This is a genomic window from Selenomonas sputigena (assembly GCF_026015965.1).
In the GTDB taxonomy this organism is placed as follows: domain Bacteria; phylum Bacillota; class Negativicutes; order Selenomonadales; family Selenomonadaceae; genus Selenomonas.
On record NZ_CP110383.1, the window covers coordinates 1,977,180 to 2,092,522 of the forward strand.

The 115,343-nt window shown below is 58.1% G+C and carries 101 protein-coding genes, 1 tRNA gene and 1 pseudogene (1 of these 103 only partly in view); 15 read left to right on the forward strand and 88 right to left on the reverse strand.

The genetic code is table 11. The annotated features are described in order from the left end of the window. Positions 1-202 precede the first annotated feature (202 nt). Together gltX and OL236_RS09610 are read left to right on the forward strand one after the other, a co-directional pair. Positions 203-1,663 carry a glutamate--tRNA ligase gene (gltX, locus tag OL236_RS09605; RefSeq protein ID WP_265070436.1) on the forward strand — a complete coding sequence of 487 codons (1,461 nt, stop codon included), beginning with the start codon at positions 203-205 and terminating at the stop codon, positions 1,661-1,663. A gap of 21 nt (positions 1,664-1,684) precedes the next feature. Next, positions 1,685-1,759, forward strand: a tRNA-Glu gene (locus OL236_RS09610). Positions 1,760-2,385: 626 nt separating this feature from the next. On the opposite strand, the gene OL236_RS09615 is transcribed toward OL236_RS09610, so the two are convergent. Genes OL236_RS09615 through rpsF form a run of 4 tightly spaced genes read right to left on the reverse strand, consistent with a single transcriptional unit; the run spans position 2,386 to position 4,200 of the window. Beyond that, positions 2,386-3,096: a thiamine phosphate synthase gene (locus OL236_RS09615; protein ID WP_265070437.1), complete on the reverse strand. Its 711-nt coding sequence runs from the start codon at positions 3,094-3,096 to the stop codon at positions 2,386-2,388. Between the two features lie 57 nt (positions 3,097-3,153). Beyond that, positions 3,154-3,387, reverse strand: a complete 234-nt coding sequence (gene rpsR, locus OL236_RS09620) for a 30S ribosomal protein S18 (RefSeq protein ID WP_013741033.1) — start codon at positions 3,385-3,387, stop codon at positions 3,154-3,156. A gap of 18 nt (positions 3,388-3,405) precedes the next feature. Beyond that, positions 3,406-3,843 carry a single-stranded DNA-binding protein gene (locus tag OL236_RS09625; RefSeq protein WP_009646643.1) on the reverse strand — a complete coding sequence of 146 codons (438 nt, stop codon included), beginning with the start codon at positions 3,841-3,843 and terminating at the stop codon, positions 3,406-3,408. A gap of 18 nt (positions 3,844-3,861) precedes the next feature. After that, positions 3,862-4,200 (reverse strand): 30S ribosomal protein S6, encoded by a 339-nt coding sequence (gene rpsF, locus OL236_RS09630; protein ID WP_264917950.1) that lies wholly within the window; start codon positions 4,198-4,200, stop codon positions 3,862-3,864. A gap of 195 nt (positions 4,201-4,395) precedes the next feature. Between rpsF and OL236_RS09635 the strand changes: the two genes are divergently transcribed. Both OL236_RS09635 and fliD read left to right on the forward strand, forming a co-directional pair. Continuing rightward, positions 4,396-4,674 (forward strand): hypothetical protein, encoded by a 279-nt coding sequence (locus tag OL236_RS09635; RefSeq protein ID WP_009646629.1) that lies wholly within the window; start codon positions 4,396-4,398, stop codon positions 4,672-4,674. Positions 4,675-4,810: 136 nt separating this feature from the next. After that, the gene (gene fliD, locus OL236_RS09640) at positions 4,811-5,623 is read left to right on the forward strand and encodes a flagellar filament capping protein FliD (protein ID WP_265070438.1); all 813 of its coding nucleotides are present in this window, start codon (positions 4,811-4,813) and stop codon (positions 5,621-5,623) included. Between the two features lie 210 nt (positions 5,624-5,833). Here fliD and OL236_RS09645 read toward each other — a convergent pair whose 3' ends face one another. The 6 genes from OL236_RS09645 to gap form a co-directional block, all read right to left on the reverse strand. Further along, a complete protein-coding gene (locus OL236_RS09645; RefSeq protein WP_009646628.1) occupies positions 5,834-6,991 on the reverse strand; it encodes a hypothetical protein in 1,158 nt (385 codons plus the stop codon). A gap of 92 nt (positions 6,992-7,083) precedes the next feature. Next, a complete protein-coding gene (locus OL236_RS09650; RefSeq protein WP_265070439.1) occupies positions 7,084-7,707 on the reverse strand; it encodes a DUF5105 domain-containing protein in 624 nt (207 codons plus the stop codon). Positions 7,708-7,781: 74 nt separating this feature from the next. Beyond that, on the reverse strand, positions 7,782-9,314 hold the full coding sequence (gene gpmI / locus OL236_RS09655) for a 2,3-bisphosphoglycerate-independent phosphoglycerate mutase (protein ID WP_009646607.1): 1,533 nt from the start codon (positions 9,312-9,314) through the stop codon (positions 7,782-7,784). 150 nt (positions 9,315-9,464) lie between these two features. After that, positions 9,465-10,217, reverse strand: coding sequence for a triose-phosphate isomerase (gene tpiA / locus OL236_RS09660; RefSeq protein WP_009646582.1), 753 nt, complete (start codon positions 10,215-10,217; stop codon positions 9,465-9,467). Positions 10,218-10,360: 143 nt separating this feature from the next. After that, on the reverse strand, positions 10,361-11,578 hold the full coding sequence (locus OL236_RS09665; RefSeq protein WP_009646587.1) for a phosphoglycerate kinase: 1,218 nt from the start codon (positions 11,576-11,578) through the stop codon (positions 10,361-10,363). A gap of 163 nt (positions 11,579-11,741) precedes the next feature. Further along, a complete protein-coding gene (gap, locus tag OL236_RS09670; protein WP_264917544.1) occupies positions 11,742-12,755 on the reverse strand; it encodes a type I glyceraldehyde-3-phosphate dehydrogenase in 1,014 nt (337 codons plus the stop codon). Positions 12,756-13,050: 295 nt separating this feature from the next. Between gap and OL236_RS09675 the strand changes: the two genes are divergently transcribed. After that, positions 13,051-13,881: a hypothetical protein gene (locus OL236_RS09675; protein WP_265070440.1), complete on the forward strand. Its 831-nt coding sequence runs from the start codon at positions 13,051-13,053 to the stop codon at positions 13,879-13,881. A 98-nt stretch (positions 13,882-13,979) separates the two neighbouring features. Here the strand turns inward: OL236_RS09675 and OL236_RS12530 are convergent, their stop codons facing one another. From OL236_RS12530 to OL236_RS09700, 6 genes are all read right to left on the reverse strand, one after another. Further along, entirely contained in the window at positions 13,980-14,099 is a 120-nt protein-coding gene (locus OL236_RS12530; protein WP_413777373.1) for a PepSY domain-containing protein, read from the reverse strand. Between the two features lie 82 nt (positions 14,100-14,181). Continuing rightward, positions 14,182-15,930, reverse strand: coding sequence for a hypothetical protein (locus OL236_RS09680; RefSeq protein WP_265070441.1), 1,749 nt, complete (start codon positions 15,928-15,930; stop codon positions 14,182-14,184). Positions 15,931-16,010: 80 nt separating this feature from the next. Beyond that, positions 16,011-16,781, reverse strand: a complete 771-nt coding sequence (locus OL236_RS09685) for a hypothetical protein (RefSeq protein ID WP_265070442.1) — start codon at positions 16,779-16,781, stop codon at positions 16,011-16,013. A 16-nt stretch (positions 16,782-16,797) separates the two neighbouring features. Continuing rightward, positions 16,798-18,096 (reverse strand): nuclease, encoded by a 1,299-nt coding sequence (locus OL236_RS09690; RefSeq protein ID WP_265070443.1) that lies wholly within the window; start codon positions 18,094-18,096, stop codon positions 16,798-16,800. A 45-nt stretch (positions 18,097-18,141) separates the two neighbouring features. Then, entirely contained in the window at positions 18,142-19,146 is a 1,005-nt protein-coding gene (locus OL236_RS09695) for a WYL domain-containing protein (protein ID WP_265070444.1), read from the reverse strand. Positions 19,147-19,242: 96 nt separating this feature from the next. Then, positions 19,243-19,668: a hypothetical protein gene (locus tag OL236_RS09700; RefSeq protein WP_265070445.1), complete on the reverse strand. Its 426-nt coding sequence runs from the start codon at positions 19,666-19,668 to the stop codon at positions 19,243-19,245. A 253-nt stretch (positions 19,669-19,921) separates the two neighbouring features. Here OL236_RS09700 and OL236_RS09710 point away from each other — a divergent pair, with 253 nt between their 5' ends. Beyond that, a complete protein-coding gene (locus tag OL236_RS09710) occupies positions 19,922-20,179 on the forward strand; it encodes a helix-turn-helix domain-containing protein (RefSeq protein WP_320109815.1) in 258 nt (85 codons plus the stop codon). Between the two features lie 105 nt (positions 20,180-20,284). Continuing rightward, a complete protein-coding gene (locus tag OL236_RS09715) occupies positions 20,285-21,319 on the forward strand; it encodes a nuclease (protein ID WP_265070446.1) in 1,035 nt (344 codons plus the stop codon). A 96-nt stretch (positions 21,320-21,415) separates the two neighbouring features. Here OL236_RS09715 and OL236_RS09720 read toward each other — a convergent pair whose 3' ends face one another. The 24 genes from OL236_RS09720 to OL236_RS09835 form a co-directional block, all read right to left on the reverse strand. After that, positions 21,416-22,216: a MetQ/NlpA family ABC transporter substrate-binding protein gene (locus tag OL236_RS09720; RefSeq protein ID WP_265070447.1), complete on the reverse strand. Its 801-nt coding sequence runs from the start codon at positions 22,214-22,216 to the stop codon at positions 21,416-21,418. Positions 22,217-22,290: 74 nt separating this feature from the next. Next, a complete protein-coding gene (locus OL236_RS09725) occupies positions 22,291-22,944 on the reverse strand; it encodes a methionine ABC transporter permease (protein WP_006193884.1) in 654 nt (217 codons plus the stop codon). Beyond that, positions 22,934-23,971 carry a methionine ABC transporter ATP-binding protein gene (locus OL236_RS09730; protein ID WP_265071817.1) on the reverse strand — a complete coding sequence of 346 codons (1,038 nt, stop codon included), beginning with the start codon at positions 23,969-23,971 and terminating at the stop codon, positions 22,934-22,936. The genes OL236_RS09725 and OL236_RS09730 overlap by 11 nt, the downstream gene beginning before the upstream one ends. A gap of 238 nt (positions 23,972-24,209) precedes the next feature. Beyond that, positions 24,210-25,778, reverse strand: a complete 1,569-nt coding sequence (locus OL236_RS09735) for a ClC family H(+)/Cl(-) exchange transporter (protein WP_265070448.1) — start codon at positions 25,776-25,778, stop codon at positions 24,210-24,212. Between the two features lie 88 nt (positions 25,779-25,866). Then, complete coding sequence (locus OL236_RS09740; protein WP_265070449.1) at positions 25,867-26,979, reverse strand: aldose epimerase family protein; 1,113 nt, start codon at positions 26,977-26,979, stop codon at positions 25,867-25,869. A gap of 6 nt (positions 26,980-26,985) precedes the next feature. Continuing rightward, positions 26,986-28,689, reverse strand: a complete 1,704-nt coding sequence (locus OL236_RS09745; protein ID WP_265070450.1) for a putative bifunctional diguanylate cyclase/phosphodiesterase — start codon at positions 28,687-28,689, stop codon at positions 26,986-26,988. 172 nt (positions 28,690-28,861) lie between these two features. After that, entirely contained in the window at positions 28,862-30,874 is a 2,013-nt protein-coding gene (locus tag OL236_RS09750; protein ID WP_265070451.1) for a penicillin-binding protein, read from the reverse strand. Between the two features lie 561 nt (positions 30,875-31,435). Continuing rightward, positions 31,436-31,915: a 23S rRNA (pseudouridine(1915)-N(3))-methyltransferase RlmH gene (rlmH, locus tag OL236_RS09755; protein ID WP_265070452.1), complete on the reverse strand. Its 480-nt coding sequence runs from the start codon at positions 31,913-31,915 to the stop codon at positions 31,436-31,438. After that, positions 31,912-33,027 (reverse strand): S1C family serine protease, encoded by a 1,116-nt coding sequence (locus OL236_RS09760; RefSeq protein ID WP_265070453.1) that lies wholly within the window; start codon positions 33,025-33,027, stop codon positions 31,912-31,914. Before OL236_RS09760 ends, rlmH begins: the two co-directional genes overlap by 4 nt. A gap of 471 nt (positions 33,028-33,498) precedes the next feature. Continuing rightward, a complete protein-coding gene (locus OL236_RS09765; protein WP_265070454.1) occupies positions 33,499-34,290 on the reverse strand; it encodes a hypothetical protein in 792 nt (263 codons plus the stop codon). Between the two features lie 111 nt (positions 34,291-34,401). Then, on the reverse strand, positions 34,402-34,893 hold the full coding sequence (locus tag OL236_RS09770; protein ID WP_265070455.1) for a hypothetical protein: 492 nt from the start codon (positions 34,891-34,893) through the stop codon (positions 34,402-34,404). Further along, positions 34,890-35,264: a YkvA family protein gene (locus OL236_RS09775; RefSeq protein WP_265071818.1), complete on the reverse strand. Its 375-nt coding sequence runs from the start codon at positions 35,262-35,264 to the stop codon at positions 34,890-34,892. The genes OL236_RS09770 and OL236_RS09775 overlap by 4 nt, the downstream gene beginning before the upstream one ends. A 226-nt stretch (positions 35,265-35,490) precedes the next feature. Next, a complete protein-coding gene (locus OL236_RS09780) occupies positions 35,491-36,462 on the reverse strand; it encodes a cell division protein FtsZ (RefSeq protein WP_265070456.1) in 972 nt (323 codons plus the stop codon). Between the two features lie 316 nt (positions 36,463-36,778). Further along, entirely contained in the window at positions 36,779-36,958 is a 180-nt protein-coding gene (locus OL236_RS09785; protein ID WP_265070457.1) for a hypothetical protein, read from the reverse strand. A 3-nt stretch (positions 36,959-36,961) separates the two neighbouring features. After that, positions 36,962-37,510 (reverse strand): helix-turn-helix transcriptional regulator, encoded by a 549-nt coding sequence (locus OL236_RS09790; RefSeq protein ID WP_265070458.1) that lies wholly within the window; start codon positions 37,508-37,510, stop codon positions 36,962-36,964. A 48-nt stretch (positions 37,511-37,558) separates the two neighbouring features. Continuing rightward, positions 37,559-37,690, reverse strand: a complete 132-nt coding sequence (locus OL236_RS09795) for a hypothetical protein (RefSeq protein WP_265070459.1) — start codon at positions 37,688-37,690, stop codon at positions 37,559-37,561. A gap of 115 nt (positions 37,691-37,805) precedes the next feature. Beyond that, positions 37,806-38,177, reverse strand: a complete 372-nt coding sequence (locus OL236_RS09800; protein ID WP_265070460.1) for a hypothetical protein — start codon at positions 38,175-38,177, stop codon at positions 37,806-37,808. Continuing rightward, positions 38,123-38,827, reverse strand: a complete 705-nt coding sequence (locus OL236_RS09805; RefSeq protein ID WP_265070461.1) for a hypothetical protein — start codon at positions 38,825-38,827, stop codon at positions 38,123-38,125. Before OL236_RS09805 ends, OL236_RS09800 begins: the two co-directional genes overlap by 55 nt. 21 nt (positions 38,828-38,848) lie before the next feature. Continuing rightward, on the reverse strand, positions 38,849-40,420 hold the full coding sequence (locus tag OL236_RS09810; protein WP_265070462.1) for a hypothetical protein: 1,572 nt from the start codon (positions 40,418-40,420) through the stop codon (positions 38,849-38,851). A 30-nt stretch (positions 40,421-40,450) separates the two neighbouring features. Further along, positions 40,451-40,705 (reverse strand): hypothetical protein, encoded by a 255-nt coding sequence (locus OL236_RS09815; RefSeq protein WP_265070463.1) that lies wholly within the window; start codon positions 40,703-40,705, stop codon positions 40,451-40,453. Continuing rightward, the gene (locus tag OL236_RS09820; RefSeq protein ID WP_009646657.1) at positions 40,677-40,841 is read right to left on the reverse strand and encodes a hypothetical protein; all 165 of its coding nucleotides are present in this window, start codon (positions 40,839-40,841) and stop codon (positions 40,677-40,679) included. Before OL236_RS09820 ends, OL236_RS09815 begins: the two co-directional genes overlap by 29 nt. 615 nt (positions 40,842-41,456) lie before the next feature. Then, positions 41,457-41,591 carry a hypothetical protein gene (locus OL236_RS09825; RefSeq protein WP_265070464.1) on the reverse strand — a complete coding sequence of 45 codons (135 nt, stop codon included), beginning with the start codon at positions 41,589-41,591 and terminating at the stop codon, positions 41,457-41,459. Between the two features lie 338 nt (positions 41,592-41,929). Beyond that, positions 41,930-43,195 carry an RtcB family protein gene (locus tag OL236_RS09830; protein WP_265070465.1) on the reverse strand — a complete coding sequence of 422 codons (1,266 nt, stop codon included), beginning with the start codon at positions 43,193-43,195 and terminating at the stop codon, positions 41,930-41,932. Positions 43,196-43,291: 96 nt separating this feature from the next. Then, positions 43,292-43,501 (reverse strand): hypothetical protein, encoded by a 210-nt coding sequence (locus OL236_RS09835; RefSeq protein ID WP_265070466.1) that lies wholly within the window; start codon positions 43,499-43,501, stop codon positions 43,292-43,294. Positions 43,502-43,636: 135 nt separating this feature from the next. Here OL236_RS09835 and OL236_RS09840 point away from each other — a divergent pair, with 135 nt between their 5' ends. Together OL236_RS09840 and OL236_RS09845 are read left to right on the forward strand one after the other, a co-directional pair. After that, positions 43,637-43,993, forward strand: coding sequence for a DUF4160 domain-containing protein (locus OL236_RS09840; protein ID WP_265070467.1), 357 nt, complete (start codon positions 43,637-43,639; stop codon positions 43,991-43,993). A 34-nt stretch (positions 43,994-44,027) separates the two neighbouring features. Beyond that, positions 44,028-44,285: a DUF2442 domain-containing protein gene (locus tag OL236_RS09845; RefSeq protein WP_265070468.1), complete on the forward strand. Its 258-nt coding sequence runs from the start codon at positions 44,028-44,030 to the stop codon at positions 44,283-44,285. A 54-nt stretch (positions 44,286-44,339) separates the two neighbouring features. On the opposite strand, the gene OL236_RS09850 is transcribed toward OL236_RS09845, so the two are convergent. The 4 genes from OL236_RS09850 to OL236_RS09865 form a co-directional block, all read right to left on the reverse strand. Next, the gene (locus OL236_RS09850; RefSeq protein ID WP_265070469.1) at positions 44,340-45,011 is read right to left on the reverse strand and encodes a vWA domain-containing protein; all 672 of its coding nucleotides are present in this window, start codon (positions 45,009-45,011) and stop codon (positions 44,340-44,342) included. Positions 45,012-45,162: 151 nt separating this feature from the next. Next, positions 45,163-45,786 (reverse strand): hypothetical protein, encoded by a 624-nt coding sequence (locus OL236_RS09855; protein WP_265070470.1) that lies wholly within the window; start codon positions 45,784-45,786, stop codon positions 45,163-45,165. A 93-nt stretch (positions 45,787-45,879) separates the two neighbouring features. Next, on the reverse strand, positions 45,880-47,217 hold the full coding sequence (locus OL236_RS09860) for an MATE family efflux transporter (protein ID WP_265070471.1): 1,338 nt from the start codon (positions 47,215-47,217) through the stop codon (positions 45,880-45,882). A gap of 1 nt (position 47,218) precedes the next feature. Further along, positions 47,219-47,977 carry a YdcF family protein gene (locus tag OL236_RS09865; protein ID WP_265070472.1) on the reverse strand — a complete coding sequence of 253 codons (759 nt, stop codon included), beginning with the start codon at positions 47,975-47,977 and terminating at the stop codon, positions 47,219-47,221. Positions 47,978-48,079: 102 nt separating this feature from the next. Here OL236_RS09865 and OL236_RS09870 point away from each other — a divergent pair, with 102 nt between their 5' ends. Next, positions 48,080-48,424 carry a cupin domain-containing protein gene (locus OL236_RS09870; RefSeq protein ID WP_006192779.1) on the forward strand — a complete coding sequence of 115 codons (345 nt, stop codon included), beginning with the start codon at positions 48,080-48,082 and terminating at the stop codon, positions 48,422-48,424. Between the two features lie 117 nt (positions 48,425-48,541). Here OL236_RS09870 and OL236_RS09875 read toward each other — a convergent pair whose 3' ends face one another. From OL236_RS09875 to OL236_RS09890, 4 genes are all read right to left on the reverse strand, one after another. Then, the gene (locus OL236_RS09875) at positions 48,542-49,474 is read right to left on the reverse strand and encodes an NAD-dependent epimerase/dehydratase family protein (protein WP_265070473.1); all 933 of its coding nucleotides are present in this window, start codon (positions 49,472-49,474) and stop codon (positions 48,542-48,544) included. 77 nt (positions 49,475-49,551) lie between these two features. Beyond that, entirely contained in the window at positions 49,552-50,391 is an 840-nt protein-coding gene (rfbD, locus tag OL236_RS09880) for a dTDP-4-dehydrorhamnose reductase (RefSeq protein WP_265070474.1), read from the reverse strand. A 46-nt stretch (positions 50,392-50,437) separates the two neighbouring features. After that, positions 50,438-51,967, reverse strand: coding sequence for an aminotransferase class I/II-fold pyridoxal phosphate-dependent enzyme (locus OL236_RS09885; protein WP_265070475.1), 1,530 nt, complete (start codon positions 51,965-51,967; stop codon positions 50,438-50,440). Continuing rightward, entirely contained in the window at positions 51,964-53,241 is a 1,278-nt protein-coding gene (locus OL236_RS09890) for a sensor histidine kinase (RefSeq protein ID WP_265070476.1), read from the reverse strand. Before OL236_RS09890 ends, OL236_RS09885 begins: the two co-directional genes overlap by 4 nt. Positions 53,242-53,436: 195 nt before the next feature. Here OL236_RS09890 and OL236_RS09895 point away from each other — a divergent pair, with 195 nt between their 5' ends. After that, positions 53,437-53,895, forward strand: coding sequence for a nitrous oxide-stimulated promoter family protein (locus tag OL236_RS09895; protein WP_265070477.1), 459 nt, complete (start codon positions 53,437-53,439; stop codon positions 53,893-53,895). Positions 53,896-53,905: 10 nt separating this feature from the next. Here OL236_RS09895 and OL236_RS09900 read toward each other — a convergent pair whose 3' ends face one another. The 30 genes and pseudogenes from OL236_RS09900 to OL236_RS10045 form a co-directional block, all read right to left on the reverse strand. Beyond that, positions 53,906-54,046: a YvrJ family protein gene (locus OL236_RS09900; RefSeq protein WP_006192773.1), complete on the reverse strand. Its 141-nt coding sequence runs from the start codon at positions 54,044-54,046 to the stop codon at positions 53,906-53,908. A gap of 188 nt (positions 54,047-54,234) precedes the next feature. After that, positions 54,235-55,083 (reverse strand): fumarylacetoacetate hydrolase family protein, encoded by an 849-nt coding sequence (locus tag OL236_RS09905; RefSeq protein WP_265070478.1) that lies wholly within the window; start codon positions 55,081-55,083, stop codon positions 54,235-54,237. Positions 55,084-55,790: 707 nt separating this feature from the next. Next, on the reverse strand, positions 55,791-56,453 hold the full coding sequence (locus OL236_RS09910; RefSeq protein WP_265070479.1) for a TatD family nuclease-associated radical SAM protein: 663 nt from the start codon (positions 56,451-56,453) through the stop codon (positions 55,791-55,793). Positions 56,454-56,546: 93 nt separating this feature from the next. Then, positions 56,547-58,058 (reverse strand): Na+/H+ antiporter NhaC family protein, encoded by a 1,512-nt coding sequence (locus OL236_RS09915; protein WP_265070480.1) that lies wholly within the window; start codon positions 58,056-58,058, stop codon positions 56,547-56,549. A gap of 737 nt (positions 58,059-58,795) precedes the next feature. Then, complete coding sequence (locus tag OL236_RS09920; protein WP_232208268.1) at positions 58,796-59,179, reverse strand: hypothetical protein; 384 nt, start codon at positions 59,177-59,179, stop codon at positions 58,796-58,798. A 158-nt stretch (positions 59,180-59,337) separates the two neighbouring features. Next, on the reverse strand, positions 59,338-60,195 hold the full coding sequence (locus tag OL236_RS09925) for a hypothetical protein (protein ID WP_265070481.1): 858 nt from the start codon (positions 60,193-60,195) through the stop codon (positions 59,338-59,340). Further along, complete coding sequence (locus tag OL236_RS09930) at positions 60,185-60,571, reverse strand: response regulator (RefSeq protein WP_006192748.1); 387 nt, start codon at positions 60,569-60,571, stop codon at positions 60,185-60,187. The genes OL236_RS09925 and OL236_RS09930 overlap by 11 nt, the downstream gene beginning before the upstream one ends. Before the next feature lie 228 nt (positions 60,572-60,799). Beyond that, positions 60,800-61,942 (reverse strand): hypothetical protein, encoded by a 1,143-nt coding sequence (locus OL236_RS09935; RefSeq protein ID WP_265070482.1) that lies wholly within the window; start codon positions 61,940-61,942, stop codon positions 60,800-60,802. A 149-nt stretch (positions 61,943-62,091) separates the two neighbouring features. Then, positions 62,092-62,304: a DUF2922 domain-containing protein gene (locus OL236_RS09940; RefSeq protein ID WP_006192745.1), complete on the reverse strand. Its 213-nt coding sequence runs from the start codon at positions 62,302-62,304 to the stop codon at positions 62,092-62,094. Between the two features lie 69 nt (positions 62,305-62,373). Then, positions 62,374-62,598 carry a DUF1659 domain-containing protein gene (locus OL236_RS09945; protein WP_265070483.1) on the reverse strand — a complete coding sequence of 75 codons (225 nt, stop codon included), beginning with the start codon at positions 62,596-62,598 and terminating at the stop codon, positions 62,374-62,376. 136 nt (positions 62,599-62,734) lie between these two features. After that, positions 62,735-64,117, reverse strand: coding sequence for an S-layer homology domain-containing protein (locus OL236_RS09950; protein WP_265070484.1), 1,383 nt, complete (start codon positions 64,115-64,117; stop codon positions 62,735-62,737). A gap of 163 nt (positions 64,118-64,280) precedes the next feature. After that, positions 64,281-65,474: a phosphopentomutase gene (locus tag OL236_RS09955; protein WP_265070485.1), complete on the reverse strand. Its 1,194-nt coding sequence runs from the start codon at positions 65,472-65,474 to the stop codon at positions 64,281-64,283. Beyond that, positions 65,471-66,004: a GNAT family N-acetyltransferase gene (locus OL236_RS09960; RefSeq protein WP_265070486.1), complete on the reverse strand. Its 534-nt coding sequence runs from the start codon at positions 66,002-66,004 to the stop codon at positions 65,471-65,473. The genes OL236_RS09955 and OL236_RS09960 overlap by 4 nt, the downstream gene beginning before the upstream one ends. Positions 66,005-66,025: 21 nt before the next feature. After that, positions 66,026-66,868 (reverse strand): transposase, encoded by an 843-nt coding sequence (locus OL236_RS09965; protein WP_265070487.1) that lies wholly within the window; start codon positions 66,866-66,868, stop codon positions 66,026-66,028. Between the two features lie 43 nt (positions 66,869-66,911). Further along, entirely contained in the window at positions 66,912-67,664 is a 753-nt protein-coding gene (locus OL236_RS09970) for a haloacid dehalogenase (RefSeq protein ID WP_265070488.1), read from the reverse strand. 1 nt (position 67,665) lies between these two features. Continuing rightward, positions 67,666-68,739, reverse strand: coding sequence for a cysteine protease StiP family protein (locus OL236_RS09975; RefSeq protein ID WP_265070489.1), 1,074 nt, complete (start codon positions 68,737-68,739; stop codon positions 67,666-67,668). Further along, on the reverse strand, positions 68,736-69,860 hold the full coding sequence (locus OL236_RS09980) for a phosphoribosyltransferase family protein (RefSeq protein ID WP_265070490.1): 1,125 nt from the start codon (positions 69,858-69,860) through the stop codon (positions 68,736-68,738). Before OL236_RS09980 ends, OL236_RS09975 begins: the two co-directional genes overlap by 4 nt. 10 nt (positions 69,861-69,870) lie before the next feature. After that, positions 69,871-70,887: an ATP-grasp domain-containing protein gene (locus OL236_RS09985; protein WP_265070491.1), complete on the reverse strand. Its 1,017-nt coding sequence runs from the start codon at positions 70,885-70,887 to the stop codon at positions 69,871-69,873. A 12-nt stretch (positions 70,888-70,899) separates the two neighbouring features. After that, entirely contained in the window at positions 70,900-71,883 is a 984-nt protein-coding gene (locus OL236_RS09990) for an HpcH/HpaI aldolase/citrate lyase family protein (RefSeq protein ID WP_265070492.1), read from the reverse strand. A gap of 50 nt (positions 71,884-71,933) precedes the next feature. Then, the gene (locus tag OL236_RS09995; protein ID WP_265070493.1) at positions 71,934-72,836 is read right to left on the reverse strand and encodes a TerD family protein; all 903 of its coding nucleotides are present in this window, start codon (positions 72,834-72,836) and stop codon (positions 71,934-71,936) included. Between the two features lie 141 nt (positions 72,837-72,977). Beyond that, a complete protein-coding gene (locus OL236_RS10000; protein ID WP_265070494.1) occupies positions 72,978-73,562 on the reverse strand; it encodes a TerD family protein in 585 nt (194 codons plus the stop codon). A gap of 1 nt (position 73,563) precedes the next feature. Further along, entirely contained in the window at positions 73,564-74,253 is a 690-nt protein-coding gene (locus tag OL236_RS10005) for a TIGR00266 family protein (protein WP_006192732.1), read from the reverse strand. A gap of 107 nt (positions 74,254-74,360) precedes the next feature. Next, on the reverse strand, positions 74,361-74,939 hold the full coding sequence (locus OL236_RS10010) for a TerD family protein (RefSeq protein WP_265070495.1): 579 nt from the start codon (positions 74,937-74,939) through the stop codon (positions 74,361-74,363). Positions 74,940-75,095: 156 nt separating this feature from the next. Then, positions 75,096-75,701 (reverse strand): TerD family protein, encoded by a 606-nt coding sequence (locus OL236_RS10015; RefSeq protein WP_006192729.1) that lies wholly within the window; start codon positions 75,699-75,701, stop codon positions 75,096-75,098. A gap of 1,090 nt (positions 75,702-76,791) precedes the next feature. Further along, positions 76,792-77,340 (reverse strand): annotated as a pseudogene (locus OL236_RS12535) (TerD family protein); the annotation flags it as partial. Between the two features lie 143 nt (positions 77,341-77,483). Continuing rightward, positions 77,484-80,120 carry a calcium-translocating P-type ATPase, PMCA-type gene (locus OL236_RS10025; protein ID WP_265070497.1) on the reverse strand — a complete coding sequence of 879 codons (2,637 nt, stop codon included), beginning with the start codon at positions 80,118-80,120 and terminating at the stop codon, positions 77,484-77,486. A gap of 728 nt (positions 80,121-80,848) precedes the next feature. Then, on the reverse strand, positions 80,849-81,109 hold the full coding sequence (locus OL236_RS10030; RefSeq protein ID WP_265070498.1) for a hypothetical protein: 261 nt from the start codon (positions 81,107-81,109) through the stop codon (positions 80,849-80,851). Positions 81,110-81,135: 26 nt separating this feature from the next. After that, on the reverse strand, positions 81,136-81,477 hold the full coding sequence (locus OL236_RS10035; protein ID WP_071530756.1) for a type II toxin-antitoxin system PemK/MazF family toxin: 342 nt from the start codon (positions 81,475-81,477) through the stop codon (positions 81,136-81,138). Next, positions 81,464-81,655 carry a hypothetical protein gene (locus OL236_RS10040; protein ID WP_009645784.1) on the reverse strand — a complete coding sequence of 64 codons (192 nt, stop codon included), beginning with the start codon at positions 81,653-81,655 and terminating at the stop codon, positions 81,464-81,466. Before OL236_RS10040 ends, OL236_RS10035 begins: the two co-directional genes overlap by 14 nt. Before the next feature lie 112 nt (positions 81,656-81,767). Beyond that, on the reverse strand, positions 81,768-83,006 hold the full coding sequence (locus OL236_RS10045) for an S-layer homology domain-containing protein (protein ID WP_265070499.1): 1,239 nt from the start codon (positions 83,004-83,006) through the stop codon (positions 81,768-81,770). Positions 83,007-83,289: 283 nt separating this feature from the next. Here OL236_RS10045 and OL236_RS10050 point away from each other — a divergent pair, with 283 nt between their 5' ends. Then, a complete protein-coding gene (locus OL236_RS10050) occupies positions 83,290-84,153 on the forward strand; it encodes an Rpn family recombination-promoting nuclease/putative transposase (protein WP_265070500.1) in 864 nt (287 codons plus the stop codon). Between the two features lie 73 nt (positions 84,154-84,226). Here OL236_RS10050 and OL236_RS10055 read toward each other — a convergent pair whose 3' ends face one another. From OL236_RS10055 to OL236_RS10075, 5 genes are all read right to left on the reverse strand, one after another. Beyond that, positions 84,227-94,933 (reverse strand): filamentous hemagglutinin N-terminal domain-containing protein, encoded by a 10,707-nt coding sequence (locus OL236_RS10055; RefSeq protein WP_265070501.1) that lies wholly within the window; start codon positions 94,931-94,933, stop codon positions 84,227-84,229. Between the two features lie 157 nt (positions 94,934-95,090). After that, positions 95,091-96,902: a ShlB/FhaC/HecB family hemolysin secretion/activation protein gene (locus tag OL236_RS10060; protein WP_265070502.1), complete on the reverse strand. Its 1,812-nt coding sequence runs from the start codon at positions 96,900-96,902 to the stop codon at positions 95,091-95,093. Between the two features lie 747 nt (positions 96,903-97,649). Then, a complete protein-coding gene (locus tag OL236_RS10065) occupies positions 97,650-98,540 on the reverse strand; it encodes a transposase (RefSeq protein WP_265070503.1) in 891 nt (296 codons plus the stop codon). 330 nt (positions 98,541-98,870) lie between these two features. Next, positions 98,871-100,217 carry a tetratricopeptide repeat protein gene (locus OL236_RS10070; protein ID WP_265070504.1) on the reverse strand — a complete coding sequence of 449 codons (1,347 nt, stop codon included), beginning with the start codon at positions 100,215-100,217 and terminating at the stop codon, positions 98,871-98,873. Continuing rightward, a complete protein-coding gene (locus OL236_RS10075; RefSeq protein WP_265071819.1) occupies positions 100,199-102,412 on the reverse strand; it encodes a GGDEF domain-containing protein in 2,214 nt (737 codons plus the stop codon). Before OL236_RS10075 ends, OL236_RS10070 begins: the two co-directional genes overlap by 19 nt. Before the next feature lie 154 nt (positions 102,413-102,566). Between OL236_RS10075 and OL236_RS10080 the strand changes: the two genes are divergently transcribed. From OL236_RS10080 to OL236_RS10090, 3 genes are all read left to right on the forward strand, one after another. After that, a complete protein-coding gene (locus tag OL236_RS10080) occupies positions 102,567-103,241 on the forward strand; it encodes a uracil-DNA glycosylase (RefSeq protein ID WP_265070505.1) in 675 nt (224 codons plus the stop codon). A gap of 234 nt (positions 103,242-103,475) precedes the next feature. Further along, positions 103,476-104,333, forward strand: a complete 858-nt coding sequence (locus OL236_RS10085) for a hypothetical protein (RefSeq protein ID WP_265070506.1) — start codon at positions 103,476-103,478, stop codon at positions 104,331-104,333. Continuing rightward, the gene (locus tag OL236_RS10090; RefSeq protein WP_413777374.1) at positions 104,330-105,256 is read left to right on the forward strand and encodes an MBL fold metallo-hydrolase; all 927 of its coding nucleotides are present in this window, start codon (positions 104,330-104,332) and stop codon (positions 105,254-105,256) included. The genes OL236_RS10085 and OL236_RS10090 overlap by 4 nt, the downstream gene beginning before the upstream one ends. 276 nt (positions 105,257-105,532) lie before the next feature. Here OL236_RS10090 and OL236_RS10095 read toward each other — a convergent pair whose 3' ends face one another. The 5 genes from OL236_RS10095 to OL236_RS10115 form a co-directional block, all read right to left on the reverse strand. Further along, positions 105,533-110,005, reverse strand: coding sequence for an autotransporter subunit beta (locus OL236_RS10095; protein ID WP_265070507.1), 4,473 nt, complete (start codon positions 110,003-110,005; stop codon positions 105,533-105,535). A 109-nt stretch (positions 110,006-110,114) separates the two neighbouring features. Then, positions 110,115-112,136 carry a polyphosphate kinase 1 gene (gene ppk1, locus OL236_RS10100; protein ID WP_265070508.1) on the reverse strand — a complete coding sequence of 674 codons (2,022 nt, stop codon included), beginning with the start codon at positions 112,134-112,136 and terminating at the stop codon, positions 110,115-110,117. Positions 112,137-112,148: 12 nt separating this feature from the next. Continuing rightward, positions 112,149-113,687, reverse strand: a complete 1,539-nt coding sequence (locus OL236_RS10105; protein WP_265070509.1) for a Ppx/GppA phosphatase family protein — start codon at positions 113,685-113,687, stop codon at positions 112,149-112,151. Between the two features lie 199 nt (positions 113,688-113,886). Next, positions 113,887-115,212, reverse strand: a complete 1,326-nt coding sequence (locus OL236_RS10110; protein WP_265070510.1) for an S-layer homology domain-containing protein — start codon at positions 115,210-115,212, stop codon at positions 113,887-113,889. Positions 115,213-115,246: 34 nt separating this feature from the next. Beyond that, on the reverse strand, positions 115,247-115,343 hold the 3' portion of the coding sequence (locus tag OL236_RS10115; RefSeq protein WP_265070511.1) for an ABC transporter substrate-binding protein. 1,415 nt of this gene lie beyond the right edge of the window; the window shows 97 of its 1,512 coding nt (coding positions 1,416-1,512); its start codon lies off the right edge, out of view — the gene reads right to left on this strand; its stop codon occupies positions 115,247-115,249.

A 115,343-nucleotide genomic window follows, 5' to 3' on the forward strand; every position in this document is an offset into this window, starting at 1 on the left:
CGATCTCTCCTTTTCTTTCCTAAATAGAAAATTTCCCTCGGTGTGTTTTTCCTCCGTGGATATGTCCATTATAGCATGACTCCTGAGAAATACGAGTTAGAACTCTCTCACTCCCGCATGTAGTTTGCACATCGCCTGCATTACTGATATACTACAACAAGAAACTCGAATAGATACAAAAAGAGCATCGGGAGGAATCATCTTGAGCAATCGTATACGCACGCGCTTCGCGCCCAGTCCCACGGGCTACATGCACATCGGCAATCTGCGCACGGCGCTTTACGGCTATCTCTTCGCGAAGTCCCAGGGCGGCGACTTCATCCTGCGCATCGAGGACACGGATCAGGAACGCTTCGTCGAAGGCGCACGCGAAGTCATCAACGAGAGCCTTGCCGCCGCGCACATCATCGCCGATGAAAGCCCCGAAAAGGGCGGCGCTTTCGGTCCCTATGTGCAGAGCGAGCGCAAGGCGATCTACAAGGAATATGCCGAAAAGCTCGTCGCCAGCGGCCACGCCTATCGCTGCTTCTGCTCGGCGAAGGATCACGCGCACGAGTCGGATGCCGAGAAGTTCGGCGGCTATGACCGCCACTGCCGCGACCTCGCGCCTGAGGAAATCGAGCGCCAGCTTGCGGCGGGAACGCCCTACGTCATCCGCCAGAAGATGCCGCTCACCGGCTCGACGACGTACCGCGATCTGATCCTCGGCAGCATCACAATCGAAAACAGCGAACTCGAAGACCAGATTCTCTTGAAGAGCGACGGCATGCCGACGTACAACTTCGCCAATGTCGTAGACGATCACCTCATGGAGATCACGCACGTCATCCGCGGCAACGAGTACATCACCTCGACGCCCAAGCATGTGCTGCTCTACGAATTTTTCGGCTGGCAGCTGCCCGAGTTCATCCACCTGCCGCCCGTCATGGGAAAGAGCGAAGACGGCACGGTGTCGAAGCTCTCGAAGCGCCACGGCGCAGCGAGTTTCGGCCAGCTTCTCGACGAAGGCTACCTCGCCGAAGCCGTCACGAACTACGTCGCGCTCCTCGGTTGGTCGCCTAAGGACACGAATCAGGAAATCTTCACGATGGAAGAACTCATCGGGGCGTTCTCCCTCGACGGCATCAGCAAGTCGCCCGCCATCTTCGACTACAAGAAGCTCGACTGGATGAACGGCGAATACTTCAAGTCGATGGATCCCGCCGCCTTCGCCAAACTCGCGCGTCCCTTCGCCGGCGACCTGTCGTCAGAACTCGCCGAGAAGTGGGACTACGCCGCCGAAGTCCTGCGCCCGCGCCTCAGCCGCCTCGGCGAAATCAAAGAGCAGATCCATTTCCTCATCGAGATGCCCGACTACGACCTCGACTGCTATACGAACAAGCGCAACAAGACGAACCCGGAAAAGGCGCGCGCCCTTCTTCCCGAAGCGCTACCGATGCTCGAAAGCATAGAGCCGTGGACGCCCGACGCCATCAACGCGGCGCTCGACGCCTTCACAGAACAGCGCGGCGAAAAGAAGGGCGCCGTCATGTGGCCGCTTCGCATCGCTATCTCAGGGCAGAAAGTCACGCCGGGTGGCCTCACGGAAGTGCTCTTCCTGCTCGGCAAAAAAAATTCTCTCGATCGCCTCAAAAAAAGTCTTGCCAAACTGCAGGATATGTAATATAATAAATCGTGTTCATGCGGCTCCTTCGTCAAGTGGTTAAGACACCGCCCTCTCACGGCGGGTTCATGGGTTCGAATCCCATAGGAGTCACCAAGAAATTTCAGGGCTGAAGCCAATGGCTTCAGCCCTTTTTACTGACTTGTCCGTAAAGCAAGCCCCGAAGGGGTAAAGTTGAACGGGTAACAAGTCGTATGCGAAAACGTCCCAAGAACGCGAGCCAACGGCGAAGCGTGATTGGTCGACGTTGACCGCTGCTGACTTGTCCGTAAAGCGAACCCCGAAGGGGTGAAGCTGAACGGGTAACAAGTCGTATGCGAAAACGTCCCGTAAGTCAAGCCCAAAGGGCGCAGACGAACGGCTGACGTTGACCGCACCTTCTCTTCTTCCCCAGAATATGGTATACTTTGCTCGTTGCCACCTCCAAACCGGCACAGGAAGGAGGTGCATACAGATATGGAAAACATCGCCATATCCTTCCTTATCTCCGTCGCGGCAGGGATAGTCTGCCACTATCTGTGCAGATGGCTTGACGAGAGATCAACGGGCAACAAGCCTGGGGCGTAATCCTCTGCCCCGCAAAAAAGAGGATAGAAACGCCCCCCAAGCTGGTATCTTGGGGGGCGTTTCGCATACAGAAATGGTATCGCCATATCTTTCCTGCCACTCGTATTATAACACATCCGCTTACTTATAGGCAAGTCGCATCATCGAGACCAGTCTCAGTCCTTCCACCTCGCCACCATTTCCCTCGCTGCACCTTCCGCATCTGCCGCCGCTGCGACGGCGGAGATCACAAAGAAGCCAGCGGCGCCTGCCGCTTTGACAGCAGGAAGATCATTCACCTTCACGCCGCCGCCGACGATCACGGGCACAGGACTCTTTTGGGCGAAGGAGGCGATCTCCGCCAGGCTGCGCGTGCGGAAGCTGCCGTCCGCCTCGATGCCGGCATCGGGCTTTGATGCCGTCGTGTGCAAGGGACCCGTGCCGATGTAGTCGGCAGCCGCCAGATCCTCAGGCGCAAGCCGAGGCAAATCCTGCGGATGCGCCGACAGGCCGACGATCGCCGCTTCCCCGAGAAGGCGGCGGCAAATGTGCGCGGGCACGTCTTTCTGCCCCACATGCACGCCCGCGACGGCGATACCCATCTCGCGCGCCGCGAGCGCGACGTCGAGCCGATCGTCGACGAGAAGCGGCACGCTTGCTGCCGCGCCGGCCGCTTCGATTGCCCGCGCCGCCTCGCCGAGCAGCGCGATCTGCTCGCGTGCGCTCTGCTCTTTTGCACGAAGCTGCACCGCTGTGAAGCCTGCCCGCACCGCAGCTTTGACGATCTCGCCGACGCGCCGCCCCTTCGTATCACGAGGCCCGATGACGAGATACGCCGTGACCGCGAGATGCGAGCGCAAAGTCATATCGCTCACGGAAAAGCACATAGGAGCGCCTCCCATCCCTTATCCATACAAAAAGAGAGCCTTTCGGCTCTCTTTTCCTTACTCCGCAGTGAACGGCAAAAGCGCAATGTTGCGCGCACGCTTGATTGCAAGCGTCACCTGGCGCTGATGCTTCGCGCAGTTGCCCGAAATGCGGCGCGGCAGGATCTTGCCGCGCTCCGTGATGAAACGGCGAAGCTTCGCGACGTCCTTATAGTCGATGACATCCACCTTGTCCACGCAGAACGTGCAAACCTTGCGGCGCGAACGTCTGCCTCTGTCACGTCTGATCAAATCAATTCCCTCCCCTGTTTAGAATGGGATTTCCTCATCGGGTATGGAAGGGCCGAAGGACTCCTGGCCGGCAGGCGGCTGATGGCTCGGCGCACTGCTCTGCATCGGCGTGCCCGGCGCACCCGCGCCCTGCGGACGCGATCCGGCGAACTCGATGTCGCTTGCGACGACTTCCGTCACATAACGCTTCGAGCCATCCTGCGCATCGTAGCTTCTTGCCTGCAGACGACCCTCGACGAGGATGCGGCTGCCTTTCGTCAGGTAGTTGCCGCAGAATTCCGCGAGCTTCTCCCATGCGACGATGGAAATAAAGTCCGCTGACGGCTGCTGCCCGTCGTTCGACTTGCCGAAGCGGCGATTCACCGCAAGCGAGAACGAAGCGACCGCTTTGCCGCTCTGCGTGTAGCGCACCTCGGGATCGCGGGCGAGATTTCCGGTCAAAAGTACCTTGTTCATGGCATTTCCTCCCTCAGCTTACTCTGCCTCGCCAGCTTCCGGCTCGGCCGCAGCCTTCTCGCCGGCTGCGATGAGCTCCTCCGCACGAACGATCATGTGCTTCAGAAGATCGTCCGTAATCTTCATGACGCGGTCGCACTCCTTCATGCAGGCAGGCTCAGCCGTGACATTGAGCAAGCAGTAGTAGCCGTCCGTGTAATCCTTGATCTCATACGCCAGACGCTTCTTGCCCCAACGGTCTTCCTTGTCGATCGTGCCGCCGTTCGTCTGGATCAGCTTGACGAACTTCTCGATAACAGCGTTCGTTGCTTCCTCTTCCATCGGCTTTACGATAAAGATAACCTCGTATTTTCTCACAAAAACACCTCCTCTATGGTCTGTGGCTCCCTCGGGAGCAGGGAAGGCTCAAAATAAAATATTCGAACCAACTGTCCTGTGACTGAATGATTATATCATAAGAAAAGCCTTGGGGCAAGGAGAAATTCCCATTTGACAAAGCGTGGCGCCTCCTCTATAGTTGAAGCAGCAGATATTCAGAGGAGGCGGTGCGTCATGAAGCATCATTACAGCACGATCAACGGCATCGTCACAACATTTTCCGATATACACCAATCCGCTCAAAAGGGCGAAAGCATCTTGGTCTACATGGAGCGTGCAGCAGAAAACGGCTTTGATACGGCAGAAATCCTGCTGCCAAGCATCTCGTTCGTAAGCTACAGCGGCTTTAGCGAAGACGAGCGCACCGAGCTGCTCAATTTCGTTCAGCGAAACAGCGCTCTAATCTGGGAGATCGCACGCGAGGATGGTGAAGTCATTGCCGACGTGGGGTGAGTTATTCGGTTTTGTCGCTTGTGAGCAATCCAGATACTAAAGAAATTCCTCCCACCTTTCGATATACTCAATGAAACGGTATATTTTCTCGTGACGAATCAATGCTATCTTACATTCTCGAAAGGAGCTGGCCATCATGCCAACGATATATTCCATGACGCAAGCGAACTACGGCATGTACCGCTTTGCACAGAAGAGCGGCTACTCGCTTTTCGGCGGAATGAGCACTGCGGGCAATTCGCTTTTTGGAACGCAGTCCTCCCGCGCTTCCAAGGGGCTTTCCTCGCTCTTAAACTCGCAGGGCTTCGGCTCGAACGCCTACGCCCTGATGAACCTCAAGGAGAACACGCGCGCCGTGCTGAAGTCTTACCACGAAGCCTCCGACGGCTTCTACAAGACATTCGATACAGCGATGAACTCTCTTTCCAAGACGTCTGCGGCACTCAAGAACACGAACTTCAACGTCACGGGCGCGACTGAGGCGGACACGAAGAAGAACACGGAAGACGCGCTCAAGAACGTCAAAGACTTCGTCTCGGATTACAACGACACGATCAAGATGTTCGGCGACTACTCCGACGTCTCAAGCCGCGCTTCGGGCATGGAAAAGCTCTTCGGCGACGCTTCATACAAGGCGGACACCCTGCGCCAAGTCGGCATCACGGTGAACTCAACATCGGGCACGCTCTCCATCAATGACGCGGCGCTGACGAAGGCGCTCAAGGAAGAGCCGAACCGCGTCGAGAACATCCTTGGCAAGAACGGCCTTGCGGGTGCGACAGAAAAGAAGGTCGACTTCGCCAAGACGCAGCGCGACAAGATCTTCCCGTCGGCGCAGCAGATGCTCGGCCCCAACTACCAGCGCGCGCTCGCCTATACATCGGCAGGCTCCTTGACGAGCATGAATTCCTATGCCAATGTGGGTACACTGCTGTCAATGTTCTTCTGAATTGCATCGAAGGCTTCTATTAAACGAACACACTTTCAATCTATCGTGCAAGGTGAAACGCTTCGCTTTTTCTCCCGATTCCTGTGATAACGTCCTCAGAGTATAGCGCTGTACATATTCAAACGCAGATTCCAAGGAGTCCGCCTTACACCTCAAAAGGCTCGCAAGAAAGAACCATCCTTCTTCCTTGCGAGCCTTTTGCTTTTCCATTCAACGTGATACAGGCAATGCTAGCAAGGTTTTTAAAAAATTTTCCATACCAACAGGTATCCATGTTCGTTGAATTCCATAATAGACGCATTCCACCGAGATGGTCTTTTTACCACTCGGCTTTGCATGCTCCAAGCGATCGATCACCTCAGCCACAAACATCCCCAAAACCTCCTGTTTGGTCGCTCCCGGAGGAATCCGCTTGCGTGCCTCCAGAAGTTCTTTGCGTGGAAACGGGTCAATCGTTTCGACAGTAATCTCCACTTGTGCCCTATCCCGTTCCTGACGGAGGGTTCTCGTCTGAATATCGACACGCCCCATGGCTTTCAGCGTTGCCTCGCTGAGCATTTGCGCCTGTCCATCCGACAATCCTCCGCCAAATCCTCGCTTGTACCTCTCCGAGAAAGACTTCGCCGTAATTCCATGAAGATTCACTTCCTCCGTCCCCATGAGATTTCCCCAGCTCGCTTTTTTCACACCCTCCCAATCTTGGCGAAGCCATGCGCTGGAAAGCATTTTTATGCTTTCCGCCGGATCGCTCTCTATGATGCTGCCAGTCGCAAAATTAAAAAGATCCATGAGGAATTCACCCGGATTTTCCGGCACCCATACGCCCTTTTCGCTGTCGTATACGCAATTCGCTCGAAAATGCCTCATTTCACTCGGTTCAAGTTCTCTCAGAGCTTTTTCATAACGCTTGATGAAACCCTCCCTTGTTTTTCTCTCTTCAAATCGATTGTCGCCGCTTTTTATAACATCTCCAACGACCTCTCTTGCATCTATTTTCCTGCAATCAATCGCCTTAAAAGAAATTTCTACCGTCGCCCTGCCGTCCTTTTTCGACAAAATCTGTCCCTGGGGTTCGCACTTCCCTGCAGCCTCGCAGAAAGCCTCATATATGGGATGAATTAAATCTTCCGTGAACGATGTAACACCAATGGCCGCAAATGACTTTGTAAAATCCTCTAGTTTTTTACGCCGCAGCATCTCCCTATCGTAGCCAAATTTCTTCATCCCTGCCGCATCCTCATGCAAAAGAGCCCGCGACAGCTCTTCCATATCCCTTGCCGCATCGTCCTGTGGCGCAAAGCCTGTCAACATGAGCAGGGCAAAAAGAAGTGTCAAGCTCGCAGCAAGACGATATACAGATTTTTTCATATGGTGTATCCTCCCACTTGCAAAAGAAAAGCCGGAAGGCGTTGCGTTCTTTCCGACTTTTCTTTCATGTAAGGCATAAGTTTATGCAGTTTTTATTTCATCAGCTCTCCTCCCGCCGTTTCGAGAATCTTATCTGACGTGCCCACCATATCGTTCGGCAGCCATACGCCCTTGGAGCTGTCATAGGTGCATTCCACCTGGATCGTCTTCGTACCCTTCGGCTGGAGGCCTTCGATAGCCTTGGCGAAGTTCTTCATAAATGCGTCCATGGCCGCATCCAGTGAAGCATCCGGCGCGATGCCCGCCTGCGTTTCGTTCGCAATCTTATCCATATCCATCGAGCTTGCGTCGAGCGTATCAATCGTCAATTCGACCTTCGCCTTGTCATCCTTCTTTTCCAGCGTCTTTGCCTTCACATTGCATTTTTTCAATGCATTGAGGCACGCCTCGCCAACCTGCTGCGCCTGATCGTTCGTGAAAAGCCCTCCCGACGAAGCGGTGAAGGCCGTAACGAAGGATTTCATAAAGGCGCTACGGACTTCTCCTTCCTTAATGCCGAACTTCTCCATGCCGGCCTTGTCTTCCTGGAGGAGCGCCTTGCCAAGAGCTTCCATGCTGACTTCCGGCTCTTCCTTCTGTCCACAGCCTGCGATGAGAAGGGTGACGAGGAGGATGCCGAGGAGGGCGGTGAAGGACTTCCAAACGGATTTTTTCATATCTTGCGTTCTCCTTTCGTTGACCAAAAACATAGCGGGGAAAAGCCTTGCCTTCCCCCGCCGCAAAACAAACCTTACTTCATTTCCACGAGGGGTTTGCCCGTCATTTCGGGCGGGATTTCGAGTCCTGCGAGCGTCAGGAGCGTCGGAGCGATGTCGCATAGTGCGCCGTCATGTGCTTTCTTCACGCGGTCGGACACGCATATAAACGGCACGGGATTCGTCGTATGCGCCGTGAAAGGCTGCCCCGTCGCGTGGTCGACCATGCGGTCAGCGTTGCCGTGATCGGCGATGATGCAAACTTCGCCGCCCATCTTCTGCGCCGCCTCGACGAAGCGGCCGACGCAGGCATCGACCGTCTCAACCGCCTTGACGGCGGCTTCCATGACGCCCGTATGACCGACCATGTCGCCGTTCGCGTAGTTCAGAATGATGAAGTCGTACTTTCCAGACTCAATGGCAGCGACGACCTTGTCCGTGACTTCGAGTGCGCTCATCTCAGGCTGCAGATCGTACGTCGCGACCTTCGGCGAGGGAACGAGGATGCGATCCTCGCCCTTGTACGGCTCTTCGACGCCGCCGTTGAAGAAGAACGTGACGTGCGCGTACTTCTCCGTCTCGGCGATACGAAGCTGTGTCAAGCCCTTCTGCTCGATGATCGAGCCGAGCGTGTTCTTGATGGTCTCGGGCGGGTAGGCGATTTCGACGTTCATGCCTTCCTCGTACTGCGTCATGGTCGTGAACGCGAGATCAAGCCCTTCGACGCGCGGGAAGCCGTCAAACTTCGTATCGGTGAAGGCATGCGTGAGTTCTCTCGCGCGGTCGGGGCGGAAATTGAAGAATATGACGCCGTCGCCCTTCTTCATGCCCGCATAGCCGTCGATGACGGCAGGGATGACGAACTCGTCCGTCACCTTCTCCGCATACGAGGCCTCAATAGCTTCCTTCGCCGTCGCTTTCTTCACGCCGTCTCCCTTGGCGATGGCGTCATACGCCTTCTCGACGCGCTCCCAGCGCTTGTCGCGATCCATGGCGTAGTAACGTCCCGCGATCGTCGCGATCTCGCCGACGCCGATCTCGCGGCATTTCTCTTCGAGTTCGGCAAGATAGCCCGCCGCGCTCGTCGGAGGCACGTCACGGCCGTCGAGGAAGGCATGCACATAGACCTTCTCGATACCGTTCCGCTTCGCCATTTCAAGAAGCCCGTAGAGATGCTTTTCGTGGCTGTGCACGCCGCCTGGCGAAACGAGACCGAGGAGGTGCAGTGCGCCGCCCGACTTCTTCGCACCCGCGATGGCATGGAGCAGCGCCTTGTTCTCGAAGAACGTACCGTCGGCGATCGCCTTCGTGATGCGCGTGAGCTCCTGGTAGATGATGCGTCCTGCGCCGATGTTCGTATGCCCGACCTCGGAGTTGCCCATCTGCCCGTCGGGCAGGCCGACGTACTCGCCCGATGCCTGCAGCTGGGCGTGCGGATATTTCGCCGTGAGGCCGTCCAAGACGGGCGTCTTTCCGACGGCGATGGCGTTCGTCGGGTCTTTCGGGTCGCCGATTCCCCAGCCGTCCATGATGATGAGCGCGACCGGTGCATGTTTCAAAGTTGCCATAGATCTACCCCTTTCCTATGGAGTATGTTACAAATATTGCAGGAAGCCGCCCATAGAGGCTGCTCCCCAAAAGGAGCGGCATCGCATGTGCAGTGCCGCTCAAAAGTTTTCCTTCTCGTCAGAACTTCCTTGCGTCAGAATTTCCTCACGTCAGAATTTCACGATCTCGCTGAAATCTTTCGCCTTGAGCGATGCGCCGCCGACGAGAGCGCCGTCGACGTTCGGCTTCTCCATGAGTCCTGCGATCGTTGCGGGCTTGACGCTGCCGCCGTACTGGATGCGGATGGCGTCTGCCGCCGCCTGGTTGAACACCTCGGCGACCGTCGCGCGAATGGCGGCGCAGACTTCCTCCGCCTGCTCAAAGGTCGCCGTCTTGCCCGTGCCGATCGCCCAGATCGGCTCGTAGGCGATGACGAGATGAGCGACCTCATCGGCAGAGAAGCCGTCGAGTGCCGCCTTGATCTGCTTCGTCACGAAGTCGATGTAGGTGTTCGCCTCGCGGATTTCAAGCGGTTCGCCGCAGCAGATGATCGGCGTGATGCCCGCCGCATAGGCAGCTTTGGCACGCTTGTTGACACCCTCGTCCGTCTCGCCGAAGTACTCGCGGCGTTCGGAGTGGCCGAGCACGCAGTAGTCGACGCCGATCTCCTTGAGCATATCCGTCGAAATCTCGCCCGTATAGGCGCCGCTCTTCTCCCAATGTACGTTCTGTGCGCCGATGTGGATGTTCGAGCCTTTGACGGCTTCTGCCACAGCGGCGAGAGCTGTCGCCGTCGGGCAAGCGACGACGTCGACGTCCTTTGCATCCTTCACGAGCGGCATAAGCTCCTTGACGAGCGCTACGCCCTCGGCGATCGTATTGTTCATCTTCCAGTTGCCTGCAATGATGGGCCTTCTTGCCATAAAATCTTCCTCCTCGTATGGAACATCGGGAGCACGTCAAAACGGCACGCGCTCCCGCAAAGCTTCTATCTTCCTCCTGCTTCTTTTGCGGCGAGCACGAGCATCCGGCTTTGCGGACGCTGTGCGCCATCTTTCAGAAGCTCTTACTTCTCGGCAATCGCCGCGATGCCCGGCAGAACCTTGCCCTCCAGGAACTCCAGCGTCGCACCGCCGCCCGTCGAGATGTGCGAAATCTTGTCCGAAAGCCCCGTCTTCTTCAGCGCCGCGATGGAATCGCCGCCGCCGACGATGCTCGTCGCGCCCGCCTCCGTCGCATCGGCGACGGCTTTCGCGACTGCGAGCGTGCCCTTGGCGAACTCGTCGCACTCGAATACGCCCATCGGACCGTTCCAAATGATCGTCTTCGCGCCCTTCAGCGCTTCGACATACGCCTCCGACGTCTTCGGGCCGCTGTCGAGCGCCTGCCAACCGTTCTCCACCTTGTCGACCGCAACGACCTTCGTCTTGCCTTCGGAAGCGAACTTCGCCTCGTCAGCGAGCGGGAACATGTTCGCGACGGCGACATCGAGCGGCAGGATGACCTTGACGCCCTTCGCCTTCGCCTTTTCGAGAAGCTCCTTCGCGAGATCCATCTTGTCCGGCTCGCACAGTGAATCGCCGATCGGCAGCCCCTTGGCCGCATCGAACGTGTGCGCCATGCCGCCGCCGATGATGATCGTGTCGACCTTCTCGATCATGTTGCTGATGACGCCGATCTTATCCGAGACCTTTGCGCCGCCGATGATAGCGACGAAAGGATGCGCGGGTGCTTCGAGCGTCTTGCCGATGTAGTTGATCTCCTTCTCCATGAGGAAACCCGCGACCGTTTCAAGATCAGAAGCGATGCCGACATTCGAGGCATGAGCGCGGTGCGCGACGCCGAAGGCATCGTCAACGGCGATGTCCGCAAGCGAGGCAAGCTGCTTGGCGAAAGCCGGATCATTCTTCTTCTCTTCCTTGTGATAGCGCAAATTTTCGAGGAGCAGAACCTCACCAGGCTTCAAGTCCGCAGCTGCCTTCTCGGCCTCAGGCCCTACGCAATCGGACGCCCACTTCACATCCTTCTTCAAGAGTTCCGAAAGGTGCTTGACGAGATGCTTCGTCGAGAACTTCTCCTCCTTCGCCTCCGTCGGGCGACCGATGTGGCACGCGAGGATCAGCGCAGCGCCACCGTCAAGAAGATAATTGAGCGTCGGCAGCGTGCGCACCATGCGCGTGTCATTCGTGATATTCATCTTGTCGTCGAACGGCACATTGTAATCGACGCGCACGAAGACCTTCTTGCCCTTGACGTCGATGTCCTTGATCGTCTTCTTGTTCATAAAAATCCTCCCATAAAAAGAACAGAGGCCCGGCCCAAACGCGGCCGGACCTCATGGATCTTGACTCAGCTGATTTTTTCAGAAAGGCGCGCTAGCTTCGCCTCTCCCGTATTTCGCCGACCGCTCTCGCTCTCAGAAAGCGCTGAATTTATCCGTGCTTCCCTTACTTCAGTTCAGCAAAGTACTTGATCGTGCGAACCATCTGGCTCGTGTAGCTGTTCTCGTTGTCGTACCACGAAACAACCTGCACCTGCGTGTTGCCGTCACCGATGGGGCTGACCATCGTCTGAGTCGCATCGAAGAGCGAGCCGTAGCGCATGCCGACGATGTCGCTCGATACGATCTCGTCCTCGTTGTAGCCGTAGGACTCCGTCGCTTCCTTCTTCATCTGCGCGTTGATCTGCTCGACCGTGACCTCACCCTTGACGACAGCGAAGAGGAGCGTCGTCGAACCCGTAGGAGTCGGGACGCGCTGCGCAGCGCCGATGAGCTTGCCCTTGAGCTCGGGGATGACGAGACCGATCGCCTTCGCCGCGCCCGTCGAGTTCGGCACAATGTTGACGGCGGCGGCGCGGCTGCGGCGCAGATCGCCCTTGCGCTGCGGGCCGTCCAAAGTCATCTGATCGCCCGTATAGGCATGGATCGTCGCCATGATGCCGCTCTGGATCGGCGCGAGGTCATTGAGACCCTTCGCCATCGGAGCGAGGCAGTTCGTCGTGCAAGAAGCCGCCGAAATGATCTTGTCCTCAGGCTTCAGAATCTTGTGGTTGACATTGAAGACGATCGTCGGCAGATCGTTGCCGGCAGGCGCCGAGATGACGACCTTCTTCGCGCCGGCGGCCAGATGCGCCGAAGCCTTTTCCTTCGAGGTATAGAAGCCCGTGCATTCGAGTACGACGTCGACGTCATGCTTGCCCCAAGGAATCTTCGAGGCATCGGCTTCCTTATAGATGTTGATCTTCTTGCCGTTGACCGTGATGGAGTCCTCGCCGGCTTCCACCTTGTCCGCGTATTCGTACTTGCCCTGCGTCGAATCATACTTCAAGAGGTGCGCGAGCATCTTGGGGTTCGTGAGATCGTTGATGGCTACGACTTCATAGCCCTCTGCATCAAACATCTGACGAAACGCGAGGCGGCCGATACGTCCGAAACCATTGATCGCTACTTTTACTGCCATTTGTAAAATACCCCCTAGTCCTTCCCCCGGCTTTGCCCGGCGGCGATACAGACGAAGCACAAAAAGCCCGTGCGCCGTCTGCGAAACCTTCCGGCAAGGGCAAAAGCCCCCGCCAATTCTTCTTTAATATTACACTAAAACGGGAGCGATTGTCAATGATATTCTAGGTTAGGAAATATTCCGCACAGACATTGAAGACAAAAGAAATATTTGTTATAATATGGGGAGAATATCCTAGGAAGATTCTATGTGAATCATCAGCATGACCCGGCAGGGAAGCAGGGAGGAAAGAACGATGAGCATCTCTTCAATTTCAGTCAACCCCTACGGCTCGGCAACGTTCGAGAAGATCAACTTGAACCTCGCCGAAGTAGGTCGCCAAAAGGCCGCCCAAGGATGGCACGAGGCAAAGGAAGTCTACAAGTCTTCGCCCTTCGGCAACGATACGAAGCTCGGCACCTCGAAATTCCAGCAGTCAAACAAGGAAGCAGAGCAGCTTGCCAATCGCTCGATCGCGCAGTCTGCACGCGCGGCGAAGGAGATCTACATGTCCTCGCCTTTCGGCAATGACACAAAGATCGGCACGTCAAAGTTCCAGCAGTCGAACGAGGAGGCAATCGCCCTCGCTGACCGCTCGATCGCCAGCTCCGCCCGAGCCGCCAAGGCGTACTACATGGGCTCGATCCTCGGCAACGACACGAAGCTCGGCACGTCGAAATTCCAACAGTCGAACGAGGAGGCAGCGCGGCTCGCCGATCGCTCGATTGCAAAGTCGGCACGCGAAGCAAAGGCCATCTACATGGCCTCGCCCTTCGGCAACGATACGAAGGTCGGCTCATCGAAGTTCCAGCAGGCAAACGAAGAAGCTTTCGCCCTCGCCCAGCAGTCGGCATCGCGTGCCTCACGCGCCGCGAACGCCGTTTCCAAATCCTCGCCCTTCGGCAACGACACGAAGGTCGGCTCGTCCACTTTCCAGCAGGCGAACAAGCGCATTGTCGAGACGGCAGCACACCATACGCCGTCCGTGCTGCAGCAGGCAAAAGCCTCCTACATACGCCAGATGCAGAATGCCGCCGAAGCCGCGAAAAACCCCACGCGCAACACGAAGGTCGATGTCGGCGCATAAGCAATGCGCCAATACATACCGAAGCCACGAAGAGAGCCTGCCGCATGACAAACATGCGGCAGGCTCTCTCTCATTCGCCCAGCAACAACGCCCCCTTCTCAGTCGTCAACCTCGCGGTAGAGCACCGCGCCCGACTGCGCGTCGAGAATCAGCTCATACTTCACATTATTTGCATAGCACTTCACGCGATAAACGGGCTGGAACAAACAGTTGGTCATGGAAACTGGGAGGTCTATTGCAGTTGTTGCGGTCAAGCGTTTTGAACATGAATGTACAATAAAATTATGACGAATACCTAGCTTAGAACGATTTGAGGTATTCGTCATAGAAATGCGGTCGCAAATGATGCCCTCGCATATACATCTCCTGTGCAAGCTCCAAAAGTTCGATTTTACCGTTGCTCGGTTCCTCGGTATTTTCCCTGTCCGTGTAAATTGAGAGGCGCTCTTTTATAGCCGTTTCCCCTGATTTTATGACTGCCAGATCGGACGCATCAGCCAGGGTTTCAATATATGCTTGATAAAATTCCTGCGGATGATGCGCCTTGTAATACGCCAGACGATAGTTCGACATGACATGATCCACGACATGAGCGCGAGGGAACATATATCCCATTTTTTGACAAGATTGAATATACCAAAGGGGAACACCTTTTTCCTGCAGAATTTTTATCGTTTTGGGAAGGATGCCATTCCCCTTTCGCACGGATTCCATAATTTGAAAAGCACGCAGCGGGTCGATCCCCTTTCGTATCAGGTACATCATGACATCATCACGGGTTGCAGCGACTTCGTTCAACGTGCATACACCTCGGCGTATCAGGTTCTGCGCATTTCCTTCCCATACGCCGCTTCCATGAGAGAACGCGGAAATTTTGACCAGTTCACTAAAGAATCTCGGCTGCAATTCCTGCAGCATTTGACGAACCTTGGGAGAGCGAAATTCGGGAATGCCAACGGTGTCGGCTTTCCGGAATAAAGATATGGTGGAAGGGTCATCGAAGGAAATATTCGAAAGGCTGCAGCCTGTGCCGCGCTCTAATTCTTCGAGGACAGAGAGTACAAAATAAGGCAATAGATTGAGTTTAAGGAACTGATCGGTGAGATTGTGGTAGGAAAAATGGGAGATTCGATATGTATGACCTTCTTGATCTTTCACATCCTGCAGAGGAGTAAAGCAGTCGGGTTCTTCATCCTCGGGGATAATGATAAAAGCTGAATCGTTGATTCCCGTAGTTTTTTTCGTGCCAACACATTTCTCAGCCACTTCCTGCACGGATATTTTCACGAGAATACGCTCCGTTGTATCAATATAATTTTGTACATATGTCGCGGCTTCATCATAGGATATCGTTTCGATTGTTCCGGCTTGATATACTCGGACATGATCACATACTTTTTCTATATTTTCGGCTGCAATAGAACGATACGAATCTGGATAATTCATGACGATATCAGGCTGTCTGCTCCCGTCAAAGCCCACAAGAGCGGCATAGGGAATATCGTGACCATCGCCCATGAGTGTTTCTCCGCATTTGGGACAAATTTTAGCCTGCAAATCAAAACCGGAAGCCACGGAGCCATCTGTGATGAATTCGCTGTATTGACATTTTGCGCAACGCCAATGCGGAGGGAGCGGATTGACTTCCGTTATCCCAATCAGATGCGCTGCCAAAGAAGCACCGATCGAGCCGTTCGTGCAGGTGATGTGACCATCTTCATGAGCTTTTTGCACAAGTTTTTGCTGCAACAAATACAGCGACGAATATCCATGTTCAAGGATGATGGCAATTTCCTGCTCCAATCGTTCCTGCACAATTCGCGGCAGATTTCTGCCATATAATTCCTTTGCCTTATCGTAAGACATGGATTTGATGATATCATGGGCATGGGGAATTTGAGGAAGACATTTTTCATACGACGGCTCTATTTCATCCATCAAATCCGCTATGCGGTTCGAACCTGCAGTCACAGCCTGCGTATGAACATTGATTTCAACCCTTTTGACATCGGCTGTATCGCACCTCATGCCATCGCCAGAAAGCACCATCCACACACCCCTTCTATAAAAATTTCTATTGCACGCAAATTCGACACATAGTTCCAATTCAAGCGAAGAACTTTGACGGCTCACACAGCTTTCGACGCAACGCCTGCATGATGCATTTCATACACAGAAAACATCAGTATCTCATTCGCTTCACATAGCTCGACCTGCCACAAGATATCAACCTCTCCTCGGAAGCAGTCGGCGACGGATTCCACCTTTTTCGCAATATCACAGAGACTAAGCTCTTCTCCTGTCCCTCGGAAGATGATCTGCACACCCCGCACTGTTCGATTCGCGGCAGGCATTTCTTCCCAAAGCAGATGTTCTACAGAGATACACCGAAGATCTCCTTTCGTCGACGCAAGCATCGGAAGAATATCCCGCCTGTCTACACCGACCAGTTGAATATTCATCGGCGTCCATAGACCCGATGCGATCATGCAAGCCTTTGCTGCTGTCTCATCTGCAAAGTACATAAGAATCGGTCTGATGCAGCCGCCATCGTCCTCCTGCAGTGCAGTCAGCCGCTCTGCACATGCGACAAAGTCTCCCTCAGAAGCTGTACGATAGATGCAGAGTATATCCTGCTGCCGCAATATCTCGAACGGGATCGTCATCGCCTGCGCATCCGAAATCAGCATGGTATGGGGCAACGATACCTCTTCCGTTGCGATGGACGCAGCATCCTCCTGTTCTGATTCGGAGAAGAATTGACGCACCGGCATACCTAGGAGCGGCTCACACTTTTCCATGTGGGAATAATATCGTGCCAGCGCAGAAAAGATACGCTCATCTTCGCAGGCAAGGATAACACCATTGTCCTGCAGAATATTTTCTGTATATTGCACCATGTTCTTTCCCTCTTATCTATTCTTCGTTCGTCGCTTGCTGCGAATATGCTATGTCAGACTGCTTCGACAGTTCATCAAAAATATGGAAAACTCGTTTGATGTCATCTTGTGAAATGCTCATCAAGGGTAAATCTACATAATAACAACCCTGCAAGCCAGCGTGTTTTTTCGAGTTATTGATATCTCTCTGATGTAACGTCATAGTAATTTCATCCACAACGATATCGCAAGTATCCCTTTCTGCATTAGCATTTTTATCAAACGTATCTACTAATTTTTCTCTCGTGAGATTTTTTGAAATAGCATTTGGCGAAATATACCTCAAAACTCTGAAAATCGGATCCGACGGATCGTCTTCATTTGTGTTCGTCAAAAAGATATTCACTGCATACAACGAAGTGTCCCCGCTGCCTGTATTTGCTTCTTTGCTAAACGTCAGCCAAATATCATCCACAATACCGGCACACTTCTCTTCATACCACTTTATAAACACATATCCACATTCCTTGGATTTAGATTCTATCTCCTTGAGCAATTTCTCTACATTTTTGTACGTCATAAAAACTACAAAGGCGGCATTCTTATAGTTCGTCGTATAATCCTTATTATTTTTACGATCTGCCATAAAGTATCTTTCCTTTTCTATTAATTGACCCAGTTTATCGGCAATACCATTTGTCATAGACAAAAAGGTATCTAAGTCCTTTCTTGTCAATAATCTTACCAAATCACGTATCATCAATTTCTGCCCAAAGGTATATTTGCTTCCCTTCCCCCCATGTAAAATATCCTTCATCGATTGCAATATGTCTTCCCAACTCGCAAAAACGAAATGGACATCCTTGCTTATAATGTTCTTATATTTACGATAAACCGATATGCATGCTTCGTGCTTTGCAATGAACAGCAGGATTTTCTTTTTATCTTTGGCCAAATCGCACAAAATGTTTGCTTCGCGAATGAGCTGATCGTCTGAGGACAGTCCGCTCTGGAACTTTACCTCAATGCCAATACAGCAATTGTCAAAGTTTAGCAAAACATCCAATTCCCCAAGATCATGTTTCGGCCAGAATTTGATATGTTCCTCATCGCTGATATTTGTGCAATTCGCGTTTTCTATGAGCTGAATTGCAGCCTGTGATTCAGCCTGCTGCTTCTCCGATTTGCGTAATGCCCCGCATAGTATGGGCTGCAATCCATCACAAAAATCCATGTACCTTAATGTACCGAAAAAATCTCCGGTCAGCTTATCCTCCAAACTGTCGGATAGGTTCGAGCCCGATCGGCTGATTTTTCCATAAAATTCCTCGACCATGCGTACCTCCTTAAGAAGCCGTTGACACTCCCGCCCCAATTCGTGTTATTCCATCTCACCTGACAGATACTTCTTTCCCATATCCCTTACCGCCTTACGAATCGCATCCCGCAGGCTTTTCGGCTCTAAGATCTCCGCATATTCTCCATACTGCAACGCCCAATATTTCATCGCCTTTTCGTTGCAGGCAACGGAAACGATGAGTTCATCCGCATCCTCCTGCACAATGCGGAAATCCTTGCCGAACCAGTCGATCAACTGGCTCATCATTTGATCCCAGACGCGCATCTTCACTTGCACGCTCGGACCGCTGAACATATAGATGTGCTCTGCCATGTGCTTGGGCAAACTGTAGCCTTGGGCAAAGTCTTCCACCTGCTTCTTCGGCTTGGCCTTGTCCTCAAGCATTTTCACCTTCGTCATGCAATCCAAGCGATAATGGGAAATATTCTTGTATTTATCATGATTGCCAAGCAAATAATATCTGCCTTGATTTGCCACCATCTGATACGGACTTACGATGTACGGTTCTTCCCGCTTGGGATGCAGCTTGAAGTCCTTACCATAGCTGTTATAAATGAAGCTGACTTTCCTCCCCTGCTCAATGGCATCGTTCAGCACATCCAGATTCAGCAGGACTTGCTTGTTGTCCGAGTGTATGAGTTTCGGCAGATGGGAAACGTGCTTCACTTTGGCATGGAAGTATTTGTTTCCAAGCCCTACCAGCTTCTCAATCAGCCGTTCGGCCTGTGCGCCGGAAAGCGTGCGGGAGAAGAGGACACTGTCGATCAGCATCCTCAGTTCCGCATCCTCAAACTGGCGCGACATAAGGCAAACGCCGCTTTTCAGAGAAATCTCATACCCCATATCCTTAAGGAGCATAAGATTGTTCTTGACCGTCTGCCGAGTGCATGGAATGCCATAGTTTTTTTCCAGCAAATCCACGATTTCCAGCTGCGTCAAGCGGTGGTCGCTGTCCGTATACTGCTCCAAAATCTCCAGGATCAGCATGTTCAGGAGCTTCTTGTCCTGCAGTCCATAAGGATACATACGCTCACATCCTCACATCTAATTCACATCCAAATGTAGACACTTTCGATGCGATATATGTCGATTCCTGCTATTTTTGTCGGGCAAGATTTTCTGCTAGTCGAGGAGAAGTCCATCCAATTCGGCAAGCTTGGCATGGATGTCAAAACCGCATTCGCCCTCCGTGTAAAGCAACATGGAAGATTCCGACCATCCGCCTCCCATCTGCTTGCCTCGGACATACAATGCGCGCGCCTTCTGTACATCAAACGCTTGGGGCGGCAGATGACCCTCCTGCACTACCATTCCGTCCATGAGCACGGGATACCCGCTGATGTCCAGCATTGGACTGGCATTCTTATCCGGCTCATCATCGTACATATACAGCTCAAATGCCCCCTCATAGCTGTTCCGCTCAACTTCGGAGTGCGCCTCATTTCGCACAAAATAGCGGGGAATCGTGCGAATGCCATAGCCTTCGATGGAGTCGAGCCTTATCCGATCGTCTCCAAATCGAATAAATGAATGTTCCTTTCTGTTCATGGTGCTTTCTCCCTTCATTTAGGATAGGAAACCAAAGAGCATCGCCTGATATATCTCACATTCCCGCTCTTGCTGATTACAGTATATCATATCCGATGTTAAAAATTTTTACCTTTCTTTCCATTATCATGCAGAGAAAACGCGCACCGTCGTCATCGCGCGCGGTCTCATCCCGTTCCACGCGCGTGCGCTAAAGGAAGAAGATCCGCTGCACGATGTATGGGAAATCCTCGCCTACATCTTCCTCGCGGGCATCTCGCACGATCTCGCGACGCCCCTGACTGCCATCAAGGGCTATGCAAGCGGCATCCTCGACGGTATCGCTTTCAGCAAGGACAAGCTCTTCTACCGCATCTGGGGCATGAACGCCCTCGGCGACACGGCGACCGTCATGGTTCACATCAACCGCATCCGCGAAAAGATCGAGCCGAACCCCACTACGCCCATTTACATCGAAACCGTCTGGGGCGTCGGCTACCGATTTCGAGATGACGCCGGGCATAAAGGTTGATACCTTGGCACATCTCCTTGTCCACGTTCTGTCAGCAGGAAAAATCCTAAAAATCTGGCAAAGCCCTCCGAATCATGCTATGATAAGGCTAAAGGGGGACATCTCATGAAGTCATCGACAAACTTCAATCCCGAGGATCTGCTGCTCGGCTATGCGAATCCCGCCTACGATCAACATGCCAAGCGCCTGCTCGCCCAAAAGGATGTCGTAGCTCGAATTCTCAAGGGTGTCATTCCTGAATTCCATGAAATCGACTTGACGACCATCGCCGAACAATGCATCGAAGGCGAACCCGAAATTGGCACCATCCCAGTCGACATGGACAAGACGAACGCCGCACGGCAAACGCCAAAAGAAATCCGCGGCAACAATACGGAAAGCGCCAGTCCCACGGAAGGCTGGATTCGCTTCGGCATCCTGTTCCATGCAAAAGTTCCCCAAACAGGCGCGAGAATCACTTTGATTGTCAACATCGAGGCTCAAAAGACACAATCGCACAATCGTCTTGGCTATGCGCTGCTGCGCCGAGCCGTATACTATGCCTGTCGCTTGATTTCTTCCCAGAAGGAAACGGAATTTGCCAAATCAAACTATAACGACATCAAAAAAGTCTATTCCGTTTGGATCTGCATGGACTCCCCCGACAGCAAAAGTGCCATCAATTTCTATGATATGCACGAGCGTCACCTGTTGCGTCACACAAAGGCAGAAAAAAGTGATTACGACCTGTTAAGCATCATCATGATCTATCTCGGCACAGACGATTCCAGCAACAAGCTCGTCCGCTTCCTCAAACTCCTGTTTCGTGACACAGAAAAGTCGGCTGCGGAAAAGAAGAAACTTTTGGAAGAAGAATTCAACCTTGATATTTCCTCCGATATGGAAAAGGAGATGAACACCATGTGCAATTTGAGCGAAGGCATCTTCGAGCGCGGTATAGAGCAAGGCATCTCGCAAGGCATCTCGCAAGGCATCTCGCAAGGCATCTCACAAGGACGTGCGCAGGGCATCCTCCAGGGTGAATCCGGCATGATACTTTCCATGCTGAAGAAGGGTTACGATCTCGCGAGCATCGCCGATATATCCCAGTGGTCCATCAGCAAGATCGAGCAACTGGCAAAAGCGCATCGCTTGCTGTGAAGGAGCGTCCTGTCTTCACGATTTTGCCTCCTCGAAACACAAAGAAGGAGCTGCCGCACCGTCGCGGCAGCTCCCTCTTTGTGTTTGATTCCTAGCTTAGAACGCGGGGACGATCGCGCCCTTGTACTTCTCGTCGATGAACTTCTTGACTTCCTCGGATCTCAGCGCCTTCATCAGCGCCTGAATCTCGGGACGCTTCTCGTCGCCCGTGCGCACGGCGACGATGTTGACGTAGGGCGAGGTGCTGTCTTCCATGAAGAGCGCGTCCTTCGTCGGAACGAGGTTCGCCTGCATCGCATAGTTCGTGTTGATGACGGCGGCATCGACGTCATCGAGCGTGCGCGGCACCTGCGCGGCTTCGACTTCCTGGAACTTGAGGTTCTTCTTGTTCTCCGTGATGTCATGCACCGTCGGGTTCGTGCCCGAGCCTTCCCTGAGCTTCAAAAGGCCGGCCTTTTCAAGGAGCAGGAGCGAGCGGCCGCCGTTCGTCGGATCGTTCGGGATCGCGACGGACGCACCGTCAGAGAGCTCGTCGAGCTTCTTGATCTTGCGCGAGTAGACGCCCATCGGCTCGATGTGGACGCCGCCGGCGTTCGCGAGCTTCATTTCCTTGTGCTCGGAAATGAAGTTGTCGAGGTACGGCAGATGCTGGAAGAAGTTCGCGTCAAGCTCTTTGTCGTTCAACGCGACATTCGGCTGCACATAGTCGGTGAACTCGACGACTTCCAGCTTGTATCCTTCCTTTTCCAAGAGCGGCTTGATCGTCTCAAGGATCTCAGCGTGCGGCACAGGCGTCGCGCCGACCTTGATGGTCTTGGATGCACTTTGTTCGCCGCAGCCTGCCAGGGCAAAAACGGAGAGCGTGAGCGCCGCGAGGATGACGAATAGTTTCTTCATGATTTTTCCTCCTTGTGAATGGGATTCCTCGGTGAAAGCCGACGAGGCAGCGCCTTCGCCCGCTTTCATGAAAGTTACTTTTTATTCAAGCCGTTCGCCAGGCGGTTGCCCAGGAACTGGACGATTTGCACGAGGACGATGAGTATGACGACGGTCGCGATCATGATGTCGGGGCGAAAGCGCTGGTAACCGTAGCGGATCGCGAGATCGCCGAGACCGCCGCCGCCGATCGCGCCCGCCATCGCCGACTCGCCGACGAGGGCGATGACGACGGTCGTGAGCTGAGCGACGATGCTCGGCATGGACTCAGGCAAAAGCACGCGCCGCACGATCTGATAGGGCGTAGCGCCCATCGAAAGCGCAGCTTCGACGAGTCCTGCGGGCACTTCCCGAAGCGATGTCTCGACCTGCCGTCCGATGAAGGGGATCGAGGCGAGGACGAGCGGCACCATCGCCGCCGTCGTGCCGATGGACGTGCCGACGATGAAGCGCGTGAACGGGATGATCGCGACCATCAGGATGATGAACGGGATCGAGCGAAGCGCGTTGACGACAGCGCCGATGGCACGGTTCAAAGGCATACATTCGAGGATCTGCCCCTTTGCCGTCGTTGCGAGCAGCACGCCGAGCGGGATGCCGATGAGGCTCGCGACGATCATCGAGACGACGACCATGTAGACCGTCTCGCCGAGCGCCTTCGTAAGAAGCGGCAGCATATCAGCGGACATAGCCGATCACCTCCTTCGTGAGATCGCGCGTATCGAGGTAAGCGAGCGCACGGTCAATCTCCGCCTGCTCGCCCTTGATGCCGACGATCATGCGTCCGTAGGGCACGCTCTTGATCTGATCGAGCGTGCCATAGAGGATGGACACCTCGATGGAAAAGCGCCGGATGACGTCGGCGATGACGGGATCGTCAGCGCGTTCGCCGAGGAACGTCAGGCGAAGGAGCAGCTCGCCGCCCTCGACAGGCTCGGGCAAAAGCTCCTTCTTGCGGTAGTTGATCGGCAAATCGTTCGACAGGAGCGTGCTGACGAACTCGCGCGTGATTCTTTCTTTCGGCTTCGTGAAGATGTCGAGCACGGAGCCTTTTTCGGCGATGACGCCGCCCTCGATGACGGCAACCTTGTCGCATATATCCTTGATGACCTGCATTTCATGCGTGATGATGACGACGGTCAGACCGAGCTTCTTGTTGATATCTGCGATGAGATGCAGGATCGACTTCGTCGTCTGCGGGTCGAGCGCACTCGTCGCCTCGTCCGACAAGAGCACCTTCGGATCGGACGCGAGCGCCCGCGCGATGCCGACGCGCTGCTTCTGCCCGCCCGAGAGCTGCGCCGGGTACTGCTGCGCCTTGTCGGCGAGTCCGACGAGTGAGAGGAGCGGCTCGACCTTCGTGCGGATCTGCGCCTCGTCCGTGCCGGAAAGGCGCAGGGGGAAGGCGACGTTGTCGTAGACGGTCGCCGAAGACAGCAGGTTGAAGTGCTGGAAGATCATGCCGATGCCCTTGCGCTCCTCGCGAAGCTCGGCCTCACTGAGCGCGGTCAGATCCTTGCCGTCGACGATGACCTTGCCCTCGGTCGGCCGCTCCAGCATGTTGATGCAGCGGATCAAGGTCGACTTGCCCGCGCCCGAAAGGCCGATGATGCCATAGATCTCGCCGCGCTCGATTTCGAGGTCGACGCCCTTTAGCGCCGTGACTTCGCCCGCCGCGCTCTCATAGCTTTTCTTGATGGCAGCAAGCCTTATCATGCTCATAAAATCACATCCTTGTGACTGCTGCTTTCGCAGCAGTAAAATTCATACCAAATTTATATGATTTGCATGTTATCACAGTACAGGCGGCTTGTCAAGAACATTTCTGACGACTGCAAAAAATCGCCTGCATCTTTGCCCGCCGCATACACTCTATTCTACGCGATTCGTCTTCTTTTGTATAGTCAAAAAACGCGTGCAGCATCGAAATGCTGCACGCAGAAGCACATCTCCGTCAGTCGCGCGAAAAGCCGCCGCTTGCCTCCCCTGCCGCTCTTTCCAGCGCTCCAAGCTCGCCTTCCTCGGTCAGCACATAGATCATGTCGCCCGCCTTGAGCATGAGGCTGCCCTGCGGCAGAAGCTCGATCGTGCCGCGCCGCACATTCATGACGTGACCGTGCGCTCCCCAGTCGATCGCCGAGACGCATCGCCCCTCCATCGCGCTTCCCGCTGCGACGCAAAGCTCCGCCATGACGCGGCGGCGCGAGCCTCTCGCGCCCTGCCCGTGCGAACGCTCGTAAAGCTCGTCGTAGATGGGTCTGCCACCCGTGAGGTCGTTGACGAGCGCGGCGCAGGCGGCGACGCAGACGACAGCGAGCAGGTGCTCGAAAGAGCCGGTGATCTCCATGATGAGGAGGCTCGCCGTCAGCGGCGCCTTGATGCTTCCCGCGAAGAAGCCTGCCATGCCGAGGACGACGAAGGTCGGGCAGAGCGCCGCGGGCAGAGCGCCGAGCGCAACTGCCGCCGCAGAGAAGAGCGCACCCGAAAGCGCACCGAGGACGAGGACGGGCAGAAAGATGCCGCCCGGCACGCCCGAGCCGTAGCAGAAGACCGTGAAGAGGAACTTGCCGAGAAAGATGACGAGGATCGCGCCGAAGACGAGCGGCTCCTGCACCATGCGGTTGACGAGAAAGTTGCCGCCCGAAAGGATCTCAGGCAGCAAGAAGCCGAGAACGCCCGCCGCGAGGAACGGAATCGCCGTGCGAAAGCCGAGAGAAGGCACGAAGCGCCCCCAAGTGTCGAGCGCGAGGCAGAGCACGCGGTTGAAGAGCCTGCCGAGCGCACCCGAGAATACGCCGAGCAAGAAGAGCAGCAGGTACGCGCCGCCGAGCGGCACGGCGGGCACGGAGCCGACGGCGAACATCGGGCCGACGCCGAAGATCTCCTGCGTCACGAAGCCTGCGGCGATGGCAGAGCCGAGGACGCCCATGAGCATCTGCGGCGAGAAGTTCTTCGCCAGCTCTTCGAAGGAAAAGACGAGGCTCGCCAAAGGCGCGTTGAAGATGGCGGCGAAGCCTGCGCCAGCACCCGCCGTCAAAAGGAAGCGCTCCTCGGCACGCGAACGCCCGGCCGCGCGGCTGACGCCTGCGCCCACGCAGGCGCCGATCTCCACGCTCGGGCCGCCGCGCCCGAGCGACAGTCCCGCGCCGATGCCGAGCACGACGCTGGCGAACTTGCCGAAGAGCACGCGCGCCCAGCGCAGATGACTGTCGCCGCGCAGGACGCCCTTGAGGTCGGGGATGCCGCCGCCGCCGACCATGGAATCGAGCTGCATGAGATACCGGACGACGACGGAAAGCGCAAGGAGCGCGAGAAAATACCCCGCCGTCCAGAGCGGCGAAGCATCGCGCAGGAAGTCATAGAGCACGGGACGCAAATGATCGGCGCTTTCCAAGAGCCAGTGATAGAGCGCGATGACAGCGCCCACGAGGACGCCGATCAGAAGCCCGTCGGCGAAGAGGCGCAGGCGAAAGAGCTCGGGCTGTTTCACATAGAGAAGCGCACGCTCGATATTTTTCGACATCGTATCTTTCCCTCCCAAACGAAAAGCCGCGCAGCCTCAAAGGATGCGCGGCTCTTGACGCTTGCTCAAAACGGCTCGCTTATGGGCGTCACGCCAAGCCAAAGGCGAACACCGTCCGCGCCTGCCACTTCTTGCCCGAGCGCAAAATCGGCTGCGGGAAGTTTGCATGATGCACGGCGTCGGGGAAGACCTGCGCTTCGAGCGTGAAGCCTGCGCGCGGAGCGAATGCCGCGCCCGCCTTGCCCGCGAGCACGCCATCGAGATGGTTGCCCGAGTAGAACTGCACGCCGGGCTGCGTCGTGTAAGCGTGCATGTGGATGCCAGTCTTTTCAGCATAAACGTGGGCGAGCTTATGGAGCGTCTTGTAGTCGATGGGGCATGCGGCATCCTCGCCGAACCCCAGTTCCCTCGCCTCTTCTTCAGCGGGCGTTTGATCGAGCACGAAGTTGTGGTCGTAGCCGCCCGCCCAGCGCATCTGGCTGAACGGCGCGTCGATGCGTGCGCCGATCTCCTTCATCTCGCGGAAGTCGAGCGGCGTCCCTTCGACGAGCAGGATGCGCCCATCGGGAATCAGCTCGTTGTCCGTCGGCGTGTACTTCTCGGCGAAGATGCGGATCTTATGGTCGAGTACCGAGCCGGAGCTGAAGCCTTCGAGATTGAAATACGTATGATGCGACGGATTGCAGATCGTGTCGCCGTCCGCCTCCGCTTCATAGGAAATAACGAACTCGTTCTTCTCGGAGAGCGCATACGTCACGGCGAGCTTCAAGTCGCCCGGGTAGCCGCCCTCGCCCGCAGGACTCAGGTAGCGAAGCACAAGCGCCCCGTCCTTTTCTTCCGCCGCCCAGACCTTCTTGTCGTAGCCGCCCAAGGAGCCGCCGTGCAGATGATTCCTGCCCTCGTTGCACTCCAGGACGTACCTCTCGTCGTCGATCGGCAAATCGCCGAAAGCGATGCGCCCCACGGAGCGCCCGACGATCGCGCCGAAATACTTGTCGTCCGCCTCGTAGCTTTTGAGATCATCGTAGCCGAGCGCCACGTCGATGCTCTTGCCCTCTCTGTCGGGCACGATGAGCGACTGCACGCGCGCGCCGTAATCCATGATGCGAATCCTCATACCGCCGCTGTTCTCCAACGTATAAAGCGTGATGAGCCTGCCATTCTTCAGCTCGCCGAACGCTTCCTTCGTGATCTTCGCCATCTGCTATCACCTCCCTGCTTCTTTCTCTATGAGTGCCGTAAAATCCTCCCTCGCCATAGGTTTTGCAAAATAATATCCTTGAATCTTGTCGCAATCGATGCTCGACAAGAAATCGATCTGCGCCTTTGTCTCCACGCCCTCGACGACGACGCTCATCTTGAGATCGTGCGCCATCTCGACGACGCGCCGCAAGATGGTGGGCGCGCGCTCAGAATCTTCGAGATTTTGCACAAATCCCATGTCGATCTTCAGAATATCGACCATCACGTTCTTGAGCATGTTGAGCGAACTGTAGCCGCTGCCGAAATCGTCCATGAGGATCGTGAGGCCGATGTCGTGCAGCCGTTTCAGGACGCTTAAAAGCTGCACCGGATTGTCCGTATAGGCGGACTCCGTAATTTCTAAGCGCAGGAGCGAAGGATCGAGCCCGTACTTCTGCAGAAGGCCGACGACCGTATCGCAGAAATCGTTGTCGTAGAAGTTCAGCCGTGAGACGTTGACGGAGACCGGCACGACGGGAAGTCCCTCGCGGATGCGCTCGGCGAGCATACGACAGACCTCCTCCCACGCGAAGCGGTCGAGCCGCACGACGAAGCCGTTTCGCTCGAAGAGCGGCACGAAGCGCACGGGCGGAATGACGCCCGCCGTCGGATGACGCCAGCGCACGAGCGCCTCGGCGCTGACGGCGCGTCCCGCCTTGATGCTGTAAATCGGCTGATAGTACACGCAGAACTGTCCCGAAGAAAGCGCCTGCTCCATCTCGCGGAGCAGCATTTGCTCTTCGAGCAGCGTCTCGCGCATCTTCTCGTCGTAGTAGGCGTAGCGCTTCTTGTACAGCCCTTTGACCGTATTGAGCGCCATGTGGGCGCGGTCGCACATCTGATTGACGGGCACCAGGACATCGTCGACCGGATAGATTCCCGCATAAAAGAGAATGTTATTCTTGATGCCGAGGGAGAAGATCGCACTGTCTATGCCTTCGAGCAGAATGTCGATATCAAGCATATCCTCGGGCATGCAGATGGCGAAATGGTCGGCCTCCATGTGAGCTGCGACGCCTATGCCCTCAGTGATCGTCTTGAAATACGTGCCCGCCGTCTTCAAGATCAAATTTCCCGTTTCGATATGGAAAAGGTCGTTGATGATCTTGAAGCAGTTGATATCAAAATACAAGATATTGTAGCGCACGCTGCGGTTCTGCTGCAAAAGCTCGACCGTCTTCTCGTAAAACGCCTCGCGGTTGTACACACCTGTCAGGGCGTCGATCTCGATGTGGTGGCGCATCTCCAGAATCTGCCGCTCGCGCGCCGCCTGTTCAAGTTTGCGCCACTCGTTCTCCATGCGCGCCATGACATTTTTCACGCGGCATCGCACGATTGTCGGGTTGTACGGCTTCGTGATGAAATCCGCCGCCCCCATCTCCATCGCGCGCACCTCGACGGTACGTTCATTGCGCGCCGTCGTGACGATGACGGGAATTGCCGACAGACGCTCGTCGCGCTTCAAGCGGGCGAGCAGGTCGAAGCTGTCCGGTCCCGGCATCACGAGGTCGAGCAGGATGATGTCGACGGTCTTTTCCGCGAGCAGCGCCATCATCTCATTGCCGTCCGCCGCCTCCAGAAGATCGTATTCCGCTTTGAAAAATTGCGCGAGAATGGCACGATGCATCTCCACATCGTCCACGATCAGCATCACAGGTTTCTTTTCCATGAGACTACCTTTCCTGTCACAAAGAGCCGCTGATTCCTCAACGTTTCCATAGGAATCATTTCTCCTATATTCTATCACAAAGCGAGCATAAGTAAAAGGTCTTATTTTCTATTTCGATAGTGCAAAAGACAGGGACAAAAAGAGGGGCAGGTCATTCAGCCTGCCCCCTCTTTCATGGCGAAAAGACAACCGTGACCGTCTCGCCCGGATCGATGACGCTGTAGGCGGGCGCACTCTGGTAGCTTGCCCTGCCCGAGCCTTCGGCTTCGAGCGTCACGCCGATCTCGGCGAGCTTTTCCGCCGCCTCGCGGATCGTCAGGCCGTCGAGGTCGGGCATGACGACCTTGCCACTCGGCACGACATCGGGCAGGCGCGGCTTCTTCTTCGGCGGCGCCTGCGCTTCTTTCTGCGCACGCTTCTCGTCCATCTCGACGAAGGGATCGCTCGACGGTTCGATGTGCATGTAGCGGAAAATCTGCGAAAAGATTGCGCCCGCGACGGGTGCCGCGATCTGTCCGCCGTAGAAGTTGCCGCCTGACGGATCGTCGAGAATGACGAGCACGACGACCTTCGGATCATCGACGGGCGCGAAGCCGCAGAACGACGCGATGTAATGGCCGTCCATGTAGCCCGCACCGTTCGGACGAATCTTCTGCGCCGTGCCCGTCTTGCCGCCGATGCGGTAGCCCTTGACCTGCGCCTTCTGTCCGCCGCCCGCCGCGACGACCTGCTCAAGAAGCCCGACGAGCGTCTTCGTCGTCGCCGACTGCAGCGCGCGCCGCACCTCGTCGCGCTTCGTCTGCAGGTAGGTCGAGCCGTCGGCGTTGCGGATCTCCTTGACGATATGCGGCTTCAGAAGGACGCCGTCGTTGGCGATCGCCGCCATCGCCGTCACGAGCTGCAACGGCGTCACGGCGATGCTCTGGCCGATCGCCATCGTTGCCATATCCGAGTCACGCATGTTCTCCGGCTCGAAGAGGATGCCGCCCTCCTCCGCCGGAAGCTCCACGCCCGTCGGCTCGCCGAAGCCGAAGAGCTTCGCGTACTTTGTGAGCCTTTCGGCGCCGAGATCGAGTCCGACGAGCGCGAACCCCGTGTTGAGCGAGTTCTTGACGACATCGGTGAATGTCACCGTGCCGAAACTCTCGCCGTTCCAGTTCTGTATGCGTCTGCCCGAGACCATGACGTAGCCGGGATCGACGAAGATCTGGTTCGGCGTGACAATCTTCTCTTCGAGCGCCGCGCCCGCCACGACAGACTTGAAGGTAGATCCCGGCTCATAGATCGAGGAGACGGCGAGATTCTTCCACGTCTCGCTCGAATACTTGCCGAACTCGTTCGGATTGTACGAAGGCCGCATGGCGAGCGCGAGGATATTGCCCGTCTTGGGATCCATGACGATCGCCGTCGCATGCTGCGGCGCGTTCTCCGCCATCGCGCGGTCAAGCTCCTGCTCCACGATGAACTGGATGTTGCTGTCGATCGTCAACGTCACCGTCTTGCAGCGATCGCCCGTATACGTGTCTGGCATAAAGAGCGAGCTTAAAATCGGGCGGCTCTTCATGTCCGTGAGGATGAAGTTTTCCTCCTCGACGCCCTTGATCAAGCCGTCGAACTGCTGCTCAATGCCGTCGAGTCCCTTGTCGTCCGTGCCGACGAAGCCCAAGACATTCGCCGCGAGCACGTCGTTCGGATAGTAGCGCTTCGCCTCATCGCGAAACCCCAGGCAGTCGCCGTACGATTTTTCGCGGATGAGCGCCTTCACGGCATCCGACATGTACGGCTCCATGCGGCGCTTGACCCAGACGAAGCCGCCGCCCTGGTCGATGTCTTCCAAGATGTCCGCCTCGCTGAGACCCACGATCGGCGCGAGGTCGGCGGCAAGCTGCGCCGCATCCCCGACATGGCTCGGGTCGACGAAGAGCGACTTCGTCATCGAGGAAACGGCAAGCTCCCTGCCGTTCGCATCGAGGATCGCGCCGCGCGGCGACTGCGCCACGCGCTCCTCCCCCGACTGCATGCGCACGCGCTCCGACATCTCCGAGCCCTTGACGATCTGCACCCAGCCGTAGCGGCAGAGCGTCAAAAAGAACAGGGCGAGCACGAACAGCACCACGATCTGCACGTTGTCGCGCACGCGCCGCCTGCGCTTTTCCGCGCGCTCCGCCTTATTTTTCACGTTCAAGCTGAAAACCCCTTGTCGTTTTTATTTTCTAAAAGTCAAGCTATAGAAATATAACCAGCAAATGTATTATAGCATAATTTCAAATTTGAAACGCTGAGGATTTGACGTATCTTCCTGATCGTCGTATAATAGTCGTAGAAAAGGTGCTACCGGTAAACGGTCAGCCCCTATTGTAGTTGCTTTAAGAAAGCCCGCCTACGATTGAGAGCCGAAGGCGGGTTTTCTTATGCTTTCAAAACGACGAGAATAAAAAGCGTCACCAAAAGCAACGCGATTAAATCGTTAATCGTCATGGGCAACGCCCCCTTTCTGACCAATCCCAAAAGCAATCCCGAAAGGAGAAGCTGCTTGAATATAGGTCGAATGTGAAAACGCCCCGCACCCCCAAGCCAAAATAGCCTGGATACGCGAATGACGTTCACCACGAAAGGGGCAAGAATCGACCGCCTACCGCTTGGATAGCACCATCTGCATTATACCATAGCCACATACATTTCGCAAAAAAGGATGTGCCACCGTCGAAACCGATGCCGGCACATCCCTTTTCTATGCAATACATCTTCACCAATGATACTTCTCGCCGCGATTGATCTTGAACGCGCGATAAATCTGCTCGTAGAGCAAGAGCCGCACCATCTGATGCGTGAAGGTCATCGGCGAAAATGAAATTCTAAGATCGGCGCGCTCTCGCACCGCTGGCGACAGGCCGAACGCGCCGCCGATGAGGAACGTGAGGTCGCTCTGCCCTTGAAGCGCGAGCGAGGCAAGCTCTTTTGCAAGCGCTTCCGACGAAAGGAGCTTCCCCTTGACATCGAGCACGATGAGGAAGCTCCTCTCCGGCACGAGACGCAAGAGACGCTCGCCCTCTTTTGCGAGCGTCTGCTGCCTTTGTGCTTCGGACGGATTCTCCGCCATGTATTCTTCGCGCGTTTCCCGAAGCTCCACAGAAGCGAAGGGAGCGAGGCGCTTCTCATACTCAGCGACGCCTTCCCTCAGGTACTTTTCCTTGAGCTTTCCCACAGCGACGACGCGGATCTTCATCGATTCGACTGCGGCATTTCCTTGAGCGTCACCGTCACCGTTTCCTGCTTGCCGTCCCTCTCGATGACGAGTTTGACCTGATCGCCAACCTTATGTTCCGCAACAGCCGCGCGGAGATCGGCGACGGTGTTCGTCTCCTTGTCGTCGATCTTCAGGATCAGATCGCCGCGCATGACGCCCGCCTGATTTGCAGGGCCGCCGAGTTCGAGATGCTCAACGTAGACGCCCTTGTCCGCATTCAGCGTGTAGCCGGCGCGTGCCGCCGTCTCCTTGTCGAAGATGCCGACGCCGAGGTAGGGGCGCACGACGTAGCCGTTCGAGAGAAGCTGATCGATGATCTCCTGCACCGTGTTGATGGGGATGGAAAAGCCGATGCCCTCGACGCCGTTCGCCGCAATCTTCGCGCTGTTGATGCCGACGACCTCTCCGTCCGCATTGACGAGCGCACCGCCAGAGTTGCCGGGGCTGATCGCCGCATCCGTCTGAATGAGCTTCAAGCGGCGCTCACTGATGTCGAGCGTGCGGTTCAAAGCGCTGATGACACCCGCCGTCACTGTCCCTTGGAACTCAAGCCCCATCGGATTGCCGATGGCGATGGCCGGCTCGCCGACGACGAGATCATCGGAATTGCCGAACTTCGCCGTAGGCAGCCCCGTGGCCTCGATTTTCACAACGGCGATGTCCGTAAGCTCGTCCGCTCCCACAAGCTTCCCCTTGAAGCTGCGCCCGTCCGGAAGCGAGACAGTGATCTCCTTCGCACCCTGGATCACATGGTTGTTCGTCACGATGTAGCCGTCGCTCTTAAAGATGACGCCCGAGCCGACGCCCTCCGTCTCGACCGGCATATTGAACCAGTCGCGCACGACCGTCTTGTTCGTGATGCCGACGACAGCAGGGCCTACCGCGCGTGCCGCACGAACCGCCGGCGTGTTGCGCGCATCCGACAAAGGCTTCTGGCTCGCCGCCTGCTCTACGGCAATGCCGCCCGCAACGGAATTTTCCTTCTCCTTCGCCGTGCTGTCCGAGCAGCCCGCAAAGAGCACGGCGCCGACAACGAAGACGCCAATCGCGCCCGAAAGAAGCTTCTTCTTCCTATTCCAAAAACAAGTCATGCAAAACCCTCCTCCAATTTCGGGGCGCGAGCGAAACCTTGCGCCAACATCGCCCACTCTTCGGGAAGAATGGAACGCTTCCGCACTTCCCTGAAAATGAATCACAAGCTACACGCACAAACGTCCACTTCGTGGACATTGTGCGCCGCCCTTAATGAAAGTTTACCAATCCGTCTGCGCCCTTCGGGCTTGACTTCTTGGACTTTCATAGTAAACTACACGCACAAACGTCCACTTCGTGGACAAAAATGCGCCGTCCTTAGTAAAGTCATTATAGCACGCTTTGCATCTTTCGCAAGCGACACGGCCATGTTTCAGCAAACTGTAACGTAAGCGACGGGACGTTTCCCTGCTCCACCGCTTACATTACAGTTTGCTGCCCTGCGCCCTGCCGAGGAAAAACGCGCTGCAATGCAAAAGCCGATGCACGAACGACTCCCATGCATCGGCTCTTCTCTTTTCTGCTTCGGCTCAGAGCGCAGCGCCCGCCGCCTTCTTCTGCTGTGCATCCTGCGCAGCTGCCGCGGCATCCTTCGGCGCAGCAGCCTTAGCCGCATCCGCCTTCGGTGCATCGTCCTTCTTCACGAGCTTGTCGAAGCGCCCCATGATCTCGTCGTATGTCTTGCCCGTGATCTCCGGCATATCCTTCTTGCCCGTCATCTGCTTGAAGTCGATTCCCGCCTGCTTGAAGCCATCCTGCACCGCAGAGCGCAGGGCTTCAAGCTTCTTCGGATCGTCGCCCGCGATCGACGTCGCCATGCTCATGATGCGGTCAGCCACTGCCTTGACCGACCAGTCACCGCCGTCGGCAACCGCCTTCGCCGCTTCCTCCGGCGTCGTCGCGACATCGGGCAGAGCAAACTGCGCCGTCAGCACCTTGCGCCCGTCGAAATTCAGGAAACCCACGCCATCCTTCTGCCATGCCTGAAGCTGTGCATTCTGCTCCGTCATGGTCTTGATGAGGATATTGTAGCTGTTGTCGATATCATCCTGCAGAGCCTTGACCTCGTCTGCCGTCAAGCCCTTCGTCTTGCCGTCCTTCGCCGGCTCGTCCGTCTCGGCGGCTTTTGCGTCCGTCGCCTTCTTTTTCGCAGCGTCAGAAATCTTCACGTCAAAAGCAGCGCCTGCATCCTGCGCCGTCTTCGCCGCATCTGCCGCACCGCCCTTCGTCGCCTGTGCCGTCTGCACACGCTCTGCCTGCGGCAGCTTCGCCGCACTCTGATTCATGGCATACGCCATCTTGCTCATCGCTGTTACATCCATGTTCATTCCTCCTTGCATATCTCCAAAATGCCCCATCCTATGGGCATCTCTTCATGTATCGTCATTTTGACGGAAAAAATAAGCATCGCACAGCGAAAGACCATCTTCATCCTAATCGGCCACGAAAGCGGAAATCTCATAAATCTTCCCCGTGCGATCCGCCTTGAACGTCAAGCCGATGTACCAGCTGTTCGCATAGTTCACTCCTATGCCGCCCTGCGGCAGGGAATATGTATACGTCTTGCCGTAGCGTCGTATGACCGAAGAAATGTCCGACCCCACCGCAAAGCCTGCCGGCGTAGCCAAGCCGTTGCTTCCCGTTGTCGTTATGCGCCACGCCCTGCCGTCATCCGCATCGAACACAATGAAGAAACTGTCGCCGTAGCGAAAGGTCTTTTGGTTGTGCGGCTGTGCACGCTGCCAAGGTTCGTATGTGATCTCATCCGGCTCTCCGTATACGCTGCGCACATACTCCTCAGAAGCGAGCGTATCGATCCCCCCGATAGCAATTTCCCGGATCGGGATCTCTGTCGGCCGCCCGGCGGAGCACACGGCAAAAGACGCGGCAATCATGAACACCGACAGAAGCAAGATTCGTCTCACGATTGTATCCCCTCCTCTTCCAGCTTTCGCAAAATCTCCTCACCAAACAAACTGCGAATCTTCTCCCACGCTTTCATCTTGATCTCATCGGTGATGTACATCTGCGCCAAAAGTAGCGCCGTTCCCAAGGCCACCGCATCATCTGCGTATCCCGCAACAGGCGTGAAATCCGGAATGAGATCGAGCGGGGAGATGAGGTATCCCAGCGCCCCATAAATGGCCGCCTTGACCTTCGTCGGGCATTGCGGCGACTGTGCAACATAGAAGAGCTGCAGCGCCTTGTAAACGAGATTCGCACCGATCACCGCTACATTCCCCTGAATCTTCTCCCAAAGCCCCTTCTCCGAATACTTCTCCTCGAACGTCCCCATATCGATGTTGTTGAAGTCTTCCGATAACAGATTGACACGCACTCGCGATCACCCGCTATGCAGCATCTTTTCTTTCAAAAAAGTAACCGGCATAGACAGATTTTGTCCATGCCGTAAAAATCCTGCTCGTATCCTTCCCATGACGATAGCTGTAATTTGATTCTTATTTAATAAAATTTTGCCATCCGCCAGCTTTTGCACCTTGTAATTCCGCAAACTAAACTAGTCAACATCCCCTCTCCACCTGCACTGCCATATTGATACGTACGCCAACGTCGAACTCCTTCTCGCTGTTGACGTGCAGCAGCACCTCTGCTTCTTTATCCAGCAATGCCGACAGTTCCTCCATCGCCTTCTGCACCGCCGATAGGGAAAGCTCTCCTTCCTTCCCCGTGACCATGACGAACACGCGCTTTGCCGCACCCAACGCGCCGCCATACGAGAGCACGCGCTGCACGTCTGCCATCGCCGAGCGCACGTCTGCCGCTTCGCTGCTCCATGCCTGCCATAGATTTCCCCACCTCGACAGCCTCCCTGCAGACAGGAACGCACGAGCCTCCTGCCATGAGAGCCGCATTTCCTCATCCCCGTGCAAAGCGAGCAGCAAATCACCGACGAAATCGCTCTGCTGCTTCGCCACCGCATTTGCCGCCACCGTTCCCAACGCTGCAGAAGCATCATCGCCCATCGCTATGACAACTTCCGCATGTTCGCAAAGGCGCTGCAAGCACCATTTTAGATCAGAATCTTCTGTCGTCGCCTTCTTTCCGGCGTTCCTTGTCTCGATGTGCGGTACATGCACCACAGCTATTTTTCCAGCGTAGGGGAAAAGGCTCTCTTCTCTTACTGCAGCAGGAGCCGTTTTTCTTCCCAGCGACTCCGAAAAGTCCGCCAGTACAAAAGCCGGTCGCTCACCCTGCAGGATCAAGTCGCAGTAAAAATAAAACTTTTGATAGCTTATGGGGTAGTCCTCGATTGGAACCGTCATCCACCCCTCGATACCTTTCCAAGAATCATCTTCCAATGCAATCGCATCCGCCTTCGTCTGCCTGAGCTTTTTCGCATCGCGGTGCAACACCAGATATTCCACATTCTTGAAACCCGACTTCATCAAATGATCGACAGCTTCCATCCCATTATCGCCGATACCAATGACACCCGCATCACACTCCCGATACCACTTCGCCAAGTCTTGCATAGACGGCATCCTCAAACGCCGCATCGTCTTAAACACCTCGAGCATCTCAGAACTCATTATAAACGACACTTCTCTCATCCCCTTTGTTTCTCACATCTTCATTGCAAACTACACGCACAAACTCCACTTTGTAGACATCGTGCGCCGCCCGTACAGAAATCAGCCCCGTCTACACCTTTCGGGCTTGACTGCTTGCACCATTATTCTAACAACGCGCCTTCTTTCCATGGTCGCCCGCCGTGCGACATCTTACATCTCCAATACTAGCAAACGGCATGGACAAATTTTGTCCATGCCGGAAAATTCTATGCAATTCCTATCCCTTGCACACCTCAAGCACCTGTACTTCCTTGCCCTGCGTCCTCAGCCACATCTCGATGCCCTTGCCGTAACTCTCCGCCGTCAGCGTATAGACTCCCGCTTCCTCCTTGACGACGCGCAAGGTCGGCAGACGGTCGCGAATCGCCTCCAAGGAGCAGCCGCTGTACGTGAACAAGATTCACCGAAGCTCCCCCGCGTACATGAACTGGATGCGCTTACGGAACTCGCCTTCCTTAAATCGCTCGCGATAGGGCACGGAAAAACACTCCTTCTCCATGCGGTCGATGCGGAAAACAATTGGATAGTCCGCCGAATCGTCTGCATAGTAGGCAATCAAATAGAAGTAAAACTCCGAAAAAAGAATCGCCACGGGCTTGACCACGCGCTCATGGCAAACGCCGTCGAGTCGCGTATAGCTGAACGAAGTGATGCGCTGCTCGCGTATGGCGGCGGCAAGCCGCCATAGCTCAGGAATCACATCCCTGCCATGCTGCGGCTCCGTATAGTGGTGCGTCTCCTGCGCAATCAGCTTCTCCACGACATCGCGCTTCTCCCGCGACACCTGCGACAAGAGCTTCCTCAAAACCTGCTGCATCACCGTCTTGGGAAACGGGCAGCTCTCTAAAAGAATCTTGCAGACCGCAAACACTTCTTCCGGCTGCAGCCCCTCGGCACTCTCACGAGAGATGCGATAGCCGCCCGCCTCCTTGTCATAGACGACCTCCAAATACGACTGCTCCCCCGCAAGATACTCGCGCAGCCCCTCGATATCACGCTACACCGTCTTCTCACTCACGCGATACTTATCGGCAAGCTCCCGCTTCGACAACACCTCCCCCTGCTGCAGACGCTTGTAGAGATCGAGCAGGCGATAACTGCGATTGTCCGCGCGCTCTTCCTGCATCATCCTGCCTCCTTCTATAAGCTTCAAAGCAACGTGCGTTTCCCTAGGGAAACGCAGCGATCCGCCAATCCGCTTCACCCGAGAAGGCGCACCACATTCCCCTGCCATACACGAGGAGTTATCCCTCTGCATTTTCCAAGGTTTCACAAAACCTTGATAATTCGTTGTAGGTGTTCACCGACTCTGTTGTGAGGCTACCATCCTCATGCAGGATCGGTGTATCGAGAACGGTCTTAATTGCGCCGGCAATACTAAGACACATCGCAACCTGATTCTGTGTGTACTCATTGTACTGGGCGTAATCCGTTCCAACAGATTTTATAATAAGCTGCAAATCATGAATCTTGCGGACGAAAATGGTATCCAGCTTGTCCAGCAAATCATGGAACATCGTAGCACGCTTCGAGATTCCATTGCACAACGTTTCTGTCGTTCTCAGTTCTTCGACAAAGACTTTTGCTTGCTCTTTATTGCTGAGTGCTTTTTCCAAATTTTCCTGCGCGGCGTTATCGGCGACAAAGCCCAAAACAAGAAGAGCCGGTCCCGCGACAAGTCCACCCAAAACAGCCCCCCCAGTGCCATGCCGCCTCCACCAGCAACCAATGCACCACCACCAAGAAATGCCAGTGCCGCATTCTGTGCAGCAATTCCGCTCAGTGTCGCAATCGCAGTCCCCGTGGATGCGGAGGCAAATGCCATCGTCGCACTATAGGCACCGAAGGCAGTGAGCGCCCCGGCTCCTGCCCCACCAACCAATCCGCCAAGTATCTCTGTCGCGAGCAGGCTCATGCTCTTCAGTTCGTGTACTTCCTGTTTGTCAATACGATACTTGCGCAGTTCGTCCAGCCCCGACGAGTCCTTCAGTTCGATGTTGTGTATCATTTCAAACACAAATATAAAGCGATCCATCGAACCATCCAACACCTTCAGCTTGCGACTTCCAAAATTGGACAGTGCCTCATCGGAGCGATTGACCGACTCGCGCAGACTGTTTTGCGCGGACTCAATCATAGACTCTGCCTCCCGCATAATATTTTGTGCTTTTTTATGCTTGCCATGAGCATCAACGCCTTTGGCAATACCTGCGCCACCGGCAAGAGCCGCACTAACAATCGCGGCGAGTGGAATCAACGGTAACATTTTAGTCTCCTCCTACGATACTTATAATTTGATTGTGTCAGTTCGATTCATCAGCTCATCAAATTCTTCCTTATTCTCAGCAATCACACTCCCTCCAAGCTGTCTTGCAATACGATTCGCCCCCGCCATGAAATCATCGACATCACCCGTTGCCTCCGCAATCTCCATATCGGCAAGAGCCTCATCAAATACCTGCTGATATTCCTGCAAATAATTGTTGATGACAAGCTCCATCTCGATGCGATAAGAACGAATCGCACGAATGGTTTCCGCACACTCAGCCTCAATGCGGAGTCGCTCCTCATGGGCGAGTTTCGCATTCTTCCCGAGATTGATCAGATGACGGTAATATCCCGTCGTCATTGCGTATCCAATCATTCCACCAATCATACCGCCGAGAACAGGTATGGGAATCATGGCTTGCCCAACGACGGCATACATGGACGATGCCAACATCCCCGCTCCCTTTTCACCAAGCTCCGTCAGACATTCTGTCCCATCAATCTCCCCCTTTGCATAGCGGTGCAAGGTGATGCCCGTTTGATGAACCACGCTGACAACGGTGGCTGGAAAATTGGTTCGCGACAAGGCTCGCGTATATCCCGAAGGTGCGTTTTGCATCACTCCTTTCAATGCTGCCCCGACAAAGTTCGTGGCATATCCCACACCGCCGGCGACGGCGGTATCCTTAACGACATCAAGAGATGCTTCACTTGGCTTTTTATCCCCCTTGATGACAGCAACCGCGTTCTGGATAAACGAAATTCCTCCACCTATGATAGCGCCGCTCTTTGCGCCCTCTATACCGGCGCGATGGGCAACACGCCCGATATTCTTCGCCGTTTCCATTTTCGGATGCAGTCGTGTCTTGATTGCCTCGTCTTTCGTCAGCTTCCCTTTACGCAGATTCTCCTTCGCTTTTTCAATGCGTTTGAGTTTTTCCGCTTTCTTCGGCAGGGACTTTCCTTGCGCCTTGGCTATTTCAATTTCTTTCTTTAATTTTTCAGACTGTTCTTCAAGCTCCTGCTTAACCCCGTCATAGTAGTCGGACGGCACTTCCAGCTGCGCCCCCGCTTCTATATATTTCTCATATTTAGGACTAATCAGTTTGTCTGCACACTCTTTCGGCGAACCTCCGACGAATTTTAACTGACGAGCAGTCCCTTCAACATAAATACCATTTGCATCCACCTCGGCGATATCGTATAACTGGTCATTCGTCCCGCCAATGGGATTCCCATTTGCATCGACTTGCTTCTGCATATCATCAGTACGGGTGACGGTCGGCTTTTCACCGTTGATGATTTTTTCCGCATTTTCTTTTGCGGTAGTCATAACCTCGGCAGCAAATCCAGCCTGTTGATTTATATTCGCATCACTATTTTTATCATTTATTTTATAACCGCCAATTTTCTTTAAACCACGCGCCAGAACTTCTCCTTTTTCACGATTTTCTCCCGTATAGGCAACAACATACTGATGCGCAGCAGAACCATACCTCTGCACATTTTCATATTGTCCGCCGGCAATCGCCGCATCAATGAATCCGCTGTCTTTTTTCTTCTCTTGGGTTTTATCTTTTTTTATGTTCATATAGATTCCTCCGAACGATACAACTCTGTCTTAAAATCTATCCCCCCTCACAGCACTCCTCTGACTTCTCAGCCACATATCAATGCCGTTGCCGTAAACCTCAGCAGTAATACGATACACGCCGTTCTCCTCCGAAATAATCCTCGCCATAGGGAGGCGGTCGAGGACGGCTTCGACGGAGGTGCCGCTATAGTCGAAGGTGACGTGGCAAAGTTCGCCCGCGTACATGAACTGGATGCGTTTGCGGAACTCGCCGTCACTGAATTTTTTTGCTGTGAACCGCACGGAAGTTCGCACCCGTCGGCTCGAATTTCACGATGCGATCGATGGGGAAGATGGTCAGGAAGTCTTTGCGCCCATCCGCCAGATAGGCGATGAGATAGAAATAATACTCGGAGAACATGATGGCGGCAAGATTCACCTCATGTGCGCACTCTGCGACGTCCTGACAGCAGTAGGAGATGCGTATGGTATGGTATGGTATGCTGTGCCGTCATGTGCCGCGAGAATTCCCAAATCGCAGAGAGGAATTTTTCCCGTGGCGCAGCGGGACATAGTAATGCTGCTCACTGCAGATCAGCTTCCTTACCTGTGCGCGATCCCCGATGCGGTCTGCTGCAGCAGCTTCTTTAGAAAGGTATCGAGCTCCTCGATATCGCGCTAAATGATCTCATCCGCCACGGCGAATTTCTGTGTCAGAGCCGCCTTGCGGATAACCTAGCCCCAACTCAGCTGCTCGTGCAGCTTCAGCAGTCGAAAGGCCTTGTTCTTCTTAAGATCAATCTCCATCATTCACGTTCTCCATACGTTGTCATCTCATCATAGCCATCGACATGGACAGATTCCGGGCGAGTAATGTTATTTTCCCTAGACAAGTATGAAAGGATTCGTCCTATAATATTATATTGCCGTTTTTAACTTCTTTCTAATTATATCATGAGGATCGCCAATAAACAACTGTTTTCTCGCATAATACAAACTATTGTATACCTTTTTAGTACACGATCGATCCCCTGCCTACGACAAACAGAGCTGCTCAGCTCGCCTTGAAATTATAGTTCGGCTTCACCGCCTCGGTCACATCCGCGGCATCCTCAATCATCCTTGCGTAGGCGACCGCCATTCCATATCGCCCGCGTATCAGCACATCGACCGTGCAATAGCCGTCCATTCGGCACACAGAGTACAGGTTCTGCACAAATTTCACCAACCCGAGCCGATAAAGACAGTTTTGCACGGCGGTTGTACCGTGCGGAGTGCACGCTACAAATCCTTCAAAATGCTCATATCACTCGCCTCTTAAATCGCGCCGGCGGCGAAGTTCTTTTCGCTGTTGATGCGGAGTATCACATCTGCCTCTTCGTCAAGCGATACCGTCAATTCTCCCATCACCCTCTGCACCTCTGGTAGGCAAGATCCCCATCCTTCCCCATGAGCATGACGAACACCTTCTGAGCCTTTTGCAATACTCCTCCACGCGAGAGCACACGCCGCACGTCTTCCATCCGTTCACAACGATAGCATCTCTTTCCCGCCTTCATTCTCCTCCACCGCCCCCTTCGGGCCTCCTGCCTTGAAGTTATAAACCGGCTTCAGAACCTCGATGACGTCGACGGAATCGCGGATCACGTCGATGATGTCAGCGAGTGACTTGTAGGCCATCGGTGCTTCATCGAGCGTGCCTTCGCCGATGCTCGTCGTGTAGACGCCCGCCATTTCCTTTTGGAATTCCTCAAGCGTGAAGCGCTCGCGTGCCGTCGTCCTTGACATGAGCCGACCTGCGCCGTGCGGGCCGGAGTAGTTCCACTCGGGATCGCCGCGGCCGACAGCGAGGATGCTGCCGTCGCGCATGTTGATCGGGATGAGGACGCGCTCGCCCTGGTGAGCGGCGATCGCACCCTTTCGAAGGATCATTTCTTCCGTGTCGATGTAGTTGTGCACCGTATGGAACGCTTCGCTCGGCGTGACGCCGATGTGCTCAAGCAGTTTCTCGGCGATCTTTTCGCGGTTCAATCTTGCGAAGCGCTGGCAGATCGCGATGTCGTGCAGGTAGTCGTCGAGGTACTTGCCGAAGAGAAAGGCAAGGTCGGGCGGCACGGTCATCTTCGTCGGACGAAAGTTCCGATGCAGTTCCTTGATCGCTTCCTGCAGCTCGGCGCGCCGCCCTTCCGCCTTGTAGCGGCGGATCATCTCGTCACGCGCCGCAAAGAGCGCCGCCTTTCCGTGCGCGAGGTCGATGGCGAGCGATTGATAGATCTCGGCGACCTGCGTGCCGAGACTGCGGCTGCCCGTGTGAATGACGAGGTAGTTCGTACCATCCGCAGCGCGGTCGATCTCGATGAAGTGGTTGCCGCCGCCGAGCGTGCCAAGTGCCTTGGCGATGCGCTTGACGTTCTTGAGATCGCGGTAGCAGCGAAGCTCCGTGAAGTCGAACTTCGCCTGCCGCCCCTCCCACAGCTGTCTGCCCGACGGGATGATGTGCGCCGCCTCGTCGACCTTGGCGAGGTCGAGTTCCTTCTTTCCGAGGTTTACCGTATACATGCCGCAGCCGATGTCGACGCCGACGAGGTTCGGCACGACCTTGTCCCTCACCGTCATCGTCGTGCCGATCGTGCAGCCTTTGCCCCAGTGGACATCGGGCATGATGCGTATCTTCGCACCCTCGGCGAACTCGTAGTCGCACATGCGCCGGATCTGCTCGACGGCTTCGTCTTCAATGACCTTCGCATAGGCGATCGCCGTCGCGGCCTTTCCCTTGATTTCCAATCGTTCCATCGTATTACCTCCTCCGCTTCTTGATATTTCGATATTTCGATATGCCAGCCCGACAGATTGCCCGTCGGGCTGGCGACCTTTCCCGGAAACTGTCCTTCACTTCATACGCTTCACGCGCTTTTCCCCGCCTTCGTCACGACGCCGCGAGCGCCTGCCAAAGACACACGAGCCGCAAAACGACGGGCGAATCCCCGTCATCAGGCATGCGGGGCACGGGCTTACGACGCAGCGCACGACGCCCAGGTGATACAGGCAATCCTCGCACGGTGGAGATACGAAACGTTGCATCGTCTGCAAGACATCCATCAAAGGCACCTCCCATAAGTGTGCAGTCATTCACTCTTATCCCTTTTTCTGCTCCCATTATACCAAGTCGCTTCGCTCCGAGGTCGCCTGTCATGCGACATCATCAAATTCCTTGCTTTCATTATAGGAAGAGGCATGGACAAATTTTGTCCATGCCTCAAAATATTTTTGATTGAGTCTTTCCCTTGCCCTCGCAGAAACAAAATGATAAGATACAAGAAAGAAGGCGAGGTGCGTACGATGCCAGAAATAACGAGGTTTTACGGTATCATCATCAAGATATTTTTTCGCAACGAGCATAATCCGCCCCATATTCATGCAATCTACGGAGAGCACAACGGTTTGTTTTCCATTGCCGACATGCAGATGCTGGAAGGCGATCTTCCTGCACGTGCAGTCAAGCTTGTTCAAGAGTGGGGTACGCCCTTCACCGAGGAATTGCTGCAGATGTGGAACACGAAGCAGCTGAGAAAACTTCCTCCGCTGAAATGATATTGTCCGTGACACGTCCCGAGGTGTTGATGATATGCTGTCCATAAAGATCAACAAGGTTGTCCCCATGGATGATATGAAACTCCTTGTTTTTTTTGAAAACGGCTCTGTCAAACAGTTCGATGTCGGAGCGCTAAGCAAAGATTGTCCAGAATTTGAAGTCTTGCGCGACCCTGCCATATTCCAATGTGTCAAGGTCGAACCCGGCGGCTATGGCATCGCCTGGAACGATGAATTGGACTGCTCAGAAGGCGAACTTTGGGAAAACAGCATAGATATTCCTTCGAAATAGTAAGAGGCATGGACAGATTTCGTCCATGCCTCTTACTATTTTCTTTGCTTTTCCTTACTTCTTCCCTCGTGCCTTTTTGCAATAATCAGCGATCGCCATGCTCCAGCCGGCGTCGATGCCGCCCGTCTTGATGAAGCTCGCGGTCATCGCGCCGAGCGAAACGAAGTTTTCACGCACGCCGCCCGCATCGCATGCGAACTCCACGGAATTTTCCCGGCGGATGCCGAGATCGCCCGCGACGGCGACAGCGTCCATGTTCGCGCCGAGGAAAACGAACTCCCAGCCGTGCTTTTTCTCCTGATGCCCGATGAGCTTCTTGACCTTCTTCGCTGTGTAGCGAACGCTTGAATTTTCAAGACCGTCGGTCGTGATGACGAACATCGTGCGCACGGGACGATCCTCTTCTCGCGCATACTTGTGAATGTTGCGGATGTGCTGGATCGAGCAGCCGATGGCGTCGAGAAGCGCCGTGCAGCCGCGCGTGAAGTATTCGCGTCCCGTCAGAGGCGCAACCTTCCCGACGGGCACGCGGTCGTGAATGACCTCGACCTCGTCGTCGAAGAGCACGGTGGAAACGAGGATGTCCGTGCTTTCTTCCTGCTGGCGGCGCAGCATGCCGTTGAAGCCGCCGATGGTGTCCGATTCCAAGCCAGACATCGAGCCGCTGCGGTCGAGGATGAACACGAGTTCCGTCCTGCCCTGCGCTGCTTTCTTTTCTTCCGTCATGATAAGCATCTCCTTTTTTTGCTGCAATGGTTTTCTCTTCTGTGAAATCATTGTAACAAGAAAAAGAAGCCTCAAGGTCGCGCGGCAGGCGACATCTGCGGTGCAGGGCCTACATGCGGACGCAGGGCAAACACCAGACCCGACATTCATCTCACGGCAGCGTTTCCATGCCCAATTCGTACAAGGCGTTGTTGACCTCGTCGAGGTCGCCGATGCCCTTCTCGACACAGAACTTCACGGCAAGATCGAGCCGGCTCGCCGAGGAGAATGCGTAGCCTGCGCTCGCCAAGAGATCCACGGCATCGTCAAGGGTGAGCTGCAGCACGATGATGAAGGCGTAGAGCGTCTTCGCCTTCGGTCGGTAGTCCTTGCGGCGCATCTTGGAAAAGAGCTTGCGGTCGACGCCCGCCTTCTGATAGACTTCGACTTCGTCCCGCCCACGCTCGCGTATCAGGCGCAGAAGCCGTTCAGAGCACGTTTCTTCCGCCTTGTTTAGCCGACTTTTCAGATTCGATAGGAAGGAGCCGAGCACCGCCCCAACGGCGGGAATCGGACGATCCTTTTTCAGCGGCTTGCCGTCAGGCGCATACCGCCTGCGCTCCTCTTCGCACGATTCCAATTCACACGGCATTTCCAGCATATGCGGCGCTTCACTCAGTGGCGCTTCATCCGGCGCCTCGCCTTCGGGGCGCCAGAAGCGATCAAGATAACGGCACAGCTCCTTGATCATGCCGCGATCGGCTGGCTTCGTGCTGATGCGATTCTCACGATCCATACGAACACTCCTCCTGCGTTGTTTGCCTATTTTCATGTTGTTTAGTTATATTTTAACATGAAGCCCTAGGAGGTCAAGCCGCAGCTGCTCGGCTCACCTCACTTCCTTCGGCAAGCGCCGAACTGTCATGACATACGCGATGGCGAGCGGTACGCATGAACCGAGCCAGGCCATGGGATTGCCTAGGCAGGCGCCGAGGAAACCGAGGGCGTCAACGAGCACGATGCCCGCCGTCGCGCGCATGATGAGCTCCATGACGCCGGCGACTGTCGGCACGATGGACTGTTCGAGTCCCTGCAGCGTGTAACGGAAGATGAAGAGCAGCGACAAGATCCAGTACGTCAGACCGTTGACGAGAAAATACGTCTGCCCGAGCCGAATCGCTTCCGCTTCGCCTGCGCCGACGAAAAGCTCCATCAGATACGGCCCTGCCGCGATGACGAATGCACCCGCCGCGAGACTGAAGCCGACGGACATCCGACAGCAAGCCTGCACGCCCGTGCGGATGCGGCTGAACTTGCCCGCACCGTAATTCTGCGCCGTATACGCTGCCATGGCCGCGCCGAACGACATCATCGGCATCATGGCGATCGTGTCGACCTTCTGCGCCGCCGCATACGCCGCGACGGGCACTGCCCCCAGACCATTCAGCGCGACCTGCAGGATCACAGCGCCGAAGGCGATGATCGTCGCTTGAAAGCCCATGGGCAGACCGATGGCGAGATGCATGCGCAAAAAGCTCCACGAGAGCCGCCAATCCTCGCGTCGCACATGAAGCTCAGGCACGCGCCTTGCGATGTAGACGAGAAAAATCCCCGTTGCAAGAGCCCACGAAACTACGGTTGCGAATGCCGCGCCCGGAATACCCCAGCCGAATGCGAGCAGAAAAAGCACTTCAAAGGCAATGTTGATGGCGATGCCGACCCCGATGATGACGGTTGGCATCTTGCTGTCGCCTAGGGCGCGCAGGATATTCGCCGCCATCAATGCGGCAGTGGCGAAGACCGCTCCGCCGCAGATAATCGAAAAAAACGCCGTCGCATCGTCCAGAAGTTCGGGCGGCGTGTTCATGAATTCGAGCAACGGGCGACAGCCGAAGAAGCCGACGACGCTCAAGAGGACGGCGATCGAGAAAGAGAGTACCGCGCATGCCGCCGCACTTTTTCTGACGCCTGCGGCGTCCTTCGCGCCGTAGCGCTGCCCCGTGCAGATGGCCAGCCCCGAGGTCAGACCGATGACGAAGCCGAGCATCAGAAACATCAGGCTGCCCGTGCAGCCGACGGCGGCCAGCGCTTCGATCCCGAGGAAGCGCCCGACGAGCAGCGTGTCGATGAAGGCGTAGAGCTGCTGCATGATATTGCCCGCGATGAGCGGCAGTGTGAAGAAGAGGAGGAGCTTCGCGGGGCTTCCCTCGGTCATATCTTTTGCCATGTCATTTCCCCAAGCAGTACGTGACGGCGGTGCGCAGACATTCCTGCAGCACGACGGCATTCGTATGCAGCGCATCCGCCGAAGGCGCGAGCTTCACAACGTGAAAGATCGGATGATGGCTGACCATGTAATCCGTCGGGTACGGCACGACCTCGATGCCGAGTTTCTCGTAGTTCAGGACGGAACGCTTCATGTGGAAGGCGCTCGTGACGAGGATTGGGCGCACGAGGCCGTTCTCCTTGAGGATCTTCGCCGTATAGGCCGCATTCTGCACCGTATTCTGGCTCGCGCCCTCAACGAGGATGCGGCTCTCGGGGATACCGAGGGAAACGAGCGTGCGCTTGGCGAGCAACGCTTCCTTGCCGCTCTCCTGGAACACCTGCCCGCCCGATACGAGGATCGGCAGGTCTAGCTTTTGTGCGAGCCGCACGGCGGTCAGAAGGCGCGTCGACGGGCTTGCCGTCAGCGCACCCTCGCCATCGACGTCGGGCGCATCGGAGAAAGCGCCGCCGCCGAGCATGATGACGACGTCTCCCTCGGGCTTCGCGGGCGGCGCGTAAGCGTCTTCGAGCGCACCCATGAGCACGTCGGCGACGAGATACGTCGACAGGAGGTAGAACACTGCGGTAATGAGCACAATCGCCTTCGCCGCGAAGCGCTCGCCCCTCTTCCATGCGAGATAAGCAAGGAAGAAAAAGGCGAGAAAAAAAATACCGGGCGGCAGAAAGAAGCTCGCACCGAATTTCAGAAATTGGATCATCGAACAATTTCCCTTTCTTGGAAAAAAGGATTCCGTGAAGAATCCGCGAATAAAAACAAATAAAGAAGCAGTAGAATAAAACGACAAAAAGGAGAGAACAGCATGGCAATTCTGCAAGGGAACATCGAAGTGCGCAAGAACGCCGCAGGCGGCAAGGGAGAAGTCAGCCTCGAGCACCTCTTGAGCAAGGAGCAGATGGGCGACAAGTGCTCGACCTTCGCGCGCGTCACGATCAAGCCCGGCTCGTCGCTCGGCTACCATCAGCACAAGGGAAACAGCGAGACATACTTCATCCTGCAGGGCAAGGGTGTCTACAACGACAACGGCACGGAGGTCGAAGTCGGCCCCGGAACGACGACCTTCTGTCCCGATGGCGAGTATCATGGCCTGTCGAACGAAAACGGCACGGAAGATCTCGTGTTCATGGCTCTGATCATCAATAGCTGAATATACTTCCAGGGAAGCGTTGATAAATTCAGCCGCTCATCTTCGCATGTCTGCGCGACTTCATTTCATCCGCGCTCTCTAAAAAAAGAACCTGCCAAGGCAGGTTCTTTTTTTTTACTAGCCCTCGCACTTGCCGCAAAAGTACTCGTATGTGCGCCGAAGCCCCTCGGCGAGCGTAGTGGCAGGCTGCCAATCGAGGCCGCGACGGGCGCGGCTGTTCGAAAGCATCGACTTGTAGATGTCTCCCTCGCGCTCCGCGCCGTACTTTGGGACAATCTCGCGCCCGCAGATCTCCGCGAGGAGCGATACGAGCTCGCGAAGGCTCGTCTCCGTCTGCGTCGAGAGGTTGTAGGCGGCATTCACTTCCTCGGTACGAAGCGCCGCCAAGATGCCCTCGGCGATGTCGCCCGCATAGACGAAGTCGCGCGTCTGCTCGCCATCGCCGTAGATCGTGATGTCACGCCCCTCGGCCACCGCCTTGGCGAAGATGCTGATGACGCCGCCCTCGCCGCCGTCGCCCTGGCGCTCGCCGTAGACGTTCGCAAAGCGCAGGACGACGTACTCCATGCCGTAAATCTTACGATACATCTCAAGGTACTTCTCCACCGAGAGCTTCGACAGGCCGTAGAACGACATCGGCTCCGTCGGCTGCGCTTCGCGCACGGGCAGGTCGTCCTCCTTCACGTCCCCATAGGCGGCGGCGGTCGAAGCGAAGATGACGCGCTTGACGTTCGCCGCACGTGCCGCTTCCAAGACCTGTACCGTTCCTAGGAGGTTCTCGCGCGTATCGAGAAGCGGATTTTTGATCGACGTATCGACCATCGTCTGCGCGGCAAGGTGGACGATGGCGTCGAAAGCTCCCGCCGCCACGACCTTCGGAAGCTCCTCATCCAAGATGTCCATCTCGACGAGCTTCGCTTCGGGCGGCAAATTCTCGGCAAGCCCCGTCGACAAATTGTCGAGCGCCGTCACTTTCTCGCCCTTCGCGAGAAGATGACGCACGAGATGCGAGCCGATGAAGCCCGCGCCGCCGGTCACCAGTATATTCAAATGCAGCACCTCCTAAACAAAATGCAGCCATGCCGCATGACTCAGCGAACCCATTATAGCCCACTCATGCGGATGCGTCAAATCAGCTCGACATACCGCGCGACAGCGTCGCGCCAATCGGGCAGACGAGAGAAGCCCGCATCATCGAGACATTTCTTCGACAGGCGCGAATTCTTGGGTCGCTTCGCCTTCGTCGGATATTCCTCCGTCTTGATCGCCTTCACGCGCGTCTTCTTTCCCGCACAGCGAAGAGCCTCCGCCGCAAGTTCCGCCCACGAGCATGTGCCCTCGTTCGTCGCATGGTAGACGCCGTACTTTCGCGTCACAATCATATCGGCGAGCAGACGCGCGAGGTCGCGCGTGTACGTCGGCGAGCCGATCTGGTCGCCGACGACGGAAAGCTCCTCGTGCGTTTCAGCAAGGCGCAGCATCGTCTTGATGAAGTTCTTGCCGTTTTCGCCGAAAACCCACGAGATGCGCACGATGAAGAGTTCTTCGAGCGCTTCTCGCGCCGCCTCTTCGCCGAGAAGCTTCGACTCGCCGTAGACGTTGCACGGCGCCTTCTCATCCTCTGGTTCGTAGAAGTCCTCGCCCGTGCCGGGAAATACATAGTCCGTGCTGATGTAGAGGAACTTCGCGCCGACCTCCTTCGCGAGATGCGCGAGTTCGCCCGTCGCCGCCGCATTCACCTCGCGGCAAAGCTCCGGCTCGTCCTCCGCCTTGTCCACTGCCGTATACGCCGCGCAGTGGATGATCGCCGTCGGCCGATACACCTCGACGAAGCGGCGCATTGCCGCGAAGTCCGTCAAGGAGAAGTCGCTCCTCGATGCGCCCCTCGCCTCGATGCCGCGCGCGAGAAGCTCGCGCATGACGTCGAAGCCCAGCTGTCCGCTCACGCCCGTGACAAGCACCTTCATAGAAGTCCCCTTTCCCTATAGCGAGCACGCCTAGCTCGCGGCGCACTCATTCCTCCTGCTCCACATCGTCCGCGACCACGCGCAGCGTCCGAAGCGATGTGTCCACCGCGCCCGTGACCTTGAGTCCCGCCGCCGCCATCGCCTCGATGTAGCGGCAGACCTCCGCCGTAAAGACCTCGCCCGTGCAGATCACAGGGATGCCCGGCGGGTAGAAGGCGATGGTCTCCGCCGCGATGCGCCCCGCCGCCTCGCGCAGGCGGCAGGGGACAGAGCGGCGATAGAACGCCTCGCGCGGTGGGATTGCCACAGGCGGCGCGGCGGGAAGGCGCACGACGGCCTGCGCTTTTCTGCCATCGGGCACAGCGGACGCGACTGCCGCCGCAGCGGGGGGCGCCACTTGCGCCGTCCGGCGCTGCGCCAAAGAGCGCAATGCCGCCAAAAGCCTTCCTGCACTTTCTGCCGTATCGGCATAGGTGAGGAGGAAGAGCACGTTTCGTGCATCGAAAAGCTCTGCCTCGATCTTGTGCTCATGGCGCAGGATATGCGCGGCTTCTGCGCCCGTCAGTCCGAGTCCCGTGACCGTCACCGTGAGCTTCAGCGGGTCGAGCGCGAATGCTCCCGCACCTCCCATGCGCTCTTCGCCAAAAGAGAAGAGTCCGGGCATCGCGTTCACCTCGCGCCTAAGTTTCCGCGCGAGCCCCACGGCGCGGGCAAGATGCGCCGCGCCCGCCTCTGCCATCTGCAGGCGAGCGATGTCGAGGGACGCCATCAGCAGGTAGTTCGGACTCGTCGATGTCAGAAGGCTCATCGCCCGCTGCACGCGCTCTTTTTCGATGCGCCCCTCGCGGAGCAGCAGGAGCGACGCCTGCGTCATCGCGCCGAGGAGCTTGTGCGTGCTCTGCGCGACGAGATCGGCGCCCGCCGCGATCGCCGACTCCGGCAAATCGTCGGAGAAAGCGAGATGCGCGCCGTGCGCCTCGTCGACGAGGAGTGCCATGCCCGCCTCGTGCACGATCTCGGCGATGGCACGCACGTCGGAGGCGACGCCGTAATACGTCGGCGAAACGAGCAGCAGCGCCTTCGCCTCAGGATGCAGACGGCACGCCTCGCGCACCGCCTCCGTACTAAGCCCGTGCGCTATGCCGAGCGCCTCGTCAACGACCGGCTCAATGTAGATGGGATGCGCATCGGAAAGCACGAGGCCACCGAAAACGGAGCGATGCACATTGCGCGGCACAAGCACGGCGTCGCCCGGCGAGAGCGCGGCCACAAGCATCGCATGGATCGCGCCCGTCGTGCCGTTGACGGCGAAAAAGGCCGCATCCGCTCCATAGAGCGCGGCGGCGAGATCCTGCGCCTCCTCGATGCAGCCCGTCGGCTCGTGCAGATCGTCAAGCTCCTCCATCAGAGAAACCTCTTCTCGAAGGCCTGCTTCCGTCACGAGTTCGCGCAAGAGCGCATGCGCCCCCAGCCCCTGCTTGTGTCCGGGCGTATGAAAGGCGAGAGCGCCCGCTTCCCCGTAAGCGCACATGGCGGCGGCGAGCGGCGCGCGTCTTTGTCTTTCGTCCGCCGTCACTTCTTCGCAGCCTTTTCGGGTGCAAGCACGTTCGGACGGAACGGCATGCGCAGATGGATGCACGTTCCCTTGCCGATCTCCGAGATGATGTTGAGTTCCGCGCCGATGATGGCGGCGCGCTCCCTCATGCCGAGGAGTCCGTACTGACCGTAAGCGTTCCTCGATATGGGATCGTTGACGTCGCGATCGTCGTCAAACTGCTCTTCCTCGCTCGGCACGGCATCCTCTTCTGCGTCGGGATCGAAGCCCCTGCCCTCATCCTTGACCGTGATGGCGAGCGCCGAAGCCGTGTAGAGAATACGCACCTCCGCCTTCTTGACGCCCGCATGGCGGCTGACGTTGTTCAGGGATTCCTGCACGATGCGGAAGATGCTGACCTCGGCATACTTCGCAAGCTTCTGCTCCTCGCCCTCCACGGCGATGGAAGCATCGAGCATGCCGCGCTCGCGCATCTTGCTGATGAGCTGGCGCAGCGCCGGCTCAAGACCAAGATCGTCGAGCGACATCGGGCGCATGTCGAAGATGATCTGGCGCATGTCCGTCAGGCAGCCGCGAATGTGCTGGCGAAGTTCCTGCAGGCCGCGCTTTGCCTCCTCGGGATCGCGGTCGACCATGCGCTCGATGATCGACGCTTGAAAGATGAGGTTCGCAATGTCCTGCGCCGGGCCGTCGTGCAGCTCACGCGAAACGCGCAGGCGCTCCTCCTCCTGCGCCTTGATGATTTGCGCACCGACGAACTTGCTCTTCTGCGCCTCCTCGATCTGCCAGACGACGCCGTTGATCTGATCGCTCAGATAGCTCAAGACCGAGCCGATGCAGATCGCCAGATGCTCCGCCGTCTTCAAGATTTCCTTCAAACCGTGCAGGCGAAGCTCCAAGGCGTCGCGCTGCGCACGAAGCTGACTCTCCTTCTCCCGCGCCACGCTCAGCTCGATCTGAATATCCTTGACCGACTCGTAATGCTCGCGTATGCGCTCCTCCGAATAATTGCCGAAGTCGCTGCTCGTCTCGGCTAGCTTCTTCTTCTCCCGCTGCTCGATTTCCGAAAGCTCGTCTACCTTCTCGATCGTCTGGCGTGTAAGTTCCCGCAGATCCTCAAGCGTGCGCCGGCTCGACTCGACCTCGCCGCGCGCCGCCTCGTAGATGCCGAAGATCTGCGTCTTATTCGTCTCGATCGTGCTGACTGTATTCTTGAGAATATTATCCAGCGACTTGGCGCTGAGCTTGTCGATCTGAGTGCGAGGAAACTCCGATCCGCTCTTCTCCTGCTCCATAAACATCGCCGCCCCCTTTTTCCACTAAAGATATTCATTTCATTATATACCAGACGCTGCCTCATATTCAAGGAGTTTGATGCAAACATCAGCGCATATAGCACAAATCGCTTGATTTTCCACCCTGTTGCCGTTAAACTAAGAAGAAGCGCTTTTCTATTCATCTACTATACAAAATCGCGAGGGAGATCAGATATGAGCATTTTTTCCAGATTCTTGCCCAAGAAGAAGCAGCCGGAAATCAAGAACAATATTCCAAAGGAAAAGGCGAACATCAAGAAGACGTTCGCCATCTACTGTCACAAGGAGCACGGCACGGAGGGCGACAAGCTGTGCCCCAAGTGCACGGCGCTCCTTGCCACCGTGCTGATGAAGATGAACCGCTGTCCCTACGGCATCACGAAGCCGATCTGCGACCGCTGCGAAAGCCCGTGCTTCTCGAAGAGTCAGAACATCGAATTCCGCAAGATCATGACGGCGAACCAGAAGAGCATGCTGCTGCGCCACCCGATCATGACGATCAAGCACAAACTCGCGAGCATGGGCGTCGACTACGCGCTCAAGGAACGCGCGAAGAAGGAGCAGCAGAAGGTCGAAGCAAAGGAGAAAGCGGTAAAGCGCCGTGAGGAAGCGCGCAGCAAAAAAAAGAAGTGAGGATCTCCCCTCACTTCTTCGCGATGATGCCCGAAAGCTCCCGCACGCTGTCGTTCAATGCTCCGAGCTTCCCCTCGATGCGCACGAGCAAAAAAGCCGTAACCGCCATCGGGAAGCCGTAGCTACCGAACGCCGCCAGAAGATCATTCATCTCATCACCCCCTCGCACGCATACATGCGGCGAGGGGGCTTTTTCATATCACTGCAGATGCGCGAATCCGCATCATTTACAAGTGACTGCATTGTGCAAAGCTCACCGACATGCCCGCGTTCCCAAGCGAGCGCATGCCGCCTCTCGCCTCTCGCTTGGGAGGTCTCAAGGATAAAACGGCGCTCCTTCTAGGCTATTCGATTCCGAAGCTCGCCGATGCCCTCGATCTTCACGACGACCTCGTCGCCCGCCTTGAGCCAGCGCCGCTCCTTCTCGGGCATACCGAAGATCACGCCGTGCGGTGTGCCCGTGAAGATGACATCGCCGGGAGCGAGCGTCATGCACTTCGAAATATAGCTGACGATGGCGGCGGGCGCGAAGATCATGTCCGCCGTCGTCCCGTCCTGGCGCATCTCGCCGTTAACGAACGTCTGAACGGCGAGATGCGAGACATCGATCTCAGCGGCGGGCACGATATAGGGGCCAAGCGGCGCGAAGCCGTCGGGCGTCTTGCCGAGCAGCCACTGCGAGGTGCGGCGCTGCAAGTCCCGCGCCGTGAAGTCGTTGCCCGCCGTATAGCCGAAGATGGCGGCGGCGGCCTCTTCCTCAGCTGCATCCTTGACCTTTTTCCCAATGATGATGACAAGCTCCGCCTCGTAGTCAAGCTCCTTCGCGCCCGTGGGCAGGCGCACCTCGCCGCCTGAAGCGTTGAGCGCATTGTTGAACTTGCTGAAGACCGCCGGATATTTGGGCGCCCCGAAGGGAACCTCCGCACGGTGGCTCGCGTAGTTCAGTCCGACGCAGAGAATCTTGCCTGGTGCCGTCACGGCGGGCGCAAAGCGCAGGCCGTGCGCCAAGGGCTTTGCGTGCTGCAGGACGCTTTCGATCTGCGGCCGAATCTTCTCCCAATCGGCAAAGATTTCCTGCCAACCCCAGCTATAGCCGACGGCGCTGACATCGACGGTCTTCTCTCCGTCGCTCGCACCGATATGCACGGTGCCGTCCTCAGCATAGAAATTCAAGAGTTTCACGATCATTTCCCCTTTCCTGCTTCCTATATACGACAGACTTCTTCCCGTTCCTGCAAAAAATATTTTAGAAAATTCAAAACCGATATTGTATTTTGTCTCCTCGCATGATATAATGAAGCCGTAAGGAGGAGAAAGGACGGGCAACGCCAGCGACGAGGACAAGCCTGCATGCAGGTCGGACTCCGCGGGCAGGGCAAGTGCCAGTCAGCCGAAACAGGCTCTTCTCAATATGGTTACACGAAAGGTGTGAGGTTTATTGAGGAATAAGCTTTTCCTTCTCCACCTGAGGGTTTCCGGCTAGGAAGTGCACACTTTGCATACGAATCCCGCAGCGGCGGACTGACGAACGGGCAGCGGCCCGGCAGCTCCGAGGGCATTGCGGAAAAAGGCACAACGTCGGAAACAGCGTGGAGAAGACCGTGGCAACTTTCACCTTGTCGATGCGTACGCGAGGGTCATTCAGTAGATTGCGCAGTCCCCAGATCGGAACCGAGATACCTGCCGAGCCCGGGATTTTGAACGATGACAAGTGATGCATCAAACTGTGATATTCCATCACAACCGTTCGATCGAACCGCTTCATACAGCATGGAGGCTTCATCGCGGAGCGCCATGCAAGACAATTGAATACGAAGGAAAAAGGGTATATGACGATCAAAAGATAAACCCGCCGAGAGAAGTCCCGTGAGACTCCTGCGGCGGGTTTATTGCTGTCAGCTTCCCTCATACGTGCGCACGCGCAAATCAAGCCCCCGCGCCTCACACAGTGCGCGGCACTTTGCAATTTCTTCCGCGCCTTCGACCTTTTCGACGATCGTCAGGACGACGTGCCCCGCATAAGCCTTCATCTTCTCAGCGAAAGCGAGCATCGCTTCGAAGGATTCGATGCCGAACTCGCTCCTCGTCAGCGCCAGATAGCGCTCGGCGTTCGACGCGTTGAGACTGATGGAGACGGTATCAAGGATGCCGCCCGCGAAGTCTGCCGCCGTGTCGCGGCCGTAGACGAGATCCGAGAGGCCGTTCGTATTGACGCGCGTCGGCAAGTCGGGATGCTGCGCCTTGACGAAGCGCAGCAGTTCGATGAGGTCGGCAAGGCGCATCGTCGGCTCGCCGAAGCCGCAGAAGACAACTTCCTTCACATAGTCCCAAGGCGCGGCGAGGAGAGCCGTCTTGACCTCTTCGACCGTCGGCTCTTTGCCGCCGAGCCACAGGCTCATGTCCTCGGGCATATCCTTCATCGTGCGCAGGCAGAAGGTACACGCGCACGGACATTCGTTCGTGATATTGACGTAAAGGCCGCGCTTCCCTTCAGGGCGGCGCTTGAGGCTTTCTTCGGGCAAGAGGTACTTGCCGTGATCGACCATGTAGACAAGCATAGATATTTTCCTTTCCAAAAGTGTGGGTGAATTCTACTCCGTAAAGTAAACAGCTGCCGCAAACGTACGGCAGCTGTTTGCTTTGCAGCTTTCTCAGTCCGCGCTGCGGTCTTTGAGCGGCACGGGGACTTTCCAATAGACGACGGCCATGACGACGGCGAGGATCGCCAGCGCGACAGCAAGTCCCAGCCAGCCGTTCATCGTGAGGCCGTCGACGATGTAGCCGACGACGCAGACGCCAACGACGACGAGCACATAGGGAATCTGCGTCGATACATGGTCGATATGGTGGCACTGCGCGCCCGCAGACGCGAGGATCGTCGTATCCGAAATCGGTGACGCATGATCGCCTGCGACAGCGCCCGAGAGGATCGCCGCGACGCAAAGCGCGAGCACGGGGCTGTCCGTACCGACGATGGCGATGGCGATCGGAATCAAGATGCCGAACGTGCCCCACGACGTTCCCGTAGCAAAGGCAAGGCCTGCGCCGACGAGGAAGAAGATGACGGGCAGGAACGTGATGACGCCCGCATTGGCGCTGACAAGCTGGCCGACATAGCCGCCAAGGTCGAGGTACTTGTCGCTGCAGATGCCCGAGAGCGTCCACGCGAGGCACAGGATGAAGAGCGCGGGCGACATCGCCTTGAAGCCAAGGATGAAGCTCGTGCAGAAATCATTGAAGGAAACGACGCGGCGCGGCAGGTAGAGGAGTCCCGTAAAGACGAAGGCGATGAAGGAGCCGAGCACGAGCGACTTCGACGAATCGCAGTTCGCGAAAGCCTCGGCGACGCTCAGCCCGTCGTGGATGCCGCCCGTGTAGAGCATGCCGTAGATGCACGCGGCGATGAGCACTGCCAGAGGGAGCAGGAGGTCGTAGATCTTGCCCCTGCCCTCGATCTTCTCCTCCTTGACATCGGCGTACTCGGGCGGAACGTAGAACTCTCGCTCATTCTTGCGGATCGAGGCGCCCATCTCGGAAAAATCTTTCTCCGACCACACGAGGAAGCACATGAAAATGAGCGTCAGCCATGCGTAGAGATTGATCGGAATCGTCTGCAGGAAGAGGCCGAACCCGTCGATGCTGCTGCCTTCAGGCAGCGACGAACCAACGGCTGCCGCCCAGCTCGATATGGGCGCGAGGATGCACACGGGCGCCGCCGTCGCGTCGATGATGTAGGCGAGCTTCGTGCGCGCGATCTTGAACTTGTCCGTCACGGGGCGCATGACCGTACCGACCGTCAGGCAGTTGAAGTAGTCGTCGATGAAAATAACGATGCCGAGGAGCGCCGTGATCGCGAGAGCACTGCGCCTGCCCTGAATCGTGCGCACCGCCCAGTCGCCGTAAGCCTTCGTCGCGCCCGAGCGCGTGATGGCGGCGACGAGGATACCGAGGATGACAAGAAAGACGAGGATGTTGACATTCGCCCCGACCTTCGCCTCCATGACTGCGAACATCGTGAGGATCGCTTCGAGGACATTGAAATTCGCGTAGAGCATAGCTCCTGAGAAAATGCCGATGATCAGCGACATATAGACTTCCTTCGTCGCGAGCGCCAGCACGATGGTGATGACGGGCGGAAGAACAGCCCATGCCGTTTCTGCCATAAAATCCCTTCCCTTCCATTGGCAATTATGTCCTTCATTATAATACAGATTATTTTCCGTGGCAACGAAAAAAGACGGTGGTTGCCCACCGTCCCATTCTCCTTCATGCAGTCACGGGGCGAATAACCGCCTCGCCCCGACAGAACTCTCTCTGATCCCAACTGCACCCGATCAGCCTCGCCGCAAGGCGGCTGCAGCAGCCCGCGCACGATGCACGAACAACCTCCTCGCGAAAGGCGACACGGATTCATACGGCAATGTCCGCGGGAGTGTGCATTTGCTCCGCATCCCCCTTGCAACAGTTCGACATCACCGAGATGAAGGTAGGAAATCTGCCCGAGAGCGTCAAAATACACCGCTCTTCAAAGACCCCTATGAGGACTGACCTCCGGGCATGACGACGAAAAAGCCACTGCCGCCTACAGCCGAAATTTCCCATGTTCGCGAAAAGAGTCTTTACAGTGGTGGAACTTCCCGATCTCAACCGCCAACCCTTCCGCAACGCTCGTCGGGACGAGCATGGATTTCGGGTGCTCAATGGGTTTTATTTCCTAGCTTTATAAGGATAACATATCTAAAAAGACTTTGCAACCCCTTTTTAATAAAAATGAACAAATACCGATTATTTCTTGTGCTGTTTAATTGAAAATTTTCACCCGTCCTGACCAGAATGCATTCGGAAGAAGTGCATTTCATTCGGCGCAGAAAAAAAAAAGCGGGCGCTTTTGGCGCACCGCTCATTTTTCAAGACCGCGCTGCCATGCGTAGAGATAGTCAACGATGGCTGCAATCGGCGATCCCGGCACATACGGCGCTGCAGGCAGGGGCGTCTTCACGCTCTGGGACACCTCGCGCGTATCGTACGTCATCGTCGCAGAGCGAAGAATCTGGTAGGTGCGCGCGGCAAAGTCGAAGTGCATGCGATAGGAAAAGAGGCGGTTCTCCTTCGCCTTGATGATGGCGACATCCGCCGTATATTCATGATTGCTGTCGATGGAAATCGTCGTGACGTCCACGAAATATCCCGTATCGCCGCGAGCATCCACAAAACGCCGCCCCTCGTCCTCGGCAAAGCACACGGAGCTCGCGAGGAGAAGGAGCAACGCTGTCATGCTCAACATCAAGGTAAATTCTCGCATCGAATCGTCTCTTTCCTAAATCCAAGAATAAAAATACTTCCTTATTATAGGGAATAGACCGAGGTTCGTCAAGGGCTGGTCAGAATCATTCCTGTCCCTTTCAATGAGAGGTGAAATTCCAAGGAAGCCACACCCGCGCCTCAGAGGAACTCGTCTGTCGCCAGAAGAAGCGCGAAGGCGCCCACGGGGCTTTCGAGATGCAGCCGCAGGAACTTGCTCGGGCATGCCTTCGCATTCAAGGCGTGCGCCGTCCGCGGGATCTCCAGATCAAGCTCCAAATCGCGCTCGCCGAGGCGCACGGCGAAGAAGCCGTCCAAGACGTTCAGGAACTCCGCGAGACTATCCACCGCGAGATCGTCAAGCTCCGAAAAATCCTCGTGACTGTAGCGGCGAGCGAGCGCCAGAAACACCGCATCGGGCGCTTCAAGTCCCGCGACGAGCGAGACGCCGCCCGTGATGGCCTGCGAGACGAGGCGGCACGGCACGCTCTCGGGAAAAGACTCCGCCTGCGGCACGACGACGCAGGCGATCTTCATAAAGCGCTTGAAGGCGAGCATAGCGACGCCAACGTACTCCGTGTAGAGCGGCAGCTCCTCGGCGAGCCTGCCGTCCGCCGCACGCTGGATCGCCTCGGACAAAGGATGCTCGCCCGCACGCTTGAAGTCGCCCAAGAGCCTCTCCAGCTCCTTGTAGTCGAGCCTTCCGGCGTCCAACAAAGCCTGCGCGAAACGACAGCCCTCGCCTGCGATCGCCTCGCCGAGGTTGTAAAGCTGCGATGCCGTGAGGACGCCCTCCCTCTCTGCAGACGCGCGAAACTCCGCGCCCGAAAGCGCACCGAGCGAAGCCAGGTCGGCCGCCGTCGCCACGCCGTGGAAGAGCGCCTGCACAGGCACGTCGACCTTCGCCGCGAGCATCCTTTCGAGGAAGATGCGAACCTCGGCCGCATTTAAGATGCCGCGATTCAGGAGAAATTGTGGGAAAAGCAGATCATTGCTCATCCAGTCCTGCTTTCTTCCGGATGCGCGTGATGGCATTCTTGATCTGCTCGGGCGTATAGGGCTTCTGGATGAAGTCCAACGCCCCGAGCTTCAGCGTCTCCATAAGCTTCTCGGGCGTGCCCGCTGACGACAGCATGACGACGGGAATCGTGTCGTCGATTTCCTTGATGACGCGCAGAACCTCGACGCCGTTGACCTCGGGCATGACGATGTCCAAGATCACGCCGTCGGGACGGTCGCCAAGACTCTCGGCGATCGCCTCCTTGCCGTTCTCCGTCTCTATGACCTCACAATCGAGCGCCTCAAGCTCCTCGCGCAGCTGTTTGCGCAGAAGCTTGGAATCATCGGAAATGAGGATCTTGCACTTTCTTGCCAATCAAAACGCCTCCCATCAGTCCGCCCGCCGCACCCGAAAGGGCAGGAAGGCTCTTCCCATGAAACCACTTTTCTATCATTATAGCATATTTTTCTCTTATATGAGAATATTCTACGGCAAAGTTTGCAAGAAGTTTCTCTTCATCATTGAAACAACTTCGCAAAGAAAAAGGCGCTGTCCGCTGTTACAGCAGGCAGCACCTTGCAAGCGCAGATGTACGCCCTTCACTCAACCCATGCCGTTCTCGGCAAAAATAGCGGCAAGTTCCGGATTTTCATGCAAATACTTCTCTGAAATGCATTGCCAGTCGTAGCCTGTGACACTCGGAATCAGGCTTTTTTTCTCTTCCGCGCTCTCTCGCTCCGAAAGTTTGCCGTCTTCGCCCTCGCCTGCGTCACCGTCGGCACGGTGCAGTTTGCGCAGGCTCTCCTTGTACACGGTCATGCCATCCTCAAGGCCGCTCTTCCTCTCGGCGATCAGCTGCGAAAGATCTGAGGGACGTTCCCGCTCCTCCTCTTTCTCTCCCGCACGATCTCCAAGCATGGCTTCAAGCAGTTCTTCCGTACACTTCGCCTTGCGGCTCATTTCCTGAAAGAATGCGTATATCGCCGTCTTATCGTTGAAATAATCGTCTGCCTTATCCTTGACCTTCAGTGCATCGCCCATATGGATGCCAAGGTAGGCGCAATATCGCCGGACGAGGTCGCTGTGTCCATCTTTTTCAAAAAGCTCGATGTTCTTGCCGCTCATCGTCGTGCTGACGAGAGAGCGGATCTCGCTTATCAGAGGATTTTCGCCTTTGGGATCAAGTGCGTCCAGGCGCTTAAGAACACTGCTCAGATATGGATCGCCTGCCAAGCTGTGCCCCAAGGCCTTCTGATGATGACCATAGGCGTTGAGCTGACGAACGAGATACATCTGGATGTCGGCGCCGACGGCGAGAGGATTTTCAGCCGCGCCACGCAAGACGGCGCCGATGCCGCTCTCGACTCCTCTCATGGTTTCTGCCAGCGAAGCCCGTTCATACTCGGTCGCCCAGTCAAGATCCTCCGCTCGAAGCGGCTTCAGCGGGACAGTGCCGGACATGTCCAGCTGCTCTACACTCCGCTTCGCTGCAGCATCCTGCATAGCAGCCTCGCTGCCGTTTTGCGCCGCTGCTCCATGCAAGGCGGCAAGCCTCTTGCCCTCCTTGCTGACCGCTACATGATAAGCCGGCGATCCGGCGGATTTGCCTGGCTCTCCCGCATATTCCTTTTGCTTCTGCGGTGCGGCAATCGTTGACTCATGCCCTTTATTTCCAACAAGCCGCTCACTCTGCAGCAAGCCTTTCTTCATCCCGATGGCTCCATCGCCGTTTCCTTGGATCTTCATGCAGCTTCCCTCCTTGGAATTGAAATTCAAGTCGAAACCCTTCGTTTCTTATATCGAATCATCGTTCTTTTTCTTAAATGCACGTATTGGTCATACACAAACGCAAAAAAGGACGCAGAGCCGTGTCGCTCCGCGTCCTTTCGCCCTCCTCAGGCAAGCTCCTGATCCTCACTCGAACGGATGTAGACCGCCTTGATCGCCTTGGGATTGACGCCCTTGACGACGAGCGCGTTCTTCGCGATCATGTCCGTCATGACCGCTTCGGCCTCCGCCTTCGTCAGTCCCGCCTTGGGATCGGCGAGGCTCACGGTCGCCGTCTGCGTATCCGAGAGCTTGAATACCATCTTCAGTGCCTTTGCCATTTCCTTCACCTCCTCCCTGCAAGCGATGGTTTCGGAGCGACCGCAAGGCCGCCCGCGAAACCGCCGCCCTTACTCTTCCGTCAGCGCGGCTGCGTCCTGGCGCATGACGTTCTTCAGCGTGTGCGACTGCAGGCCGCCGAGGCTCTTGCCGATGGCGAGGAAGTCCTCGTCGCCGAGCGCCGGGTTCACGTTCTGCACCATGCGCTGGCCGTAGGTCGGCAGGCCCTTTTTGTCCGTGCCCGTCTGAACCTTGAGAATCAGCTTCGTCGCCGCTCCCGTCTTCTTGACTGCCATGTCTCTCACCCCCTTTCGCCCCTATACATGCGAGGAGGAGGCGCGATATATCATGCAAATAAAAAGGCAAAACGAGGGCAGCCGCACAGGAATCCCGTGCGGCTGCCCTCGTTTTCTATTCTGTTTGCGTCACCCGTCAGAAGTGATAATCGAGCTGGGTGCGCAGGAGCGAGCGGTTGTACTCCGCGCTCGTGCCGTAGTCGCGCTTCTGCCTGGAGAAGAGCGTCTCCCATTCGACGTTCTTCCACGGCACATACTTGAAGCCGACGATCCAGCCCTTCGTACCGTTCCACGTCGAGCCCCATTCGTCGTCGCCCGCGAGCCAGCCGTTCGCGCCGTAGCGCACATAGCGTGCGTATACGCCGAAGCTGCCGACGTCGTCGAGCTTCGTGCCCTTGTAGTTGAGACGCAGCGCGACGCTCTTGTTCTGCTCGTCGGCGTCGGTCTGGACGTAGTCGCCGATAACGCGCACGTTCTTCGCGACGTTCGTCGCCGCGCTGACGACGTAGCCGTAGCTCCTGGGATTCGTCCTGTCGTTGTCCCTGTAGACAGGGAAGACGCGGTGCGTCACCGGATCCGCCTCGTAGTGGTCGATAAGACCCGAGGTATAGCTCTCGTTCTTGCCAAGGCTGCTCCTCGCATAGGCGACGTTGATGTCGAAGTTGTGTCCGACCGCGCCCCAAAGGCCGACGCCGTAAAGGCTCTCCTTGTTGCCCGCGCCCGTCGACGCCATCCAGAAGCCGCTCGCCGTGAGATTCGTTCCCTTGATGGGAATGCCAAACTGGAAACCATCCGACTCGTTGCCGAAGAGCACGTTCTGGAAGCCAAGGCCGCGCCACGCGCGTCCGAGGTTCAGCCACCTGCCGTCCTGCTGCGCTTCGACCCAGATGCGCTGGAAGTTGCCGTCGTGCCCCGACCATGTCTGCTGGGCGTTCTCGTTCATGGCGTTCTCGCCGCGCAGGTGGCCGTTGTTGTAATGGCGGTTCGTCTCGCTCTGCGCTTTGACCGTCCAGATGTCGTTGACCTTCATGTCGAGGCGCAGATCCATGTAGAAACGGTTCGCGCTGCGGTCGAGCGTATCGGCGTCGGTGTTCTTGTCGTAGTCGTACTGCGTGCGCACGAAGCCGTGCACCTTGAAGCGTTCGATCGCCTCACGGTTCTTGCGGATGTCCTCCGTGTTCTGCTCGACTTGGGCGCGCAGCGTGGCAAGCTCCGAACCGTACTCCTTTTCCAGCTTTTCGAGCACCGACCTCGCGCCGATGTCGAGGTTCGACGCCTGCATGGCGCGTGCGGTGATCGCCGCCATCTCGTAGCGGCTCATCGTGCGGTTGCCCTGGAACGTGCCGTCTGCATAGCCCTCGATGACGCCGTTCTTCGCGAGGTAATCGAGCGCTTCGTAGCTCCAATGATCTTTGGGCACATCGCTGAGTCTGTCCGCGCCGTCGGCAGCGAACGCAGTCGCGCTCAGCGCGGCGAACGCCAAGGCGAGGAGCGCCGTCCTCTTCTTGTAGAATCTCATCCCTGTCCCTTCCTTTCCGTATGATGCATCTTCCTCTTTCATCATACGAAAAAAACGCCTCGAATACAACGATTTCGAGGCGTTCAGGCTCTATGTACGCAAGTCGTAAAGGGGTACATGCGATGAAACTTGTTGCAGGGACGCGAGCCTTCGCGTGCGGCGTTCAGCCTGCGGCAATCTCACGCCAGAAGCTCCGCCCTCGCGTCACAAACTCCACGCCGAAGATCTCGGCGATTGTCGCGCCGACGTCGGCGAATGCGGGGCGCGTGCCGAGATCGCAGCCCGCGCGTACCGCCGCGCCATAAGCCAGGAGAGGCACGTATTCGCGTGTGTGATCGGTGCCGGGCGCACCGGGATCGCAGCCGTGATCGGCTGTGATCATGAGCACGTCCGTCTCCTTCATCGCCGTGAGAAACTCGCCGAGCCATGCGTCGAACTCCATGACGGCGCGTGCATATCCTGCCGTATCGCGGCGATGGCCGAAGACCATATCGAAGTCGACGAGATTGACAAAGGCGAGACCCGTGAAATCCTCGCCGAGGAGCGATCTCGTCTTTTTCATGCCGTCGGCATTGTCCTCGTTCGTGCCAAGGCTCTTCGTGAGCCCTTTTCCTGCAAAGATGTCGGAGATCTTGCCGACGCCGATGGAGGCGAATCCCGCCTCCTGCAATGCGTCGAGCACGGTCGCCGGCGGCTCAAGCGAGAAGTCGTGCCGTCCTGCCGTGCGCTCGTAGTTCGGATACTCGCCGATGAAGGGACGCGCGATGACCCTGCCGACGCCGTGCTTGCCCTGCATAATGGCACGCGCCTTGCGGCACGCCTCGTAAAGCTCCTCGCGCGGCACGACGCCCTCGTGCGCCGCGAGCTGCAGCACGCTGTCCGCCGACGTGTAGACGATGAGTGCTCCCGTCTCGATGTGCTCGCGCCCGTAGTCATGAATGACCTGCGTGCCCGAATACGGCTTGTTGCAGATGAGCTTCCTGCCGATGCTCGCCTCAAGCGCGGCGATGAGCTCGGGCGGGAATCCCTCGGGGTACGTCGGCATCGGGTGCTCGCCCACGATGCCCGCCAGCTCCCAATGCCCCGTCGTCGTATCCTTGCCGCGCGAGCTTTCCTGCAGCCGTGCAAAAGCGCCGCGCGGCGCAGGCACGCGAAGCGCGGCTGCCTCCGCCGCGTCCTTGATGCCGTCGACGGAGAAGAGTCCGAGCGAGGCGAGATGCGGCGCAGAAAAGCCTTCCGAACGCACGAGGCTCAGGAGCGTGTTGCACGCACCGTCGCCAAAGTCGGCGGCATCGGGCGCCGCGCCAACGCCGAGGCTGTCGAGCACGATGAGGAACACGCGCTTGATCTTTTTCAAAGCTCTTCGCTCCTTTCCTTGCGTGCGAAGTACTCGCGGTCGAGGATGCCGAGGATCACGAGGTTTTCGTAGACGCCGTCCGTCAGAATCGTCTCGCGGATCAGTCCCTCGCGCACGAGGCCTTCCGACTCGTAGACGTGCAGCGCGCGCGCGTTGTAGTCCTTGCAGTCGAGCCAAGCGCGGTGGAACTTGAGGTCGTCGAACGCCCACGACTTCAGGAGCTTGAGCGTTTCGTGCCCATAGCCCTCGCCCTTCTTGTCGAGGATGATGCGCGTCCACTCGATCTCCTTCGACGGATTATTGAGCCCTGCGATCATCAGAAAGCCGACCGGCTCCAAGGTGTCTATGCGCTCGATGACGAGATGAATCGCACCCTCGGTGTTGAGCGTCTGGCTATGCACCTCGCGCTCCCACGGAATGACGAATTTGCCGTTCTCGGGGCGAAATTCCACTTCGAGGATGTAGTCGAGATCCTTTTCCTCCGCCTGTCGAAATTGCAGGCGCGGCCCCTTTTTCACAATGCCCTGCATACGATGCTCCTTTCTATCGCGTCAAAGCAGACTGTGCATGCGGCCAAGCTCCTGAATGCGCTCCACCGACATTTTCGACACCCGCGCGATGGTTTCCAGCGGCAGTTTCTCTTTCAGCATGCCGAGAATAAAGGCCGATGTCTCTTCCTCACGAACCTCCTCACGAACAGCTTCTTCAAAATCCTTTTGGTTCCACTCGAAATTGACCATGTCGATGACCTCGCTTTCATGTAACTCCAGAAAGTTTTTCATGATGTCGTTCTCACGGCAATAGCGCACGGCAGTTCGGATGGCGATCGCCCGTTCCACCCCTTGAGCGATATTTTTCTTGACACAGGCAACAAAAAAACTGTAATCATGCAATGCCTGGCTTTTTTGCAGCAGCTTCTTCCCTCTATCATAGGCAATATTATGACAGAGAACCGTCAGCTCCAAAAAACCTTTTCCATTTTCTATCATATAAGCATCAGAAAGATTCAGTAAATGACTTTCCCGCACATCGTTTTCATCCAAGTAAAACACATGAAACTCTGGCGCTGGAAGCTTGATCTTCACATTCTGATAGAGCTTTTTCGCTTCCACCAGCATGCGGAATTGTTCACAAATATAATATAAGCAACGAAGTGCCATGTTTGGATTCCAAGTGCTTTGATGCTCCAAAAGAATCAGATAGCAGCCCTCGATCAAAAAGGATATATCGTTTTTCAACTGCGAAAGAAACGTGCCTTCGAGGGTCATAATCTGAATCTTTTCATCCGCTGCGTATGTCCTTCCATGAAGCGCCCCTGCGACATCTCTCAGACGATCGACGTCATTCATATATGCGCGAAACACCGTGTCTTGATATTGGCGGCCTTTTGCCATGCGTGTGCTCCTTCCTTTATTATACCACAAGGAGCCGCTTCTTTCAGTCAAGCTCCTGCAATATCTCGCCGAGCAGCCATTCGGCGAATACGCCTTCGCCTGTGTGCCGCCGGATGTGCGCGGCGTCTTCCATCGCGAGTGTCTTGGCGGCGAAGGCGAGATCGGCTGCGGCGAGGAGCGGCGCGTCAATCGCCGTGTCGCCGGCGGCGTAGACCTTGCGCGGCGAGAAGCGGCGGCGAAGCTCACGGAGCGCCGCGCCCTTCGTGAGCTTCGGCGGAAAGAAGTAGATCTTTCTGCCCGACGGCTCGACGCGAAGGCTCGTCCGCTTTTGGCACTTTTCCGCCTGCGCCTGCGCGTCCACGCCGTCGGCGCAGTAGACGAAGAGGTACGCGTCGTCGACGATGCGGCAGCGGATGAACGCGCGATCACCCAGATAGAGCGCGTGACAGCGCGCGATCTCCTCTCGTGCAGGGGCGATCAAAGCGTCATGCGCCTCGCGCCACGCGGCATCGACCTCGCCGTTCTTCAAAAGCACCGCGCCGTTCGTCGTCACGGCGTATTCAGGCGCTGTGCCTTCCGGCCACTCGATGCGCCGATACTGCTCGATTGAGCGCGTCGTGACGGGAATCAGGCAGAGCTTTTGCGAGACTTCGCGCAGACGCTCGACGGCGAGCGGCGTCATGAAGCCGTGCACCTCGCCCTTGATATGCTCGACGCAAATATCGCCCTCGCGCTTGTGACTGCGCGAGTAGAGCAGCGTGTTGTCGAGATCGGAAGCGAATACGATGTCTTTCATTTCAGTTGTCGGCGAGCGAGCGTATGAGTCCGCATGCGAGATAATTCTCCAACGGATACTCCACAACCTCGACGCCTTTCTCCTTTGCCAGTTGATAGAGATGACCGAGCCGCGCTTCGTCCGTGCGGCTCTTGACGAGAAGTTTCCACGGCAGGCGGCGCAGGAGCACCCGCGTCGCCTCGCCGATGCCGGGCTTCACGAGGTTGATGTCGCGAATGTCGAAATCGCCCGCGATGCGCTCGACCTCGGCAAGCCCCGACCGATGCGCCGCGCCCTCCTCGCGCACGGGCGGCGCTTCCTCGGGGAAGCGCCTTTCCACCGCCTCGATGAAGTCATACGTCAGATCCTTCTCGCGCAGTTCTTCGTAAAAGGCCGCGCCGTGAAAGTCCGCCTCGCCGATCAAATCATCACGCAGCACCGTGCGGCTCAGAAGCCCCGACACCGTCGAGTTCAGGCACGAACTCGCGATGAGGAAGTCCTCGTGCGTGCCGCATTTCTCCGCCACATAGGCGGGATCGGACAGGACGGCAAGCCCCGCGCTCACGCCGCGAAACTCTGCCGCGTCGTTTGCGAGCTCGCGCGCGATCGCGCCCTTGCCCGTCCAGCCGTCGACAAACTGCAGAGCCTCAGGCGCGTGACGCGCGAGGATGTACGCCATGGCGTTCTTGTCGATGCCCCTGCCGCGAATGATGGAAATGGTGTAGTGCGCGACGTCCGCGCCAAAGCGCCGCTTGATATAGCGCTTGAGCAGGATGCCGATGGGCGTGCCCGCGCGGGCGAGCGAGACGAGCGCGGCGGATGCGCCCTTCTCCTCGTAAATCTTCTCGGCGAGACTCGCCGCCGCATGAGCTGTGATCTCGGCGTAGCGCGAGAGCGCATCGAAGTACGCCTTCAAATACTTTTCCGACGGCTCATATTCCAAGGGCAGCATCTCCGAATAATGCCTGCCCGACTGAATGAGCTTTTCCCTCTCTGCCGTCGGCAGAGGATCGATCTTTCCCGTGATGTCTTTCAAAAGGATCGTCACGTCGTCCTTCTTGTATGTACTGAACATCGCCCGCTCCTTCCTCGTCATTCGTCGCGGCTCATCAGACAGACGATGTCCGTGCAGCCGCTCTCGCGCAGGGCGCGAGCGATACTATCGACCGCGCCCTGCGCCTCGTGCGCCGTGTCCGAGACGATGACGGCATGGTGATAGGGCCGCAAATTGTAGATGTACGTCGCGCGCTCATCGCCGTAGAAGCTCTTGACCTGCCAGCCCGCTTCGATGGGATAGCCCGCTTCCTCCGAGATGCCGATGGGGCTTCGCGTCGTCGCATGGAAGAAGACGTTCTGCCAGCCCTTCCTCTCCAAGACTCTGCCGACCATAAGACCCGGCAGCATACATTCCTCCGTGCCGAGCACGAGGATCGACTCATGCTTCGCCCAAGCGATGCGCTCAGCGAGGACGAGCCCCGCCCCCTGCCAGAGAATCGTATAGTCGCCGATCGCGACGCCCGTGCGCGGCGTCGCGTACTCGCCGAGCGCAAGCGTGCGGTAGGGGTAATGTCGTGACGGAATGCGGCAGTCCGCCGCCCCGCGCGTTTGAAACGCCGCCGCGCGTGCCTCGTAGTCTTCAGGCGCAAGCTCTACGAGCGCGACGCACTCGACGCCGCATGCCAAGAGCCGCTCGCGATCGGACGCCGTCAAGCGGTTCAGGACGGACGCTGCAACGAGCCTCTTCTCCCCGAGCGCGGGCAGCTTCTCCTTCATCTGCTCGACGATGTTAGAGAGCGTCCTGCCCGTCGAGATCTCGTCGTCGACGAAGACGACCGTATCCGTCTCGTCGAGCTGCGCTTCGAGCGCATCGACGGCGAGTCGCTGCTCGGGCGCATGGCTGTGCTCCTCCAAAAACTCGATCGTGCGCACATCGGACGGCAATTCCTCGCGCGTCGTCTGCACGTAGAGGCACGAATCTGCGAGCGACTTCGCGACGACGGCGCCGATGGCGGTCGCCGTCTCGGCGAAGCCGATGACGAGCCTTGCCGCAGGCGCGGCTGCCTTGACCTTCTCGCCGAGCGCTTCCATGAGGTCGAGCGCTTCATGCGGTGCGACGGGCATGTGCTTGCCCTGCAGCGGGTTGACGAGCAGATAGCCGCGCTTTTCATTTCTGTGCCGCCTCGCCACGCGCAGCACCGCGTCTGCCGTGTACTTCATCGCGCCCGCCTCACGCCTTGAGCCGCTTCGGCGTCTCAAGATTCGCCACGCGATAGACCTTTTGGCGATCGGGGTACTGCCACGGCTTTTCCTCGCCGAGAAGCTGATGGACGGCGATATCGGGCACATTGATTCCCGTCGCGAGGCACGAGAGCTGCAAGCCGCCCGACATGCGCGGATTGATTTCCAACAGACAGTACTTTTCTCCGTCGCCCTTGAACTGGATGTTGATCGGCACATCGATCTGCAGGAGGTTCATCATCGTGCGACATTTCTCGACGATCTCCTCATCGAAACGGACTTCCGAATAGCGGTGGTTCGTCTTGAAGCGCGGGATGATGATCTCCTCGCCGGGCGTCCGCAGGCAGTCGACGCTGATTTCCTGCCCTTCGAGGTATGGCATGAGCATGAAGGGCACGGAAAAGTCGTAGCCCCGGACGACCGTGCGCGCCATGTCCCACGTGAGCTTCATGCCGGGCTTGCGGCGCACGTCGCCCGAGCGCAGAAGCGTATCGTCGATGACGCGGAAGGTCTCGGCTCCCTCGTCCTTCGTGAGCTTGTAGCAGACGCGCCTGCAGTGCGGCCGCAGCGTCTCGTAGGCGGCGCAGAATTCCTCGTACGTGCCGGCGATGAGATGTGCGGGCACGAGGGAGGCGTCACGCGCCTCGAAGAAGGCGTACGTCGCCGCCTTGTCGTCGAGAAGCCGCATGATCTTGTAATCGCTGCCGACGGCGAGCTTCGTGCCCGCCGCGAGAAATTCCTCACGATAGCGCGAGAGCAGCGTCAGGGCGCGGCGCGGGAAGAATACGTCGATACGATGCGCCTTACAAAATTCCAGGCAATACTCCACATACTCTTCGGAGACGGGAAGCGCAGGCTCCGTGTACCACTCATCGGAAACGAGACGATAGAGTGCATTGGGATTGGCGCTTGAGCCGACGAACGTGAACTTCCCGGGCGATCCCGCCCGCATCAGCTCGATCAGATGGTAGGCCGTGCTGAACCATTGGTTGAACCATATACGCATAAAGACTTCCCCTTACCTTTTGACTGCTTCCTTGACACCGTAAACTTCCGCGAGTGTCAGCACGCGCTTTGCCCACTTGGCATGCGTCTTGACCTCGTTCATGCGCGTGCCGTCCCAGCTCTTCTTCACGCCCGCCTTCTCGTCCTGCCATTCGGCGATCATCTTCGCATCCTCGTAGTCGGAGCGCTCCGCCTTCAGGCTCTCGAAGACGAACGGGAGCTGCGCGGGATGAATGACCGTCTTGCCGATGAAGCCGTTCAAGCGGTCGAGTTCCAGCTCCCTCTTGAGTCCCGCCGCCCACGCGCCCGCAGGGTCGTCGCCGAAGTAGTTCCAGACAGGGCCGGAGACGATGTAGTCACGCGCGAAGATATTCAGAATATCGATGAGGATGTCGCGCACGACGCCGACCTCGTAGATCGTGTGCGCAATCGAGCGGCGCACGCCGTAGAGATTGCTGAAATCGTTGCCGCCGACGCGGATGTTGAGCACGTATTCGCGATGCGCGTCGAAGATCACCTTGAGCTCGCCGAGAACGGCGGCGCGGCTCTTGATGTCGGCAATAGAAGGACTTTCGAGGACGGGCATGAGGTAGCGCTTCTTCGCCGCGCCGTCATTGACCGATCGCATAAGCTCCATGTAGGCTTCGACGTTGCCGAGATTCACCTTGGGCAGGACGTAGCCTGTCAGAATGTCGCCCGCCGCACCCACGAAGTCGAGAAAGTGCTCCATGTGATCGGCGGTGCGCACGCGCACGAAGAGCAGCGGCTTCCCGCCCGCCTCTTCTGCATAGACCTCCTTGAGCTCCGCGAGATTCGTGCGCAAGGCTCGCTCGGCATCGGCGACCGCCATGTCGCCGATCGCGTCCTCCAGACAGAAGCAGATGGCCGTCAGATGCTCTTTTTTCTGCCGACGAATCTTCTCCACGATGTTCTCTTGGTAGGCGGGCATGTAGAGAAGCCCGCCCACCTTGTACTGCAAGATTTCCCTATCTTCCATTCATGGTAAACCTCCATATTCAGGAATCACGGCTAATCCGTGTCCCCTCTTTATTCCACGCTGAGTCCGTAGTCTTCGCAGAGTCTCGCGAGTCCCGCCTCGTAGCCTGCACCGACGAGCTTGAGCTTCCATGCGCCGCGATGGCGGTAAATCTCCGCCGCGTTCACCGTCTTCTCGCGCCGCAGGCCGTCGAGATAAAAGCTGTACTTCGGCACGCCGTCCTCCGCGAGCGTCAGGCGCGGCGCACGCACATGCGAGAAATCCCTGCCCGTGCCATCATCGTAGACCGAGAAGCACAGGACGAGACGCTCGACGGCCGCGCCGACCTTGGCGACGTCGACACTCGCATTGGCGACGTCGACACTCGCACCGACGCCGCCCGCCGTATTCACTTCGATGCTGCCATCGTCCGCGCGAGCGTTGCCGAAGAAGATCAAATCCTCGTCGCCATGAACGCGCCCGCCCGCATAGAGGCGAAACACGTAGGCGTCGACCTCGACGCCCGGCTCGCGCTCCTCGTCCTCGTAGCGGAAGGCGAGCTTCTCGCTTCCCGCCAGCCGCAGCCGCTCGCCGCGCACGAGCTGAGGAAGCGGCGGTTCGGGGCTTCTCGCGCGTCTTTCCGGCGCACCCGCACGCGCCTCGCCCGCGATGAATATGCGCCGCTCCTCGCTCGCCGAGCGCATGGTGAGAGCGCCGTAGACGACCGAGCCGGCGCGCATCGTGGGAAGCGTCAGAAGGAAGCCGCCCGCCCCCGCCGGCAAGACCTCGGGAGAAACGCGTGCATCCGCGATCTCTGCCGTCACGCGCACCTTTGCCTCAGGCGATGCGGCGACGGCGAAGCTGTTCTCGCACTCGGGCGCAAACGCACCGAGGTCGATGAACTTCGGCAGCGCCGCCAAGGAGCCGTCCGCCGTGCTCATTGCACTTTCGCCCCTCGCCTGTTCCCTTTCCATCGCATTCGCCTCCTGCGTCGGATTTCGGCAGACTCCCGCACGCGACTCGGAACTCCACTTCAGAGCCGCGCCTGGAAATTGCCGAAAAGAACACCCCAAAAACGGGAGGCGCAAGGCCTCCCGTTTTTTTCCAATGCTTTGTCAGACATTCACGCCGTACGCGCGGCAAAGGGCTTCCAAGCCGCCCTGATAGCCCGCGCCGACCGCGTTGAACTTCCATTCGCCGTTGTGCCGATAGATCTCGCAGACGACGAGCGCCGTCTCGACGGAGAACTCCTCCATGAGATCGAAGCGCAGAACCTCCGTACCCTGCATATCCTGCGCGTTCGCCATGCGCGCGACACGCACGTAGGCGTTCGATACCTGTCCGAAATTCTGCTTGCGCACCTGAGCCTCGTAAATCGTCACGGTGATGGCGATCTTGTCGACGTCCGCCGGCACTTTCGTAAAGTCGATCGTCAGAACCTCGTCGTCGCCCTCGCCCTCGCCCGTGAGGTTGTCGCCCGTATGATGCACCGAGCCGTCCGGGCTGTCGAGATTGCCGTAGAAGATGAAGTCCTCGTCCTTTCGCACCTTGCCGTTCGCGCCCAAGAGGAACGCCGAGGCGTCGAGGTCGAAGTCCGCACCGCCGTCGTACTGGTTGACGTCCCAGCCGAGGCCGACGAGCGCCATCGTCATGCCCTTGTCGAGGCTCACGCGCTGTCCCTTGGAAAGATTCACCGCCATGTCATTTTCCTCCCTTTCTCACGATCTCCTGAATCCACGTCTCAAAGCCCGACGGATTCCTCGTCTGAATGAGCACGGGACCGGGCCCGCGGAAGCGGCACACAAGGCATTCGCCCGACATGACGCTCGAAATCCAGCCGTTCGACGCCTTTTCGATCTTGTAGTTCATGTAATCGGGCCATGCGACGAGGTGGCCATTGTCCACGATGACCTCCTCGCCCGCTTCGAGGTTCAGCACGTGAATGACGCCGTAGCTGCTCAAGAAGGCAATGCCCTTGCCCGTGAGCTTCAAGAGGAAGAAGCCCTCCTGCGAGAAGAATCCCTGCATGAGTCCCTGCATCTTCGAGTCGATGTTGACCGTCTCCTCCGCCGCGAGGAAGCCGCCCTTCTGCACAATCATGCCGTAGGAGCCGTCCAAGGCGACGTCCATGATGCCGCCGGGCAGCGGATGCCCGAAGAGAACCTTGCCCGCACCGCGCGAGGCGACGAGACGCTGCAGGAAAAAGCTCTCGCCCGTGAAGACGCGGCGCATGATGCCGCCGAGCACGCCGCCCTCCATCTTGCCCTCGACGTCGACCGTCGCATCCATCGCGATCATCGCATCGGATTCCGCCTTGATCGCCTCGCCGTGGCGCAGCGAGCACTCGACCACGGGAAAAGCTTCAGGATATAAGATCTTGTATTCCATCATCGCACCCCTTTCGATGGAAGAAGCTGTGCACGAGTCCGAGAGACTTATGCACAGCCCCCTTCTCTCGCCTTCCCCGAGGGGAAGGCTCGCCCAACAAAAGAACGCGCTTATACGTTAACGCCGTAAGCCTTGCCGAGTGCGCCGAGGCCGCCGCTGTAGCCCGCGCCGATGGCATTGAACTTCCACTCCGCACCCTGGCGGTAGAGCCTGCCGACGACGACCGCCGTCTCGATGGAGAAGTCCTCGCCGAGATCGAAGCGGATGAGTTCCTCGCCCGTCGCCTCGTTGACGACGCGGATGAAGGCGTTCGACACTTGGCCGAAGTTCTGCTTGCGCTCATCGGCCTCGTAGATCGTGACCGTGAAATCGATCTTGTCGATCGAAGCCGGCACCTTCGAGAGATCGACCTTGATCTGCTCGTCGTCGCCCTCGCCCTCGCCCGTGAGGTTGTCGCCCGTATGCTCGACGCCGCCCGACGCGTGCTTGAGGTTGCCATAGAAAACGAAGTCCGCATCGCTCGTGACCTTCTCGTTCGGTCCGAGAAGGAACGCCGAGGCGTCGAGGTCGAAGTCAGAGCCGCCGTCGTACTTGTTCGTGTCCCAGCCGAGGCCGATCAGAAGCTTCGAGAGACCCGGATTGCCCTTCGTCAGATCAACTTTCTGTCCCTTTTTCAAACTGATTGCCATGAAGATTCCTCCTTATGCGTACATGCGGAAGCCGCCTGCAGCCGCACGGTCAAAAAGCGCGGCAGAGCGGGCGATTTTCCTGCCCAGGCACATATCGTGCCGCTTCATGGGAACAAACGAACCGTTCCCTATATCAAGCCGCAAGGGCATGATGTCTTACTGATAGCGCCGCGCCAGCTCGTTCAGTCCCTTGTCCTTCGTGCCCTGCCCGATGGCGTTGAACTTCCACTCGCCGTTATAGCGGTAGATCTCGCCGAAGATCATCGCCGTCATGCCCGCGTAGCTCTCCGAGAGGTTATAGCGGCAAAACTCCTCGCCTGTCCGCTCGTCGCATATACGGATGAAGGCGTTCGCAATCATGCCGAAGTCCTGCTTTCTCGACTCGCAGTCGTAGATGTTGACGACGAAGACGAGCTTGTCATAGTCTGCGGGCACAGCGGTAAGATCGACGAGGATCTGCTCGTCGTCGCCCTCGCCCTCTCCCGTGAGGTTATCGCCCGTATGGACGATCGCACCAGACGGATGCTTGAGGTTGCCGAAGTAGACGACGTCCTTCTTCCCCGAGAGGCGTCCGCCCTTGCAGACAATCACGCTCGCGTCGCAGTCGATGTCGGGCGCAGAGCCGCCGAAGATCGAGCCGAAAAGCCCGCCTTTCTTCTGCTCGACGGGATCCCAGCCGAGCCCGATGCGGATGCGCGAGAGCGCCTGACCGTCCGACTTCTTCAAGTTTACCTTCTGTCCTTTTTGCAGATTCACGCCCATGTGCCTGCCTCCTTGATTTCTCCTTGCGATAAGAATATCTCATGCGGAGCAGCCGCTCTGCGAGCGCCGCTCCATGAAAACAATTTCCCTTATTTAAAAGAATTCGCCCTGCCGCCGCCTTTTCCCTTCATGGCTTTGATGAAAATTTCTTTCATACGCCCAGCGCCTTCCGTCGAAGCAAGGCGGCTGCTCGCAGCGAAATCCTGCACGCTCAGTCCTTGCTGCCCGCCTCCCAGCGAAGCCCCCAGTGATACGCCTCGTCCATGCTCTTGTGTCCGCTGAAAAAGTGCACGAGCTTCTCGACGCTGAAGGTGTCGTTGATGTTTTCAAGCATGGCGATGGCGCACATCGCCTTCGACGAGCCGTACTCGTCCATGCGCACGATGATGTCGGGGCTGCCCGGGCACTTGACGGTCACGACGCCGTCCGCCTGCTGCCAGTTGGCGACGCCCTCGTAGATGAACGTGTAGACGAGGATGCGCTTGATCTTCGATGCCATCTTGCCGTTGACGCGAAGCGTCTCGCCGGCAGCATTGCTGCCCGTACGGTCGTCGCCGTCGAGCGCGATCCAGGGGCGGCGCGAAAGGCTGCCGAAGTCATTGCCGAGCGCCTGCACGCAGCCGATCTCGCCGTCTTGAAGCTCGTAGAGGCAGCCGAGATCGAGGTCGATGTCGCCCGCTCCTCCCCCGCCGCCGAAAATGGAGGCAAGAAGCCCCTGCTTCTTCGTCTGCGGCTGCTGATGCCAGTTGAGGTTGATGGCGATCTCGCCGAGTCCGCCGCCGCCCTTGACGAGGCTGACCTTCTGCCCCTTCTTGAGCTCGACCTTCTTCGGCGCGGTCGGCGACTGCACGGGCGGCACGGCGGTCGGTACCGGCGGCACAGGCGGTGCGCCGCCGGGTCTGCCGAGGTTCAGCGGCGCATGCGGCGCAGGGGCGGGCGCAGCGCCGGGCCTGCCGAGATTCAGCGGCGGACGCTGTGCGAGCGGCGCAGCGGGCGCGGGCGATGCCGGCGGCGCAGGCGGTGCGGCAGGACGCGGCTGTGCGGTTGGCGGCGCGGGCGGTGCGGCGGGCGCGGCTCCCTGCCCCTCGCCGACTTCGACGCCGAAGTTTTTGCACAGCGCCTCCAAGCCGCCGCTGAATCCCGCGCCAACGGCGCTGAACTTCCACTCGCCCTTGTAGCGGTACAGCTCGCCGACGACGATCGCCGTCTCCACGGAGAAGCCCTGCCCGAGATCGTAGCGCAGAAGCTCCGCGCCGCTCGCCGCATCGAGAACGCGGATGTACGCGCCCGCGACCTGGGAGAAATTCTGCCGCCTGGCGTCCGCATCGTAGATTGTCGCCGTCACGGCGATTTTTTCGATGGACGCGGGAACGGCGGCGAGATCGACGCGCACCTGCTGCTTGTCGCCGCCCGAAGGCGCAGCGATATGCTCGACCGCACCCGAAGCATGCCGCGCGTTGCCGTAGAACACGAAGTCCGCATCGCCCGCGACTTTTCCCCCCGCGCCGAGCAAAAACGCCGCCGTGTCGAGATCGATGGCAGAATTCGCCTGCCAGCCCATGCCGACGAGCACGCTCCGAAGCCCCGCGTTGTTCTTCGTCAGATCGGCTTTCTGTCCCTTGCTGATGTTCATACCCATGCTTTTCCCTCCCGTAGAGTATAGAAATCACGGATAAATTCAGCCGCCCATCTTCGCACATCCGGACGACCTCATTTTATCAGCGCTTCCTATAGAGCGGCGGCGTCGATGCTCTCCACCGACGCCGCCTTGCAAATATTGAATTACGCCTTGCCTGCGACCATCTTGCGCAGCAGATCGATCGGCACGATCGTCACCGCCATGCCGAGCACGAACGCCCACTCCGTGAGCGTCAGGCCGTAGCAATGCAGGATCTCGCCGCCGAGGTACGTCATGGCGACCTGGATCACGACGATCAGACCCATGACGCGCAGGAATCCCGGATTGTGCGAGATATTGTCAAAGAGATTCTTCGAGTCGGTGCGTGCGTTGAACGCATTGAACACCGCCATGAAGATGAAGAACGCGAAGTAGCCCGTCAAGAGGTAGTGATTCGCCTCGTCGGGGCGGAAGTATGCGTGCGCCGCGCCGCTCATGAGGAAGTAGAGACTCAGCGCGAAGCACCAAAGAGAGCCGACGCCGATGGAAGACACCATATACTTGCTGATGATGCTTTCATCGCGCTGCTTGGGCTTTTCGTCCATGAAGCGGCGCAGAGCCGGCTCGCCGCCGAAGGCGAGCGCCGCGAGCGTATCCATGACGAGGTTGATCCAGAGGAACTGCGTGATGGAAAGCGGCGTCTCCATGCCGAGAAGGGGCGCAGCGAAAGAAATCATGACAGCCGCGACATTGATCGTCAGCTGGAACACGATGAACTTCCTTATGCTGTTGTAGATCGTGCGCCCGTAGAGGATCGCACGCGCGAGCGACTTGAAGTTGTCATCGAGGATGACGATGTCGCTCGCCTCCTTCGCGACTTCCGTGCCGCTTCCCATGGCGAAGCCGACGTCCGCCTTCTTCAAGGCGGGCGAATCGTTGACGCCGTCGCCCGTCATGCCGACGACGAGGTTCATCTCCTGCGCGAGGCGCACGAGGCGGCTCTTGTCGGTCGGAAGCGCACGCGCCACGACGCGAAGACGCGGCAGAAGCTCCTTGACCGCAGCATCGTCGAGCGCGGCAAGCTCGTCGCTCGTCATCGCGACATCGTCATCGCGCGAGAGAAGACCCGCTTCCCTCGCGATGGCGCTCGCCGTGTCCTGGCGGTCACCCGTGATCATGACGACCTGCACGCCCGCACTATGCACGCGGCGGATCGCCTCGACGGACTCGGGACGCACCTCATCGCGGATGCCGACCGCGCCGACGAAGACGAGGCCGCTCGCAGGAAGCGTGCCGTCCGCAGGAATCGCACCCTCGTAGACGGCGAGCGCCAAGACGCGGATGGCACGCGCCGCAAGGGCGTCGATACAGTCCGTGATCGCCGCCCTATTCGTCAGCGACTTCTTCTCGCCATTCGCATCGTAATACGAGTCGCAGAGCGCGAGGATCTTCTCGGGTGCTCCCTTCGCGAGGGTCACGCTGTACTCGCCCGCGACCTCCGAGAGCGAGTACTTGTTCTTGCTGCTGAAAGGCACGGCATTCTTGACCTTCTCGTCCATCGCCGCGCTGTCTGCCGCGACGAAGCCGAAGATCGCACGCTCCGTCGCATTGCCGCCGACGGCCTCCTTGCCGTTGATGACGGCACTCGTATTGTAGCGCACGCTGAGGTTCACGAGCTTCTTGAGTCCCTCGCCCAGCTCGTTGTAAGCGGCATACTGCGTGCCCGCACCATCGACGAAAGCGACGGCTTCGAGCTGTCCCTTCGTGATCGTTCCCGTCTTGTCGCTAAAGAGCAGGTTCAAACTGCCCGCCGTCTCGATGCCCGAGATCTTCCGGACGAGCACGTTGTCTTTGAGCATCTTGCCCATGTTCTGCGCCGAGACGATGGCGATCATCAAAGGCAGACCCTCGGGCACGGCGACGACGATGATGATGACAGCGAGCATGACCGCGTCGACGAGGTCATGCGCGACGACGAGCCAGTTCGAACAGTACGCCATGATACGCGCCATATCGAAGCCGTTGTGGATGATGAGGCGCTGAAACATGAAGGCGATGGCGATCGCCACGCCGCCGATGTAGCCGAAGTTGCTGATCTGCTTCGCGAGATTCGAGAGCTTCACCTTCAAGGGCGTGTCGCGATCCTCGTCCGCCTGCAGCTCGCCTGCGATCTTGCCGTAGAACGTCTTGTCGCCGAGCGTCGTCGTGCGCATCACGGCATTGCCGCCGCAGACGACGGAGCCGCGGAACACCTTGTGCGGGTGGAGGAAGTCCGAGCTTTTCTCCACCTCCGTATCGCCCTCTGCCGCCGGCGTCTTCGCCGCTTCCTTCGCCTCGCCGTTCAATACCGACTGATCGACCTGGATCGAGCCGTCGCAGACGACGCCGTCCGCCGGAATCTTGTCGCCCGTCTGCAGCAGCACGAAATCGCCCATGACGATCTCGTCGATGGGAATCTCCGTCAGCGTGCCGTTGCGGTACACCTTACACTTGATCAGCGACGCTTCCTCCTGCAGCTTCTGGAACGCATTCTCGTTCTGATACTCCGAATACGTCGCGACCGTCGTCGCGAGGATCACGGCGAGCGCGATGCCCACGGACTCATACCATGCGACCTGTCCAAGGATCGCGAAGACGACGTTGATGACGAGCGCCACGCAGAGGATCTTGATGATCGGATCATCAAAGCTCCCCTTGAGCTTCTCCCAGAAGCCCTCGCCCTTCTGCTCCGTGATGCCATTCGTACCGTGCCGCTCGCGCGATGCGCGAACCTCTTCATCCGTCAAGCCTTGAATCTTCATATAATCTCTCCTCATCAAAATAAAGACAGTCGATATTATTGTACTATGAAAGCCCAAGAAGTCAAGTCCAACGGGCGTAGACTGATTGGCCGCTTTCATGTAAGGGCGACGCACAATGCCCACAAAGTGGACGTTTGTGTGTATAGCTTACTATGAAAGTCCAAGAAGTCAAGCCCGAAGGGCGTAGAAGAACGACTTGCACACAAACAGTCAGATATGCTATACTAGGGGTGGCAAAGGCAGTTAATGACTTAATCGGCACACGAAAAGCCCCCAAGCTAGCATCTTGGGGGCTTTTCTATTCCCGTATTGCAGGTGGTGCTGAGTCGTCCAAGAGGCAAGCCCACGGGGCGCAGGTGATTGGAAAACGACTCGTATGTGAAAACGTCCCGCAAATCAAACCCGAAGGGTGCAGATGCGCGGTTGACGTTGACCACTCTTAATCCCTAGGCTCGTCGCCGTCATCTCTCTCATCGAGCCATTTGCTGATGCAATTGGCAATTACGCCAGCCATGATAGAGAGCAGAAAGGCAGTCAATGACATCGGCACCCCCCTTTCCATTGCCATGTATAGGGGCGGCAACGCATAAAGTATAGCATACTTCAGCATATCTCGCCACAGCCCTCGATGCTAGGGACCAACTTCATGTAAGGGCGGCGCACAAACGTCCACAAAGTGGACGTTTGTGCGTGTAGTTTGTAAAGATCATCCCATCAAAGCCAGCCTCTCACCCTTTGACGAGCGCCGCATACTTCGCCCGCTCCGCCGCCGGAATCTGCAGCACATCCATCGCCTTGTCGAGCGAAACGCCCATGTTTTTCATCATGTTGCCGAGAGAAAGCGCCACGCCCTTTTCCACGCCCTGCGACAAGCCTTGCGACAGTCCTTGCGACAAGCCCTCTTGTCTGCCCAAGCGCAAGCCCTTTTCCAGAGCCTCCTCGGCTCGTACTTCCAAGGCACGTTCTTGATCCCATACGAAATTCAGCATGTCGAAGACCTCCTGGCAGGGAAGCACTAAATTTCATGATTCTCCATATACTGCATCAATAATTCTGTGATATTCTCCCAGTCCTCCTCCGAAATGATTCCTAATTTCTTCCGAAAATCCGAAACAGGGACAACGATTGTCTTTGAAATGCGCGCTGTCGATGAATGGTCAAGCGGTATTTCCTTCCAATCAAACACCTCAATGTCATATTCGTCCCTCGCAAAGGTCGACGTAAATGGTACAGACATAACGACTGCTTTCTCTTCATTGACATCAATCACAAGAACGGGTCGATATTTCCCTCTCCCTGGCTTATCTTCATAGCCCACCCATGCAGACCAGACTTCCTTAGCCTCAACGTGCCGCAATGCATTCCGCTCCTTCGGGATCGAAGTTACGCGACCGCGCGGTTCCCTCGGCATCTTTCATCCATGGATCATCAGAAGGAACGAGACAATGTCCCTCGGCATCATGTTTGCAGTTTGCATAAGCTATTTTATATAGCTTGTCTCGATTTTCTTCCATAAATTTCTTGAAATCACGCATGGATTCCACCTCCCACCTGTTTCCATTATAGCAAAAAACGCACCAAAAAAGAACCCCCGCGAATGCGGGGGTTCTTGCATCATCGCGCCGAAGCACGATGCTTTTCGACTTCTTAGAAGAAGTACTCAAGGCTGCCGTAGAAACGGTTGAGCTTTTTGTCATCCGAAAGCTGCTTGCCGTTGAAGTACTTGAGCGTGCCAACAACGTTCTTTGCGAACGTGTAGTCGCCGCCGACTTCCCAGCCCTTCTCGCCCTTCTTGATGGCATCAAAGGTCGGGTTAAAGGCAACATCAGTACCGAGACGACGGTATGCGACGAAGAGACCGAAGCTGTGCATATTCTCCTGCTCCGCGCCCTTGTAGGAAAGCTGGGCGTTCCAAGCGCGATCAGTAACCGAATTGTCTGCTGTCGTATTCTTCCAATAGCCGCCATTCAGAGAAGCCGTCTTGGCGAAGTTGTACGTCGCACCGATGCCCCAGATATTGTTGTAATCGTTGCCCAGCGATGCGCGGTAATACTCAGCAGCTCCCGAGAATTCTTCCGAAGGCTTCCACATGACATTCAGACCCTGCACATTCGAGGGAGCACCAGCAGCATCCTCACGAATCTCTCTAGCGCGACCAGCAAGCAACGTGCCAGCAAGCGTCTGATCCTTGCCGACCGTGACGCTAGCACCCGAGAACTCGCCATCGAATACAACGCCCTGCTCGGAATAGTAAGGAATCAAGCCTGCATTGATATCCGTGATGCCATAGTGGCCAGCAACATAGGCACGCGTGAGCTTGACGCTGTTGTCAGGGTTGTTCCCATTGTCATCTTCCTTGCCCTGATCGCTGTTAGGATTCCAGTGTGCATCAAGACGAGCCTTGACCTTCCAATGATCGTTGACCGTAGCCGTCGGCTCAAGGCGGAACTTAAGATCATGATCCGTCGTCGCATCTTGGCCATCCTTCTTCGTACGCGTGTACTCGTACTGCAGCTTGCCTTCCCACTTGACGTTGTCGATGCGGCTCTCAAGGTTCGAGACGCGGACGCCGAGGTTGTTGAGCTCTTCGCTGAACTCAGCGGCAAGGCGGTCGATCATGGCCTTCTGCTGTGCATTGACCTGGTCTTCCTTCGCCATGGCCTTCGCGACCATCTGTGCCATCTCGTAACGCGTGATCTCGTTCTGGCCGCGGTACGTGCCGTCGCCATAGCCCTCGATGACGCCGTCATCGGCGAGCTGGGCTACTGCATCGTATGCCCAATGGTCGGCAGGAACATCGCTGAACGGGTTCGCCGCAGCGAACGTCGTCGAGGCTGCACCGACGACAAGAGCCGTCGTGAGCGCTGCTGTGAGAGTCTTCTTCATGAGAAACTCCTCCTTTAAGATAGATAAAAATTTGGCTGCGAACCAAAGCTCCAAGGAGGCTTCCTCTGAGTGTCCATGTTTCCTCAAGCTCAACCTCACCCGTATCCTCGGTTCGTGAAACTAGAATAGCACAGCTCAGAGGAAAACGCAAATGAAAAAATCATGAAGAACGAAATAGGGGGTTTTCGTCCTAAGGATAGTGGAATATGCGCCACTCTGTTTCGCTCTCCTTCTTGTTTCCTCCTTGTGGTTCATAGTATAATACAGACAAGGAGGTGACTCTGTGAGGAGAACGAAACGTTCCTATAAGGATTCCCTGTTCCGAGATATTTTCAACAACAGGGAACGTCTGTCGGAAATCTGCGAAGCCCTTCTCGGACTCAAGGCAACTCCCCGGGACATAACGCTCGCCACCATTGACGAGACGCTTTTCAGCGGCATCAAGAATGATGTAGGCTTCATCGTCCGAAACGAGTATGTGCTCCTTGCCGAGCACCAAAGCACCGTCAATGCAAACATGCCCCTGCGGCTCTTCATGTACCTTGCGGAAATATATCGTCAATATGTGGATGAAGATGCTGTCTACAAAAAAGAATCCATCGCCCTGCCAGCACCGAAATTCTATGTATTCTATAACGGAAGCACGGAAATGCCTGACTGTTGGGAACATCACCTCAGCGATGCTTTCGGTGGGCGCAAAGGCGATATGGATCTAAACGTCACCGTTCTAAACATCAACGACAAACCGCAGCGCCCCATTTTAGAAAAATGCCCCTCGCTCAAAAGCTACAGCGTATTCGTCGCACAGGTGCGCGAGCACGTCAAAGACGGCGGCACATTAGAGTCCGCCATAGGCGAGGCGGTACAATACTGTATTACGCATGACTATCTGAGAGACTATTTCCGCCAAAAACATACGAAGGAGGTTTTCGATATGCTGAATTTCGCCTGGAATCAAGAACGCGCTTTGGAAGTGCGGGCCGAAGAAGCCATGGAAAAGGGATTGGCTCAAGGCGTGCTGCAAACGACGACCGCTTCCATCTGCCACATCATGAAAAGCTTCAACGTATCGATGGAAAAGGCGATGGACGTGCTTCAGATTCCGACGGCAGAGCGCGCGAAGTACGCTCAGCTCGTCAAAGGCTGATCTTGCATCACAAAACATACAGCCATAGAAAAAAGCCCCTTTGCGGGGCTTTTTTCTATGGCCTGCGGCCAGCTTATTCTGCGCTTTCGTCGAGTTCCTTGAAGATGTAGACGGCGCGGATCTCCACGGGAGTGACGCCGAGGTCCTCGATGGCGGTCAAAAGACCGGAGGCGAGGACGGCGCGCTCGGCCTTTTTTTCCTTGCCGACGACGATGTTGAGCGCCGCATCGTCCTTCGGGTAGAGCGTGACGATGCCGTTGCCGAAGGTGACTTGGAAGGCGCCGTTCTGCGTCTGGTAGAGGAAGCTAAGTGCCTTTTCTGCCGAGCTTCGGATTTCCTTGGGATCGGGAATCTCGACCTTCTTCGAAGCAGGCTTGATGGCGAGTTTGCCTGCGCCATAGTTGACGGAGTAGATGCCGTCAAGGTCACGCGAGCCGCCGTCCGTGAAGAGGACGGGGATGGCTTCTGCCGTGCCGCCCGGAATCTCGTCGTGGATACCGTAGTTGCCGCGCGTCTTGGCGAGGTCGAAGCCGAAGGAGCCGTCCGCGCCTTCGACGTAGTCGTGCGCTTCGGATGCGCCGCCCGACGCGACGACAACACGGCTCTGCCAGCTCGTCGCCGCCAGATCTTTCGGCATGTCGACGGCGATGCCGTCGGCAAACGATGTATCGTGCAGCTGCTCAGCAGACGATACGCCTACAACTGAGCCTATGCCGGCGCTGGTATTGCTGCTGCCGGTGTTGGCACTACTGCCTGCACTTGTGCTGCTTCCTGCACTTGTGCTCGTACCGCCGCCATTGCTCGCACCGACGGTTTTGCCGCCGACGCCGCCCGTGCCGCCAAAGCCGCCGGCGCTGCCTCCGCTTGCGCTTGTACCGCCGAAGCTGCTCGCACCGCCGCCCGTCGTGCCGCCGATGCTTCCTGCACCGCCGCCCACGCTCGTGCCACCGACACTGCTGCCGCTTGCGCTCGTGCCACCAATGCCGCCCGACATGGCACTGACACCGCCCATGTGACCATGACTGAGGTTCGCTACGATCTGGGACGCTGTGATGCTGCCCGTCGTTACCGCCCTGCCCTCGGGCGTGCTCATGTCGAAGCCGCGCAGATGGATCTTCAATGTGCCGGGCGCATAGCTGAAGCGATAGTTGGAAAGCGCCGTCGCACCTTGATAGCCTGCATTGACGGAGGCGGGATCGACGTGGATGACGCCTGCATGAAGCCCCGACGCCGTCTGCGGCGTGATGGCGGCATCGTAGTAGGTCGTGACGCCCGTGAGGTTGTCGCCCGCCAAGAGACCGCGCTCTGACATAAAGTCGCCGCGCTCGACCGTGTATTCGGTGACGACGGGATTCGGCTCACCGTAGTCGCGCGAAGCGCTGCCCGCCGTGACGAGGACTTCGCGCGGCACGATGGCAAAACTGCCGTCCGCATGGTGAATCACGTAGTTCGATGCAAAACCCGAGCCGAACTGCGCGTCAGAGACGCGCGTCCAGAGGTGCGGCGTGCCCGCGTCCGTCGTGACGGTCGCCAGCGGATCGATCGTCTCCGTGATGGAGGAAATCGCATCGCCGTTCACCAGTCCCGTCGTCGCATCGGTCTGGCGCACATTGATCCGGCTCGTGCCGTTCACATAGTGCGCCAGACTGTTCGCTGCGCCGTAGGCGCGGCTCTTGTCGCCCGCCTGGATATAGAGGTCGCGCTTCGTGATTGCAAAGCCACCGTCGACGTAGTGGATATTGTAGTTCGACGCCTTACGATTGCCCATGAGGCGTGCATTTGCGATCTGCGTCTTGAGTCCCGCCGTGCCGGCGTTCGTCGTAACGAGGGCGTCCGTCGATTCATCGACATCAGCGACCGCGTCGCCGTGCACGAGTCCCGTCGTCGCCGTCGCAGCGTCGGCGCGGAACTTCGATGTGCCGCCCGTGTAGACGGCGGTCGAGTTCTCCGTGCCGTAGATGCGCGTCTTGCTTCCCGCACGGAGCGTCAAGTCGCGCGGCGTGATGGCGAAGCCGCCGTCCTCGTAGGAGATGTCGTAGTTCGCGGCATTTCCCGTGCCGAAGACGGCATTTGCTATCTTCGTCTTGAGTCCTGCCGTTCCTGCATCCGTCGTCACGGTCGCACGCGAATCAATCGTCTCCGTGACGGTCGAAACCGTATCGCCGTTGACGAGGTTCGTGCCCGCCTTGACACGGAAGAGTCCCGTGCCATTGACGTAGCCCGCCGTCGTGTTCGCCGTGCCGTAGATGCGGCTCTTGTCGCCCGCGACGAGTGTCAAGGCACGCTTCGTGATGTTGAAGTGTCCGTCAACGTAGGTGATGTTGTAATTGTTTGCCGTCCCCGACGAGAAGTGCGCGGCGCTCGCCTTTGTCCAAAGACCTGCCGTACCGGCATTCGTCGTAACGGTTGCTGTCGGGTCAATCGTCTCCGTCACATCGTCAATCGCATCGCCGTTGACGAGTCCCGCCGTCGCGGTAGCCGCAGCGACGTTGACCTTCGCCGTGTTGTTGATATAGCCCGCCGTTGCATTGGCGTCGCCGTAAGCGCGGCTCTTGTCGCCCGCCGTGACGGTCAGCGCACGCTTCTTGATGGTCAGCGTGCCGGGATCGGACGTGATATGGTAGTCCGTCGCAAGGCTGCGGCTGCCCGCGGCGAGCGCCGCACCCTTCAAGGTCATCGTGTAAGTGCCGACGCCCGTGCGCTCGGTGACGTCATTCGTACCGTCGGTCGCCGTGACCGTATACTTGGCGAAGCTGTCGCCCGAAAGGAGCGTGCCCGTATGCGTCGTGCTCGACGTCATGGTCACGCTGTCGTTCGACGTGCCGTAAATGCGCTCGCCGCTCGGCGCGGTGAAGTGAATGTCGATGGGCTTAATGGTGAGCTTGCCCGGAACGTACTTGAACTTGTAGTTCGTCGCGGAAAGCGTGCTGTTTTTCAGGTCAACACTGTATTCGCCCGCATGGACAGCGCCCTGCGCGTAGCCCGTCGTCTTCGTCGCGTCCGCAATCGGGGTATAGGAAACAGCCCCCGAGAGCAGTCCCGGCGTCGCCGCCGTCTGGCTGTTCGCGAAGTTCGTGAAGGTAACGCCGTTCATTCCGGTGTAATTGTGCGGATTGCCGTTATAGTCGACGGTCTCCGTCTTGCCCGTGACCGTGACTTCGCGCGGCACGATGCGGTAGTCGACCGTAATCTTGTAGTTGAGGTCGTTATGCCCCGTATAGGTGATTGTCTCATTGGGAATCGTGGAAGCCGACCCGTAGGTGCGTGCACCTGCACGCATGGTCACATCATTTGCCGCATTCGTCACCGTGCCGTCTGCCGTATGGATGTCGGCATTGACATTCGTCTGGTCCGTTGTGCCGAAACTATGCGTATTTGAATCACCAACATGGTCACGGATATAGTCGACCTCAGCCTTATCGAGCGCACGGCGCTTCTCGTTGCCGTCGTCCTGGATATAGAAGCCCGCAGTCGAGTTGAAGAACGCCGAGTTATCGTCGCCATAGGCACGCGTCGAATAGAGCTTCAGCTCGGGCTGATACCTGTAGAACATCGCGTTCTGACCCGCAGGAATCGTGACCGAGCCACGCGCCGTGTAGTCCGTGCCATAGCGGCGGAACTGGAATACAAGCCCGTCGATCTCGTTCTCGACGGAGTCCTCCGTATGCACGACATAGCGCTGACCGGGGTCAGTTTTGATGGCGTTCGCGCCGCCCTTGTTCTTGAAGGCGCCGCCCTTCGCCTCGATGAGGACATCGGACGTGCCCGTGCCGACGATCTGCCCGCCGGGCGCAATCGTGACGTTGCCGCCGTCCTTGTTCTTGATATTGATGGCGGCGTTATTCCCCTTGATAACCCCCGTGACGTTCGTTCCGCCCTTCGTCTCGACGGAAACGCCCGTCGCGGACGTGATATTGCCGAGATTCTTGATCTCGTTCGGCCCCGTGAGATTTACGTTATGTGCATCTACTTCGAGCGTCGGAACGGATTTCAAGACACCCGTCGAGGTGATATCTTTGTTCGTCTTGATGGATACGGCATCGGCAAGCCCCTCGGGCAGGTCGACATTACCGACCTTGATATCGCCTGCATTCGTTCCGCCGATGCGGATTTTGCGGAAGCCCTTGCCGTCGGGGTTCTTCTGCAGAAGCCCCGTGCCGCTGAAGATGTCGGAAGGAAACGTAGGATCGGAGGCAGAGCCGCCCGCGCCGGGCGTGCCGAAGTTGAGCGTCTTGCCCGGCGTATAGGTGTCGAAGGACACATCGCCGTGCCCCGTGATCGTGCTGCCGTTCGCCGTGTTGAGCTTGTCCGCCTGGATGGCGACGTTACCGTCATGATCGCGGTCGGCGCCGTCGGCATTGATATGCGCATCGTCGAGATTGACTTCACGGCTGGCGACGGTATAGTCCCTGCCGTGCGTCTTGATCGAGCCGGAGAGGTTGACGCCGCCTTGGCCGCTCGTGATCGCCTGCTGGATGTTGACGGTGAACGGCATGTCGATCGTGCCGCTCTGATAGAGACGTCCGCCGCCGCCACGGTCGCCGATGTTGATGATCTCATACTCCCAGAACTGACGGTTGTTTCCATTGAAATACTTGTCGAGCAGCGAGAGCTTCGCGGAATCGTTCACTTCGCCGCCGAGCTTGATGTCGCGATCGTGCGAGATCGGCAGGATATTGAGCGCCTTCTTTCCCTTCATCTTGCCGTTGAGGTCGATCGCGTCGGTCTTGAGCGTGAGTGCGCCCGTGCCCGTATCGACATTGCTTCCCGCCGCCGTCGTCAAATTCTTCGATTCGAGTGCAAAGTCGTTGCCGTTCGTCCGAATGTTTGCCGAGCCGTCGACCGTCATCGAGCCTGCCGTAGCACCAGAGCGGATCGTCGTCGGATCGACGAAGTTCAGATTGCCGCCGACATTCGTCGCGCCCGTCGCGTCTTCGCGACCGAGGTAGACGTGCTTGAAGCCGTCCTTGATCTTATTGCCGCCGAAGAGATTCGCGGGCAGGGTCAGCCCTGTACCCGTCGCGCCGACGTTGAGGTTCGTCGCCGCATTTGCCTGCTGCACGGTGAGATTGCCCTTGCCCTCGACGCCTTCGGTGAAGGTCATGGCGTCCGCCGAAAGCACGACGTCGCCCGCCGTGCCGCCGGACTCACCGGCCTTGACGCCCGTAATCGTGCGCGAGGGGACGGATGCGCCCGCAGGCGTCGTGATCTCGCCGATGGTCAGCGCATCGGACTTGACCTTGACGGAGAGCGCGTCGGCGGCGAGCGTGCCGATTTCGTTCGCCTGTTCGAGCGCGATGTTGCCGCCGACGGCGGCGAGATTCGCCGCCTTGATCTTGCCCGCCGTCTGGTTCGCCGCCGTCTTGGCGTTGACAACGAGCGTCTTGCCCGCCGCAAGCGTCATATCCCCTGCGAAGTTGATGTTATCTGCTTGGAGTGTCACGTCCTTCCCGAGGGAAGAATTTTTCACATTGATCGTACCCTGCGTACCGTTGCCGATGGCGTAATGCGAGAAGTTCGGGCCGAATACCTGTGTGAACTTATTGTTCGTCAACTGCAGGTCGCCCGTCGCACCGTCGCCAAGCCCGATGGTCTTCGAGCCGTTGTACGTTCCGATGCCGAGTGTGCCCGTGCCCGTGACGGACGGACTGCTCCCGTGCGCTGCGAGGTTCGTGATATTGTTCGTATAGAGGTTCAGCGTGCTGCCCTCGCCGATGTTCATGATGCCCGCGCCGCCCGAGTTCTCGATCTCACCCGTGGTCAGCGTCACTTTGTAGTCCTTGCCGGAGCCGTCCGTGCCGACCTTGAGTCCGCCCGCGCCGATGACCGTCTTGCCCGTCTCCGCTGTCTTGACGACGACGCGGTTGTTCGCTTCAAGTCCGTCGATCGTGACCGTCTGGCTGCGATTGTCGCCGAGAACCAATTCGCTGAAATCTTTGCCAAAGAGCTTGCCGTTGAGCTGGTCGCTCGTGACATGAAGCCCTGCGCCCGTAGAAGCGTTGTTGAGCGTCAAATCGCCCGCCGTCTTGCGCGTGATGACGAGACCGCTCTTGCCGACGATGTTCGTCGTATTGTCGTCCGCTGTCGGCGTGACGATCTCATCCGTATGCACGCGCAGAGCGCCGACGGTATCGGTGCCCGAGTCGAGCTGAGCGCGTGCGTCGAGCTGCAGCTTTTTGCCCGTGACATCGACCCAGACGGGTGTGGAGCCGGGAGCGACCTGCACCTTGGCATCCTCGTTCAGCACGACGTCGCCGTTTCGTGCATTGAGCGTCGCCTGTGCATAGTTGCCCTCGACCTTCAGTCTAGCTCCCTGCTCGAGATGGATGTTGCCCGCCGTTTGGATATTGATCTCTGCGCCGTTTTCCTTGCTCGTCCCGTCGACGCCTTTCACATGGACAGTCTTGCCCTGCTTGACGGTGAAGCCGCCCGTGATGACCGATGCGGGATCATGCCCCGCCTGCGTCGGATCTGCACCGATCTTGAGCTTCGTACCCTTGCCCTCGATGGTGAGATTGTCGCGCACCTCGACGCCGAGCTTGCCCGCCGCATTGATGGACTTCTTGACTGCGCCGCCGTAGAAGTAGACATGCTTCTCGCCCGCGACGTCGAAGCCGCCGAAGCCATCGAGCGTATTGTTGATCGTGCGATAGGCAATGCGGAACTCCGTGGAAGGAGCGTCTGCAGCATTGTCACTGATATAGATGTCCTGACTCGCCGATGCGCCCTTCGCCGTGACCTTGCCGTCCTTATCGCCGTTGATCTTGCCAAGGCCGAGATCGATGCCGCCCGAGAGGTCGAGCTCCAGATTCTTGACGGCGAGCGTATCACCTGCTGTCGGCAGAGTCGCCGCATGCGCCTTGATCTTCATGTCGGACTTGCCGTCCGCGCCCGCCTTCGTCGCGCCCGTCAGCGTGACGTCGCCCGTGGTCTCAATATCCGACGGCTTCTTGAACGTCGCACCCTTGATATTGATGTTGCCTGTCTGCGATGCGCCGCCGATCTTGATGTCGCCGTAATTCGCGTTGTTGATGTTCCAGTCGCCCGTGCCCGTGCCGACGTTGATGGTCTGCGACTTCGTCGCCTTTTCGAGCGTGAGCTTCTTGCCGACGTTGACCTTGTTATTTCCGAGGTCGAGATCGTCGGCTTCGATCTTCGTGTCGTTCGTGGATGTCAGATTGCCCGCGACGGTGAGCTTCTTGCCGCCATCCATCTTGATTTCCGTCGACTTCGTCTTGAGTCCGTCGACGTTCACCTTCGGCGTGACGGTACGATTCTCAACGACAGCGACCTTCATGTTCGTCCGGTTCTTGAGCTTGAGGTCGCCGTCCGCCATATCGGCGGCGATGTTTTCAATCTTGTTCGCCTGCGTGCTGAGATCCATCGAGCCTTTGCCGAGAAGCAGCAAGTTACCGACTTCGAGGGGCGCACTCTGGGAAAGACCGTCGCCTAGCGTCGCGCCCGGCGCATCGGCATGGAGCGCGAGCGTATCGGCAGATGTGCCGACGACTGCGCCCGTAACGTTGATCTTGCCCTTCGTTAGGATGCTCGTATACTTGGGCAGATTGCCGCTCGCGATGCCCGCGATGGTCGCCGTGCCGACATTGTCCTTCGTGCCGATGGCGACGTTGTAGAAATTGCCCGCCTTGAGCTTGCCGAGACCTGCATCCGAGACGAGTGCGCTCGATCCGCCGACGGTGAAATTGCCCGCCGTCTTGGGCTGAATGGCAAACGTGCCCTTCGCATTGCTGTCGGCAAACGTGACATTGCTCCAGTTCGTGACGCTGTCCGTCACCATCTTCATCGTGCCCGCGCCCGCCGCGAGGTTTGCGCCCGCAGCAAAGTCCACGGCGTTCGCCTTGAACGTCGTGTTCTTATTGCCCGTATTCGAGAGCGTTCCCGAGAACTTGAGCGTTGCGCCCGACTCGACCGTCAGCGGTGCTTTGACGTCGGCTGTGCCGATCTCGACGTTGCCCGTAGACGCATTGCCCAGATGGACTTCGCCCGTGCCGGAGTTGATGAAATCGAGGTCATTCATGTGAACATCGGCACTCGAAGAACCGACGGCGATCGTCTTGCCCGCGGTTTTCGTCTCAACCGTGACCTTTCCGTTTGCACTCGAAAGAGTGCCCTGCGCACCCGTCGGGAGCGTCAGCGCATCCGTCTTGACATCAATCGTGCCGCCTGCTGTCGATACCTTGCTCGCCGAAGCAAATTCAACAGTATTTGCTTCGAGCGATGTCGCCGCCGCGCCCGTCGATTTGACCTCGGCATTCGCATCGAGCTTGAGCGTGCCGCTCGCCTTGAGCTTCATCGCGCCCGCGCCGTTCGTGAAGCCGTACGCGCCAACGGTCAAATCGCCCGTGACGTCGATATCCGCGCCGCCCGTTGTCGTGGCAAAGCCCACTTCTTCGCCGATTGTGAAATTCGTGGCGTTCTTGAGCACAATCTCCTTCGCCTTGCCGTCGAGCTTGCCGAGGAGATTTGCGCCCGTGAGATTGACCTTCGCCTCATACGCTTCGAGCAGGAGCGAGTCCGCCGTGAGGACGCCCGCGCCTTCGATGGCGTTCTTCGAGGCAAGCGTCAGTGTACGACTCGGCGAGACCGTGACTGCGCCACTGACCGTCAGCTTGCCCGCGCCCGTGTAGATATAGAGGTCGCGGTCTGCCGTCACGCCATTCACCGTGATATCCGCCTTCTGATTTTCGTCGCCGACAATGTTCCGGCCGAACTTCCGTATCTTGCCCCCGCTCGTAAAGGTATCGCCCGCAAGGTCAAGCCCGCCCGAACCCGTGCCGAAGTTGATGGTCTTGCCCTCCGTGAGCGTCCGGATCTGCGCTGTGTTTCCGACGATGCCGGTCCCCGTGATCGTGCCGTCCAGTGCAATCGAATCCGTGCGCAGGTCGACATTGTTCGCCACAATGTTCGATGTGCCGCTGATGTCAATGCCCTTGCCACTCTCGGACTTGCCGACGATCGTGACCTTGCCCCCGCCCACAGCAATCTGCGTGCCCGCGAGCTTGACGCCCGCCGCCCCCGTCGTCGTGCTGCCCGCCATCTCGATACTGCCGTCCGCGCCGCTCAAAGAGGTTGTGCTGATCGTGGCGCTGCCGAGATCGATGCCGGAGACGCCTGTATTCGGCGAGTTCGCAAAGCCTATGCCGTTCTCAGTAAGACCGCCGCCGAGCTTGACATTGCCGCCGCGCGTCTTGATCTGCACGCCGTCTGCCACGCTGATATTGCCGCCCGCACGGTGGTTCGTATCGGAGAGGACGTCGAGATGGAGCGCGCCCGCCGTCGAGGTGATATTGGCATTGATGCTGATGTTGCCCGTCGCCTTGAGCGAGAGCGTCGCATCGCCGCCCGCCGTCTTATTGATCGCGTCCTGCACCTTGATGAAGTTATCATTGTTGCCCGTGAGGTTCGCCGTCTGGATGGTTACAGATGTACCGCTGTTCAGCGAATTGGTGACGGTCTGTACATCCGCCTGAGAGCCGGCTTCAGGATCGCCCGCCGCACGCGTCTTGACCTCAATGTCGTCGGGATCGATCAGCCATTCGCCGCCCTTGCCCGCTTCGGACGAAGCATTGACGCTTCCTGTGATCTGCACCTTCTTGCCCGAGGTCTCGACGGCGCCGCCCGCGCCCGTACCTGCACCGCGTGCCGTGATCTCGCCCGCGAACTTCGTCCTGCCGTCCGACCAGACGGCGACCGTGCCGCCCGCGGCATCCGCTGCCGTCGCATCGGCACGCACAGATGCGCCGCGCTCAACCGTGACATTCTCGGCGTGCGCGAGATCGCCCGCGCCCTGCCAGCCGCCGCCGATCTCAACCGTGCCGGCCTTCGCGCCGCTCACGTCCGTCACGCTGCCCGCCGCAAGGCGCACGTCGTTCGCCGTCATGCGGATCGCGCCCGCCTTGCCGTCAAGGCTCGCGGCACGCACGACGCCCTCCTGATTGACAGCAGAGGAAACGAGCGCGTCGCCCGTCGCCGCTGTCATGAAGACGAGTCCGCCATCCGCTTCGACGATGCCTTTGTTCGTGACGCTCTCTTTCATCGCCGCTTTCGTCGGTACGACCGCAACCTTGCCGTCGCCCGTGAAGTCGAGCGATACGGCGTCTGCCGCCGTGAGCACCGCCGCGCCCTTCTTTGCGACGATGACGCCTTCATTGACGACATCCTTGCCGAGAAGCGCGACTGCGCCCGCATCCGCCGCACGAAGCGTGCCGCGATTGATGACCTTGCCGTCATTCGGCGTACCGACGAAGGCATACTTGCCCGCCATGAAATCAGCGTTCGTAATGTTCATCGTCGAGGCTGCGATCGCGCCCGCATCGACCTCGGCGCCGGGCGCAAAAAGGACGCCCGCCGGGTTGACGAGGAAGACGCGCCCATTCGCCGTAAGCGTGCCGAAGATCTCGGAGGGATTCCCCCCGAGCACACGGTTCAGCAGAGCTGCCTGCGCATTCGGCTGATAGATATTGACGCGCTCGTTTGCCGCGATGTTGAAGCTCTGCCAGTTGATGACGGCGTTCTCAGTCGCCTGATGAATCGCCATCTCCGCCTGACTCTTGGCGATGTCGGCAGTGCCCGCCGCGACTTCACCGCCCTGCGGCAAGGCGCTGGCAGGGCTGCTTGTGCCAACGAGGGCTGCGCCCGCCGCCACGATGCCGACGCCGCCCAAGAGGGCACGGCGCACGTTCTCCTGCAGGCGCAGCAGGAAGGGATTGCTCTCGCCGCGCTCTTTCCTCGCGCGGCGCTGCTTTTTCATGAAGCGCATGGGTATTTCTCCTTTTTCGTCTGAAACCGATATTGGGGAATCACGGATAAATTCAGCCACCCATCTTCACGCATCTGGGCGACCTCATTTTATCAGCGTTTCCCTTGAACGTCCGAGAGGTCAAGCCATGCAGACCGCCCGGCTCTCTATTAATATATTAGAAGAATTTATACAGTTGAAACCAGAACCTGCCGCTGCGATCCGTGTCGGAAACCGCCTTTTCATGGCCGATCTTCCAAGCGTAGTGCAGATGCGCGACCCAGTTCGCCTGATTGCTCCAATTCACGCCGACGCCCGCGCCGTAAAGACTGCGGCTCTGCGGCCCTGTATAGCCCAACCAACCGTTGTGGTAGAGCTTCACATGACCGCCGTCGACGAAGGCGATGAGCTGCCAGGAGTTTTCGTCGCCCTCGCGCGTCGGCAAGTTCCAGCGCAGCTCCGAAGTCCAGCGCCAGCCGTCGTCGCCCGAGGCTTCGCCGACGGGGTAGGCGCGTACGCCGTAAGGCCCGCCGAGCGAGAATTTCTCCGAGGAATCGAGGTTCTTGTTCGCCCACTGGCGGCTGTAGGAGAGGTAGAGCGAGAGACGATCGTCTATGTGCTGCAGGCGCGTCAAGTTCAAATTCCACTTGCCGAAATGACCTGCCGTCCGCGCGGTAGCGGCATCGTACCGGCGCTGCACTTCATCGTCGATGGAGAGGTCGCCATACGTGTAATTGAGCGCGAAGGTGTTGCGGCCGCCCGTCCAGATATGGTCGAGGTTGTCGCCGTTGATGCCGATGACCCAGTTTTTCGCTCCCTTGGGATTCTTGTACGCCATACCCTTCGCTTCGTCTTCAAGATCCTTCCAGTCGAAGCGCAGCGTGCCGTAGAGGTTGAAGTCGCGGCTGCGCCGGAAGTTGTGCTGCCACCAAAGGCTCACGGTCTCCGACGTGCCCGTGTAGTCAAGCGCAGAGAACGCGCCGCCCAGCGTATAGTGCGAGCGTGCGTAGCTGACGCCGACGCGTTCGCCCTGCTTGGCGATCGGCGTCGAGTAGGAAGCCGATCCCGACCACATGCCGCCGTTCGACACGATGCCGCCGACGGAGAAGAGGTCGCCCTCGCGGAACGGACTCGCGTAGTTGAAGAAGGCGCTGTACTGGTAGCGTCCCGTGTAGCGATAGCCGCCGTTGTCGACGCCGACGTAGCCCCACATGCGGTTGCCCTTGTTCTTGACGTCAATGACGATGTCCGACGTGCCCTGGCGGCTGCCCGCCTTGATCTGAGTACGCGCCTCGACGCGCGAGAGGTCATTGGTCAGCCAGACGCCGCGGTTGAGCGCTTCCTTCTTCACGAGTTCGCCCGAAGAAAGCCCCATCTCGCGCCGAATGGCATTTTCTGTCAAATACGAATTGTTGTTCACGATGATCTTGTCGTAGCGCCCGGGCACGATCGTAAAGTCGACCGCGCCATTCGCGAAATCCTGCGGCGCGAGGTAGGCGAAGGCGACGAAGTACCCTTTGGAACGCAGGTATTTCGTGACCTCCGCCGCCTGCTCTTCGAGGTCGGCGAGACGCGCGTACTTGAGCTTGTGCGGCTTTAAGAGCGCACGAAGCTCCTCGTCCGTCACGGGGTTCTCGCCCGAGAACGTGTAGCGGCGCACGAGGATCGCGCTCTCCGCAGCCTGCTGCTCTGCCTGCCGCGGCGCAGGGGCTTCCACGCCCGCTCGCGTCACGTCCGGCGAGGCGGCTGCCTCCGCTCCCTCGGTCTTCGGCACGTCGACGGCGCTCGCACCCATCATCGGCGCTTCGCCCGCCGCTGCACGCACCATGGCACGCTGCGCATCGCCCGCCGCATCTGAAACCGTTCCCGCTTCAGCGCAAAAGGGGGCGAGCACAGCGCTGACCAAAGCGAGCGTGACGGCAAAGGACAGACGCCTGCATCGCTTTGCGACAGACCTGTGCCGCATTTTCTCTGCATCCTGCATCTTCATTCGCATCGTTCCTTCCATGACTTGCCATCGTTCTTCACGACGGCTTCCAAAAGTATCAACCGCACTTGTATGCTATATATTAGCATAATTCGGGCTTTTTTCCTAGCGGATATTAGCTATTTCTTTGCAGCCTTGCAAAAATAGGGATTTTTGACCTATGCGTGGGCGAGGATTCTCTTTTCAAATGGCATCCCCAAATTGCCTGCCGTATGCTATTATGTAACTGTACGATTTCTTGTCGTTCGTTTTCCTCGTAACGATCTCCATCGTTGCGCTAAAAGCAAACTTTCAGGACATATGTTCATCCGTCACTCCAAGCGATATGGTTTGCCTTTACGCCGCTTCCTGCGATGGTCTCATCAAAGAGGCACGCTGTACATATGTCCTCACGCCTTACAGAAACCTAGCCAATCGGTCTGCGCCTTCGGCTTGACCTCTTGGGGTTTCATGGTAAAATAAGAACACCCCGCCTTGAGCGTCCAACTTAGGCGGGGTATTCTTTACCACAAATAAGACGGGGACTGGCCGTTTATCGGTAGCACCCTTTTCATGTTCATGATACGACACGCTGCGCCTTGCGTCAAGGAATCACTGATAAATTCAGCCACCCATCTTCACACATCTGCGCTGTCCTCTCGTCGCATGCTTCCGACGGGTAAAAAAAGGAGGAGTCTCGCACGCGATGTGCGGCTCCTCCGTATCGCTCTATCGCGAATGTGAGATTCCTCCGATATGCACAAGATGCACTCAAAGCAGACTATGCCTCCTGCCAAGCTCCTGCACGCGCTCCATGGAGAACTTTGAAAGGCGCGCGATGGTTTCCAGCGGCAGCTTGTCACGCAGCATCTCCAAGACAATAGCGACCTTCCCTTCCTCGCATCCCTCGGCACGCCCACGTTTCATGCCGCGCTCGATGCCTTCTTCAAGGATGGCTTCTTCAAAGTCTTTTTGATTCCATTCAAAATTCACCATATCGACAACCTCCCTTTCGTGTTGCTGCAAAAATTCTGCCATGATATCATGTTCTTCGCAATATCGCATGGCCTCGCGAATGGCTTGCGCCCTTGCCATGCCGCTCGTCATATTCTTTTTGATTCGATCGATGAAGAAGCTATAGTCATGAAGCGTTCGGCTTTTCTGGAGGAGTATTTTCGTCTCGTCGTAGCTGATATTGTGGAAGCATACCTTCAATTCCAGGTTGATATTTTCATCCGACTCCGGCTTCCTATACGCATCGGACAGCTTCATCTGATACGTTTCAGGCATATCGCCGTCTCCCGAATAGAATACATGGAATTCCGGCGCGGGAAGTTCGATCCGCGTGTTCTGATACAGCTTCTTCGCGGGTACGTATTGACGCCATTGTTCACAGACATAGTAAAGGCAACGCAATGCCATGTTCTTGTTCGCCGTGCTCTGATGCTCCATGAAGATCAGATGCTGCTGTGCCAGCAAGAAGGATATGTCATTCTTGATCTGTGACAAGAAGGTTCCGTCAAGCGTCACGATCTTCAGCGGATCTCGGGCATAGGAACGTCCATGCAAAGCGCCCGCCACTTCTTTCAGGCGTTGTTCATCATTGAAGTAGAGGCGGAATACCGTATCTTGATACTGTCTGCCTTTCGCTTCTTTTTCCATGGCTGCTTCTCCGTTTTGCAAGCGTTGTTCTTCTGTCTCCCATTATATCATATATCATCGCGCACAAACAGGCAGGTGGCAAAAAGAGCTGCGATGCGTCGGCTTCAACGCCACGCAGTCCCACCGCCGATATGCTCGAACTTCGACATCTTCTCCTGTATAGCAAAAAGGCGTGGACAAGATGCATCCACGCCAACCCCTGAGCTTTCAGGTCATGGTTCCCCATGTCTTGCAGAAGCTGACCGATTCGTCTGCAGCCTTCGGCCCGATTTCCTGAGCTTTCCTGGGAAACCCGTTTTCCCACAGCGGGATCCGTGCCTTCTCCGTCCGCTATTCTTTCAGGCACGCGGCGAAAACGATCTGATTCATCAGCACCGTCGGGTTCGTCGTGTTGATCTCAGCGGCTTGCGCGAAGGCTCGCCACGCTTCTCGGTATTTCTTCTCGCGCACGAGGGCGATGCCGATGTTGCTCTGGGCGTTCGCCGACTGCGGCACGAGGGCGAGCACGCGCTCGAAGTCTCTCATCGCAGCATTGTTCCTGCCCGCCTTGAGGTTCATGACGCCGAGGTTGTACCATGCGTAGGCGAAGTCGGGATGCGCCTTGATAAGCGCTTCGAGGTCGGCCTTCGCACGTTTTTCATCGCCCGCTGCCGTAAAGAAGAGTGCACGATCATAGAGCGCTGCCGCGCTCTTCGGTGAGAGCCGAAGAGCCGCCTCCAAGTCAGCTGCCGCCCTCTCGCTCTCGCCGCGCTTCGCAAAGACGATGGCGCGATAGACGTAAGCGGCGGCATTTTTCTTTTCGGTGAGCTTCTTCTCGGCGAAGGCGAGCGAGGCGTCGCTCGCGTCGGGCGTCGTCGCTTCGCGGCAGAGCAGCAGGATGTCCTGCCCGTAAGAGGTGCCCGGCACGGCCCAGACGCCGTTGAGTCCCGTCCAGTGCTTGATCTTGCCGTAGATGTCGGTGCGGTAGAGGCGCACGAGATCGTAGCGCGGATCGACGAGCGGCGCGTGCGGTCTCTCGGTCGTCGCGTATGCCATGAGGTGCTGAATGTGAGCGCGCACGCCTTCCTGCGGCGTGGCGAAGTACGCGCCCTTGGCCTTGTTGCCCGTCGCGCCGAGACCGCAGTAGTTGTTCTGAGCGGGCAGGACGTCGCCGCCGTAGGCGAAGAATCCCGTCTCCTTCAATGCCTGGCAAAGGGCGATGTCGGCACGCACGCCTTCCGCCCCTGCCTCCTCGTAGTAGAGCCGCACGATCTCCTCGACGGAGCAGGCGAGCTTCGGCTGCGGATTGCGCCGCCGGATGAAAGCCGCCATCTGCGCCTGCGTCGCCTCCGCCGCTCCTAGGATCTCGACGCTCTCGGGCGGCGCCTCCTCCTCCAAGATCGGCTCGGTCAGCGGCTCGGCAATGAAGAAGCGCACCTCTGCCGCCGCCTTCTCGTTGACCTCGGCGGGAAGATCTGCCGCAAAGTGCGGGCGGGCGACGAACACGGGCACGGCAGCGTCCTTCTTCGCGCCCGTGTCCGTCGCCGCCTGTGCGCCTTGCACGGCGAAGGCGGGCGTCCCTTGCGCCGCCTGCGCCACGGACGGCAGGGACGCTCCCGCGCACGCGGCGAGGAGAGCCGCCAAGGCGGCTCTCGCCAGAAGACGCCGCATTTTTCCCGTCATTTTTCCTTCGGGCATAAAGTTCCTCCATCTTCTTTCACGTCGTAAATCTTCCAGCCGTTGCGTCCCGCACGCTTCACATCGTAGAGCGCCGCGTCCGCCGCCATGAAGAGATCGTCGTAGTTCGTGCCGTGCAGGGGCGCGAGCGCTATGCCGATGCTCACGGAGAGCAGCGAGTGGTCGTCGCGCACCTCAAGCTCCTGCGCCGCCGTCATGAGCCGACGCGCGTGGCGCTCGACGGCGACGAGGGTCGTCACGTTCGGCATGAGCACGGTGAATTCGTCGCCGCCGAAGCGCCCGATGTGATCCGACTGGCGGAAGATCGAGCGCACCTCCTGTGCAAAGCGGCGCAGGACGTCGTCGCCCGCCTGATGGCCATAGGTGTCGTTCATCTCCTTGAAGTGGTCGAGATCCATGATAAAAAATGCGTGGAACGCCCCTTCTTTCAAGGTTCCTCCCAGCATCTCCTCGCAGGCGGACTGGATCGCCTTCTTGTTTAAAAGTCCCGTCAAGGGGTCGATTTCCGCCTCCTGCTTGTAGATGTCGCGCGCACGCATCAGCTTCTTCTGCTCCTCGACCGCCTTTTCCAGCTCCTCGTTCTTCGCGAGCAGCACCTCCGACTGGCGTCTCTGCACACGCGAGCGCTCGATGAGGAACACGGCGATGAACACGGAGAGCAGGAAGACGACGGCGAGCGCCACCGTCTGTATCGGATAGCGCGCGACGACGGCGGTCAGCGTCAGACGCCCCGTCATGTGCTCGTTGACGATCTCCTGCACACGGCGCGGGTCCAGCTTCAAGATGCCCTTCGTCAGGACGGACTGCAGGACGCGCGGCTGCTCGCCCGAGATCGCGAGGCTCACGGGGATCTCCGCCGAATGACTCGCGAGCACGACGAGATCCGGGTGCATCGACAGGAGGCTGCTCTGCTGCAGGAAGAGCGAGGGCAGAAGCGCGAAATCGCAGCCGCCCTCCTCAATCATGCGCAGGCAGTCGACAGGCTCATCAACCGGCACGATCTGCCAGTTCGGATGCTGCATGTTCAAATAGGTGCGCATGCCGTGGAACCAGCGCGGCAGCGCGACCCGCGCCGTCCCCGTCGGCAGGTCGCCCGCGCCGCGCCGCACGACGTAGGAAAAATCTTCCGTCGCAAAGGTCGCCGTGAAGAAGAAATCCCGCATCGACGGCAAGTTGTTGTAAACACAGAAGAAGATGTCTGCCTCGCCCTCGCGCAGCATTTTCAGCGCATGTTCGTTGTCCTCGGCGCGCACGAAGCGAAAGCGCAGTCCGAGCGTCTCGCCAAGCGCCTTCAAAAGGCTCGGATAGATGCCCTCGGGCACACCGCTTTCCAAACGGTCACCGAAGAACGGCTCATGTCCGCCGACGTAGACGACGCGCAGGTCGGGCGCGGCCGCCAGGTAGGCGTTTTCCGACGCATTGAAGCGCACGAGCTGGTTCTGCGCCCGATCGAGAAAGGCCTTGCCCAGATACGTCTCGAAGCTCGGATTGACCCTTTCCGTGTAAAGGATCGTGTCGCTGAGGTTCTTCAGCAGACCTTCCCGCTTCTTCGCCGCGATGAACTTCGCGGGCATGAGTGCCACGCGCAGGAGCAGCTTCTCTCCATCCTTCTTACGGCTCGCACTGTCCAAGATGGCGTCGACTTCGCCACGCGCAAGCGCCCCGTGCAGCGCCTCGGCGGTCTGATGCTCGACGACGTCGACGCGCACGCCCTGCTCGCGCACGAGCGGCGTCAGCGCATAGGAATACAGGCCGTCCTGGAGCACGCCGATCCGCATGTTGGCGAGCACGGCGGGATTGTTCGTCTCAAGGGAGGAATCCTCGCGCACATAGAGGGAGAGGATCGAATACGCCGCGCTGTCCACGCTGAAGGAAAACGCTCCCTCGTCACCGGGCATCTCGTGCGCAGGGAAGTACATGTCGATGCGCCCTTCGCGCAGCATCTCGCGCGCCGTCCACTCGTCCATCTCCACATATTCGTACTGCCAGCCCGTGCTGCGCGCCACCTCGTTGAGGTAGCGCTTCGCAAAGTTGAACAGCAGCCGCTCGGGCGATCCGTCGGGAAAGGACGAGACATCGAGGCAGCCGACGCGCAGCACGGGCGCAGAATCCATCGCATGGAGCAGACGCTGCGGCGCAAGCAGCATGAGCAGGACGAAAAAAAAGATGATGCCGCAGCGCATGACGGGATTCATTTCCAACACCTCTCCTGCAGTTCTCGGACGAACCGCCCAATGTACAGTTTGACACTGACTATAGTATAGCAGATTTTTCCTGAATTTTCACTACATAAAATTCCAGACTTTGCTATAATGATGGAAAAGAAGTATGGACGAAGGAGAGACTGCCATGAAGATTTTTCAAAACGATTGGGGCGGCTTGCTCGCCGACGAGATGAAAAAGCCCTACTATCAGGAACTGCGCCGCTTCCTCATCGAAGAGTACCGCACGCGCCGCATCTTTCCCGACATGTATGCGATCTTCAATGCGCTCCACTACACATCCTACGCCGAAACGAAGGTCGTGATCCTCGGCCAGGATCCCTATCACGGCGAGGGGCAGGCGCATGGACTTTCCTTCTCCGTGCAGGCGGGCGTCGAGCCGCCGCCGTCGCTCAAGAACATCTTCGAGGAGCTTTCCAGCGATCTCGGCTGCAGGACGCCGAACAACGGCTGCCTCGCGCCGTGGGCAAAGCAGGGCGTGCTGCTTTTGAACACCGTGCTGACCGTACGCGCCCACGCCGCCGCCTCGCACCACGGGCACGGCTGGGAGCAGTTCACCGACCGCATCATAGAGCTGCTCTCGGCACGCGAAAAGCCCCTCGTCTTCATCCTCTGGGGTGCGCCCGCACGCCGCAAGAAGGCGATGATCGCCGTCCCGCCGCACGCCGTCATCGAGTCGGCGCACCCGAGTCCCCTGTCCGCCTTCCGCGGCTTCTTCGGCAGCCGCCCTTTCTCCCGCGCCAACGCGTTCCTCGAAAGCACGGGGCAGACGCCGATCGACTGGCAGCTGCCCGATGTTTGATCTGTAGAAGCTATAGAGATCAACCGGAGATCAGCGCAAGCGATGCATATCGTTAATTCACGCTGCGATTCGGCGCATTTGCAAAACTTTATTGCACATAAAGCGACATTTTGTTACACTTGGTAATAGGCATCAAAATAGTATCGTATTATCCACTAGGGAATGCCTGCGTGTCGGACATTCTCACAGAGCGGGTTCACCTGTCCCGTTTATTTCGTTTTGGAGGGCATTTCGATGGGCAAGAGCATATTTTCGCGGGCAGGGCTGATCACCGCGGAGGACAAGAAGGACTTGGAAAAGCGGCTCGAAGAGCTTGAGCAGGCGATCGACGACATGCACGACGCGCGCCGCCAGCAGGATCGCGACTCGATCCGGCGCGAGCGCTCCATCCTCAGCCGCATCGACGAGGTGGAGCGCTCGGTCGCCGAACGCCTCGACGCGATGCAGGCGGGACTCGTGCGCGAGATCAACGCCCTCGCCCGCAGCCTGCCGCGCGACCTCTCCGCCTTCCGCAGCGGTTCCGGCATCGACACGAGCGCGCTCGGCACGATGATGCAGAAGGAGATCGCGCGTCAGATGGCCGCACTGCACACGGCGCAGGAAAAGGGCGCGCAGGATCTCAAGGACTCCCTCGCGCTCACCCTGCAGTATGTGGCGAGCACGCAGGAGCAGGGATTCGCCGACCTTTTGAAGCGTCACTCCGCCATCGAGATCGGCCTCGTGGAGACGGCCGGACAGATCGCCGAGGACATCGAGCGCGAGCACGAGTCGCTTTCGGGACGCATCGCTTCCTTGGATACGGCGCAGCGCGACAACGGCGAGGCGGCGAAGGAGCGCGAGCGCAAGCAGGACGAGCAGACGCACCAGCTGCAAAAGTTCCTGCAGCACGCGGCGACCGCCTTGGAAACACTCGCAAAGAAGCAGGACATCGGCCTCATGGAAGGGCTGCTGCGCCTGCAGGAAGCAAGCCAGCGGACGCAGGGCATGATCGCGGACGCCGAGGAAGATGCACAAAAGGAGCCGCCCTCGCTCCTCGCTGAAAAGAAAAGCGCCTCCTTCCTCATCCTGCCGAACGGGGTCAAGCGCCCTTGAGCGGCGCCATGACGAACAGCGGCTTCCTGCGTGCCGCCGAGTCTCTCGCGGCGCGCGCCTGTGCGATGGCAGCGCAGCCTGTGCAGCAGCAGGCGACTGTGCCGAAGAGCGCCGAGCGCGGTCTGCGCGTCGCCGTGCTCGCGAGCGGCAGCAAGGGAAATGCCGCGTACATCGAGCTGGACGGCACGCGCCTCCTCATCGACGCCGGCATCAGCGCACGCCGCATCACGCGCTCGCTCGCCGACCTCGGCGTCGACGCCGCCTCCCTCGACGGCGTCTTCATCACGCACGAGCACAGCGACCACATCAAGGGGCTGCCGACGCTCTTGAAGCAGTATCACCTGCCGCTCTTCGCGCCGCCCGCGACGCTCCGCGCCATAAGGGAGAGCCTTGCCGTGCCCGAGGACACGTTCACGCCGCTCACTGGAAATGTCATGCTCGGCGCGGTCTCGGTCAAGAGCTTTTCCACGCTGCACGACGCCGTCTCGCCCGTCGGCTACGCCGTCTGCGGCAGCGAGAAGTGTGCGCTCGCGACCGATCTCGGCTTTTTGACAAACGACGTCATGACCGCCATCGAAGGCGCGGACGCACTGATCTTAGAAGCCAACCACGACCGCGAACTCCTGCAGCGCGGCTCCTATCCGTGGCACTTGAAGCAGCGCATCCTTTCGAACCGCGGACACCTGTCGAACAGCGCAGCGGCCTGGGCGCTCGTGCGCCTCAAGAAACGTCCGCGCGCCGTCTTCCTCGCGCACATGAGCCAGGAGAACAACCGCCCCGAACTCGTCGAGGAAACCGTGCGCACGATCCTCGCGCAGCAGAACGTCCGGCAGGAAAACATCGTGCTCGCGGCACAGGATGTGCCGACCTGCTGGGGGTTCGACAAGCACCGCCCCACGCAAATGGCGCTTCAAGAATCGTAGATCGGCAGCCTCCAGCCACACCGCCGCAGAGCGCGGATGCGGCTCTTGACCGTCACGCCTGCGCACCGCGATGCGTCGATAGCGATTTTCCTGTATAAGCTACACGCACAAACGTCCACTTCGTGGACATTGTGCGCCGCCCTTACAGAAGCCTAGCCAATCGCTCTACGCCTTCGTCTTGACCTCTTGGGGCTTCATAGTAAAAACAGCCTCTCGCGACATGGATTCTCCCTGTCGCAAGAGGCTGTTTTTGTTTTTCAGAGCGTCAGACCTGCTCTAGAATGTCCATTGAATAGCAGCGCCGCCGCTGAGTCCTTTGCGCTTTCCCTGCCAGCCATCGATGTGGAAATCATAGCTAATGCGGCTATTTTGCGGCAGGAAGCGATAGCCAAGTTCGAGCATATAGCTCGATCCCTTGAGGCTCGGACTGGGCGCTGCGTCACCGCCGACGCTCGCGCTCGCCTCTCCGCCCAATTCATGCTCCCAGGCCAGCCCGGCATAGCACTCACCCGCGCTCCTGTCCTTCCTGCTGTAGCGGAGGCCGAGGCGCAGGCGATGTGAGTCGACGTCGGCGAAGTCGTAGGCATCGCCCAAGCCGCGCAGTTTCACCGACATACCGTCCTGGTGCGACCAGAAATAGCGCACATAAGCGTCGAGGGAGGCGCTCTCCTGCAGCGCGAAGGTTTTGCCGACGCCGAGGTGGATGCCATAGTAGGTATTCGAGCCGTCGTATCCGGCATTCTCGCCGTGCAGGCTGTAGTCGCTCTTGGCGTGGCCTGCGCGTGCGGAGGCTTCGAGCCACAAGCCGTCCTGCTGCGTCAGTTTGCCTAGGACACCGAGGCCAAAATAGCTGAGCTTGCCACTGCCGTGTGCGCCATTGTCGAGATAGGAATCGTAGGTGCCGCGTCCGTATTCGACGAAGGGGCTGAAGAGCCGCTTCGTTCCGCCCTTCGCTGCATCTTCACGCGCCCAGCCAACGCCGAGATTCCAGCCCTTGGAGTCAACGTGGGAGCCGCTCTCCACACGCATGGCATTGGCCCCTGCGCCTGCCCATAGATGATAGGACGCCGGATCTGACGCAGCCGTCCTGCGCTGCGTGTCCTTGGAAGATGATTCTGCCGCATCGTCGACACTTGCGTTTTCTGCGCCACTTTTAGCAGACATTTCAGCGGCGGTAAAACCGCTCTCCACAAGATAGTCCGCACCTTGGTTGACGAAGTTCGCGAGACCCGCACGCGTCTCCACGGGGGATTTTGCCGTCTCGCCAACGCCCGTCTTGGTGACAGTCGCCCGGAGTTTCTCAGGATGCGCCTGGTCAGGCGCAATCGCAAAGAGGCAGTCGTGCGCGATGCCGTCCGTTCCCTTCATCGTGACACCTTCGCCAACGGTGATCTTGCCGCTCGCGTTCTCCAGCAGTGTGAATGAATCGCCTGCCTGAAGTTTCCTTACTGCGCCGCTGCGACGGAAGTCGAGCGTCATGTTCGTGAGATTCTTGCTGCCGCCGCTGACATTCGTGAGCTTGAGCAAGGTATGCGCCGTGCCGTCGGTCGGAGCGTCCTCGACATCGAATCGGAGGTCCTCGATCCCCTTGAAATCATGGATCAAGGATGTGCCTGCACTGTAGTAGACGGAGAGCGTGTTGCCCACACCGCCCGACGCCGTGCCGCCCGTGACGATGCCGTTGACGACAGTGTTGCGCAGATGGATGATGTTGCCGTTCGTCGCCGTGCCATAGCCGCCTGTGACCGCACCGTTGACCGTCGCGTTCTGCAAGCTGATGGTGTTGGCGTCACTCTGCACCGTGCCATGACCGCCCGTAATCGCACCATTGACAGTCGCGTCCTTCAAGTTGACCGTGTTGCCGATCGTCGCCGTGCCTTCACCGCCCGTGACTGCGCCGTTGACCGCCGTATTCTGCAAGCTGACGGTGTTTCCGTGACTCTGCGCCGTGCCATAGCCGCCCATGATCGCACCGTTGACGTGCGTATTGCTGAGGCTCACAGCGTTGCCGTTTGCCGCCGCACCTCTGCCGCCTGTGACATCATTCGTGACGGTCGTGCCGTCGAGACTGACGGTGTTTCCCTCTGCAGTCGCCGCGGCATCGCCGCCTACAACACTGGTAGCAGTAATGTTTCCGAGCGTCACGCGGTTGTTCGAAGCCGCGCCCATGGATCTGCCGCCCGTGACGGCTGCCGCGTTCGAGCGGATGTTCACAATGTTGCCCGACGCCTCGCCCGCACCTTCGCCGCCGACGACATCGTGCACAGCACTCTCGATCGTGACGGTGTTGCCCCGCGCCTTGCCGCCTGCAGCATCGGTATAGCCGCCGTAGACCGTGCCCGTGACCGTCGCCGTGCCGCTGATCTTAACCTTGTTCTCATAGCTCGCGCCCTTGTCCGCAGCCGTCGTGCCTACGCCGCTTGTCCAGCCGCCATAGACGTTCGCGTATGTGCCGCTCGCGAGCGCGATCTCGTTTTTGCGCGTCGAATTGCCCGCCTTGGAGCGGCCGCCGTAGGCGTCTCTTCCCTCTCGTGTCGCTTGTGTCGCTCCCTTGAAGCGATAGCCCTCGTAGGTGATGGCGGTGATGCGTGCGCCCGACTTGCGAACGTCGATGTTCGTCTCCGCCTCATCGCCCGTCTCGGACTTCGCCGCGCCCGTGTAGTGCGCGAGGCGTATGCCCTGCTCGTTCTTGAGGAGCGTGAGCGGCTTCGCCGCCGTGCCCGTCGCCGTGAGGCTTGCCCAATCGACCGCGGTCTCGCCCGCGCCTGTGACTTCGAGCATCGTATCGTCCTTGGCAAGACCTGCGGCATCGAAGGTCAGCTTCTGGAAGCCAGTGATTGCCCCCGCCTTGTTTCCCTTGCCCTTGACGCTGAGCGTATTGCCCGTGCCGCTTGCCTGCGAGCCGCCTTTGAGTGCGCCTGTGACTCGCACATTGCCGTTGAGATGGACTTCGTTGTTGTTTGTCGTCACACCTTCGCCGCCCGTGACGGAGGTGACCGTGACATTTCCGAGGTTCACGATGTTACCGTTCGCCGCCGCACCTCTGCCGCCCGTGACGGCTGCCGCGTTCGCGCGGACGTTCACAATATTGCCCGAGGCTTCGCCCGCGCCTTCACCGCCGACGACATCATGCACAGCGCTCTCAATCGTGACGGTGTTGCCCCTCGCCTTGCCTCCTGCGGCATCGGTGAAGCCGCCGTAGACCGTGCCCATGACATTTGCCGTGCCTTTGACGGCGATCTTGTTGGCGATGCTGTCGCCGAGCTTGTCGGCGGCGGCGTCCGATCCTGCGCCCGTCGTCCAGCCGCCGAAGGCGTTCACATAGCTGCCGCTTGCGAGCGCGACGTCGTTGCCCGTCGTCGTGTTGCCGATGACAGAGCGGCCACCCCATATATGCGTGCCGTCACTCTCAGCCGTCGTCGCGCCCTTGAAGATCAAGCGCGAATAGAGAATCTTCCTGCCCGTCGCGTCCTTTTCCAGCGTGACCTCCGCCGTATCGCCTGTTCGTACGACCGTGTTCACGCCGTCGCGCACGACGATACCGCCCGACGTGTTGTTCTCGATCAACGTGCCCGCAGGGGTGCTCGGCGAGCCGTAGATGGTGATGTCCTTGAGGCTCTTGAACTTCGTGCCCATCGAATCGCGCAGCGTGAGACGAGGCTGCAGCGTATCAGTAAAATAGAAGTTGACCTTGTCGAAATTGACGATGTTCTTCGCCCGTGCACTCGCCTTGACGTTGAGCGTATTGCCCGCATAAGATGCACGATTGCCGCCCGATGCACCGAAGATGTACTTCGCGATCCGATAGCCCGCCTTCATCTCATTTTTCCCGTCGCCGAGATTGACGACGTTGTCCTTGATCTCGCTGACATTGCCCTCAGAATGCGCAGCATAGACGTTGTTCAGCTCGCCGCCCGTGATCGTGACGATATTCCCCGTCAGTGTGCCGCCGCGCCGCGTATAGCCGCCGTAAACGTCCCCGCGGAAGACGCCGCCCGCGACGGTGACCTCGTTGTGCGCCACATTGCCTGTGGAATCTGCTTTTTCAAGCGATCCGCCGCATACCGCTTTCTTCAGCGTGCCGCCCGTGATCGTGACCGTGTTGTGCGTCACATCGCCCGTAGCATGTGCGCCGCCGAACGCGCCGCCATAAACCTTGCCCGCGATTGTCCCGTTTCGGATGATGACGTGATTTTTATAAATATGCCCCGCCGCATTCGTGCTGTTGGAAAAGCCGCCGTAAAGAGACTCCGTCTTGCCGCCGTTCACCTCGACGGTGTTCTCTTCCGCCTTGCCGCTGCGTCCGACGTAGCCGCCGACCAGCCATTCGGCAAACGACATCGTCCCCGCATCGAAATGAACCCGATTCTCTCTCGCATGACCTATGCCCCATGCCGCGCCGCCATAGACGGAGGCGATCTCCGTCGTCACGCCCTTGATGCTCACGGTATTGCCGTCGGCGTTTCCCGTGCCTCGAGCAACGCCGCCGAAGACGCTCAGCGTACCCTCTTGATACCGATTGACCGTCAAGCTGTTGCTCGACGCATCCTCGCTGCCCGTCCCGACACTCGCCGCACTGTTCGGCGTACTGGGATCATCGGGGTTCGGCACATTCCTCTGGGGCGGATGCGTGCTGTCGATCGTCACATCCGCAGCAGAGGCGAAGGACGGTACAAAGAAAGCGCCACCGCTCAAGGCGATGGCTGTAAAAAGCGCCAAGGATGGGCGCGAGAATTTCTTGTTGGACATTCATTTTCTCCTCTTGGGTCTTTAGACTTGAAACTTTTTCTATAACTAGATATTTCGATTCATTATAGCAGTTTCTTCCCGCCTGAGCAACCAGAGTGTCACAACGAAATTATTTCATCAGCTCTTCTTGTGCGGCGCGCGGTTTTTCGCCCTTGGCGCGGCGCACGCGGCGGTAGCTGCCGTCGGGATGCATGAGCCAGGCGCGCGTGTTGTCGGCGAGGTATGTGGCAAGGAGCGCGAGCAGGCGCTTCTTGTGCGCCTTTTTGCGCACGGGCGTCATGAGTTCGATGCGGTTGTTGAGGTTCCTCGGCATCCAGTCGGCAGACGAGAGGAAGACGTCCTCCTTGCCGCCGTTATAGAAGCAGAAGATGCGGCTGTGTTCGAGGAAGCGGCCGACGATGCTGCGCACGCGGATGTTTTCGCTGACGTCCTTGAGTCCGGGGCGCAGCACGCAGATGCCGCGCACGATGAGGTCGATTTCAACGCCTGCCGCTGAGGCTTCGTAGAGCTTGGCGATGATGAAGCGGTCGAGCAGAGAATTCATCTTCGCTGCGATGTAGGCGCGTTCGCCCCGCTTGGCGTGCGCGATTTCCCGCTCGATGCTCTCGGTGATGCGCTCTCGGAGCGTCAGCGGGGCGACGGCGAGGCGGTTCCAGACGGGCGGATCGGAGAAGCCCGAGAGAAAGTTGAAGAACGCCGAGGCGTCAACGCCCGTGAGGACGTCGGCGGTGAAGAGGCCGACGTCGGTGTAGATCTTCGCCGTCGCGCCGTTGTAGTTGCCCGTCGCGAGGTGGCAGTAGCGGCGGATGCCGTCTTCCTCGCGCCGTATGACCATCGTGATCTTCGAGTGCGTCTTGAGCCCCAAGATTCCGTAGATGACGTGGCAGCCCGCTTCTTCGAGGCGGCGCGCCATGAGGATGTTGTTCTCCTCGTCGAAACGCGCCTTGACCTCCATGAGCACGGTGACCTGCTTGCCGTTTTTCGCGGCCTCTTCGAGCGCGGCGATGATGGGCGAGTCGCCTGCGACGCGGTAGAGCGTCTGCTTGATGGCGAGCGTGCGCTCGTCGGCGGCGGCACGGGCGAGGAAGCCTTCCACGATGGCGAAGGAATCGAATGGATGGTGCACGAGGATGTCGTCCTTTTCAATCGCCTGCCAGATGTCGCCTTCGGCGGCAAGCTCTGCCGGGCGCGGGGAAAAGCGCGGGTAGCGCAGGCGGTCGAAGCCCGCGAGATTGGCGAGCGCGGCGAAGAATGCGGCGCCGAGCGGGCCTTTTGCACGGTAGACGTCCATTTCCTCCAGCGAAAGCTGCTCCTTGAGGAAATCGAGGAGATCGGCGGGAAAGTCCTCGGCGACCTCAAGGCGCACGGCTGCGCCCTTGCGCCTTTTTTCAAGCGATTTCTCGACTTCTGCCAAGAGATCTTCGACGTCGTCGCGGATGTCGAGGTCGGCGTCGCGCGTGAGACGGAAGGCCGCCGTCTGCACGATTTCCCAGCCCGTGAAAAAGCGTGCGGCGAAGAAGCGCAGAATGTCCTCCAAGAAGAGGAAGGTCGGCTCGCCCGGCAGTTTCCACAGGCGGTCGAGCACGGGCGCGGGCACGGGAACGATAGCGAGATGCTCGGCGCTTTCGCCCGCGCGGCGAAGTTTCACGGCGAGGTTCAGGCTGCGGCTCGCGAGGAAGGGAAAAGGATGCGCGGGGTCGAGCGCCATGGGCGTGACGACGGGATAGATCTCGCGCTCGAAAAGCTCCGCAAGCCACAGCGCCCGCTCCCCCGTCAGCTCTTCGGGGCGCACGAAGCGTATGCCCTCTGCGGCGAGTTCTCGGGTGACGAGCGCGAGACAGCGATAGATCGCGCGGTATTGGCGGTGCGCCTGGCGCGAGACGGCGAGCATCTGCTCGCCGGGAGAAAGCCCTGCGATGTCCTTGTGCGCGACGCCGCTCGCGACGAGGTGCTTCAGGCCGGCGACGCGGATCATGAAGAATTCATCGAGGTTCGAGCAGGCGATGGCGATGAAGCGCAGGCGCTCCAACAGGGGATTCTCCTCGCGCGTCGATTCCTTGAGGACGCGCTGGTTGAAGCTCAGCCACGAACATTCGCGGTTCAGGAAATAGGCTCTTTTCAACATGTCCATGACGATTCCTCCTCACGCTTTGCACAGGACAGGCTCGATGCCGAAGATTTCACGAAAGAGCGCGGCGGCGCGTGCGAATGTCCAGCGAATCAAGGAGATGTCCTCTTCCGCTTCGAAGCGCACGCAAAGCTCCTCCTTTGAGAGCTTGACCGAGAGTTTTGCGATCTTGCCGCTGTGCCCTTGGTCGAGCGTGTCCGCAAGGCGCAGGATGGCGCATAGCTTGAGCATCGTGACCTGCTGCTCGTGCGAAAGGCGCGCATAGTGCTCATCCTTGCTGCCGGGGTTCTCGCGGTTGTAATAGTAGGCGACGCTCGCGACGATTTCCTTTTCCGCCTCGGAAACGCCGAAGAAGTCAGTGCCCATGATGATCTGATAGGAATAGCGGCTGTAGCGGCGCAGGTTGATGAACTTTCCCGTCTCATGCAGGATCGCGCTGAGTCTGAGCAGCAAGAGTGCGCGCGAGGAAAGCCCATGTGCGCCGCCCAAGGCGCAAAAGATCTCCTTAGCCGCCCGCTCGACGCGCGCACAGTGCTCTCTCGTCGAGCCGTACTTCTCCGCCGTCGTGCGTGCGAGCTGCACGGTGCGCTCTTCCTGCTCGGCGAGGCACGAAAGTTCCGCCAGCTGTGCGCCGCGATAGACGCTGTAGCTCATGAGAAATGTCGTGCCCATGAGGAACATGCCCTTGACGCGCGTCGCACGCACGACTTCGCCGTAGAGGAGCAGTGTCGGCATGAGGAGATGGGCGCGGCTTTCCGTGACGGCGCAGCGCGTCATGAGCTTCTGCGGCGTCAGCCCCGCGAAGGAGTCGAGGAAGCGCAGGAAGTCCTCGCCCTCTACGAACGTATACGCGCCTTTCGCGCCCGGCGCGAGGAGCGCGGCGACGGTGCGCGCTTCGAGTCCCGAGAGCACGAGATGGCGAATCGCATGATGCTCGATGCTCGGCCAGAGCGGCGAGAGCGTCGCGTGGATGTAGTCGCGCACGGCAGAGGGAAAGGTCAGGCTCTCGCGTTCCTTCTCGCTGAAATGCTCAAGGATGCTCAGGCTGCCGCTCGCGACGTTCTGCTGAAAGAGCAGCCTGCCCCCCTGCCAGCCCGTGAGGCCGAGTCCGCTCGACGTGATGTCCATGAGAAGCACGGGCTTTTCGCCGAAGTTCTCCGCATTCTCCAAAAGCTCGTGACTCAGGGCAAAGAACTTGTAGTAGATCTCCTGCGTCATGTCGGCGACTTCAACCGTAAAGCCTGTGCGAATGCGAATCTGATCGAGGATGCCGAGGCGATTTTCCGCCTCGCGCAGGACGGACGTGCCGATGGCAAAGACCTGCGTCACGCCGTAGTCGGCGAGAAGCCGGCGAAAGCCTGCGAGGATGCGGCAAAGCTCGCGGATCGAGTCAAAGGAGAGCCGCCCGTGACGGAACACCTCCTCGCCGAACCGCGTCTCCTTGCGCACGCGCTCGATGATCTCGACATCGTCGAGCGCGGCGAATGATGCGATGAGCAGGCTCGTATGAACAGAGCCGATATGCACGACACCGTAGGTGAATCGCTGCTTCATGGGGCGTGTCGCCTCCTTTCTTTCGTTCTATTATAGCATAGGATCGGTTCTTTTTATCTCCATCATTTTATTGTTGAATGATGGAGATAATATCGTATTTGATGGAGATAAAAAGGCGGCTGTTCATATAAAAACAGGACGCCGCAGGAAAATTCCCCTCCTGCGGCATCCTGTTTTTATTTATGCGATTTCCCAGACCTTACCAGAACATCTGCACGCGCGTGTAGAAGGTCTTCGCGCTGCGGCCGCTTCCGAGCGACTTGCCGTGGAAGTAGGCCATGTCGATGTTCGTGTTCTTCATCGGCGCGTAGCTTGCGCCGACGACCCAGCCTTTCGTGCCGTACTCGCCGCCCGCCACGGGGATCTTGTAGGTCTGGCGGTGCAGCTCGTAGGTTGGCATGAGCGTGCTGTATCCGCCGAGGTGGCGATAGGCGAGGTACATGCCCCATGAGCCGGGGCTGGCGACGTTCGAGCCTTTGTAGTTGAGCTGAACGTCTGCCGACTGGTTGTAGTTGTCCGCTTCGAGATTCCTCGCGTAGTGCGCGGCGAGGGCGACATCCTTCGTGAAGCTGTACTTGCCGCCGACGGAGAGGATGCCCGCCTTGTCCGTCACGGCGCCGTCGCGATAGGCGGGCAGGAATTGGAACACGTCCGAATCATAGTGGCGGTAGGCGACGCCGGCCTGCAGTTTTCCCGTCGCATGGTCGATGCCGATGCCGTAGTGCTTCGCCGTGTAGTCCGAGGCCGTGCGGCCGCCGAGCTTGTCCTTGCCGGAGACGCTCAAGGCGGCGTTCCCCATGTTCCAGCGTCCGCCTTCGACCATGATCTTCGTCTTTGTGCCGTAGGTCAAGATCGCGCCCGAGAACCACGAGTCTGCGACGAGGCCGTCGTCGGAGTACGACCAGAAGTGCGACATCTTGCCCGCCTGGATGCGCAGATTGCCGTAGTTGCCGTCGGCGTAGAGGTAGCTCAGGGCGACGTTGCTCGCCTGATCTTCTGAGAGCTTCACCGATCCGGTCAGACGTGCGCGCACCTTCCAATGATCGTTGACGGTGGCGACGGGCAGGAGGCGCAGCTGCAGCGTGTTGACCGAGTGCTTGTCGGTCGCGCCTGCGGCATTTTCGTCGCGGTGCGAGAGGTGGACGTAGCGAAGCTCGCCTTCCCACTTCACGTTGTCCACTTTTTGCTCAAGATTTTCGACGCGAACGCCGAGGTTGCCCAGCTCTTCCGCAAATTCCGCCGCGAGGCGGTCGATCATGGCCTTCTGCTGTGCATTGACCTGATCTTCCTTCGCCATGGCTTTGGCGACCATCTGCGCCATCTCGTAGCGCGTGATTTCGTTCTGGCCGCGGTAAGTGCCGTCGCCGTACCCTTCGATGACGCCGTCGTCGGCAAGCTGTGCGACAGCGTCATACGCCCAGTGATCGGCGGGCACGTCGCTGAAGGGGTTCGCCGCCGCAGAGGCGAGGGCGGAGGATGTGAGGAGGGCGGCGCTAAGAGCCGCGCCGCATATATATTTTTTCATGAACAACAACCTTTCATTTTCTTTTGTTTCTGGCTCATTCCACCGTGATATCCTTCGTCAGCAGGTAGTAGTCGAGCGGGAAGATCTTGACGTTCTTGACGTTCGACTTGCCCACGACGGTCGTCGTCGGC

Coding starts and splice junctions, on each gene's coding strand:
- OL236_RS09615 (WP_265070437.1), bottom strand. CDS start 3,096: ATGTGCTTTTCCGTGAGCGATATGACTTTGCGCTCGCATCTCGCGGTC.
- OL236_RS09625 (WP_009646643.1), bottom strand. CDS start 3,843: ATGAACAAGGTACTTTTGACCGGAAATCTCGCCCGCGATCCCGAGGTG.
- OL236_RS09635 (WP_009646629.1), top strand. CDS start 4,396: ATGAAGCATCATTACAGCACGATCAACGGCATCGTCACAACATTTTCC.
- fliD (WP_265070438.1), top strand. CDS start 4,811: ATGCCAACGATATATTCCATGACGCAAGCGAACTACGGCATGTACCGC.
- OL236_RS09645 (WP_009646628.1), bottom strand. CDS start 6,991: ATGAAAAAATCTGTATATCGTCTTGCTGCGAGCTTGACACTTCTTTTT.
- OL236_RS09650 (WP_265070439.1), bottom strand. CDS start 7,707: ATGAAAAAATCCGTTTGGAAGTCCTTCACCGCCCTCCTCGGCATCCTC.
- gpmI (WP_009646607.1), bottom strand. CDS start 9,314: ATGGCAACTTTGAAACATGCACCGGTCGCGCTCATCATCATGGACGGC.
- tpiA (WP_009646582.1), bottom strand. CDS start 10,217: ATGGCAAGAAGGCCCATCATTGCAGGCAACTGGAAGATGAACAATACG.
- OL236_RS09665 (WP_009646587.1), bottom strand. CDS start 11,578: ATGAACAAGAAGACGATCAAGGACATCGACGTCAAGGGCAAGAAGGTC.
- gap (WP_264917544.1), bottom strand. CDS start 12,755: ATGGCAGTAAAAGTAGCGATCAATGGTTTCGGACGTATCGGCCGCCTC.
- OL236_RS09675 (WP_265070440.1), top strand. CDS start 13,051: ATGAGCATCTCTTCAATTTCAGTCAACCCCTACGGCTCGGCAACGTTC.
- OL236_RS12530 (WP_413777373.1), bottom strand. CDS start 14,099: ATGACCAACTGTTTGTTCCAGCCCGTTTATCGCGTGAAGTGCTATGCA.
- OL236_RS09680 (WP_265070441.1), bottom strand. CDS start 15,930: ATGGTGCTTTCTGGCGATGGCATGAGGTGCGATACAGCCGATGTCAAA.
- OL236_RS09685 (WP_265070442.1), bottom strand. CDS start 16,781: ATGGTGCAATATACAGAAAATATTCTGCAGGACAATGGTGTTATCCTT.
- OL236_RS09690 (WP_265070443.1), bottom strand. CDS start 18,096: ATGGTCGAGGAATTTTATGGAAAAATCAGCCGATCGGGCTCGAACCTA.
- OL236_RS09695 (WP_265070444.1), bottom strand. CDS start 19,146: ATGTATCCTTATGGACTGCAGGACAAGAAGCTCCTGAACATGCTGATC.
- OL236_RS09700 (WP_265070445.1), bottom strand. CDS start 19,668: ATGAACAGAAAGGAACATTCATTTATTCGATTTGGAGACGATCGGATA.
- OL236_RS09715 (WP_265070446.1), top strand. CDS start 20,285: ATGAAGTCATCGACAAACTTCAATCCCGAGGATCTGCTGCTCGGCTAT.
- OL236_RS09720 (WP_265070447.1), bottom strand. CDS start 22,216: ATGAAGAAACTATTCGTCATCCTCGCGGCGCTCACGCTCTCCGTTTTT.
- OL236_RS09725 (WP_006193884.1), bottom strand. CDS start 22,944: ATGTCCGCTGATATGCTGCCGCTTCTTACGAAGGCGCTCGGCGAGACG.
- OL236_RS09730 (WP_265071817.1), bottom strand. CDS start 23,971: ATGATAAGGCTTGCTGCCATCAAGAAAAGCTATGAGAGCGCGGCGGGC.
- OL236_RS09735 (WP_265070448.1), bottom strand. CDS start 25,778: ATGTCGAAAAATATCGAGCGTGCGCTTCTCTATGTGAAACAGCCCGAG.
- OL236_RS09740 (WP_265070449.1), bottom strand. CDS start 26,979: ATGGCGAAGATCACGAAGGAAGCGTTCGGCGAGCTGAAGAATGGCAGG.
- OL236_RS09745 (WP_265070450.1), bottom strand. CDS start 28,689: ATGGAAAAGAAACCTGTGATGCTGATCGTGGACGATGTGGAGATGCAT.
- rlmH (WP_265070452.1), bottom strand. CDS start 31,915: ATGAAGATCCGCGTCGTCGCTGTGGGAAAGCTCAAGGAAAAGTACCTG.
- OL236_RS09760 (WP_265070453.1), bottom strand. CDS start 33,027: ATGACTTGTTTTTGGAATAGGAAGAAGAAGCTTCTTTCGGGCGCGATT.
- OL236_RS09765 (WP_265070454.1), bottom strand. CDS start 34,290: ATGGATGTAACAGCGATGAGCAAGATGGCGTATGCCATGAATCAGAGT.
- OL236_RS09775 (WP_265071818.1), bottom strand. CDS start 35,264: ATGGGGACGTTCGAGGAGAAGTATTCGGAGAAGGGGCTTTGGGAGAAG.
- OL236_RS09780 (WP_265070456.1), bottom strand. CDS start 36,462: ATGCAAGACTTGGCGAAGTGGTATCGGGAGTGTGATGCGGGTGTCATT.
- OL236_RS09795 (WP_265070459.1), bottom strand. CDS start 37,690: ATGATGCAGGAAGAGCGCGCGGACAATCGCAGTTATCGCCTGCTCGAT.
- OL236_RS09805 (WP_265070461.1), bottom strand. CDS start 38,827: ATGTTACCGTTGATTCCACTCGCCGCGATTGTTAGTGCGGCTCTTGCC.
- OL236_RS09810 (WP_265070462.1), bottom strand. CDS start 40,420: ATGAACATAAAAAAAGATAAAACCCAAGAGAAGAAAAAAGACAGCGGA.
- OL236_RS09825 (WP_265070464.1), bottom strand. CDS start 41,591: ATGGACGGCTATTGCACGGTCGATGTGCTGATACGCGGGCGATATGGA.
- OL236_RS09830 (WP_265070465.1), bottom strand. CDS start 43,195: ATGGAACGATTGGAAATCAAGGGAAAGGCCGCGACGGCGATCGCCTAT.
- OL236_RS09835 (WP_265070466.1), bottom strand. CDS start 43,501: ATGGATGTCTTGCAGACGATGCAACGTTTCGTATCTCCACCGTGCGAG.
- OL236_RS09840 (WP_265070467.1), top strand. CDS start 43,637: ATGGACAAATTTTGTCCATGCCTCAAAATATTTTTGATTGAGTCTTTC.
- OL236_RS09845 (WP_265070468.1), top strand. CDS start 44,028: ATGCTGTCCATAAAGATCAACAAGGTTGTCCCCATGGATGATATGAAA.
- OL236_RS09850 (WP_265070469.1), bottom strand. CDS start 45,011: ATGACGGAAGAAAAGAAAGCAGCGCAGGGCAGGACGGAACTCGTGTTC.
- OL236_RS09855 (WP_265070470.1), bottom strand. CDS start 45,786: ATGGATCGTGAGAATCGCATCAGCACGAAGCCAGCCGATCGCGGCATG.
- OL236_RS09860 (WP_265070471.1), bottom strand. CDS start 47,217: ATGGCAAAAGATATGACCGAGGGAAGCCCCGCGAAGCTCCTCCTCTTC.
- OL236_RS09865 (WP_265070472.1), bottom strand. CDS start 47,977: ATGATCCAATTTCTGAAATTCGGTGCGAGCTTCTTTCTGCCGCCCGGT.
- OL236_RS09870 (WP_006192779.1), top strand. CDS start 48,080: ATGGCAATTCTGCAAGGGAACATCGAAGTGCGCAAGAACGCCGCAGGC.
- rfbD (WP_265070474.1), bottom strand. CDS start 50,391: ATGAAGGTGCTTGTCACGGGCGTGAGCGGACAGCTGGGCTTCGACGTC.
- OL236_RS09890 (WP_265070476.1), bottom strand. CDS start 53,241: ATGGAGCAGGAGAAGAGCGGATCGGAGTTTCCTCGCACTCAGATCGAC.
- OL236_RS09895 (WP_265070477.1), top strand. CDS start 53,437: ATGAGCATTTTTTCCAGATTCTTGCCCAAGAAGAAGCAGCCGGAAATC.
- OL236_RS09900 (WP_006192773.1), bottom strand. CDS start 54,046: ATGAATGATCTTCTGGCGGCGTTCGGTAGCTACGGCTTCCCGATGGCG.
- OL236_RS09905 (WP_265070478.1), bottom strand. CDS start 55,083: ATGATCGTGAAACTCTTGAATTTCTATGCTGAGGACGGCACCGTGCAT.
- OL236_RS09910 (WP_265070479.1), bottom strand. CDS start 56,453: ATGCTTGTCTACATGGTCGATCACGGCAAGTACCTCTTGCCCGAAGAA.
- OL236_RS09915 (WP_265070480.1), bottom strand. CDS start 58,058: ATGGCAGAAACGGCATGGGCTGTTCTTCCGCCCGTCATCACCATCGTG.
- OL236_RS09920 (WP_232208268.1), bottom strand. CDS start 59,179: ATGTTGAGCATGACAGCGTTGCTCCTTCTCCTCGCGAGCTCCGTGTGC.
- OL236_RS09925 (WP_265070481.1), bottom strand. CDS start 60,195: ATGAGCAATGATCTGCTTTTCCCACAATTTCTCCTGAATCGCGGCATC.
- OL236_RS09935 (WP_265070482.1), bottom strand. CDS start 61,942: ATGAAGATCCAAGGAAACGGCGATGGAGCCATCGGGATGAAGAAAGGC.
- OL236_RS09940 (WP_006192745.1), bottom strand. CDS start 62,304: ATGGCAAAGGCACTGAAGATGGTATTCAAGCTCTCGGATACGCAGACG.
- OL236_RS09945 (WP_265070483.1), bottom strand. CDS start 62,598: ATGGCAGTCAAGAAGACGGGAGCGGCGACGAAGCTGATTCTCAAGGTT.
- OL236_RS09950 (WP_265070484.1), bottom strand. CDS start 64,117: ATGAGATTCTACAAGAAGAGGACGGCGCTCCTCGCCTTGGCGTTCGCC.
- OL236_RS09960 (WP_265070486.1), bottom strand. CDS start 66,004: ATGCAGGGCATTGTGAAAAAGGGGCCGCGCCTGCAATTTCGACAGGCG.
- OL236_RS09965 (WP_265070487.1), bottom strand. CDS start 66,868: ATGGCAAAAGGCCGCCAATATCAAGACACGGTGTTTCGCGCATATATG.
- OL236_RS09970 (WP_265070488.1), bottom strand. CDS start 67,664: ATGAAAGACATCGTATTCGCTTCCGATCTCGACAACACGCTGCTCTAC.
- OL236_RS09975 (WP_265070489.1), bottom strand. CDS start 68,739: ATGACGAGGAAGGAGCGGGCGATGTTCAGTACATACAAGAAGGACGAC.
- OL236_RS09980 (WP_265070490.1), bottom strand. CDS start 69,860: ATGAAGTACACGGCAGACGCGGTGCTGCGCGTGGCGAGGCGGCACAGA.
- OL236_RS09985 (WP_265070491.1), bottom strand. CDS start 70,887: ATGCGTATATGGTTCAACCAATGGTTCAGCACGGCCTACCATCTGATC.
- OL236_RS09990 (WP_265070492.1), bottom strand. CDS start 71,883: ATGGAAGATAGGGAAATCTTGCAGTACAAGGTGGGCGGGCTTCTCTAC.
- OL236_RS09995 (WP_265070493.1), bottom strand. CDS start 72,836: ATGGAAAGGGAACAGGCGAGGGGCGAAAGTGCAATGAGCACGGCGGAC.
- OL236_RS10000 (WP_265070494.1), bottom strand. CDS start 73,562: ATGGCGGTGAATCTTTCCAAGGGACAGCGCGTGAGCCTCGACAAGGGC.
- OL236_RS10005 (WP_006192732.1), bottom strand. CDS start 74,253: ATGATGGAATACAAGATCTTATATCCTGAAGCTTTTCCCGTGGTCGAG.
- OL236_RS10010 (WP_265070495.1), bottom strand. CDS start 74,939: ATGGCAATCAGTTTGAAAAAGGGACAGAAAGTTGATCTGACGAAGGGC.
- OL236_RS10015 (WP_006192729.1), bottom strand. CDS start 75,701: ATGGGCGTGAATCTGCAAAAAGGACAGAAGGTAAACTTGAAGAAGTCG.
- OL236_RS10025 (WP_265070497.1), bottom strand. CDS start 80,120: ATGAAGATTCAAGGCTTGACGGATGAAGAGGTTCGCGCATCGCGCGAG.
- OL236_RS10030 (WP_265070498.1), bottom strand. CDS start 81,109: ATGCTGAATTTCGTATGGGATCAAGAACGTGCCTTGGAAGTACGAGCC.
- OL236_RS10040 (WP_009645784.1), bottom strand. CDS start 81,655: ATGCGTGATTTCAAGAAATTTATGGAAGAAAATCGAGACAAGCTATAT.
- OL236_RS10045 (WP_265070499.1), bottom strand. CDS start 83,006: ATGAAGAAGACTCTCACAGCAGCGCTCACGACGGCTCTTGTCGTCGGT.
- OL236_RS10055 (WP_265070501.1), bottom strand. CDS start 94,933: ATGCGCTTCATGAAAAAGCAGCGCCGCGCGAGGAAAGAGCGCGGCGAG.
- OL236_RS10060 (WP_265070502.1), bottom strand. CDS start 96,902: ATGAAGATGCAGGATGCAGAGAAAATGCGGCACAGGTCTGTCGCAAAG.
- OL236_RS10065 (WP_265070503.1), bottom strand. CDS start 98,540: ATGGAAAAAGAAGCGAAAGGCAGACAGTATCAAGATACGGTATTCCGC.
- OL236_RS10070 (WP_265070504.1), bottom strand. CDS start 100,217: ATGCCCGAAGGAAAAATGACGGGAAAAATGCGGCGTCTTCTGGCGAGA.
- OL236_RS10075 (WP_265071819.1), bottom strand. CDS start 102,412: ATGAATCCCGTCATGCGCTGCGGCATCATCTTTTTTTTCGTCCTGCTC.
- OL236_RS10080 (WP_265070505.1), top strand. CDS start 102,567: ATGAAGATTTTTCAAAACGATTGGGGCGGCTTGCTCGCCGACGAGATG.
- OL236_RS10085 (WP_265070506.1), top strand. CDS start 103,476: ATGGGCAAGAGCATATTTTCGCGGGCAGGGCTGATCACCGCGGAGGAC.
- OL236_RS10095 (WP_265070507.1), bottom strand. CDS start 110,005: ATGTCCAACAAGAAATTCTCGCGCCCATCCTTGGCGCTTTTTACAGCC.
- ppk1 (WP_265070508.1), bottom strand. CDS start 112,136: ATGGACATGTTGAAAAGAGCCTATTTCCTGAACCGCGAATGTTCGTGG.
- OL236_RS10105 (WP_265070509.1), bottom strand. CDS start 113,687: ATGAAGCAGCGATTCACCTACGGTGTCGTGCATATCGGCTCTGTTCAT.
- OL236_RS10110 (WP_265070510.1), bottom strand. CDS start 115,212: ATGAAAAAATATATATGCGGCGCGGCTCTTAGCGCCGCCCTCCTCACA.